Origin of the sequence: Streptomyces sp. NBC_00057 (assembly GCF_045041165.1) — a bacterium.
Lineage (GTDB): Bacteria > Actinomycetota > Actinomycetes > Streptomycetales > Streptomycetaceae > Streptomyces.
This window is the reverse complement of the sequence record NZ_CP108256.1, coordinates 2,985,539-3,099,075: the sequence shown is the minus strand read 5'-3', so window position 1 is coordinate 3,099,075 and position 113,537 is coordinate 2,985,539. Positions and strand designations below refer to the sequence as shown.

Annotated in this window: 103 protein-coding genes, 1 tRNA gene and 3 pseudogenes (2 of these 107 running past the window's edge); 68 read left to right on the top strand and 39 right to left on the bottom strand. The window is 68.9% G+C overall.

Annotated features, from left to right (window positions below; genetic code table 11):
* Nucleotides 1–845, bottom strand: partial view of an ATP-binding protein gene (locus OG953_RS14235; protein ID WP_405684546.1) — the 5' portion only. The gene continues 577 nt to the left of window position 1, outside the view; only the first 845 of its 1,422 coding nucleotides appear in the window; it begins with the start codon at nucleotides 843–845; its stop codon lies off the left edge, out of view.
* A 116-nt stretch (nucleotides 846–961) separates the two neighbouring features.
* Between OG953_RS14235 and OG953_RS14230 the strand changes: the two genes are divergently transcribed.
* Nucleotides 962–2,041 carry a DEAD/DEAH box helicase gene (locus OG953_RS14230; RefSeq protein ID WP_405684545.1) on the top strand — a complete coding sequence of 360 codons (1,080 nt, stop codon included), beginning with the start codon at nucleotides 962–964 and terminating at the stop codon, nucleotides 2,039–2,041.
* An 81-nt stretch (nucleotides 2,042–2,122) separates the two neighbouring features.
* Here the strand turns inward: OG953_RS14230 and OG953_RS14225 are convergent.
* Nucleotides 2,123–2,194 (bottom strand) — tRNA-Arg (locus tag OG953_RS14225).
* A gap of 239 nt (nucleotides 2,195–2,433) precedes the next feature.
* On the opposite strand from OG953_RS14225, the gene OG953_RS14220 reads away from it, so the two are divergent.
* From OG953_RS14220 to OG953_RS14095, 26 genes are all read left to right on the top strand, one after another.
* Complete coding sequence (locus tag OG953_RS14220) at nucleotides 2,434–2,847, top strand: response regulator (RefSeq protein WP_405684544.1); 414 nt, start codon at nucleotides 2,434–2,436, stop codon at nucleotides 2,845–2,847.
* Nucleotides 2,848–2,902: 55 nt separating this feature from the next.
* Nucleotides 2,903–3,898: an ArgS-related anticodon-binding protein NrtL gene (gene nrtL, locus OG953_RS14215; protein ID WP_405684543.1), complete on the top strand. Its 996-nt coding sequence runs from the start codon at nucleotides 2,903–2,905 to the stop codon at nucleotides 3,896–3,898.
* A 26-nt stretch (nucleotides 3,899–3,924) separates the two neighbouring features.
* Nucleotides 3,925–5,316, top strand: coding sequence for a diaminopimelate decarboxylase (gene lysA / locus OG953_RS14210; RefSeq protein WP_405684542.1), 1,392 nt, complete (start codon nucleotides 3,925–3,927; stop codon nucleotides 5,314–5,316).
* A gap of 95 nt (nucleotides 5,317–5,411) precedes the next feature.
* The gene (locus OG953_RS14205; protein ID WP_405684541.1) at nucleotides 5,412–6,704 is read left to right on the top strand and encodes a homoserine dehydrogenase; all 1,293 of its coding nucleotides are present in this window, start codon (nucleotides 5,412–5,414) and stop codon (nucleotides 6,702–6,704) included.
* Between the two features lie 6 nt (nucleotides 6,705–6,710).
* Nucleotides 6,711–7,781, top strand: coding sequence for a threonine synthase (gene thrC, locus OG953_RS14200; protein WP_189273333.1), 1,071 nt, complete (start codon nucleotides 6,711–6,713; stop codon nucleotides 7,779–7,781).
* A 356-nt stretch (nucleotides 7,782–8,137) separates the two neighbouring features.
* A complete protein-coding gene (gene thrB, locus OG953_RS14195) occupies nucleotides 8,138–9,055 on the top strand; it encodes a homoserine kinase (protein ID WP_405684540.1) in 918 nt (305 codons plus the stop codon).
* A 392-nt stretch (nucleotides 9,056–9,447) separates the two neighbouring features.
* A complete protein-coding gene (gene rho / locus OG953_RS14190; protein ID WP_405684539.1) occupies nucleotides 9,448–11,457 on the top strand; it encodes a transcription termination factor Rho in 2,010 nt (669 codons plus the stop codon).
* Between the two features lie 423 nt (nucleotides 11,458–11,880).
* Nucleotides 11,881–12,984: an LCP family protein gene (locus OG953_RS14185; protein ID WP_405684537.1), complete on the top strand. Its 1,104-nt coding sequence runs from the start codon at nucleotides 11,881–11,883 to the stop codon at nucleotides 12,982–12,984.
* Between the two features lie 142 nt (nucleotides 12,985–13,126).
* Nucleotides 13,127–13,351, top strand: coding sequence for a 50S ribosomal protein L31 (gene rpmE, locus OG953_RS14180; RefSeq protein ID WP_019764351.1), 225 nt, complete (start codon nucleotides 13,127–13,129; stop codon nucleotides 13,349–13,351).
* Nucleotides 13,352–13,506: 155 nt separating this feature from the next.
* Nucleotides 13,507–14,583 carry a peptide chain release factor 1 gene (prfA, locus tag OG953_RS14175; RefSeq protein WP_405684536.1) on the top strand — a complete coding sequence of 359 codons (1,077 nt, stop codon included), beginning with the start codon at nucleotides 13,507–13,509 and terminating at the stop codon, nucleotides 14,581–14,583.
* 42 nt (nucleotides 14,584–14,625) lie between these two features.
* On the top strand, nucleotides 14,626–15,471 hold the full coding sequence (prmC, locus tag OG953_RS14170) for a peptide chain release factor N(5)-glutamine methyltransferase (RefSeq protein WP_405684535.1): 846 nt from the start codon (nucleotides 14,626–14,628) through the stop codon (nucleotides 15,469–15,471).
* A gap of 64 nt (nucleotides 15,472–15,535) precedes the next feature.
* Nucleotides 15,536–16,183 carry an L-threonylcarbamoyladenylate synthase gene (locus OG953_RS14165; protein ID WP_266357932.1) on the top strand — a complete coding sequence of 216 codons (648 nt, stop codon included), beginning with the start codon at nucleotides 15,536–15,538 and terminating at the stop codon, nucleotides 16,181–16,183.
* Complete coding sequence (locus OG953_RS14160; RefSeq protein WP_405684534.1) at nucleotides 16,180–16,821, top strand: protein-tyrosine-phosphatase; 642 nt, start codon at nucleotides 16,180–16,182, stop codon at nucleotides 16,819–16,821. Before OG953_RS14165 ends, OG953_RS14160 begins: the two co-directional genes overlap by 4 nt.
* 157 nt (nucleotides 16,822–16,978) lie before the next feature.
* On the top strand, nucleotides 16,979–18,235 hold the full coding sequence (glyA, locus tag OG953_RS14155; protein WP_405684533.1) for a serine hydroxymethyltransferase: 1,257 nt from the start codon (nucleotides 16,979–16,981) through the stop codon (nucleotides 18,233–18,235).
* A 92-nt stretch (nucleotides 18,236–18,327) separates the two neighbouring features.
* Nucleotides 18,328–19,713, top strand: coding sequence for an MraY family glycosyltransferase (locus tag OG953_RS14150; protein WP_405684531.1), 1,386 nt, complete (start codon nucleotides 18,328–18,330; stop codon nucleotides 19,711–19,713).
* A 316-nt stretch (nucleotides 19,714–20,029) separates the two neighbouring features.
* The gene (locus tag OG953_RS14145) at nucleotides 20,030–20,371 is read left to right on the top strand and encodes a hypothetical protein (RefSeq protein WP_405684530.1); all 342 of its coding nucleotides are present in this window, start codon (nucleotides 20,030–20,032) and stop codon (nucleotides 20,369–20,371) included.
* Between the two features lie 477 nt (nucleotides 20,372–20,848).
* Nucleotides 20,849–21,286 (top strand): hypothetical protein, encoded by a 438-nt coding sequence (locus OG953_RS14140; RefSeq protein ID WP_405684529.1) that lies wholly within the window; start codon nucleotides 20,849–20,851, stop codon nucleotides 21,284–21,286.
* 225 nt (nucleotides 21,287–21,511) lie between these two features.
* A complete protein-coding gene (atpB, locus tag OG953_RS14135) occupies nucleotides 21,512–22,333 on the top strand; it encodes a F0F1 ATP synthase subunit A (protein WP_405684528.1) in 822 nt (273 codons plus the stop codon).
* A gap of 72 nt (nucleotides 22,334–22,405) precedes the next feature.
* Nucleotides 22,406–22,645: an ATP synthase subunit C gene (locus OG953_RS14130; protein WP_005311859.1), complete on the top strand. Its 240-nt coding sequence runs from the start codon at nucleotides 22,406–22,408 to the stop codon at nucleotides 22,643–22,645.
* A gap of 52 nt (nucleotides 22,646–22,697) precedes the next feature.
* Nucleotides 22,698–23,231, top strand: coding sequence for a F0F1 ATP synthase subunit B (locus tag OG953_RS14125; protein ID WP_405691819.1), 534 nt, complete (start codon nucleotides 22,698–22,700; stop codon nucleotides 23,229–23,231).
* Entirely contained in the window at nucleotides 23,228–24,043 is an 816-nt protein-coding gene (locus OG953_RS14120; RefSeq protein WP_405684526.1) for a F0F1 ATP synthase subunit delta, read from the top strand. The genes OG953_RS14125 and OG953_RS14120 overlap by 4 nt, the downstream gene beginning before the upstream one ends.
* 138 nt (nucleotides 24,044–24,181) lie before the next feature.
* A complete protein-coding gene (gene atpA, locus OG953_RS14115) occupies nucleotides 24,182–25,753 on the top strand; it encodes a F0F1 ATP synthase subunit alpha (protein WP_266748597.1) in 1,572 nt (523 codons plus the stop codon).
* A 3-nt stretch (nucleotides 25,754–25,756) separates the two neighbouring features.
* The gene (locus tag OG953_RS14110) at nucleotides 25,757–26,674 is read left to right on the top strand and encodes a F0F1 ATP synthase subunit gamma (protein ID WP_405684525.1); all 918 of its coding nucleotides are present in this window, start codon (nucleotides 25,757–25,759) and stop codon (nucleotides 26,672–26,674) included.
* Entirely contained in the window at nucleotides 26,674–28,116 is a 1,443-nt protein-coding gene (gene atpD, locus OG953_RS14105; RefSeq protein ID WP_383750955.1) for a F0F1 ATP synthase subunit beta, read from the top strand. The genes OG953_RS14110 and atpD overlap by 1 nt, the downstream gene beginning before the upstream one ends.
* A gap of 110 nt (nucleotides 28,117–28,226) precedes the next feature.
* Nucleotides 28,227–28,601 (top strand): F0F1 ATP synthase subunit epsilon, encoded by a 375-nt coding sequence (locus OG953_RS14100; protein ID WP_405684523.1) that lies wholly within the window; start codon nucleotides 28,227–28,229, stop codon nucleotides 28,599–28,601.
* A gap of 140 nt (nucleotides 28,602–28,741) precedes the next feature.
* Nucleotides 28,742–29,188 carry a DUF2550 domain-containing protein gene (locus OG953_RS14095; protein WP_405691817.1) on the top strand — a complete coding sequence of 149 codons (447 nt, stop codon included), beginning with the start codon at nucleotides 28,742–28,744 and terminating at the stop codon, nucleotides 29,186–29,188.
* A 120-nt stretch (nucleotides 29,189–29,308) separates the two neighbouring features.
* Here the strand turns inward: OG953_RS14095 and OG953_RS14090 are convergent, their stop codons facing one another.
* The 3 genes from OG953_RS14090 to OG953_RS14080 all read right to left on the bottom strand — a co-directional run bounded on the left by OG953_RS14090 (nucleotide 29,309) and on the right by OG953_RS14080 (nucleotide 33,198).
* Nucleotides 29,309–31,186 carry a glycosyl hydrolase family 18 protein gene (locus tag OG953_RS14090; protein WP_405684521.1) on the bottom strand — a complete coding sequence of 626 codons (1,878 nt, stop codon included), beginning with the start codon at nucleotides 31,184–31,186 and terminating at the stop codon, nucleotides 29,309–29,311.
* Nucleotides 31,187–31,354: 168 nt separating this feature from the next.
* Nucleotides 31,355–32,005, bottom strand: a complete 651-nt coding sequence (locus OG953_RS14085) for a response regulator (RefSeq protein ID WP_405684519.1) — start codon at nucleotides 32,003–32,005, stop codon at nucleotides 31,355–31,357.
* Nucleotides 32,002–33,198, bottom strand: a complete 1,197-nt coding sequence (locus OG953_RS14080) for a sensor histidine kinase (protein WP_405691815.1) — start codon at nucleotides 33,196–33,198, stop codon at nucleotides 32,002–32,004. The genes OG953_RS14085 and OG953_RS14080 overlap by 4 nt, the downstream gene beginning before the upstream one ends.
* Nucleotides 33,199–33,349: 151 nt before the next feature.
* On the opposite strand from OG953_RS14080, the gene OG953_RS14075 reads away from it, so the two are divergent.
* Nucleotides 33,350–33,892 (top strand): hypothetical protein, encoded by a 543-nt coding sequence (locus tag OG953_RS14075; RefSeq protein WP_405684518.1) that lies wholly within the window; start codon nucleotides 33,350–33,352, stop codon nucleotides 33,890–33,892.
* A 54-nt stretch (nucleotides 33,893–33,946) separates the two neighbouring features.
* On the opposite strand, the gene OG953_RS14070 is transcribed toward OG953_RS14075, so the two are convergent.
* Nucleotides 33,947–34,519: a cob(I)yrinic acid a,c-diamide adenosyltransferase gene (locus OG953_RS14070; protein WP_405684517.1), complete on the bottom strand. Its 573-nt coding sequence runs from the start codon at nucleotides 34,517–34,519 to the stop codon at nucleotides 33,947–33,949.
* A 13-nt stretch (nucleotides 34,520–34,532) separates the two neighbouring features.
* Nucleotides 34,533–34,814 (bottom strand): annotated as a pseudogene (locus OG953_RS14065) (ABC transporter ATP-binding protein); the annotation flags it as partial.
* A 72-nt stretch (nucleotides 34,815–34,886) separates the two neighbouring features.
* On the opposite strand from OG953_RS14065, the gene OG953_RS14060 reads away from it, so the two are divergent.
* From OG953_RS14060 to OG953_RS14045, 4 genes are all read left to right on the top strand, one after another.
* Nucleotides 34,887–35,024, top strand: a complete 138-nt coding sequence (locus OG953_RS14060) for a hypothetical protein (protein WP_405684515.1) — start codon at nucleotides 34,887–34,889, stop codon at nucleotides 35,022–35,024.
* Nucleotides 35,025–35,189: 165 nt separating this feature from the next.
* A complete protein-coding gene (locus OG953_RS14055; RefSeq protein ID WP_405684514.1) occupies nucleotides 35,190–36,038 on the top strand; it encodes a 3-hydroxyacyl-CoA dehydrogenase family protein in 849 nt (282 codons plus the stop codon).
* Nucleotides 36,039–36,271: 233 nt separating this feature from the next.
* On the top strand, nucleotides 36,272–36,595 hold the full coding sequence (locus OG953_RS14050) for an STAS domain-containing protein (protein WP_266357903.1): 324 nt from the start codon (nucleotides 36,272–36,274) through the stop codon (nucleotides 36,593–36,595).
* Between the two features lie 249 nt (nucleotides 36,596–36,844).
* Entirely contained in the window at nucleotides 36,845–39,364 is a 2,520-nt protein-coding gene (locus tag OG953_RS14045) for an ATP-binding protein (protein WP_405684513.1), read from the top strand.
* 53 nt (nucleotides 39,365–39,417) lie between these two features.
* Here the strand turns inward: OG953_RS14045 and nucS are convergent, their stop codons facing one another.
* Nucleotides 39,418–40,089, bottom strand: a complete 672-nt coding sequence (gene nucS, locus OG953_RS14040) for an endonuclease NucS (RefSeq protein ID WP_093898543.1) — start codon at nucleotides 40,087–40,089, stop codon at nucleotides 39,418–39,420.
* 262 nt (nucleotides 40,090–40,351) lie between these two features.
* On the opposite strand from nucS, the gene OG953_RS14035 reads away from it, so the two are divergent.
* Entirely contained in the window at nucleotides 40,352–40,744 is a 393-nt protein-coding gene (locus OG953_RS14035; protein ID WP_030971516.1) for an SCO5389 family protein, read from the top strand.
* Nucleotides 40,745–40,821: 77 nt separating this feature from the next.
* Here the strand turns inward: OG953_RS14035 and OG953_RS14030 are convergent, their stop codons facing one another.
* Nucleotides 40,822–41,865, bottom strand: coding sequence for an LLM class flavin-dependent oxidoreductase (locus OG953_RS14030; protein ID WP_405684512.1), 1,044 nt, complete (start codon nucleotides 41,863–41,865; stop codon nucleotides 40,822–40,824).
* Nucleotides 41,866–42,075: 210 nt separating this feature from the next.
* Here OG953_RS14030 and OG953_RS14025 point away from each other — a divergent pair, with 210 nt between their 5' ends.
* Entirely contained in the window at nucleotides 42,076–42,405 is a 330-nt protein-coding gene (locus tag OG953_RS14025; protein ID WP_405684510.1) for an ATP/GTP-binding protein, read from the top strand.
* Nucleotides 42,406–42,435: 30 nt separating this feature from the next.
* On the opposite strand, the gene OG953_RS14020 is transcribed toward OG953_RS14025, so the two are convergent.
* From OG953_RS14020 to mce, 7 genes are all read right to left on the bottom strand, one after another.
* Nucleotides 42,436–43,308: an ABC transporter permease subunit gene (locus OG953_RS14020; RefSeq protein ID WP_405684508.1), complete on the bottom strand. Its 873-nt coding sequence runs from the start codon at nucleotides 43,306–43,308 to the stop codon at nucleotides 42,436–42,438.
* Nucleotides 43,305–44,459, bottom strand: a complete 1,155-nt coding sequence (locus OG953_RS14015) for an ABC transporter ATP-binding protein (protein WP_405684506.1) — start codon at nucleotides 44,457–44,459, stop codon at nucleotides 43,305–43,307. Before OG953_RS14015 ends, OG953_RS14020 begins: the two co-directional genes overlap by 4 nt.
* Nucleotides 44,460–44,665: 206 nt before the next feature.
* Nucleotides 44,666–45,445, bottom strand: a complete 780-nt coding sequence (locus OG953_RS14010) for an ABC transporter permease subunit (RefSeq protein WP_405684505.1) — start codon at nucleotides 45,443–45,445, stop codon at nucleotides 44,666–44,668.
* A gap of 5 nt (nucleotides 45,446–45,450) precedes the next feature.
* Nucleotides 45,451–46,485, bottom strand: coding sequence for an ABC transporter ATP-binding protein (locus OG953_RS14005; protein ID WP_405684504.1), 1,035 nt, complete (start codon nucleotides 46,483–46,485; stop codon nucleotides 45,451–45,453).
* 288 nt (nucleotides 46,486–46,773) lie between these two features.
* Entirely contained in the window at nucleotides 46,774–47,712 is a 939-nt protein-coding gene (locus OG953_RS14000; RefSeq protein ID WP_093898549.1) for a cellulose-binding protein, read from the bottom strand.
* A gap of 184 nt (nucleotides 47,713–47,896) precedes the next feature.
* Nucleotides 47,897–51,760, bottom strand: a complete 3,864-nt coding sequence (gene scy, locus OG953_RS13995) for a polarized growth protein Scy (RefSeq protein WP_405684503.1) — start codon at nucleotides 51,758–51,760, stop codon at nucleotides 47,897–47,899.
* A gap of 164 nt (nucleotides 51,761–51,924) precedes the next feature.
* Nucleotides 51,925–52,353: a methylmalonyl-CoA epimerase gene (mce, locus tag OG953_RS13990; protein WP_398254450.1), complete on the bottom strand. Its 429-nt coding sequence runs from the start codon at nucleotides 52,351–52,353 to the stop codon at nucleotides 51,925–51,927.
* A gap of 135 nt (nucleotides 52,354–52,488) precedes the next feature.
* Between mce and OG953_RS13985 the strand changes: the two genes are divergently transcribed.
* The 3 genes from OG953_RS13985 (at nucleotide 52,489) to OG953_RS13975 (ending at nucleotide 55,549) form a co-directional block, all read left to right on the top strand.
* Nucleotides 52,489–53,688, top strand: coding sequence for an acetyl-CoA C-acetyltransferase (locus OG953_RS13985; RefSeq protein ID WP_405684502.1), 1,200 nt, complete (start codon nucleotides 52,489–52,491; stop codon nucleotides 53,686–53,688).
* Between the two features lie 62 nt (nucleotides 53,689–53,750).
* Nucleotides 53,751–54,707, top strand: a complete 957-nt coding sequence (meaB, locus tag OG953_RS13980) for a methylmalonyl Co-A mutase-associated GTPase MeaB (protein ID WP_383968152.1) — start codon at nucleotides 53,751–53,753, stop codon at nucleotides 54,705–54,707.
* 104 nt (nucleotides 54,708–54,811) lie between these two features.
* Nucleotides 54,812–55,549 carry a hypothetical protein gene (locus tag OG953_RS13975; RefSeq protein WP_405684501.1) on the top strand — a complete coding sequence of 246 codons (738 nt, stop codon included), beginning with the start codon at nucleotides 54,812–54,814 and terminating at the stop codon, nucleotides 55,547–55,549.
* Between the two features lie 21 nt (nucleotides 55,550–55,570).
* Here OG953_RS13975 and OG953_RS13970 read toward each other — a convergent pair whose 3' ends face one another.
* Nucleotides 55,571–56,185 carry a PepSY domain-containing protein gene (locus tag OG953_RS13970; protein ID WP_405684500.1) on the bottom strand — a complete coding sequence of 205 codons (615 nt, stop codon included), beginning with the start codon at nucleotides 56,183–56,185 and terminating at the stop codon, nucleotides 55,571–55,573.
* A gap of 119 nt (nucleotides 56,186–56,304) precedes the next feature.
* Between OG953_RS13970 and OG953_RS13965 the strand changes: the two genes are divergently transcribed.
* The gene (locus OG953_RS13965; RefSeq protein ID WP_405684498.1) at nucleotides 56,305–56,967 is read left to right on the top strand and encodes a response regulator transcription factor; all 663 of its coding nucleotides are present in this window, start codon (nucleotides 56,305–56,307) and stop codon (nucleotides 56,965–56,967) included.
* Entirely contained in the window at nucleotides 56,964–58,418 is a 1,455-nt protein-coding gene (locus tag OG953_RS13960; protein ID WP_405684497.1) for an ATP-binding protein, read from the top strand. Before OG953_RS13965 ends, OG953_RS13960 begins: the two co-directional genes overlap by 4 nt.
* 21 nt (nucleotides 58,419–58,439) lie before the next feature.
* Here OG953_RS13960 and OG953_RS13955 read toward each other — a convergent pair whose 3' ends face one another.
* The 4 genes from OG953_RS13955 to OG953_RS13940 form a co-directional block, all read right to left on the bottom strand.
* Nucleotides 58,440–58,916, bottom strand: coding sequence for a MarR family winged helix-turn-helix transcriptional regulator (locus OG953_RS13955; protein WP_405684496.1), 477 nt, complete (start codon nucleotides 58,914–58,916; stop codon nucleotides 58,440–58,442).
* A gap of 126 nt (nucleotides 58,917–59,042) precedes the next feature.
* Nucleotides 59,043–59,807 carry an AIM24 family protein gene (locus tag OG953_RS13950; RefSeq protein ID WP_405684494.1) on the bottom strand — a complete coding sequence of 255 codons (765 nt, stop codon included), beginning with the start codon at nucleotides 59,805–59,807 and terminating at the stop codon, nucleotides 59,043–59,045.
* Nucleotides 59,804–60,454, bottom strand: a complete 651-nt coding sequence (locus OG953_RS13945; RefSeq protein WP_405684493.1) for an AIM24 family protein — start codon at nucleotides 60,452–60,454, stop codon at nucleotides 59,804–59,806. The genes OG953_RS13950 and OG953_RS13945 overlap by 4 nt, the downstream gene beginning before the upstream one ends.
* The gene (locus OG953_RS13940) at nucleotides 60,454–61,086 is read right to left on the bottom strand and encodes an AIM24 family protein (RefSeq protein WP_405691813.1); all 633 of its coding nucleotides are present in this window, start codon (nucleotides 61,084–61,086) and stop codon (nucleotides 60,454–60,456) included. The genes OG953_RS13945 and OG953_RS13940 overlap by 1 nt, the downstream gene beginning before the upstream one ends.
* A gap of 279 nt (nucleotides 61,087–61,365) precedes the next feature.
* Between OG953_RS13940 and OG953_RS13935 the strand changes: the two genes are divergently transcribed.
* Together OG953_RS13935 and OG953_RS13930 are read left to right on the top strand one after the other, a co-directional pair.
* Nucleotides 61,366–61,716, top strand: coding sequence for a DUF3817 domain-containing protein (locus tag OG953_RS13935; protein WP_405684491.1), 351 nt, complete (start codon nucleotides 61,366–61,368; stop codon nucleotides 61,714–61,716).
* Complete coding sequence (locus tag OG953_RS13930) at nucleotides 61,713–62,006, top strand: MTH1187 family thiamine-binding protein (protein WP_383307035.1); 294 nt, start codon at nucleotides 61,713–61,715, stop codon at nucleotides 62,004–62,006. The genes OG953_RS13935 and OG953_RS13930 overlap by 4 nt, the downstream gene beginning before the upstream one ends.
* A 53-nt stretch (nucleotides 62,007–62,059) precedes the next feature.
* Here OG953_RS13930 and OG953_RS13925 read toward each other — a convergent pair whose 3' ends face one another.
* Nucleotides 62,060–63,058: a DUF5937 family protein gene (locus tag OG953_RS13925; protein WP_405684490.1), complete on the bottom strand. Its 999-nt coding sequence runs from the start codon at nucleotides 63,056–63,058 to the stop codon at nucleotides 62,060–62,062.
* A 74-nt stretch (nucleotides 63,059–63,132) separates the two neighbouring features.
* Between OG953_RS13925 and OG953_RS13920 the strand changes: the two genes are divergently transcribed.
* The 4 genes from OG953_RS13920 (at nucleotide 63,133) to OG953_RS13905 (ending at nucleotide 67,340) form a co-directional block, all read left to right on the top strand.
* Nucleotides 63,133–64,614 carry an MFS transporter gene (locus OG953_RS13920; protein WP_405684489.1) on the top strand — a complete coding sequence of 494 codons (1,482 nt, stop codon included), beginning with the start codon at nucleotides 63,133–63,135 and terminating at the stop codon, nucleotides 64,612–64,614.
* A gap of 10 nt (nucleotides 64,615–64,624) precedes the next feature.
* Nucleotides 64,625–65,134: a MarR family winged helix-turn-helix transcriptional regulator gene (locus tag OG953_RS13915; protein ID WP_114249309.1), complete on the top strand. Its 510-nt coding sequence runs from the start codon at nucleotides 64,625–64,627 to the stop codon at nucleotides 65,132–65,134.
* Between the two features lie 64 nt (nucleotides 65,135–65,198).
* Nucleotides 65,199–65,531 (top strand): DUF3817 domain-containing protein, encoded by a 333-nt coding sequence (locus OG953_RS13910; protein ID WP_405684487.1) that lies wholly within the window; start codon nucleotides 65,199–65,201, stop codon nucleotides 65,529–65,531.
* Between the two features lie 108 nt (nucleotides 65,532–65,639).
* Nucleotides 65,640–67,340, top strand: a complete 1,701-nt coding sequence (locus OG953_RS13905; RefSeq protein ID WP_405684486.1) for a methylmalonyl-CoA mutase — start codon at nucleotides 65,640–65,642, stop codon at nucleotides 67,338–67,340.
* A gap of 53 nt (nucleotides 67,341–67,393) precedes the next feature.
* Here the strand turns inward: OG953_RS13905 and OG953_RS13900 are convergent, their stop codons facing one another.
* A complete protein-coding gene (locus OG953_RS13900) occupies nucleotides 67,394–68,023 on the bottom strand; it encodes a TetR/AcrR family transcriptional regulator (RefSeq protein ID WP_405684485.1) in 630 nt (209 codons plus the stop codon).
* Nucleotides 68,024–68,339: 316 nt separating this feature from the next.
* On the opposite strand from OG953_RS13900, the gene OG953_RS13895 reads away from it, so the two are divergent.
* From OG953_RS13895 to OG953_RS13880, 4 genes are all read left to right on the top strand, one after another.
* Nucleotides 68,340–69,320, top strand: a complete 981-nt coding sequence (locus OG953_RS13895; RefSeq protein WP_405684484.1) for a tetratricopeptide repeat protein — start codon at nucleotides 68,340–68,342, stop codon at nucleotides 69,318–69,320.
* Nucleotides 69,321–69,919: 599 nt separating this feature from the next.
* Complete coding sequence (locus tag OG953_RS13890) at nucleotides 69,920–70,579, top strand: DUF6230 family protein (protein WP_405684483.1); 660 nt, start codon at nucleotides 69,920–69,922, stop codon at nucleotides 70,577–70,579.
* 97 nt (nucleotides 70,580–70,676) lie between these two features.
* The gene (locus OG953_RS13885; protein WP_405684481.1) at nucleotides 70,677–71,252 is read left to right on the top strand and encodes a DUF6114 domain-containing protein; all 576 of its coding nucleotides are present in this window, start codon (nucleotides 70,677–70,679) and stop codon (nucleotides 71,250–71,252) included.
* Entirely contained in the window at nucleotides 71,242–72,507 is a 1,266-nt protein-coding gene (locus tag OG953_RS13880) for a hypothetical protein (protein ID WP_405684480.1), read from the top strand. Before OG953_RS13885 ends, OG953_RS13880 begins: the two co-directional genes overlap by 11 nt.
* Nucleotides 72,508–72,604: 97 nt before the next feature.
* Here the strand turns inward: OG953_RS13880 and pyk are convergent, their stop codons facing one another.
* The 3 genes from pyk to pta form a co-directional block, all read right to left on the bottom strand.
* On the bottom strand, nucleotides 72,605–74,035 hold the full coding sequence (pyk, locus tag OG953_RS13875) for a pyruvate kinase (protein ID WP_405684479.1): 1,431 nt from the start codon (nucleotides 74,033–74,035) through the stop codon (nucleotides 72,605–72,607).
* Between the two features lie 74 nt (nucleotides 74,036–74,109).
* Nucleotides 74,110–75,360 (bottom strand): acetate kinase, encoded by a 1,251-nt coding sequence (locus OG953_RS13870; RefSeq protein ID WP_405684477.1) that lies wholly within the window; start codon nucleotides 75,358–75,360, stop codon nucleotides 74,110–74,112.
* Nucleotides 75,357–77,438: a phosphate acetyltransferase gene (gene pta / locus OG953_RS13865; protein WP_405684475.1), complete on the bottom strand. Its 2,082-nt coding sequence runs from the start codon at nucleotides 77,436–77,438 to the stop codon at nucleotides 75,357–75,359. Before pta ends, OG953_RS13870 begins: the two co-directional genes overlap by 4 nt.
* Nucleotides 77,439–77,749: 311 nt before the next feature.
* Here pta and OG953_RS13860 point away from each other — a divergent pair, with 311 nt between their 5' ends.
* Nucleotides 77,750–78,775 (top strand): ATP-dependent 6-phosphofructokinase, encoded by a 1,026-nt coding sequence (locus tag OG953_RS13860; protein ID WP_405684473.1) that lies wholly within the window; start codon nucleotides 77,750–77,752, stop codon nucleotides 78,773–78,775.
* Between the two features lie 225 nt (nucleotides 78,776–79,000).
* Here OG953_RS13860 and OG953_RS13855 read toward each other — a convergent pair whose 3' ends face one another.
* Nucleotides 79,001–79,639, bottom strand: coding sequence for an XRE family transcriptional regulator (locus OG953_RS13855; RefSeq protein ID WP_405691811.1), 639 nt, complete (start codon nucleotides 79,637–79,639; stop codon nucleotides 79,001–79,003).
* 384 nt (nucleotides 79,640–80,023) lie between these two features.
* Here OG953_RS13855 and OG953_RS13850 point away from each other — a divergent pair, with 384 nt between their 5' ends.
* Nucleotides 80,024–80,782 carry a hypothetical protein gene (locus tag OG953_RS13850; RefSeq protein WP_405684471.1) on the top strand — a complete coding sequence of 253 codons (759 nt, stop codon included), beginning with the start codon at nucleotides 80,024–80,026 and terminating at the stop codon, nucleotides 80,780–80,782.
* The gene (locus OG953_RS13845; RefSeq protein ID WP_405684469.1) at nucleotides 80,779–81,162 is read left to right on the top strand and encodes a GntR family transcriptional regulator; all 384 of its coding nucleotides are present in this window, start codon (nucleotides 80,779–80,781) and stop codon (nucleotides 81,160–81,162) included. The genes OG953_RS13850 and OG953_RS13845 overlap by 4 nt, the downstream gene beginning before the upstream one ends.
* 144 nt (nucleotides 81,163–81,306) lie before the next feature.
* On the opposite strand, the gene OG953_RS13840 is transcribed toward OG953_RS13845, so the two are convergent.
* Both OG953_RS13840 and OG953_RS13835 read right to left on the bottom strand, forming a co-directional pair.
* The gene (locus OG953_RS13840; protein WP_405684468.1) at nucleotides 81,307–81,981 is read right to left on the bottom strand and encodes a response regulator; all 675 of its coding nucleotides are present in this window, start codon (nucleotides 81,979–81,981) and stop codon (nucleotides 81,307–81,309) included.
* Nucleotides 81,978–83,669, bottom strand: a complete 1,692-nt coding sequence (locus OG953_RS13835; RefSeq protein WP_405684467.1) for an ATP-binding protein — start codon at nucleotides 83,667–83,669, stop codon at nucleotides 81,978–81,980. Before OG953_RS13835 ends, OG953_RS13840 begins: the two co-directional genes overlap by 4 nt.
* A gap of 131 nt (nucleotides 83,670–83,800) precedes the next feature.
* Here OG953_RS13835 and OG953_RS13830 point away from each other — a divergent pair, with 131 nt between their 5' ends.
* The 3 genes from OG953_RS13830 (at nucleotide 83,801) to trxA (ending at nucleotide 86,024) form a co-directional block, all read left to right on the top strand.
* A complete protein-coding gene (locus tag OG953_RS13830) occupies nucleotides 83,801–85,171 on the top strand; it encodes a cation:dicarboxylate symporter family transporter (protein ID WP_405684466.1) in 1,371 nt (456 codons plus the stop codon).
* A 100-nt stretch (nucleotides 85,172–85,271) separates the two neighbouring features.
* Nucleotides 85,272–85,676 carry a MerR family transcriptional regulator gene (locus tag OG953_RS13825; RefSeq protein ID WP_401990420.1) on the top strand — a complete coding sequence of 135 codons (405 nt, stop codon included), beginning with the start codon at nucleotides 85,272–85,274 and terminating at the stop codon, nucleotides 85,674–85,676.
* Nucleotides 85,677–85,679: 3 nt separating this feature from the next.
* On the top strand, nucleotides 85,680–86,024 hold the full coding sequence (gene trxA, locus OG953_RS13820; RefSeq protein ID WP_405684464.1) for a thioredoxin: 345 nt from the start codon (nucleotides 85,680–85,682) through the stop codon (nucleotides 86,022–86,024).
* A gap of 59 nt (nucleotides 86,025–86,083) precedes the next feature.
* Here the strand turns inward: trxA and OG953_RS13815 are convergent, their stop codons facing one another.
* On the bottom strand, nucleotides 86,084–87,145 hold the full coding sequence (locus tag OG953_RS13815) for a MarR family transcriptional regulator (RefSeq protein ID WP_405684463.1): 1,062 nt from the start codon (nucleotides 87,143–87,145) through the stop codon (nucleotides 86,084–86,086).
* Between the two features lie 772 nt (nucleotides 87,146–87,917).
* Here OG953_RS13815 and OG953_RS13810 point away from each other — a divergent pair.
* The 3 genes and pseudogenes from OG953_RS13810 to OG953_RS13800 form a co-directional block, all read left to right on the top strand.
* The gene (locus OG953_RS13810) at nucleotides 87,918–88,613 is read left to right on the top strand and encodes an SGNH/GDSL hydrolase family protein (protein WP_405684461.1); all 696 of its coding nucleotides are present in this window, start codon (nucleotides 87,918–87,920) and stop codon (nucleotides 88,611–88,613) included.
* Between the two features lie 522 nt (nucleotides 88,614–89,135).
* Nucleotides 89,136–89,381 carry a hypothetical protein gene (locus tag OG953_RS13805; RefSeq protein ID WP_405684460.1) on the top strand — a complete coding sequence of 82 codons (246 nt, stop codon included), beginning with the start codon at nucleotides 89,136–89,138 and terminating at the stop codon, nucleotides 89,379–89,381.
* A pseudogene (locus tag OG953_RS13800) lies at nucleotides 89,311–90,072 on the top strand (IS5 family transposase); the annotation flags it as partial. The gene OG953_RS13805 and the pseudogene OG953_RS13800, both read left to right, overlap by 71 nt.
* A 44-nt stretch (nucleotides 90,073–90,116) precedes the next feature.
* Here the strand turns inward: OG953_RS13800 and OG953_RS13795 are convergent.
* Nucleotides 90,117–90,659, bottom strand: coding sequence for a hypothetical protein (locus OG953_RS13795; protein ID WP_405684459.1), 543 nt, complete (start codon nucleotides 90,657–90,659; stop codon nucleotides 90,117–90,119).
* 390 nt (nucleotides 90,660–91,049) lie between these two features.
* On the opposite strand from OG953_RS13795, the gene OG953_RS13790 reads away from it, so the two are divergent.
* From OG953_RS13790 to OG953_RS13760, 7 genes and pseudogenes are all read left to right on the top strand, one after another.
* Entirely contained in the window at nucleotides 91,050–92,291 is a 1,242-nt protein-coding gene (locus OG953_RS13790; RefSeq protein ID WP_405684457.1) for a helix-turn-helix domain-containing protein, read from the top strand.
* Nucleotides 92,292–92,385: 94 nt separating this feature from the next.
* Nucleotides 92,386–92,616 carry a hypothetical protein gene (locus OG953_RS13785; RefSeq protein ID WP_405684455.1) on the top strand — a complete coding sequence of 77 codons (231 nt, stop codon included), beginning with the start codon at nucleotides 92,386–92,388 and terminating at the stop codon, nucleotides 92,614–92,616.
* A gap of 474 nt (nucleotides 92,617–93,090) precedes the next feature.
* Nucleotides 93,091–93,267: pseudogene (locus OG953_RS13780) on the top strand (class I SAM-dependent methyltransferase); the annotation flags it as partial.
* A 98-nt stretch (nucleotides 93,268–93,365) separates the two neighbouring features.
* The gene (locus OG953_RS13775; RefSeq protein ID WP_405692457.1) at nucleotides 93,366–93,785 is read left to right on the top strand and encodes a hypothetical protein; all 420 of its coding nucleotides are present in this window, start codon (nucleotides 93,366–93,368) and stop codon (nucleotides 93,783–93,785) included.
* Nucleotides 93,782–96,433: an SUMF1/EgtB/PvdO family nonheme iron enzyme gene (locus OG953_RS13770; RefSeq protein ID WP_405684454.1), complete on the top strand. Its 2,652-nt coding sequence runs from the start codon at nucleotides 93,782–93,784 to the stop codon at nucleotides 96,431–96,433. The genes OG953_RS13775 and OG953_RS13770 overlap by 4 nt, the downstream gene beginning before the upstream one ends.
* Nucleotides 96,430–96,690: a hypothetical protein gene (locus tag OG953_RS13765; protein WP_405684453.1), complete on the top strand. Its 261-nt coding sequence runs from the start codon at nucleotides 96,430–96,432 to the stop codon at nucleotides 96,688–96,690. Before OG953_RS13770 ends, OG953_RS13765 begins: the two co-directional genes overlap by 4 nt.
* Nucleotides 96,687–96,854 (top strand): hypothetical protein, encoded by a 168-nt coding sequence (locus OG953_RS13760; protein ID WP_405684452.1) that lies wholly within the window; start codon nucleotides 96,687–96,689, stop codon nucleotides 96,852–96,854. Before OG953_RS13765 ends, OG953_RS13760 begins: the two co-directional genes overlap by 4 nt.
* 195 nt (nucleotides 96,855–97,049) lie before the next feature.
* Here OG953_RS13760 and OG953_RS13755 read toward each other — a convergent pair whose 3' ends face one another.
* The gene (locus tag OG953_RS13755) at nucleotides 97,050–98,483 is read right to left on the bottom strand and encodes a DUF4145 domain-containing protein (protein WP_405684450.1); all 1,434 of its coding nucleotides are present in this window, start codon (nucleotides 98,481–98,483) and stop codon (nucleotides 97,050–97,052) included.
* 3 nt (nucleotides 98,484–98,486) lie between these two features.
* Nucleotides 98,487–99,245: a TSUP family transporter gene (locus tag OG953_RS13750; RefSeq protein ID WP_405684449.1), complete on the bottom strand. Its 759-nt coding sequence runs from the start codon at nucleotides 99,243–99,245 to the stop codon at nucleotides 98,487–98,489.
* A 785-nt stretch (nucleotides 99,246–100,030) separates the two neighbouring features.
* Between OG953_RS13750 and OG953_RS13745 the strand changes: the two genes are divergently transcribed.
* Nucleotides 100,031–101,311: a hypothetical protein gene (locus tag OG953_RS13745; RefSeq protein ID WP_405684447.1), complete on the top strand. Its 1,281-nt coding sequence runs from the start codon at nucleotides 100,031–100,033 to the stop codon at nucleotides 101,309–101,311.
* Nucleotides 101,312–101,469: 158 nt separating this feature from the next.
* On the opposite strand, the gene OG953_RS13740 is transcribed toward OG953_RS13745, so the two are convergent.
* Both OG953_RS13740 and OG953_RS13735 read right to left on the bottom strand, forming a co-directional pair.
* Complete coding sequence (locus OG953_RS13740) at nucleotides 101,470–105,744, bottom strand: carboxypeptidase regulatory-like domain-containing protein (protein ID WP_405684446.1); 4,275 nt, start codon at nucleotides 105,742–105,744, stop codon at nucleotides 101,470–101,472.
* 271 nt (nucleotides 105,745–106,015) lie between these two features.
* Complete coding sequence (locus OG953_RS13735) at nucleotides 106,016–106,264, bottom strand: hypothetical protein (RefSeq protein ID WP_405684444.1); 249 nt, start codon at nucleotides 106,262–106,264, stop codon at nucleotides 106,016–106,018.
* Nucleotides 106,265–106,366: 102 nt separating this feature from the next.
* On the opposite strand from OG953_RS13735, the gene OG953_RS13730 reads away from it, so the two are divergent.
* Entirely contained in the window at nucleotides 106,367–107,590 is a 1,224-nt protein-coding gene (locus OG953_RS13730; protein ID WP_405684442.1) for a hypothetical protein, read from the top strand.
* Nucleotides 107,591–107,753: 163 nt separating this feature from the next.
* Here OG953_RS13730 and OG953_RS13725 read toward each other — a convergent pair whose 3' ends face one another.
* Nucleotides 107,754–108,725, bottom strand: coding sequence for a LuxR C-terminal-related transcriptional regulator (locus OG953_RS13725; RefSeq protein WP_405684441.1), 972 nt, complete (start codon nucleotides 108,723–108,725; stop codon nucleotides 107,754–107,756).
* A gap of 408 nt (nucleotides 108,726–109,133) precedes the next feature.
* Nucleotides 109,134–109,445, bottom strand: coding sequence for an NIPSNAP family protein (locus OG953_RS13720; protein WP_405684440.1), 312 nt, complete (start codon nucleotides 109,443–109,445; stop codon nucleotides 109,134–109,136).
* A gap of 80 nt (nucleotides 109,446–109,525) precedes the next feature.
* Between OG953_RS13720 and OG953_RS13715 the strand changes: the two genes are divergently transcribed.
* Nucleotides 109,526–109,756, top strand: a complete 231-nt coding sequence (locus tag OG953_RS13715) for a hypothetical protein (RefSeq protein WP_405691809.1) — start codon at nucleotides 109,526–109,528, stop codon at nucleotides 109,754–109,756.
* A gap of 55 nt (nucleotides 109,757–109,811) precedes the next feature.
* On the opposite strand, the gene glgB is transcribed toward OG953_RS13715, so the two are convergent.
* Both glgB and OG953_RS13705 read right to left on the bottom strand, forming a co-directional pair.
* Nucleotides 109,812–112,250: a 1,4-alpha-glucan branching enzyme gene (gene glgB / locus OG953_RS13710; RefSeq protein WP_405684439.1), complete on the bottom strand. Its 2,439-nt coding sequence runs from the start codon at nucleotides 112,248–112,250 to the stop codon at nucleotides 109,812–109,814.
* Nucleotides 112,251–112,403: 153 nt separating this feature from the next.
* Nucleotides 112,404–113,537 carry the 3' portion of a maltokinase N-terminal cap-like domain-containing protein gene (locus OG953_RS13705; RefSeq protein WP_405684437.1) on the bottom strand. The gene runs 267 nt beyond the window's last position, so only the last 1,134 of its 1,401 coding nucleotides appear in the window; the start codon falls outside the window, past its right edge; its stop codon occupies nucleotides 112,404–112,406.

Genomic DNA, 113,537 nt, shown 5'->3' with positions numbered 1-113,537 from the left:
CCGGACAGGCCGCCGGCCGCGCGGGCGATGTTGGAGAACGTCCGCTCGCCGCTTCCGATCGCGGACAGCACCGCGCGGGCCTGCAATTCCTTGGGGAACTCCGCGGCCAGTGACCGCTCCGCCGAGACCAGCAGAGCGGACACCGGATCGCTGAGGGCTTCCTCGAGGAAGTCCCACAGGCCCGCTCCGTGCGTCCACTCCGTACAGATGAGCGGCAGTCCGCCCGTGACCAGCGTGGCGTCGAAGGCCGATGCGGCGTCCAGGCCGAGCATCCGCCCTACTTCCGCCGGGTTCAGCGGTCCGAGGACCATCTCGCGGCCGCGCTGGTGGAACGGGCGCCCGTAGCTGTTCAGCGCCTCCATCATCGACAGGTCGGAACCGATGAGGACCAGGAGTACGGGCTTGGTCTCCAGCACTCGGTCCCAGGCGCGCTGCAGCACACCCTCGAACGCGCCGTCCGCATCCATGAGGTACGGCAGTTCGTCCAGGACGACCACACTCGTCCGGTCGTGGGGCAGGGTTGCCGCCAGCACGTCGAACGCGGCGTCCCAGCTCGCCGGCCGGGCTCCGGCCAGGAGGCTCGCCAGCGGCAAAGTCGAAGCGTCGGCGTCCCGGGCCAGCCTCTGAAGGTCGGCCTCGGGCGATGCCCCGGTGGCGGCGTAAAAGAGGAAGGGCACGCCGGAACGCTCGGCGAAGCGCTCGACCAGCCTGGACTTGCCGACGCGGCGGCGGCCGCGCAGCATCAGGCACCTGCCGGGCCGCTCCCGGCCGACGCCGGCCGCGACCTTGCCCAGTTCACGCTCGAGCGTGGCCAGCTCGGCCTGTCGCCCCACGAAATTCGCCATGCGCAGCCTCCAGTGACATCCGACACGCACATTCACGTTACTAACATCAATGATAGTAACGTTCTCGTGCTCCTCCCTCGACCTTCGTGTGCCGCCCGCCGCACGCCACGTACCGGATGGCTCCGCACTCGTACAGCCTGGTCCGTCGCCACGTCGTACCTGGTCGGAGGGCGACGTTTCTCACCGACCCGGCCGACGGACTGTTCCGGGGGCCCTACCTGCGGTTGCGGCGGCCGTTCCGGCCCGCCGAGGACGGCTGGCAGCGGCATCTGGACTGGTGGTCCGGGCCGTGGCCGTACGCCCACCAGGCGGAGTCCTTCGCCCGGCTCACCACCAAGGACGGATACGCCCCCCTGCCGGCGCTTGTCACCACCGGCACCGGCTCCGGCAAGACCGAGTCGTTCCTGATGCCGGTCCTCGACCACTGCCTGCGGGCCCGAGGGGCGGGGAAGCCCGGCATCGAGGCCGTGCTGCTGTACCCGATGAACGCCCTCGCCGGAGACCAGGCGGGCCGCCTCGGTGACCTGCTGGAGGACCCGCGGCTGCTCGGCGCCGGTGTGTCCGCCGGGCTGTACATCGGCGAAGCGAGTGCCTCCCGCAACGGATCGCCGTACAAGCGCGTGATGGTCGACCGGGCCGAGATACGTCGCAACCCGCCGGACATCCTGATCACGAACTACAAAATGCTCGACCTCCTGCTCCAGCGGCCGCAGGACGCGTCGCTGTGGCGGGACGCCGACCTCACGTACATCGTGATCCGGGCGCGCCGGACGGGAAGGACCGGCCACTGCTGGTCGTCGAGACGCAGCTGTGGCTGCGCGCCCTGTCCCGGGTGCTGCGGTACGTCGCGCCGCAGCCGGTGTTCTCCTGGTCCGACGCCGACCAGGCGGCAGCCACGGCTACCACTCCTCGGAGGGACGCCGTGCGGTGGCGATCGCCGCCCAGGAGGAGCGCCGTCGGTACGCGTAGGGGGTCCGGGCGGCTGCCCGCCATGTACTGCCGCCACTGCGGCCGCTCCGGCTGGGCGGCCGTTTGTCCCGAGCGGAACTGCTTGCCCCGGGCTGCTGAGTGCTTCTGTTCCGTGGTGCTGTCCGTCTTGGACATGGGCCCGTGTGCATGGCGCGGCTCAAGCCGGGAGGGTCGGTAGGCGGGCTGGACCAGCCCGCTCCGGCGGGGCGAAGATGCTGCCCGATTAGGCTGCCCTCCCGCAGCTTCCAGAGGGCATGAAAAAGACCCTCTGCTCAGCGTTTCCGCTGGTCAGAGGGTCTGTCCGGAAGTGCCCCCGGCAGGATTCGAACCTGCGCACACGGCTCCGGAGGCCGATGCTCTATCCCCTGAGCTACGGGGGCGTATCGCTGCGTTACGCGGCGACGGGAGAAACACTACCAGCTTCCGCAGGGTGTCCGTGAACAGGTATTTCCGCGCTGTCGGAGGCGGCGGTACGGGCCGCGCGGAGGGGCCGTAGGGGTGGTCCTGGGTGCATCCGGCCACCCCCTGCGCCACTCGTCCGGGGTCGGAAATAGGCAAAACCCGGACGCAGCCCCTACGTCCCGCCTACTCTCGGAGTGTGTCAGGGTCTTGTGGCCGCGTGCTTGTTGTCGACGACAACAAGGTCATCCGGCAGTTGATCAGGGTCAATCTTGAGCTTGAGGGCTTCGAGGTCGTGACCGCGGCCGATGGTGTCGAGTGTCTGGATCTGGTGCATCGGGTCTGTCCCGATGTGATCACGCTCGATGTCGTCATGCCCCGGCTGGACGGTCTGCAGACCGCCACCAGGTTGCGCTCCGATCCGCGGACCAGACATCTGCCCGTGGCGGTCATCAGTGCGTGTACGCCGTACGAGGTGGACAGCGGGGTCGCCGCAGGCGTCGATGCGTTCCTGGCGAAGCCCTTCGAGCCGAGCGAGCTGGTGCGGCTCGTACGGCAGTTGATGGACAGGGGGGACCCGTCGTCGGTCGACGGCAGACGCGGTGCCGGGAGGGCGGAGAGCGCCGCAGGGTGACCGCATGGCGAAACCGGGTCGCGGGGCGCACCCCTTCCTCCCATACGCTTGTCCTGTGACCCCCGCCGATCTCTCCAGGACCGTGCTGCACGCCGTGCGCCGCGCGGTCGACGAGGACGTCTTGCGCGCGCCCGTGCCCGCGCGCGTGCGGGTGGAACGGACACGGCCGGGCGGGCGTGGGGACTACGCCACTGCCGTCGCCCTCCAGCTGGCCGGGCCCGCCGCGCTGCCGGCCAGGGATGTGGCCGAGATTCTTCGGGAGCGGGTGCAGGGGGTGCCGGGGATCAGTGGTATCGAGGTCACCGGGCCCGGGTTCCTGAACTTCACCCTGGACGGTGACGACGGCCTGGCCGTCCTTGTCGGCGTCATTGAGGCGAGCGGTACCGAGTACGGGCACGGGGATGCCCTCGCCGGTGTGTCCGCCTCGTTCGTACCCGTCGAGGAGTTGCGCGCCCGTGTCGTCACCGGGACCGTCGAGCGGCTGCTCCGGTCTCAGGGGGCGGAAGTCGGGGCGCGGGCGGCCGGCGGGGAAGCGTTGCATGTGGTGCCCGTGCCCGCCGCGGACCGCGATCTCTTCGCGCGGCTCGGGAGCGACGCCGCGCGCTGGGCACTGCTGCGGGCCGCCCCGCACGACCGGGCCCGGTGCACAGGGAGCGACGAGCTCCTCGTGCAGCGGGAAGGCAATCCGTTGTTCCGGGTGCGGTACGCGTACGCCCGGACCAGGGCCCTGAGCCGGAACGCTCAGCAGCTCGGGTTCTGTGGCGCCTACGAGGAGAGCGTGGAGGCGCCCGGGCTCGGTGCACTCCTCGCCGACCATCCCGGTGTGCTTGCCGCCGCCGCCCGCCATCGTGAGCCCGACCGGCTCGCCCGGCAGCTGGAAGCGGTCGCGCAGGCCTTCTTCGACTTCCACGACGGCGCCGCCCCGCTCCCCGTCGGTGACGAGAAACCCTCGGCCGCCCACCGCTCCCGGCTCGCCCTTGCCGAAGCCGCCGGGACGGTGCTGGCAGGCGGCCTGTCCCTGCTCGGCATCAGCGCACCCGAAGTCCTCTGAGAGACCCGAGAGAGCAGAGCAACACGATGAGCCGATCCGCACACCCCGCCGGGCCCCGTCACGCCGACGTCATGACGGAGGGGCACTACACCGCCCCGCCCGCCGACCTCAACGTCCTGGACGCGAAGGTCTGGGCCCGTACCGTCTCCCGCAACGACGACGGTGTGGTCACCGTCGGCGGGATCGAAGTGACGCGACTTGCCGAGGAATTCGGCACCCCCGCCTACTTCCTCGACGAGAGCGACTTCCGGGCCCGCTGCCGGGCCTGGGCCGACGCCTTCGGACGCGACGCTGATGTGTTCTACGCCGGGAAGGCGTTCCTCTCGCGGGCGATCGTGCGCTGGCTCAAGGAAGAGGGGCTCAACCTCGACGTCTGCTCCGGGGGAGAGCTGACCTGCGCACTGGACGCCGGGATGCCCGCCGAACGCATCGCCTTCCACGGCAACAACAAGACCGTCGCGGAGATCGAGAGGGCGGTCACCGTCGGCGTCGGGCGGATCGTGCTCGACTCCTTCCAGGAGATCGCCCGGGTCGCGCACATCGCGCAGCGGCTCGGCAAGCGGCAGCGCGTACAGATCCGGGTGACCGTCGGCGTCGAGGCGCACACCCACGAATTCATCGCCACCGCACACGAGGACCAGAAGTTCGGGATCGCGCTGGCCGGGGGACAGGCCGCAGAGGCGGTACGCCGGGCGCTCACCCTCGACGGGCTCGAACTCATCGGCATCCACTCGCACATCGGCTCGCAGATCTTCGACATGGCCGGCTTCGAGGTCTCCGCCCGGCGCGTGGTGCAGCTGCTCGCCGAGGTGCGCGACGAGCACGGCATCGAGCTGCCCGAGATCGACCTGGGCGGCGGGCTTGGCATCGCCTACACCTCCGAGGACGACCCGCGTGAGCCGCACGAGATCGCCAAGGCGCTCGGCGACATCGTCACCCGTGAGTGTGAGGCGGCCGGGCTCGCCACCCCGCGGATCTCCGTCGAGCCGGGGCGTGCCATCGTCGGCCCCACCGCGTTCACGCTGTACGAGGTCGGCACCATCAAGCCCCTGGACGGGCTGCGTACGTACGTCAGCGTCGACGGCGGCATGTCGGACAACATCCGCACCGCGCTGTACGACGCCGAGTACAGCGTCGCGCTCGTCTCGCGCACCTCGGACGCCGAGCCGATGCTCGTGCGCGTCGTCGGCAAGCACTGCGAGAGCGGCGACATCGTGGTCAAGGACGCGTTCCTGCCGTCCGACCTGGCGCCGGGCGATCTGATCGCCGTGCCCGCCACCGGTGCGTACTGCCGCTCCATGGCGAGCAACTACAACCATGCCTTGCGCCCGCCCGTCGTCGCCGTGCGCGACGGGGAGGCGCGAGTGATCGTCCGGCGCGAGACGGAGGAAGATCTCCTGCGTCTCGATGTCGGCTGATGAAATAGATGTCTCAGGATCCGGACGAGTGGCAGAAACTCCCGTCCGGTGAGTGAGACTGGTCCACACATCGGATGTAAAGGAAACGAGGTCGGATGATGCGTACGCGTCCGCTGAAGGTGGCGCTGCTGGGCTGTGGAGTGGTCGGCTCAGAGGTGGCGCGCATCATGACGACGCACGCCGACGACCTCGCCGCGCGCATCGGCGCGCCGGTCGAGCTCGCCGGTGTCGCCGTGCGCCGGCCCTCCAAGGTGCGGGAGGGGATCGACCCCGCACTGATCACCACCGATGCGACAGCCCTGGTCAAACGGGGCGACATCGACGTCGTTGTCGAGGTCATCGGTGGCATCGAGCCCGCCCGCACCCTCATCACCACCGCCTTCGAGCACGGCGCGAGCGTCGTCTCCGCCAACAAGGCGCTGCTTGCCGAGGACGGCGCCGCTCTGCACGCCGCCGCCGAGCAGTACGGCCGGGACCTCTACTACGAGGCCGCCGTGGCCGGCGCCATCCCGCTCGTACGGCCGCTGCGCGAATCCCTCGCCGGTGACAAGGTCAACCGGGTCCTCGGCATCGTGAACGGCACCACCAACTTCATCCTCGACCGGATGGACACGAGCGGGGCCGGATACTCCGAGGCGCTCGACGAGGCCACCGCTCTCGGCTATGCCGAGGCCGACCCGACCGCCGATGTCGAGGGCTTCGACGCCGCCGCGAAGGCCGCGATCCTTGCCGGTATCGCCTTCCACACCCGGGTCAGGATCGGCGAGGTGCACCGAGAGGGCATCACCGAGGTCACCGCCGCCGACATCGCCTCCGCCCGCCGCATGGGCTGCACCGTCAAGCTCCTCGCCATCTGCGAGCGCGCCGCCGACGGGCAGTCCGTCACCGCGCGAGTGCACCCCGCGATGATCCCGCTGAGCCACCCGCTGGCCTCAGTCCGCGAGGCGTACAACGCGGTCTTCGTCGAGGCCGAGGCGGCCGGGCAGCTCATGTTCTACGGCCCCGGCGCCGGCGGCTCGCCGACCGCCTCCGCGGTCCTCGGCGACCTCGTCGCGGTCTGCCGCAACAAACTCGGCGAGACCACCGGCCCCGGTGAGTCCGCGTACACGCGCCTGCCGGTCAGCCCCATGGGCGAGGTCGTCACGCGGTACCACATCAGCCTCGACGTGGCCGACAAGCCTGGCGTACTCGCCCAGGTCGCGACGGTCTTCGCCGAACAGGGCGTATCGATCGATACCGTCCGCCAGCAGGGCAAGGATGGCGAGGCCTCCCTCGTCGTCGTCACCCACCGCGCGCACGACGCCGCCCTCTCGGCGACCGTCGAAGCGCTGCGCAAGCTCGACACCGTGCGCGGTGTCGCCAGCATCATGCGTGTTGAAGGGGAGTAAGGACCCATGACCAGCAAGGGCACCCACCAGTGGCGCGGAATCATCGAGGAGTACCGGGACCGCCTTCCGGTCACGAGCACGACGCCGGTCGTCACGCTTCGTGAGGGCGGTACGCCGCTCGTCCCCGCTCAGGTCCTCTCCGAGCGCACGGGCTGCGAGGTACACCTCAAGGTCGAGGGCGCCAACCCCACCGGGTCCTTCAAGGACCGCGGTATGACGATGGCGATCACCCGGGCCAAGGAGGAGGGCGCACAGGCCGTCATCTGTGCCTCCACCGGCAATACCTCCGCCTCCGCCGCCGCGTACGCGGTGCGGGCCGGCATGGTCTGCGCCGTCCTCGTACCGCAGGGCAAGATCGCGCTCGGCAAGATGGGCCAGGCGCTCGTGCACGGCGCCAAGATCCTCCAGGTCGACGGCAATTTCGACGACTGCCTGACGCTGGCCCGCTCGCTCTCGGACAACTATCCGGTGGCGCTGGTCAATTCGGTCAACCCGGTCCGTATCGAGGGCCAGAAGACCGCCGCGTTCGAGATCGTCGACGCGCTCGGCGACGCCCCGGACATCCATGTCCTCCCGGTCGGCAACGCGGGCAACATCACCGCGTACTGGAAGGGTTACAAGGAGTACGCGGGCGACAGTATGTCCACGCACACCCCGCGCATGTGGGGCTTCCAGGCCTCCGGCTCCGCGCCGATCGTCCGCGGCGAGATCGTCAAGGACCCGTCGACCATCGCCACCGCGATCCGGATCGGCAACCCGGCCTCCTGGCAGTACGCGCTGGACGCCCGGGACGAATCGGGCGGTTTCATCGACGAGGTGACGGACCGCCAGATCCTGGCCGCCTACCGGCTGTTGGCCTCCCAGGAGGGCGTCTTCGTCGAGCCCGCGTCGGCCGCGTCCGTCGCCGGTCTGCTGAAGGCCGCCGAAGAGGGCAAGGTCGACCCGGGTCAGAAGATCGTCTGCACGGTCACCGGCAATGGGCTCAAGGACCCCGACTGGGCCGTCGCGGGCGCTCCGCAGCCGGTCACGGTCCCGGTCGACGCGGCCACCGCCGCCGAGAAGCTGGGCCTCGCGTAAGCCCTGGGGCCGGTCGGCAGGAGCCGGGCTCGGCTGTCGATGAGAGCCCGGCACCCCTGCCTGCGGGAGCCCGGCTCACCTGTCGGTGAGAACCCAGCTCAACCGCCCCTTTTCGGGGCGGAGAGCGCATAGGAGGCGGGCGACACGCATCGTGCGCCTCCTGTGCGCCCTATGTCGCCACAGAACCTTCCTTCGATAAGCTGTACCCAACCCGCCCCGCCGCATCTGCCGCGGTGCAAGGGCCGTTGTGGCCGTCGGGTTCCCCGGAATTCCACTCCCCGCCGCCACGACCTCCCGCCAGCATCGAGAAAACGCTTCACCACCCCCGCTGTCTCACAAGGAGAGTCGTCTAAGCGATGGCCGGTCCCGCCTTCCGAGCCGCCGCCGTCCGGGTGCGCGTCCCCGCGACCAGCGCCAACCTGGGCCCGGGTTTCGACGCCTTCGGCCTGTCGCTGGGGCTGTACGACGACGTCGTCGTCCGCGTGGCCGACTCCGGACTGCACATCGACATCGCGGGTGAGGGCGCGGACACGCTGCCCCGCGACGAGAGCCACCTCCTCGTACGCTCCTTGCGCACGGCCTTCGACCTGCTCGGCGGACAGCCCCGCGGCCTGGAGATCGTCTGCGCCAACCGCATCCCGCACGGGCGCGGCCTCGGCTCCTCCTCCGCCGCCATCTGTGCCGGCATCGTCGCCGCCCGTGCCGTGACGACCGGCGGTGACGCCCGGCTCGACGACGCCGCGCTGCTGGAACTCGCCACCGAGATCGAGGGCCACCCCGACAATGTCGCGGCCTGCCTGCTCGGCGGGTTCACCCTTGCCTGGATGGACGGCGGGTCGGCCCGCGCCATCAGGATGGATCCCGCAGATTCCATCGTTCCGGTGGTTTTCGTCCCCAGCAAGCCAGTCCTGACCGAGACCGCCCGCGGACTGCTGCCGCGTACGGTCCCGCATGTCGACGCCGCCTTCAACGCGGGCCGTTCCGCGCTCCTCGTCGAGGCCCTGACCAGACACCCCGAGCTGCTGCTCACCGCCACCGAGGACCGGCTGCACCAGGAGTACCGCGCCCCGGCGATGCCGCAGAGCGTGGAACTAGTGAACCGACTGCGCGCCGACGGCGTCCCCGCAGTCATCTCCGGTGCCGGGCCGACGGTGCTCGCACTGGCCGACGACGGTGCGGCCGACAAGGTCGCACAGCTGGCGGGCGAGGGATGGGCGGCCAATCGGCTCACTCTCGACGCCCCGGGTGCGAGTGTGCTGCCGCTCGCCCCGTAGCCGAGAAGTGATTGCCGGTGAGTGAGAGGGGGAATGTTTGTTGGAGCCGGTAGTGTTAACCTCAAGTCTGCAACCGACGTCTATGTGGCGCGTTGCTTCGTGTCCCTTTCCGGGACCACCAATTCTTCCGGGAGCCTCCCCAACTGCCTGAGCAGCCTGCCTGAGCAGTTTCGTGCACGCTCCGGAACCGGCACGACACCCCTCGCTTGTCCAGGAGTGGGCCGAGCAGGGGATGCTCGCGCCGGACCCTTGCACACCTTCATCTCTCCGCCGTACCCGGCGGACCACCGCCCCGGCACGGTCCGCGATCCGCAAGATCACAGACCGCAGTCGGACAGCACAACCGGTCGCCGAGCCAGAAGGCCGACGTCCGCTCCAGGGAAGGACCCTTCGTGAGCGACACCACCGATCTGATGGGCGTGACTGCCGACAAGAGCGTCGACAGCACCGCGCCCGCCGAAGGTGCTGCCACTGGCACCACCGCACGGCGCCGCCGCTCCGGCACCGGCCTTGACGGCATGGTCCTGGCCGAGCTGCAGCAGGTCGCGTCCGGCCTCGGCATCAAGGGCACTGCGCGTATGCGCAAGGGCCAGCTGATCGAGGTCATCAAGGAGGCGCAGGCCGGTAGCTCCGCCGCGCCCAAGGCCGCCGCGCCCGCCGCGGATGCCGAGACCAAGCCGAAGCGCCGTGCCACCTCCAAGGCGCGCACCGGGGGCGAGTCCGCGGCCGCCGCGCCCGCCGAGAAGGCTGCCGCGCAGCAGATCGACATCCCCGGCCAGCCGGCCAGCGACGACCAGCCCACGGGTGAGCGTCGTCGGCGCCGTGCGACCGCTCAGGCGGGCAGCCCGGAGACCAAGGCGGAGAGCAAGCCGGCCGCCGAGGTCAAGGCGGAGGCGCAGGCCGAGCCGAAGAGCGACGACCGCACCGACGCCAAGGCCGAAGCCGCCGCCGACACGGCCGAGGGCCGCCGGGGCGACCGCCAGGACCGCGGCCAGCGGGGCGACCGTCAGGAGCGCGGGGAGCGCCGCGACCGTCAGCGCGACCGCCGCGGCAAGGGTGACGAGCAGGGCGGTGGCCAGGGCCAGCAGGGCGGCCAGCGCCAGCAGCGCCAGGGTCAGGGCCAGCAGGGCGGCGGCCCGCAGGACGACGGTTACGACGACGAGGCAGGCGGTCGTCGCGGTCGTCGCGGCCGCTACCGCGACCGCCGTGGCCGCCGTGGCCGCGAGGACTTCGCCAGCGAGGTTCCCGTCTCCGACGACGACGTCCTGATCCCCGTCGCGGGCATCCTGGACATCCTCGACAACTACGCGTTCATCCGGACCTCCGGCTACCTGCCGGGCCCGAACGACGTGTACGTCTCGCTCGCCCAGGTCCGCAAGAACGGCCTGCGCAAGGGTGACCACGTCACCGGTGCGGTGCGCCAGCCCAAGGACGGCGAGCGTCGCGAGAAGTTCAACGCGCTGGTCCGCCTCGACTCGGTCAACGGCATGGCGCCCGAAACCGGCCGCGGCCGCCCGGAGTTCCAGAAGCTGACCCCGCTCTACCCGCAGGACCGGCTCCGTCTGGAGACCGACTCCAACGTCCTGACGACGCGGATCATCGACCTGGTCGCACCGATCGGCAAGGGCCAGCGAGGCCTGATCGTGGCCCCGCCGAAGACCGGCAAGACCATGATCCTGCAGGCGATCGCCAACGCGATCACGGTCAACAGCCCCGAGTGCCACCTGATGGTCGTCCTGGTCGACGAGCGTCCGGAAGAGGTCACCGACATGCAGCGGTCGGTGAAGGGCGAGGTCATCTCCTCGACCTTCGACCGTCCTGCCGAGGACCACACCACCGTCGCCGAGCTGGCCATCGAGCGCGCCAAGCGTCTCGTCGAGCTGGGTCACGACGTGGTCGTCCTGCTGGACTCGATCACCCGCCTCGGCCGTGCGTACAACCTCGCGGCCCCGGCATCCGGCCGCATCCTGTCCGGTGGTGTCGACTCGACCGCGCTGTACCCGCCGAAGCGCTTCTTCGGTGCCGCGCGCAACATCGAGGACGGCGGTTCGCTGACCATCCTGGCCACCGCGCTCGTCGAGACCGGCTCGCGCATGGACGAGGTGATCTTCGAGGAGTTCAAGGGCACCGGCAACATGGAGCTCAAGCTCGACCGGAAGCTCTCGGACAAGCGCATCTTCCCGGCGGTGGACGTCGACGCGTCCAGCACCCGTAAGGAAGAAATCCTGCTCGGCAGTGACGAGTTGGCCATTGTCTGGAAGCTGCGCCGGGTGCTGCACGCGCTCGACCAGCAGCAGGCGATCGAGCTCCTCCTGGACCGGATGAAGAAGACCCAGTCCAACGCGGAGTTCCTGCTCCAAATCCAGAAGACGACGCCCGCTCCGGGCAACGGCAACGACTGACGTCGTACCCGGATCGGCTGAATCACAGGGCCGCCCTCGTCACTCCGGTGGCGGGGGCGGCCCTGCGTCGTAGGGCCCGCGAATGTGACGCAGTCGATTCGACCCTTTCGACCGATCCGAGACGTTCGCCACACAACCGCCACGACGACAGAGGCCACCACGATGTCTGTACATGGCAAGAAACCGCAGGTGAGGGCGGGATCACCAGCTGTTCATCAAGGTCGCACGTTCCTTTTGTCCTCACGCGGGCGTGACAGGTCGCTGTGCAACCCTTCTTCGTGCCGCGACGTCGTACGAAGTGGCAACAAGTCGCCAAAGCCGACAAAACCAGTGCCCGAACACCGCTGCAGGGACTAGGGCCTGCCCGGCGGATCAGGGCCGGACAGGCCCTGGCCGGGAGAAGCTGACGACAGAAGGAGACGGATGACCGAGCAGAGAGGGAGCGGCGGGCGAATACGCCCCACCGGCAAACGCCGGAAGAAGCCTTCCCGTCGCCGCAGGGTGACGGTGATCGCCGCCTGGACCCTGGCCGGTGCCGTGGTCGTCGGCGGCGGCGGGCTCGGATACGCCTACTTCAAGATCAACGGCAATCTCAAGGCCGTCGACATCAACGCGGCGCTCGGCAAGAACCGCCCCGACGACGTCGACAACGGCTCCCAGGACATTCTCGTACTCGGCTCGGACTCCCGCTCCGGCGCGAACTCGAAGTACGGCGCCGACGAGGGCACGGCCCGTTCCGACACCGCGATGGTCGTGCACATCAACAAGGGCCACAAGAGCGCCTCCGTCGTCTCCATCCCGCGCGACACCCTCATCACCCGCCCCGACTGCACAAGTGACACCACGGGGCAGCCCGTCGCGGGCGAGCAGCGCGCGATGTTCAACACGGCGTACGAGGTCGGCGGACCGGCCTGTGCGGTCAAGACCGTCGAGTCCATGTCCGGCATCCGCATGGACCACTACCTCGAAGTCGACTTCACCGGCTTCAAGAAGCTCATCGACGAGCTGGGCGGAGTGGAGATCACCACCACCCAGGCGATCAACGACCCCAAGAGCCATCTGAATCTCGAACCCGGCACCCACACGCTCGACGGCGAGCAGTCGCTGGGCCTCGTCCGCACCCGCAAGAGCGTCGGCGACGGCAGCGACCTCGGCCGCATCCAGCTCCAGCAGGCGTTCATCAAGGCGCTGATGGAGCAGGCCAAGAGCGTCGGAGTGTTCTCGAACCCGAAGACTCTCTTCGACCTCGCGGACACGGCGACAAAAGCCATCACCACCGACTCCGACCTGGGTTCGGTCGAGCAGCTCACCGGCTTCGCGAACGGCCTCAAGGGGCTCGACTCGAAGAACGTCCACATGGTCACCCTGCCCGTGCAGTACGACCCGGCCGACCCGAACCGCGTCGTACCGCTGGAGGAATCCGCCCAGCAGGTATGGACGGCGCTCAAGCACGACAAGGCCATCCCCGCCTCCGCCACCGAGAAGTCGGCGGGCGACAAGGGCGTCGCGGGCAGCGTCGTCAAGTGACAGGGCGGGCCGGGAATAGTTGCGGCCCGCCCCCGGTTTTGGGAGATACGGCCGGTCCTGGCAGACTGGTACGTCGGCCCCGGTTCACGGACGCGCAATCCGCGCGTACGACCCGGCGCCCTCCCGAACCTAGGAGAAACCCTTGAAGCGCGACATCCACCCCGAGTACGTCGAGACGCAGGTCAGCTGCACCTGTGGCGCGTCGTTCACGACCCGGAGCACCATCGACGGCGGCACCATCCGCGCCGACGTCTGCTCCGAGTGCCACCCGTTCTACACGGGCAAGCAGAAGATCCTCGACACCGGTGGCCGCGTGGCCCGCTTCGAGGCCCGCTTCGGCAAGGCTGCCGGCTCCGCCAGCAAGTAGCGAGCCACTGCGCCGGTTCTCGGCGCCCTCTTCCCGGGGGCGCCGAGGCCGGCGTTTTTTTCCGGCCCGGGGTACGGGCCGTCCCCGTACCCGGGCCCGGACAGCATCACGCTGTCCAGCAGGCACGTTTGAGTGAAGAAACCAGGAGCCCGAAGATGTTCGAGGCGGTCGAGGAACTGATCGGTGAACAAGCCGATCTTGAGAAGAAGCTCGCGGACCCGGCGGTCCATGCCGACCAGGCCAACGCGCGCAGGCTCAACAAGCGCTACGCCGAGCTGACCCCGATCGTCGGCACGTACCGCTCCTGGAAGCAGGCCGGGGACGACATCGAGACGGCGCGCGAGCTCGCCGCCGACGACCCCGACTTCGCCGCCGAGGTCAAGGACCTGGAGAAGCAGCGCCAAGAGCTCACCGAGAAGCTCCGCCTCCTCCTGGTCCCGCGCGACCCCAGCGACGACAAGGACGTGCTCCTGGAGATCAAGGCGGGCGCGGGCGGCGACGAGTCCGCCCTGTTCGCCGGCGATCTGCTGCGGATGTATCTGCGCTACGCCGAGCGCGTCGGCTGGAAGACCGAGATCATCGACTCCACCGAGTCCGAGCTCGGCGGCTACAAGGACGTCCAGGTCGCCGTGAAGACCAAGGGCGGCAACGGCGCCACCGAGCCCGGCCAGGGCGTGTGGGCCCGGCTGAAGTACGAGGGCGGGGTGCACCGCGTGCAGCGGGTGCCGTCCACCGAGTCCCAGGGCCGTATCCACACCTCGGCCGCCGGTGTGCTCGTCACGCCCGAGGCGGAGGAGGTCGACGTCGAGATCCACGCCAATGATCTCCGTATCGACGTCTACCGTTCCTCGGGCCCCGGCGGCCAGTCCGTCAACACCACGGACTCGGCGGTCCGCATCACACACCTGCCGACCGGCGTCGTCGCCTCCTGCCAGAACGAGAAGAGCCAGCTCCAGAACAAGGAGCAGGCCATGCGTATCCTGCGTTCGCGACTGCTCGCGGCCGCCCAGGAAGCCGCCGAGCAGGAAGCTTCGGACGTACGACGCAGCCAGGTGCGTACGGTCGACCGTTCCGAGAAGATCCGTACGTACAACTTCCCGGAAAACCGGATCTCGGACCACCGCGTCGGCTTCAAGGCGTACAACTTGGACCAGGTGCTCGACGGTGACCTGGATTCCATGATCCAGGCCTGTGTCGACGCCGACTCCGCCGCCAAGCTTGCCGCCGCATAAGACCGAGTCCGACCCGCCCGTAACCCCGTACGGAGAACCGCGATGAACCTGCTGCTCGCCGAGGTGGCCCAGGCCACCCAGCGGCTGGCCGACGCCGGTGTGCCTTCACCGCGATTCGACGCGGAGGAGCTCGCCGCGTTCGTGCACGGCGTCAAGCGGGGCGAGCTGCACCGTGTGCCGGACGCCGACTTCGACGCCCGCTACTGGGAGGCCATCGCCCGCCGCGAGGCCCGCGAACCGCTGCAGCACATCACCGGACGCGCCTTCTTCCGCTACCTGGAGCTCCAGGTCGGACCCGGTGTCTTCGTCCCCCGCCCGGAGACCGAATCGGTCGTCGGCTGGGCGATAGACGCCGTCCGCGCGATGGATGTCGTCGAGCCGCTCATCGTCGACCTCTGCAGCGGATCGGGCGCCATCGCCCTGGCCATGGCGCAGGAGGTTCCCCGCTCGCGCGTGCACGCCGTCGAGCTCTCCGACGACGCCGTGAAATGGACCAGGAGGAACGCCGAGGGGTCGCGGGTCACCGTCCACCACCAAGACGCGCTCACGGCTCTTCCCGAACTCGACGGCCAGGTCGACCTGGTCATCTCCAACCCGCCGTACATCCCTCTCACCGAATGGGAGTACGTGGCACCCGAGGCCCGTGACCACGACCCGGAGATGGCCCTCTTCTCCGGCGAGGACGGCCTCGACACCATCCGCGGCATCGAACGCACCGCACACCGCCTGCTGCGCCCCGGCGGCCTCGTCGTCATCGAGCACGCCGACACCCAGGGCGGCCAGGTGCCGTGGATCTTCACGGAGGAACGCGGCTGGGCCGATGCGGCCGACCATCCCGACCTGAACAACCGGCCGCGGTTCGCCACGGCCCGCAAGGCCATGCCGTGACCGGCGGCCACCACCCGCACGACCCGTACCCGCCATACCCGTACATGCTTGAGGAGGCCGGCTGATGGCACGGCGATACGACTGCAACGACGCGACCGACCGTACGACGGGTCTGCGTGAGGCCGCGTCGGCCGTCCGCCGCGGCGAACTGGTCGTGCTGCCCACCGACACCGTGTACGGGATCGGTGCGGACGCCTTCAGTTCCGAGGGCGTCGCCGACCTGCTGGACGCCAAGGGCCGAGGCCGCAACATGCCGACGCCCGTCCTGATCGGCTCCCCGAACACCCTGCACGGACTGGTCACCGACTTCTCCGAGCAGGCCTGGGAGCTCGTCGACGCCTTCTGGCCCGGCGCCCTCACACTCGTCGCCAAGCACCAGCCGTCGCTGCAGTGGGACCTCGGGGACACCCGCGGCACCGTCGCGATCCGGATGCCGCTGCACCCGGTCGCCATCGAGCTGCTCACCGAGGTCGGCCCGATGGCCGTCTCCAGCGCCAACCTCACCGGACACCCGGCCCCCGAGGACTGCGACGCCGCCCAGGAGATGCTCGGCGACTCCGTCTCCGTCTACCTCGACGGCGGCGCGACGCCCGGCATCGTGCCCTCGTCGATCGTCGATGTGACCGGCAAGGTCCCCGTACTGCTGCGCGCCGGTGCGCTCTCCGTCGAGGAACTCCGCAAGGTGGTACCCGACCTCGAGGTGGCCAATTGACCGCCCCTGAGGGGCGTGGCATAGCGGGGCAGGCCGACACTTTCCGCATCCTCCACGTCAGCACCGGCAATGTCTGCCGCTCACCGATCACCGAGCGGCTGACCCGGCACGCCCTGGTGGACCGCCTCGGCGATCCGCTCAGCGGCGGACTGATCGTGGAGAGTGCGGGCACCTGGGGCCACGAAGGTGCCCCCATGGAGGCCAACGCCGAGATCGTCCTCGCCGACTTCGGCGCCGACACCACCGGCTTCGTCGGCCGGGAGCTGCTCGACGAGCATGTGATCCGTGCCGACCTGGTGCTCACCGCCACCCGCGACCACCGGGCACAAGTGATCTCGATGGGTCACTCGGCCGGCCTGCGGACCTTCACCCTCAAGGAATTCACCCGGCTGGTCCGGGCCATAGACCCCGCCACGCTGCCCGACCCGCGCGACGAGGGTGTGGTCGAGCGCGCCCGCGCACTGGTCCGTGCCGCGGCCGCGCTGCGCGGCTGGCTGCTGGCCCCCACCGCCGAGGCCGACGAGGTGTACGACCCGTACGGCGCCCCGATCACGTTCTTCCGGTCCATCGGCGACGAGATCAACCAGGCCCTCGACCCGGTCGTCACCGCCCTGACCGGCGTACCCGCCCCGCACTGACGCTTGCGCCTGCGCCACCCTGACGGCCGTACACACGGGCCCGGTACCAGGGGGCCCAACGGGTGTACGGCGTCGCCGCACAGCAGGCAGGGGGCCCGTCACGGGCCTACATTGGAGCTGACGTCAGCGCACCCCTCCCCAGGCCCGGAGCCGTCAGATGCCGGTCACCACTCCTGCCGCACCCACCTTCGCCGCCCTGCCGCAGGACTTCGGCGCCCTGCTCCGGGAGGACCCGGAGATCGCCGCGGTGCTGCTGGAGGAGCTGCACCGGCAGTCGAGCACCCTGCAGCTGATCGCCGCCGAGAACTTCACCTCGCCCGCGGTCCTCGCCGCCCTCGGCTCACCGCTCGCCAACAAGTACGCCGAGGGCTACCCCGGCGCCCGCTACCACGGCGGCTGCGAGCAGGCCGACGCCGCCGAACGCATCGCCTGCCGGCGGGCCACCTCGCTCTTCGGCGCCGAACATGCCAACGTCCAGGCGCACTCCGGCTCCTCCGCCGTCCTCGCCGCATACGCGGCCCTGCTGCGCCCCGGCGACACGGTGCTCGCGATGGGACTCCCGTACGGCGGGCATCTCACCCATGGCTCGCCCGCCAACTTCTCCGGCCGCTGGTTCGAGTTCATCGGCTACGGGGTGGACTCCGAGAGCGGCCTGATCGACTACGAGCAGGTGCGCACCCTGGCCCGTGCGCACCGCCCCAAGGCGATCGTCAGCGGCTCGATCTCGTACCCGCGCCATCCCGACTACGAACTGTTCCGGGAGATCGCCGACGAGGTGGGCGCGTATCTCATCGCCGACGCCGCGCATCCGATGGGGCTGATCGCCGGGGGAGCGGCGCCGAGCCCCGTCCCGTACGCCGACGTGGTCTGCGCGACCACGCACAAGGTGCTGCGCGGTCCGCGCGGCGGGATGATCCTGTGCGGTGCGGAGCTGGCCGAGCGGATCGACCGGGCGGTCTTCCCGTTCACCCAGGGCGGCGCGCAGATGCACACGGTCGCCGCGAAGGCCGTCGCGTTCGGGGAGGCGGCCACTGAGGCGTTCACGGCTTACGCGCATCGGGTGGTCGCCCATGCCCGGGTGCTGGCCGCAGGTCTGGAGGCCGAGGGCTTCGAGGTCACCACGGGCGGCACGGACACCCACCTGATCGTCGCGGATCCGGCTCCGCTGGGCGTCGACGGCCCCACTGCCCGCACCCGGCTGGCAGGGGCGGGCCTGGTGCTGGACACCTGCGCGCTTCCGTACGGGGACGCCCGGGGCATCAGACTCGGTACCGCGGCCGTCACCACCCAGGGCATGGACGACGCCGACATGGCACGGCTGGCCGTGCTCTTCGGAGCGGCGGTACGTGAGGAGGGCGACATCCGCGCGGAGGTTCAGGAACTGGCCCGGAAATATCCGCCCTATCCGGGGTAGACGTGGTCCGTGCAACCATCGGCCCGGCCTCCGTGTCCGCAACCATGAGCCCGACGTAGTTAAAGTGTGGGCTGAGATGGCCGGCGAAATCTATGGGGCAGCCCGTGCGTGATTACCTGCTGACGCTCTGTGTCACGGCTGCGGTTACCTATCTGCTGACCGGCCCGGTGCGCAAGTTCGCCATCGCGGTCGGGGCGATGCCCGCGATCCGTGCGCGTGACGTGCACCGAGAACCGACACCGAGGCTCGGTGGCATCGCCATGTTCGGCGGACTGTGCGCCGGACTGATTGTCGCGGACCATCTGTACAACCTCGACAGCGTCTTCCAGCTCTCCAACGAACCGCAGGCGCTGCTCTCCGGGGCCACGCTGATCTGGCTGATCGGTGTTCTGGACGACAAGTTCGAGATCGACGCACTGATCAAGCTCGGCGGGCAGATGATCGCCGCCGCGGTCATGGTCATCCAGGGCCTGACGATTCTGTGGCTGCCGATCCCCGGCGTCGGCACCGTCGCGCTCACCCAGTGGCAGGGAACGCTACTCACGGTCGCCCTGGTCGTCATCACCATCAACGCGGTCAACTTCGTCGACGGCCTGGACGGTCTCGCGGCGGGCATGGTGTGCATCGCGGCCGCCGCGTTCTTCCTGTACACCTACCGGCTCTGGTACGGGCACATGATCGAGGCGGCGGCCCCCGCGACGCTCTTCATGGCGATCCTGATGGGCATGTGCCTGGGCTTTCTGCCGCACAACATGCATCCGGCCCGGATCTTCATGGGCGACTCGGGTTCGATGCTGATCGGCCTGGTGCTGGCGGCCGGTGCGATCTCGGTCACCGGGCAGGTCGACCCGGACACGATGAAGCTCTTCGCCGGCAGTGAGCGGGAGGCCACCCACGCGATGCTGCCGGTCTTCATCCCGCTGCTGCTGCCGCTGACCATCATCGCGATCCCGGCCGCCGACCTGGTGCTGGCGATCGTGCGGCGTACGTGGAACGGCCAGTCGCCGTTCGCGGCGGACCGTGGCCATCTGCACCACCGTCTGCTGGAGATCGGCCATTCGCACAGCAGGGCCGTACTGATCATGTATTTTTGGTCGGCTCTGATCGCCTTCGGCGCGGTCGGCTACTCCGTGCACTCCGCTTCGCTGTGGATCGTGATCGTGATCGTGGGCCTGAGCGCCCTGGGCCTCGTCCTGCTGCTGATGCCGCGCTTCACCCCGCGGGCGCCGTACTGGGCGGAACGCTTCGTACCGCCCCGCTACCGCCGTCGCCGCAGTGAGGGCGAGATGCCCGATGCGGAACCCTCATCTGCGCGCGAGGCCCAACAGCGGCCCCTCGAAACGCGGATGGGGCAGGAGGAGCACGAACTCCAGGAGCGGCCCCCGATCGTCGTGGGAGTCTCCGGCGTCAACGGGGCGACTGCGATCGGCCCCCGTTCGCGTTTTTCGGATCGGCGCATGGACAAGAGCCATCACTGAGGGGCGTCTCAGGACCGCTGCCTCAGGATCTGTCGGGCACTGACTTGGAATGACTGAATGTGGCGCATGTGATTGATGTGGCCTCGCCGTTCCATCTCGGGACGTCGTTGACCAGGAAAATTTGCACAAGTTAATCTATCGATCTGCGAAGCACCTTCGAAGCAAGAGGAATTTAGGCCAGGACGAGACTCCGCGCCTCGCATATTGCATCCGTTGTGCGTGCCGCTGCATGTTAGGAATGCCTACGACAAGGGGGAGTTGGCCCGCCCGTGACCAGGGTGGGCTGTCCCTGCTCATTCGTGAGTGAGGCAGAAGCATGCGAAAGTTTTCCGCAATAGCCATCGCGACGGTGGCGCTCGGCAGTTCGCTAGGACTCATGGGGGCCGAGGCCGTGGCGGCCCCGGTGACGTCGGCGAGCTCCGTGCAGGACGTCGGTGCGCTCGGTGCGGTCCCCAGCTGCGTCAAGGTCACGCGAACCCATCAGGGCGAGGGGTACAAGGCGTACCGGGTCAAGAACAACTGCTCCAGTACGAAGAAGCTCAAGGGCATCTTCAAGTACGGCTACGACACGAGCTGCCACACCGTGAAGGCGGGCAAGGAGGACTTGCTCTCCTCCACGCAGCCGTGGGTGGGTTACGACAAGGTCGTGACCTGCTGAGCGGGGCAGGCGTGACTGGCGCCTGAGGTTGCTGACGACGCCTCCGGGGAGGGTGCTTTGTGCCTACCCGGAGGCGTCGACGCGTCTTCCCTTTGTCGCCGGCCGGGCTGGGCGGGGTGCTTGTGGGTGCGGAAATAGCTCGTGAGGACGCATCATGGTGCGCAAGCGTTGACGAAATGACTGGGTTCAGGTTTGGCGCAGAAGGACGTCGTCCCGGTGAAAGGGATGAACCGCTCATTACGGGATGATTCAGTGCAGCGGGTGCTCACACGCGCAGGTTCACTCTCACGTGTGACAGTAGGCACACTTCCTTGGTAAAGACCTCATCAAATAGTTTGTGATACCGTTCACGAAGCCCGGTGACGGAGTTGAAGGATCTGAGTACCACGGTCCATCGGCCCGAGGCATCGACTCGGACCGGGCCTACGCTCGTCCATGACGACACACTGCCCACCCCCTGCAAGCGGAGCTGCCGCCATGCCGTCCAACGACGCCCGGACTCTCCTTCAAGCCGCCGTACCCACCGCTGTCGTCGGCGCCGTCGCCGCTGCGATCAGCGGCGGTGTCGCCGGCGGCGAGGGAGCCCTCGGGGCGGCCATCGGGACGCTCGTGGTGATCCTCTTCATGGGGATCGGACTCGTGGTCCTGCAACGGACCGCTAAGTCCCTGCCTCACCTGTTCCAGGCGATGGGGCTGATGCTGTACACGGCTCAGCTTCTCCTGCTGTTCATCTTCGTCGCCGAATTCAAGAACACCACGCTGTTCAACCCGAAGTCCTTCGCGATCACTCTGGTCGCGACGACACTCGTGTGGATCGGCGCACAGGCGCGTGCGCACATGAAGGCCAAGATCCTTTACGTCGAACCCGAATCCGACAAGGGCAAAAAGCCCGAGAACACGGGGTCGAAGGCGTGAAGGGTAGGGGCGGAATAAGTACAAGTCCGGGACCCTGCTATCGTCCGGTTCCAACTGCGGCACTGCGGGCGCGGGCATGTGAGCTGACGCCTGCTCGATCGCGAGGCTCAATGCCTGACTGCCGCCCACACATCCGTTACACCAGTCCAGTGCCGAACCGCGGCTGCGCGCCGCGCCGACACAACGAGGTTGCCGTACCTATGCGCCACGCTGAAGGAGCCCGCGGTGAGTGCTGACCCGACACAGGTGCTCGCCTTCGAGACCGATTGCCACATCTTCGACGGTTGTGGTTTCCCGGCACCCGGCTTGCACTCGTTCCTGTTCGAGCCCATCTGGGGCGACGCGGACAGCAACCTGTACTTCAACAAGCCGATGCTGCTGGCCCTGCTCGGCTCGATCATCGTCGTCGGTTTCTTCTGGGCCGCCTTCCGCAAGCCGAAGGTCGTCCCGGGCAAGCTGCAGATGGTGGCCGAGGCCGGCTACGACTTCATCCGTCGCGGTGTCGTCTACGAGACGATCGGCAAGCGTGAGGGCGAGAAGTACGTCCCGCTCGTTGTCTCGCTGTTCTTCTTCATCTGGATGATGAACCTCTGGTCGATCATCCCGGTCGCGCAGTTCCCGGTGACGTCGATCATCGCGTACCCGATTGTGCTGGCCCTGATCGTGTACGTCCTGTGGGTCAGCCTGACCTTCAAGCGCCACGGCTTCGTCGGCGCCTTCAAGAACTTCACCGGGTACGACAAGTCGCTCGGCCCGGTGCTGCCTCTCTCCATGACCATCGAGTTCTTCTCGAACCTGCTGGTCCGGCCGTTCACCCACGCGGTGCGACTTTTCGCGAACATGTTCGCCGGTCACACCCTCCTGCTGCTGTTCACGATCGCTAGCTGGTACCTGCTCAACGGCATCGGTATCGCTTACGCCGGTGTCTCGTTCGTGATGGTCATCGTGATGACCGCGTTCGAGCTCTTCGTGCAGGCGCTTCAGGCGTACGTCTTCGTACTCCTGACCTGCACCTTCATCCAGGGCGCGCTCGCCAAGCACCACTGAGGATCCCGCACCCGACCCTTATTCGTCCGGTGGCCAACCCCCACCGGTCCTTGAAAGAGAAGGAAGACTGGCATGTCCCAGACCCTCGCCGCTGTCACCGGCGACCTGAAGGCTCTCGGCTCCATCGGTTACGGCCTCGCGGCCATCGGCCCCGGCGTCGGCGTCGGCATCATCTTCGGTAACGGCACCCAGGCCCTGGCCCGCCAGCCCGAGGCGGCCGGTCTCATCCGTGCCAACCAGATCCTCGGCTTCGCCTTCTGTGAGGCGCTCGCCCTCATCGGTCTGGTCATGCCGTTCGTCTACGGCTCCTGATCCATCGGATCAAAGACCAGCCAACTAGACGAAAGGCAATGACGTGAGCCAGATGCTTACGATCGCGGCTGAGACGGAAAACCCGCTCATCCCGCCGATCCCCGAGCTCGTCATCGGCCTCATCGCCTTCCTCATCGTCTTCGGCATCCTCGCCAAGAAGCTCCTCCCGAACATCAACAAGGTTCTGGAAGAGCGCCGCGAGGCCATCGAAGGCGGTATCGAAAAGGCCGATGCGGCCCAGACCGAGGCCCAGAGCGTTCTTGAGCAGTACAAGGCTCAGCTCGCCGAGGCCCGCCACGAAGCCGCTCGTCTGCGCCAGGAGGCGCAGGAGCAGGGCGCCGTGATCCTGCAGGAGATGCGGGCGGAAGGCCAGCGGCAGCGCGAGGAGATCATCGCTGCCGGCCACGCCCAGATCGAGGCCGACCGCAAGGCTGCGGCCGCCGCGCTGCGTCAGGACGTGGGCAAGCTCGCCACCGACCTGGCCGGCAAGCTCGTCGGCGAGTCCCTCGAGGACTTCACCCGGCAGAGCGGCACCGTCGACCGTTTCCTCGACGAGCTCGAGGCGAAGGCCGAGGCTGTCCGATGAACGGCGCGAGCCGCGAGGCACTGGCTGCCGCACGTGAGCGTCTCGACGCGCTGACCGACAACACGTCGGTCGACGCGGCGAAGCTCGCCGAGGAGCTGGCCGCCGTAACGGCGCTGCTCCAGCGCGAGGTATCGCTGCGGCGGGTCCTGACCGACCCGTCGCAGGCCGGCGAGGCCAAGGCCGAGCTGGCCGGACGACTGTTGCGCGGTCAGGTGGGCGGCGAGACCGTCGACCTGATCTCCGGCATGGTCCGCTCCCGCTGGTCGCAGTCTCGTGACCTGGTCGACTCGGTCGAGGGGCTGGCGAACATCGCAGACCTCACCGCTGCCCAGCGCAGCGGAGACCTCGACGACGTCGAGGACGAGCTGTTTCGGTTCGGCCGGATCGTCGCCTCCGACAAGGAGCTGCGCGCCGCGCTCACCAACCGGTCCGCGTCCGTCGCCGCCAAGAGGGAGCTGCTGCACAGCCTGCTCGGTGGCAAGGCACGGCCCGCCACCGAGCGAGTCGTCGTGCGGCTTGTCACCCAGCCGCGTGGACGTAGCCTGGAAGCGGGACTCGAGTCCCTCTCCAAGCTTGCCGCGGAGCGCCGGGACCGCATGGTCGCCGTGGTCACCTCGGCAGTGCCGCTGAGTGATCAGCAGAAGCAGCGCCTCGGCGCCGCACTGGCGAAGATCTACGGTCGGCAGGTGCACCTGAATCTCGATGTGGACCCCACGGTCCTCGGCGGGATCGCGGTACGGGTCGGTGACGAGGTCATCAACGGCACCATCGCGGAGCGCCTCGACGAGGCGACCCGTCGCATGGCCGGCTGACGAGCGCAGCGCAGCAACAGAACAGAGCAAGACCAGCGGCCCGGTTGGGCCGTGCAGAAATTGCAGAAGATTCCTGGGGGTCGGCCCCCAGACCCCCTTAAGAAACTTCGGGCCCAACAAGGAGAGCAGGGAACCCAGATGGCGGAGCTCACGATCCGGCCGGAGGAGATCCGGGACGCGCTGGAGAACTTTGTCCAGTCGTACAAGCCGGACGCGGCCTCGCGCGAGGAGGTCGGTACGGTCAGCGTTGCCGGCGACGGCATCGCGAAGGTCGAGGGTCTTCCCTCGGCCATGGCGAACGAGCTGCTGAAGTTCGAGGACGGCACCCTCGGTCTCGCCCTCAACCTCGAGGAGCGCGAGATCGGTGCGATCGTCCTCGGCGAGTTCAGCGGCATCGAAGAGGGCCAGCCGGTGCAGCGCACCGGTGAGGTGCTCTCCGTCGGCGTCGGCGAGGGTTACCTCGGCCGCGTCGTCGACCCGCTCGGCAACCCGATCGACGGTCTCGGCGAGATCGCGACCGACAGCCGCCGCGCCCTCGAGCTGCAGGCCCCTGGCGTCATGGTCCGTAAGTCGGTGCACGAGCCGATGCAGACCGGCTACAAGGCCGTCGACGCCATGGTGCCGATCGGCCGCGGCCAGCGTCAGCTGATCATTGGTGACCGTCAGACGGGTAAGACCGCTCTGGCCGTCGACACGATCATCAACCAGCGCGACAACTGGCGCTCGGGCGACGTGAACAAGCAGGTGCGCTGCATCTACGTCGCCATCGGTCAGAAGGGTTCCACCATCGCCTCCGTGCGTGGTGCCCTGGAAGAGGCCGGCGCGCTCGAGTACACGACCATCGTCGCCGCCCCGGCGTCCGACCCGGCCGGCTTCAAGTACCTGGCGCCGTACACCGGTTCGGCCATCGGCCAGCACTGGATGTACCAGGGCAAGCACGTCCTGATCATCTTCGACGACCTTTCGAAGCAGGCCGACGCCTACCGCGCCGTGTCGCTGCTGCTGCGCCGTCCGCCGGGCCGTGAGGCCTACCCGGGCGACGTCTTCTACCTCCACTCGCGTCTGCTGGAGCGCTGCGCCAAGCTCTCCGACGACATGGGTGCCGGTTCGATGACGGGCCTCCCGATCGTCGAGACCAAGGCGAACGACGTGTCGGCGTTCATTCCGACCAACGTCATCTCCATCACCGACGGCCAGTGCTTCCTGGAGTCCGACCTGTTCAACGCCGGCCAGCGCCCGGCCCTGAACGTCGGTATCTCGGTCTCCCGCGTCGGTGGCTCCGCCCAGCACAAGGCGATGCGCCAGGTCTCCGGCCGACTCCGTGTCGACCTCGCCCAGTACCGCGAGCTGGAGGCGTTCGCCGCCTTCGGTTCCGACCTGGACGCGGCCTCGAAGGCGTCGCTGGAGCGCGGTAAGCGCATGGTCGAGCTGCTGAAGCAGCCGCAGTACGCTCCGTTCCCGGTCGAGGAGCAGGTCGTCTCCGTCTGGGCCGGCACCACCGGCAAGATGGACGACGTCCCGGTCGAGGACATCCGTCGCTTCGAGAGCGAGCTGCTGGAGTACCTGCGCCGTGAGCGCAAGGACCTCCTGACCAGCATCGCCGAGGGCGCCAAGATGTCCGACGACACGCTGCAGTCGATTGCTGACGCGATCGCCGCCTTCAAGCAGCAGTTCGAGACCTCGGACGGCAAGCTTCTGGGCGAGGGCTGATCGATGGGCGCTCAGCTTCGCGTTTACAAGCGCCGCATCCAAGCCGTCACCGCGACCAAGAAGATCACCAAGGCGATGGAGATGATCGCCGCCTCGCGCATCGTCAAGGCGCAGCGCAAGGTGGCGGCGTCGATGCCGTACGCGACCGAGCTCACCCGTGCGGTGACCGCGGTGGCGACCGGCTCCACCACCAAGCACCCGCTCACCACCGAGGCCGAGTCCCCGGTCCGCGCCGCGGTTCTGCTCATCACGAGCGACCGCGGTCTGGCCGGCGGCTACTCCTCCAACGCCATCAAGGCGGCGGAGCGGCTCCGGGAGCGGCTCGCAGGTGAGGGCAAGGAGGTCGACACGTACATCGTCGGCCGCAAGGGTGTCGCTTACTACGGCTTCCGCGAGCGCAAGGTCGCAGACTCCTGGACCGGCTTCACCGACAGCCCGTCGTATGCGGATGCCAAGAACGTCGCTGCGCCGCTGATCGAGGCCGTCCAGAAGGACTTGGCCGAGGGCGGCGTCGACGAACTGCACATCGTCTTCACCGAGTTCGTGTCGATGATGACGCAGAACGCTGTCGACGACCGGATGCTGCCGCTTTCGCTCGACAAGGTTGCTGAAGAGAGCGGTACGAAGGGCGAGATCCTTCCGCTGTTCGACTTCGAGCCGTCGCAGGAGGACGTTCTCGACGCCCTCCTGCCGCGCTACGTCGAGAGCCGTATCTACAACGCACTGCTGCAGGCTGCCGCTTCCGAGCACGCCGCCCGCCGCCGCGCGATGAAGTCGGCGACCGACAACGCCGGGGATCTCATCAAGAGCCTCTCCCGGCTTGCCAACGCGGCCCGCCAGGCCGAAATCACCCAGGAAATCAGCGAGATCGTCGGCGGTGCAGGTGCTCTGGCCGACGCGTCCGCGGGGAGTGACAAGTAATGACGACGACAGTTGAGACGGCCGCTGCCACGGGCCGCGTCGCCCGGGTCATCGGCCCGGTCGTCGACGTGGAGTTCCCCGTCGACGCGATGCCGGAGATCTACAACGCGCTGCACGTCGAGGTAGCGGACCCGGCCGAGGACGGCGCCCGCAAGACGCTGACCCTCGAGGTCGCCCAGCACCTGGGCGACGGCCTGGTCCGCGCGATCTCGATGCAGCCCACCGACGGTCTCGTCCGCCAGGCTCCGGTGACCGACACGGGTGCGGGCATCACCGTCCCGGTCGGTGACATCACCAAGGGCAAGGTGTTCAACACCCTCGGTCAGATCCTGAACGAGCCGGAGGCCGAGGCGCAGATCACCGAGCGCTGGCCGATCCACCGCAAGGCCCCGGCCTTCGACCAGCTCGAGTCCAAGACCGAGATGTTCGAGACCGGCCTGAAGGTCGTCGACCTGCTGACCCCGTACGTCAAGGGCGGCAAGATCGGTCTGTTCGGTGGTGCGGGCGTCGGCAAGACGGTCCTCATCCAGGAAATGATCATGCGTGTGGCGAAGCTGCACGAGGGTGTGTCGGTGTTCGCCGGTGTCGGTGAGCGCACCCGTGAGGGCAACGACCTCATCGACGAGATGACCGACTCGGGCGTCCTGGACAAGACCGCGCTGGTCTTCGGCCAGATGGACGAGCCGCCGGGCACCCGTCTGCGGGTCGCGCTGTCCGCCCTGACCATGGCGGAGTACTTCCGCGATGTGCAGAAGCAGGACGTGCTGCTCTTCATCGACAACATCTTCCGCTTCACGCAGGCCGGTTCCGAGGTCTCCACGCTGCTCGGCCGTATGCCGTCCGCAGTGGGTTACCAGCCGACCCTGGCCGACGAGATGGGTGTGCTCCAGGAGCGCATCACCTCGACGCGTGGTCACTCGATCACCTCGATGCAGGCGATCTACGTCCCCGCGGACGACCTGACCGACCCGGCCCCGGCCACCACGTTCGCCCACCTCGATGCGACGACGGTTCTCTCCCGTCCGATCTCCGAGAAGGGCATCTACCCGGCCGTGGACCCGCTGGACTCCACGTCCCGCATCCTGGACCCGCGCTACATCACGCAGGAGCACTACGACGCGGCCAGCCGTGTCAAGGGAATCCTGCAGAAGTACAAGGACCTCCAGGACATCATTGCGATCCTCGGTATCGACGAGCTGGGCGAGGAGGACAAGCTCGTTGTCCACCGTGCCCGTCGCGTCGAGCGCTTCCTGTCGCAGAACACCCACGCCGCCAAGCAGTTCACCGGCCTGGACGGTTCGGACGTGCCGCTCGACGAGTCGATCGCCGCGTTCAACGCGATCTGCGACGGTGAGTACGACCACTTCCCGGAGCAGGCGTTCTTCATGTGCGGCGGCATTGATGACCTCAAGGCCAAGGCCAAGGAGCTCGGCGTCTCCTGAGCCCATGGCTCACCGAGGGGGGCGGGTGCGTCCCGTCCCCCTCACCACGCCCCGTAGAATTGACCCAACACCCGGCATGAACGGCCGGGTGGTGACCCGAGGAGCCACCCTTGGCTGCTGAGCTGCACGTCGAGCTGGTCGCCGCGGACCGCAGTGTCTGGTCCGGCGAGGCCACCCTGGTCGTCGCGCGCACCACGTCCGGCGACATCGGCGTCATGCCCGGTCACCAGCCGCTTCTGGGTGTGCTGGAATCGGGCCCGGTGACGATCCGCACGAGCGATGGCGGGACCGTGGTCGCCGCTGTGCACGGCGGTTTCATCTCGTTCGCGGACGACAAGCTCTCGCTGCTCGCGGAGATCGCGGAGCTGGCGGACGAGATCGATGTCCAGCGCGCCGAGCGTGCGCTGGAGCGTGCGAAGTCGGACACGGACGCCGCCTCCGAGCGGCGCGCCGAAGTGCGACTGCGTGCGGCGGCGGTGCGCTAGCGCACCGCGACACGTAGCTTTACCCTCAGCCGCGGCCCGAGCTGGAGACCACTCCAGACCGTGCCGCGGCTGAGGCGATGCAGGTGCAGGTGCAGTTCTGGCGGTATCCGTTACTCGACGACGCGAGGAGGTCGGTGGAGATGTACCTCGCGCTGTGGGTGGGCGGGCTGGTCGTCGCACTGATCGCGGTTGGTCTCTTCGTCTTCGGTCTGCGCCGGCGGCTGATTCAGCGCTCCGGTGGGACCTTCGACTGCAGCCTGCGATGGAATGTGCCGGAGGAGCCCGATCTCTCGGGCAAGGGCTGGGTGTACGGGGTCGCCCGGTACAGCGGCGACCGGATCGACTGGTTCCGGGTCTTCTCGTATGCTCCCCGCCCGCGCCGGATCCTGGAGCGTTCCGCGATCGAGGTGGTCGCCCGTCGGCTGCCCGAGGGCGAGGAGGAACTGGCGCTCCTGTCCGACGCCGTGGTGCTCGGCTGTCTCCATCGTGGGACCCGCCTGGAGCTGGCCATGAGCGAGGACGCGCTGACCGGGTTCCTCGCCTGGCTGGAGGCGGCTCCACCCGGCCAGAGGGTGAACGTGGCCTGAGCCCGAGGTCCGTACGACGTGCTTCGGGCCCGTACGGCAGCCGACGAAAAACCGGGGGACAGGGGGCGGACCTGTCTCCCCGGCTGCTTTGCGGGGTTGTGCGCGGTACTGAGTAGGGGGTTACTTCAGGCCGTTGTTGATCGCGCCGACGAGTTCACCGTTGGCGGTGTCACCGCTGAACTCCCAGAAGAACGCCCCTCCCAGGCCCTGGCCCTTCGCCCAGGTCATCTTGGACGCGATGGTGGCCGGGGTGTCGTAGCTCCACCAGTTGGTGCCGCAGTGTGCGTACGCCGTACCGGCGATCGTGCCGGTGGCCGGGCAACTGGTCTTCAGGACCTTGTAGTCCTCGATGCCCGCTTCGTACGTACCGGGGGCTGCTCCGGTGGCGGTGCCGCCGGGCGCGTCCTGGGTGACACCGGTCCAGCCGCGGCCGTAGAAACCGATGCCGAGCAGCAGCTTCGAGGCCGGTACGCCCTGGGCCTTCAGCTTGGCGATGGCGTCGGCGGAGTTGAAGCCGGCCTGCGGGATGCCGCTGTAGGAGGTGAGCGGGGAGTGCGGGGCGGTCGGGCCCTTTGCCTCCCAGGCACCGAAGAAGTCGTATGTCATCACGTTGTACCAGTCCAGGGACTGGGCGGCGCCTGCGTAGTCGGTGGCGTCGATCTTGCCACCGGTGGAGGCGTCGGCGGTGATGGCGGCCGTCACCAGGTTGTTGCTGCCGAACTTCGTGCGCAGCGCCGAGGTGACGCCCTTCAGGGCGGCCGGACCGCTGGTGTCGCAGGTCAGACCGCAGGCGTTGGGGTACTCCCAGTCGATGTCGATGCCGTCGAAGACATCGGCCCAGCGGGGGTCCTCCACCAGGTCGTAGCAGGACTGGGCGAACGCCGCCGGGTTCTTCGCGGCCTCACCGAAGCCGCCGGACCAGGTCCAGCCGCCGAAGGACCACAGGACCTTGATGTTCGGGTACTTCGCCTTGAGCTTGCGCAACTGGTTGAAGCTGCCGCGCAGCGGCTGGTCCCAGGTGTCGGCGACGCCGTCGACGGACTTGTCGGCGGTGTACGCCATGTCGTAGTCGGCGTAGGCGTCACCGATTGCGCACTTGCCGCCGGTCACATTGCCGAAGGCGTAGTTGATGTGCGTGATCTTCGCGGCCGAACCCGAGGTGTCCAGGTTCTTGACGTGGTAATTCCGGCCGTAGACACCCCAGTCGGTGAAGTAACCGAGGTTGACCTTGCCGCCGGTGCCCGGGTCGGGGTTGCCGCCGCCACCGGTGGTGTGGACCTTGACCGCGCCGCTGACCGGACCGGTCCGGTCGGCGGTGTCACGGGCCTGCACGGTGTACGAGTAGTCGGTGCCCGCGGTGAGACCGGTGTGGGTGTACGTCGTACCGGTGACCGTGGCGACGACGGCGCCGTCGCGCAGGACGTCGTAGTTCTTGATGCCGTTGTCGTCGGTCGCGGCGGTCCAGCTCAGCTTGGCCGAGGTGTCGGTGATGGAGCTCGCGGTGGGGGTGCCCGGCGCCGAGGGGGCGTTGTCGCCGGGGACGCTGCCGCCGTCGCAGGAGGCGCCGTTCAGCTTGCAGCCGGTGGGGGCGCCGGAGCCGGTACCGTTGAAGCCGAAGGAGACGCTGGCGCCCGGTGCGACCGAGCCGTTCCAGCCGACGTTCTTGGCGGTCCAGTGGGTTCCGGAGCTGGTGACGGTGGCGTCCCAGGCGGAGCTGACCGCGGGGCCCGAGGGGAAGTCCCACTCGATGGTCCAGGAGGAGAGGGCGGTGGTGCCGGTGTTCTTCACCGTCCACTGGCCCTCGAAGCCGCTGCCCCAGTCGGACTTCTTGAGGTACGTGGCGGTTGCCGAGGTGGCGGCTTCGGCGGGGGAGGCCAGGCCGACCATCGCGGCGAGCGGGAGAAGCAGTGCGGTGAGGCCCGCGACGGCTCTGGATCTGGTGGCTCTTCCGGTCCCGAGTCTGAATCGGGTCCGGCGTAGGGGGGTTTCAGTGCTCAACGGTGCTCCTCGGGTGAGGTCCGGACAAACGGGTTGGTCCGTGGACTGCAAACCCTGCGCCGCCCTGAGCACGCCTTGTCATGGCGCACTCACCGCAGTGTGCTCGGTGAGATTAGGAAGGTCTGGACCAACCGTCAAGAGGTCCAGACCAAAGTTCGGAGCTAAACCTCAGATGCCCAACTCCTGTGCAAGTACTGCCGCCTGGACCCGGCTGCGCAGCTCCAGCTTGCCCAGCAACCTGCTGACGTGCGTCTTCACGGTGGCCTCGGCCATCGAGAGTCGTACCGCGATCTCGGCATTCGACAGCCCCGCGCCGAGGCAGCCGAGCACCTCCCGCTCCCGCCGGGTGAGAGCATGGAGCACCGCAGGGTCGGGCGCGTTCGCAGGCCGTACGGGGGTGGTCCCGGCGAACTCCGCGATCAGACGGCGCGTCACGGCCGGGGCGATCAGCCCCTCGCCGCGCGCCACCGTACGTACCGCTTCGAGCAGATCGTGCGCATCGGTGTTCTTCAGCAGAAAGCCCGCCGCCCCCGCCCGCAGCGCCCCGAAGACGTACTCGTCCAGATCGAACGTCGTCAGCACCAGCACATCCGCGAGCTGCTCGGCCACCACCTGCCCGGTCGCCGACACCCCGTCGAGGCGCGGCATCGACACGTCCATCAGCACCAGATCCGGCCGTAGTTCGCGGGCCAGCCGCACCGCCTCCTCGCCGTCCCCGGCCTCGCCGACGACCTCGATGTCCGGCGCGCTGCGCAGAATGAGCACCAGCCCCGCACGGACCGCCGACTGGTCCTCGGCGACCACAACCCGGATCGTCATGCCCTCACGGTCCCTTCCTCCACGGGCAGTTCGGCCCGTACCCGCCAGATCTTCGTCCCGCCGCCGGTGCTCACCGGACCCGCCTCGATCTCTCCGCCCAGCAGGGCAACCCGCTCCCGCATCCCCACCAGTCCGGCTCCTGATCCGGGTGCGCGCGGCCCATGACGGTCGCCGTGCACACTGCTGACCTCCACCGTGAGCAGCCGCCCGGCCCGCCCGAGCCGTACCGCGACCGGGCCGGGCGCGGCATGCTTGAGCGCGTTCGTCAGGGACTCCTGGACGATCCGGTACGTGGCCAGTTCGACCGGCGCGGGCAGCGGGCCCCGCTCGCCGCGGGTGTCCTCGAAGGTGCAGGTCAGTCCGGTCGACGCGGCGTTCGTACGGGTCTGCTCGACCAGTGCGTCCAGCGAGGCGAGCGTCGGCGAGGCGCTCGGCTCCGGGGTGGCGCCGCCGGTGCGGAGCAGCCCGATCAGCCGGCGCATCTCGGCGAGAGCGTCGACGCTGTTCTCCCGGATCACCCCCAGCGCGTCGCGCGAGGTGTCCGGGTCGTCGATGGAGAGGGCGGCGGTGGAGTGGATGGCGATCGCGGAGAGATGGTTCGCCACCATGTCGTGGAGCTCGCGGGCCATCCGGGTACGCTCGGCGGTCACCGCCTGGGTACGGTCCATCTCGGCCAGAAGTGCGGTCTGATCGGCGCGCAGCCTGGCGGTCTCGGCGGCGTCGCGGTGGTTGCGGACGCTCACCCCGGTGATGGCGGGCAGGAACGAGACCATTCCGGTGACCACCCCGTTGAAAAGCGCCTGGGGATTGCGGAACCACGCCAGGAACCCGATCGTGACCGCGACCGTGATCAGGAACGTGGTCACCGGGATGCGGCGGGCGGCGGACGGTGTCCCGTACAGCACGGCCGCGTACATCAGATCCGTGAACATCAGGACGGTCGCCAGGTTCCCGACCGTGAACTGGTCCGCGACCAGGGCGAGCGTGCCGACGACCAGCGCCGTCTGCGGGGCGGTCCTGCGTACCAGTTCGAGCGCCGAGACGACGGCCAGGGGCAGCAGGGAGAGCCACGGAGCGGCGAAGGTCCGGTTGCTCTGCATGTGCAGCCCGAGCGACCAAAGGAACAGACCGCCGAAGAGACCGGTGGCGGCGATGAGCACGTCGTGGCGGTGGGGGCGGGTGAAGGAGAGCACCCTCCCATCCAACACGGCGGTTTCGCTGCGGACCTCCGTACCGGGAGCGAGGCACGAGTACATCGAAGTATGCAGTCACGGTTCGTCACTGCCGACGACGATTCCGGGGGCCGCGACCCGAAGACTGGGAGGGACCGGAAGGGGAAGTGCTGTGATCGTCACGCTGATCGTGCTCTGCGAAGTCGGCTTCTGGGTGCTGCTGGCTGCGGGGCTCGCACTGCGGTACCTGGCGAAGAAGCCGCGCCTGGGTGCGGCCGTGCTGCTGTGTGAGCCGCTGCTGGAGCTGGTGCTGCTGGTGGTATCGGCCGTCGACCTGAAGAACGGGGTCGAGCCCGACTGGAAGCACGGGCTCGCCGCGGTCTACATCGGCTTCACGGTGGGGCTCGGCCACTCCACGATCCGCTGGGTCGACGCGCGGGTGGCCCACCGCTTCGCGGGTGGCCCGCCGCCGGTGAAGCCGCCGAAGTACGGGATGGAGCGCGCGGCCCACGAGTGGAAGGTCGCGGTGCGGTGGCTGGTCGCGGCGGCGGTGGCGCTGGCGCTGCTGCAGGCGGCGATCTGGTACGTGGGCGGGGACGGGGATGTGACGTCGCTGCGGTCGTGGCAGCAGACGATGCTGTTCGTGATCGGGATCAATGTGGTCATCGCGGGGAGCTACACGGTGTTCCCGAAACGGGAGGGGGCGGGGCGCTGAGAGGTCGGACGGGCTTGATCTTCAAGCCCGTCCGGCGCCCGATGACAACAACCGCTACCGCTCGCCGCCAGGTACCCACAGCACGTCGCCGACCTCCTTGTTCGCCGTCCTCGCGAGGATGAACAGCAGGTCGGAGAGGCGGTTGAGATACGTCGCCGTCAGCGCGTTCATCACCTCGCCGTGCGCCTCCAGGGCCGCCCACGTGGACCGCTCCGCACGCCGGACCACCGTGCACGCCTGGTGCAGCAGCGCCGCCCCCGGCGTACCTCCCGGAAGGATGAAGCTGCGCAGCTTCTCCAACTGCTCCAGGTAGTGGTCGCAGTCCGCCTCCAGCTTGTCGACGTAACTCTGCTCGACCCGCAGCGGCGGGAACTTCGGGTCCTCGACGACCGGGGTCGACAGGTCCGCGCCCACGTCGAACAGGTCGTTCTGCACACGGACGAGGACCTTGACGACATCCTCGGAGAGCTGCCCGAGCGCGATCGCCGTACCGATGACGGCATTGGCCTCATTGGTGTCGGCGTACGCGGAGATCCGCAGATCGGTCTTGGAGGTCCGGCTCATGTCGCCGAGGGCGGTGGTGCCCTGATCGCCGGTGCGGGTGTAGATACGTGTCAGATTGACCATGTGGCCAGCCTAGTTAGGCACCGGTGCTTCGGAAGACGCGTGTGCCCACCGAGGCGTCGGGAGAGGCGGCGTACTCGGTCTTCAGGACGGTCGGCGTGCCGTCGGCCACGACCACTCCCCGGTCGATCACGATCAGCCGGTCCGCGAGCGCGTCCGCCTCGTCGAGGTAGTGGGTGGTGAGGACGACGGTCGTGCCGAAGTCGTCGCGCAGTCTGCGCACCAGGTCCCACAGGGCGGCCCGGCTGCCCGGGTCGAGGCCGGTGGTGGGCTCGTCGAGGAAGAGAACGGCCGGGCGGTCGGCGCCGGGGCTGACGACCCGCTGCCCGGGCTCGTCGGCGGCCAGATCGCCTGGATCGAGGGGGCGGTCGTGGGCTACGTCGGGCAGGAGATGATGGCCGGCCGCAAGGCGGTCGACGTGTCGCGCGACGCGCTCGTCCTGCTCGACGAGATCGAGGGCCTCCTCGGCGAGAAGGTCCTCAACTACGCCCGGCGCGCCGCCGAATGACGTGTCCCGGTGTGATGTCCGTCATGCGGGACGTGACGCGCATCTCTTCGCGGTCACAGGGCCCCTCGCTGGTACTAATCTCCGCCGGAGAGCATGTGAACAACCGTTAGGACCGGCCGTGCAGGGACCAGCTGCAGAGGCGAACAGAAACCAAGGGGTGCAGACGTGGCCAGGAAGCTCGCCGTCATCGGAGCCGGACTCATGGGATCCGGCATTGCGCAGGTCTCCGCCCAGGCGGGCTGGGACGTCGTGCTGCGTGATGTCACCGACGAGGCCCTCACCCGTGGTCGTGACGGCATCAAGGCCTCGTACGACAAGTTCGTCTCCAAGGGGAAGCTGGAGGCGGCCGACGCCGATGCCGCGCTGGCCCGCATCACCACCACCACCGACCTCGACGCGGTCGCCGACGCGGATGTCGTCGTCGAGGCCGTCTTCGAGAAGCTCGAGGTCAAGCACGAGATCTTCCGGGCCCTCGACAAGATCGTCCGGGATGACGCCGTCCTCGCCTCCAACACCTCCGCGATCCCGATCACCAAGATCGCGGCAGTGACGGAGCGCCCCGAGCGCGTCGTCGGTGTGCACTTCTTCTCGCCGGTTCCGATGATGCAGCTCTGCGAACTCGTACGCGGCTACAAGACCAGCGACGAAGCCCTCGCCACCGCACGGGAGTTCGCCGAGTCCGTCGGCAAGACCTGCATCGTCGTCAACCGTGACGTGGCCGGCTTCGTCACCACCCGGCTGATCTCGGCGCTCGTCGTCGAGGCCGCCAAGCTGTACGAGTCGGGCGTCGCCTCGGCCGAGGACATCGACATCGCCTGCAAGCTGGGCTTCGGCCACGCCATGGGCCCCCTGGCCACGGCGGACCTGACCGGGGTCGACATCCTGCTGCACGCCACGAGCAACATCTACACCGAGTCCCAGGACGAGAAGTTCGCCGCGCCGGAGCTGATGCGCCGGATGGTGGATGCAGGTGACATCGGCCGCAAGAGCGGGCAGGGCTTTTACACGTACTGATCGTTTTCGGTCCTCCGGATGCCTGATCTGCCGTCGGTCAGGCCCGGAGGTCCGGGGGGCGTCTCCTGGAATCGGTGGATCCGCGTGGGTCCTCGCCGGGCCTTGGTCACTCCACGGGGTGAATTCGGTATCGGTTCACTTACAGACGGCAACTTCCCTGTCGCTGTCGCAGTCAGTTGTGACAGAGACAGAACAGACAGACGAACCTTGCTGGGCAATTCCGGGGAGCGTATATGCATATCAGGGGCGACCACGCCGAGCTGGTCGTCGGGGGCCGCCTCGACGTCCGAAGCGCGGCGGACGCCCGTACGGCCCTGCACTCGGCCCTCGACAACGGAGTCGGCGACCTGGTGCTCGACCTGACCGAGCTGGATTCCTGGGACGCCACCGGGCTCGGCGTCATCATGGGCGCACACCGCCGGGCCGGTCGGGCCGGACGACGGCTGGTGCTCCGTGGCGTGCCGCCGCAGATGCAGCGCCTGCTGGTGGCGACCCGGCTGCACCGCATTCTGGCCATCGAGGGCGGAATCGCCGCAGACTCCCTGCCGCGCGTGTAGGGCTTGTCCGACCCCGACCCGGTGGACGGGCCCTGACCGTGCGGCGCGGCCGAAGGTGCACAATCCGCACGAGAATGCGCGCTTCGGACGGCGTGACCCCCCGACTGTGAGCGGGCGCTGTGCGACGGTCTAGGGTTCGGCCGTCCGCCGATTGACGAACCCACCAGGCGGACACCGGACCAGAAGCGACAGCGGGGCGTGCGAGGCCGGGAGGGACAATCGTGTGCGACGCGTCTGGGGGCTTTGGCGATGGACCCGACACACCGGCGGCCGGAAGAGTGCGGCCGGGACAACGACAGCTTCGGTGAGGGAACCGGCCGACGACTGCCGTCCCGCGATCCATCCCCAAGCTCTCAGCTCCGTTCGAGCAGGGGCGGCCCCGTTACTCCGGAATTCGGTCAGCAAACGCCACAACAGGCGCGCGTCGTCCGGCTCATATCGGGTGACTACCTCCTCACCGTCAACCCGGTCGACGGCAGCGAGGTCGAGCTGTGCCCGCCGGGGGAGCAGCACGATCCGCCGGTCCGGCGCACCGCGGCCGAGCGCGCCGACCGCGAACGCGCCACCGCACCCCCCGTGCCGCCGGGGCCGCCTGCCCCCCGTCTGCCCCTCCTGGAGCGTGCGGAAGAGCGCGAGCGGCTGGCACGCCTGCTGGCCCGCGGCCGCTCGGTGCGGCTCACCGGACCGGCCGGATCCGGCCGTACGGCACTGCTGAACGCCGTCGCCGCCGACTGCGCGGACCTCGCACCGGACGGAGTCGTACGGCTCTCCGGCTACAAGCGGACCGTCACCGACCTGCTGTACGGGCTCTTCGAGGCCGTCCATGACGCGCAGCTGCACCGGCCCGACCGAGCCGGTCTCCTCGAAAAGGTCCGGAGCATCGGCGCCGTCGTCGTACTCGACGACCTGGAATTCGGCGGGGGCGCCCTGGAGGAGCTGCTCGACGCCACTCCGGAGTGCGCCTTCCTTTTCGCGACGACTCCGGATGTCGCCGCACCCACCCCGGACTCGTACCTCGAAGAGGTCTTCCTCGCGGGCCTCGGCCGCAGCTCCTCGGCCGACCTGCTGGAGCGGGTCGTCGAGCGTCCGCTGACCGAGGAGGAGGCGAACTGGGCGGGAGACCTCTGGTTCGAGTCCGAGGGGCTGCCGCTGCGCTTCGTCCAGGCGGGCGCCCTGCTGCGCCAGCGCGACATGCTGCGCACCGACCCCGACGCATACAGCGGCCTCGACGGCCGGTCCCTCGACGCACCCTTCGGGCACGACGAGGACATCGACGGCGTCCACATACCGCTGCCCAGCCTCGGCGAGGGCGCGGCGCCCGCCGCGCTGCTCGCCTCACGGCTGAGCGGGCCCGCCCGCGACACCCTGCGCTTCGCGGTCGCACTCGGCGGCGAGGTGCCGCACCAGGCGCATCTGCCGGCGCTCGTCGGGGACACCCACGCCGACGCCGCGCTCGGTGAACTGGCCGGCTGCGGACTGCTCTCCCCGGCCGGTCCCCGCTACCGGCTGGCCGCCGGGGTCCTCGCCCAGCTGGAGGCCGCCGGATACGGCGAGGACAGCATCGACCGGGCCCGGACGGCGGCCCAGCACTACGCATGGTGGGCCGGGCACCCCTCGGTCACCCCCGCACGGGCGACCGCCGAGGCCGATGCGGTCGTCGCGGCGATGGCACAGCTCGTCCCCGGCGACGGGGCGGGGCAGACCGGCGTGGCCGTGCTGCTGGCCCGCAGCGCCTCCCCGGCCTTCGCGGCAGGACTGCACTGGGGCGCCTGGGAGAAGGCCCTGCGGATCGGCCAGGAGGCGGCCAGGATCGCCGGAGAGGTCGCCGAAGAGGCTTACTTCCACCATGAGTTGGGCGTCCTCGCACTCTGCACCGGCAATCCGGACCGGGCCAGGGCGGAGCTGGAGACCTCGATCAGCATGCGCGGGGCGCTCGCCGACAAGTCGGGCGTGGTGGCCGGACGACGCGCGCTCGCCCTGGTCGAGGACCGCTCCGGCGGCCCGCTGCCCGGCGGACCTGTCCCGGTGGGCGATGACGTGCCTGCCCCGCGGTACGAGAAGCCGGTGCCGCCGCCCGTCGGCCCGACGGCAGCGGTGACGCAGAAGCTGTCACGGCCGTATGAGGACGCCACCGCGGTGATATCCCGGCCGAGCGCCCCCGCAGCCGCCTCAGGCGCGCGGGGAGGCCGTTTCGGAGCGCTGGGCGGAGCCCGGCGCAATCTGGTCGCGGCGGGCGCGGGCGTCCTCCTCGCCGGTGTGCTCGGCACGGTGGTGGCGCTGGGGATGACGTCCGGTGACGGCGATGCCCAGGGGAATCCGGGTGTCACGACCGAGGAGTCGGCGGGCCAGGACGACAGCGGGGACGGAGTCCCGGCCGACGGGCCGACGGACGGCTCGACCCCCGGAGACACGGCATCCAGCGGCAGCGCGGTGACGCCGGGTCCGTCGGGCAGCCAGGCCACGCCCGGCGTGAGCGGTACGCCGTCCACGGACTCGACGGGGCCGGGCGACACCCCGTCGTCGCACACACCGTCCAGCGACAAGCCGTCGTCGGGCAAGCCGACCAAGTCGCCCGGCCCGACGAAGTCGCCCACGCCGACGAAGTCGTCCAGCCCGAGCCCGACTCCGACGGAGACCGACTCCCCGGACCCGACGGGCTCGGCAACCGAGCCCCCGCCGACGTCGCCGAACATCTCCGACTCGGCGAGCGGGCCTTCTTCTTCGTCGTCAGCGGCGGCCAGTGCGGACAGCAGCCCGACCGTGGCCTGAGCGGAGCTCCGCGGACGCCGGACGGGCCACGCACGTCCGGCATCCGCGGAACATCAGAACAGGCGCAGCTTGTCGTCCTCGATGCCGCGCAGCGCGTCGTAATCGAGCACCACACAGCCGATCCCGCGGTCCGTCGCCAGCACCCGCGCCTGCGGCTTGATCTCCTGCGCCGCGAAGATGCCCTTCACGGGGGCGAGGTGGGGATCGCGGTTGAGCAGCTCCAGATAGCGGGTCAGCTGCTCCACGCCGTCGATGTCGCCGCGCCGCTTCAGCTCCACGGCCACGGTCTGGCCGTCGGCGTCCCGGCACAGGATGTCGACCGGTCCGATGGCGGTGAAGTACTCACGGCGGATCAGGGTGTAGCCCTCGCCGAGTGTCTCGATCCGGTCAGCGAGGAGTTCCTGCAGATGTGCTTCGACGCCGTCCTTGATGAGGCCCGGGTCGACACCCAGCTCATGGGACGAGTCATGGAGGATTTCCTCCATCGTGATGATCAGTTTCTCGCCCGCTTTGTTGACCACGGTCCAGACGCCCGCGGTGTCGTCGGCGCCCTCCTTGAGGGTGCAGGGCGGTGACATCCAGTTGAGGGGTTTGTACGCCCTGTCGTCGGCGTGGATCGACACGCTCCCGTCCGCCTTCACCAGGATCAGACGGGGAGCGGAGGGCAGGTGGGCCGTGAGCCGGCCGGCGTAGTCCACGGAGCAGCGGGCGATGACGAGACGCATGGTCGGCAACGCTACTCGACGACGGGTGCTCCACGCGATTCTCCCTCCGCTGCCCCTCTGGGCTCCGGACCGGGGCTCCAGGGGCTTGCCCCTCTTTGCTGCCCTTCGTTATTGGCCGGTTGTGTTCCCAATCTCCTGGTGCGGCCAGGACTGCGCCCTTACCGTGGAAGCAGGAGGTCGCCGTCTGTGCACGCTGCGTCGCCGTCCTCCTTCCCTGCCCGTAAGGCCCCGGCCCGGCGTCGGGGTCGCGAGAGGAGAACCCATGTCGCTCGACGTCTCACCGGCGCTGTTGGAACAGGCCGAGCGAGGCGAGGTCGACGAAGCCGACTTCGTCGACTGCGTCCGGACCTCCCTGCCCTACGCATGGGAGATGATCAGCTCTCTGGTGGCTCAGCTGAAGGTCGACGGCGGAGAGTTCGCCGACAACCAGACGCCCCCGCCGGACGAGCAGGCACGTGGTCAGCTGCTGCGCGCGCTCGCGAGTGATGCGATACGTGGCGCTCTGCAGCGGCACTTCGGGGTGCGTCTGGCATTCCAGAACTGCCACCGCGTCGCGGTGTTCCCGCTGGACGCCTCGGTCGACGAGCGTCTGGCCCGCTTCACCTCGGTGAGGGGCCAGTTGCTCAATCAGTCGCCCGAACTACGGGACTGCTAAACGCTTCTGCTGCCGTTCCGGGCCGCGGGAGGTGCAACTGGCTCCGGGGCGGCAGCCCCCGTACCTCTTACGACTGCTTATGAGAGCAGCGGCAGTACTTCAGTGCCCAGCCGCGCTACGTTCTCCTCCGTGGCCGCCAGATCTCCCGAACCCTCCACCAGGAGCGCGAAGCGGGTGATGCCTGTCCGCTCGGCGGTGGCGGCGAGCCGGTCGGACGCGAGCCGGGGCGGGCCCACCGGATGAAGGCCGCACAGCAGCTCCGTATAGGCGACCGGGTCGCGCATCACCCGGATTCGGCCGTCGACCGTCACATGGGCGTCCAGGCCCTGTCGCAGCCAGCCCGGCATCGCCTTCACGAGCGTCTCCACGGCGTCCTCGGCACGGTCGGCGATCTGGGCCACCCCTGCGGACACATGTCCGGCCTCCCGGACGCTCTCGGGCGAGCGGCCCGCGGCGAGGGCGGCGGAGCGCCACAGAGCGACCATCTCGGCCTTCTCCTCGTCCCCGCAGTGCATACCGAGCAGCATCGGCAGACCGTTCTCCGCGGCGAGCCTCACCGTCTTCGGCGAGGTGCACGCGACGACCACCTCGGGACCGCCGGGGCTCTCGCCGCCGTCCACGTCGAGCAGCTCGTCGGCCCGGGGGACCACCGCCACCTCGCGGAAGCCGTACCGCTCCCCGCTCCCCGCCACGCGGGGTTTGCCCAGCCAGTCGAGCAGCAGCTCCAGGGACTCCGGGAAGCCCTTCTCGTACGCCTCCAGGCCCCCTCCGAACACCTCCAGATCCACCCAGGGGCCACCTCTGCCGACGCCGAGCGTGAACCTGCCGCCGCTGGTGAGATGGAGCAGCGCGGCCTGTTCGCCCAGCGTGACCGGGTGCTGGGTCGGCAGCACGCTCACAGCCGTACCCACCCGGATTCTCCGGGTGCGGCCGAGCAGCAGCGCGGCCAGGGTGACGGCGGACGGGCAGACCCCGTACGGCACGAAATGATGTTCTGCCAGCCAGACCGAGTCGAGCCCGGATTCCTCCGCAACCTCGGTGGACCGGATCGCGCGATGCAGCGCTTCCCCCGGCCCCTGTCCCGGAAACTGGGCTGCCAGTACGAACGTTCCCACACGCATCGCCAATTACCTCCTTGCGGCCGACGCGGCTCTCCCCTGCTGGGGACAACGTCTGACACGTGCCAAAGGCACGGTCCGGAGGCAAGTTGTTGCGATTTTCCGGTAACTCACCCCCTCCGGGGTGCCGTCCTGTGCGGTGCGGGACACCTCGTTCGGCCAAATGGCCCTACGCTTGACGGGAACTGCCCAGCCTGCCCCGTGAGGTGTCACGTGTCCCCGCGCCGCAACCGCCCCCGAGGCGGCGAGAGTCCCCACGACAGCGCAGCGGAGCCGGGGGCCCGGTACGGCGGCGGTGGACGCACGGAGGAGTGGCAGGGGGAGGAGTGGTCGGTCCGCCCGGTGAACGGCGCGAGCGCGGTCGGCAAGCGGTACCGCTGCCCCGGCTGCGACCAGGAGATCCCGTCGGGCGTCCCGCACCTGGTGGCCTGGTCCGAGTACGGCGGGATCGACGACCGCAGGCACTGGCACAAGGCCTGCTGGAACGCGAAGGACCGCCGCACCACGCAGGTGCAGCGGTCCAGGAACGCGCCTCGCTACTGAGCCCCGGCGACCGGCCTCGCCGACGAGCGGTCAGACGTCGCGGTTCTCCAGTGACAGATAGGCGCCGGCCATGGCCACGGCCGTGACGCCGAGCATGATCCACAGCGGTTCCCAGCCGGATGGTCCCGACCCGGTGCCCGAAGCGTCGTAGAGCGCGCTGAGCTGACTGGGGATCGAGTACTCGAAGAGCGCTTCCTGCAGGTCGGCGAGCGACTGCGCGAACATGAACATGGCCAGCACGAGCGGCAGCAGCACCACTCCGATCATGATCGTGATCGCACCCGCGGAGTGCCGGATGAGAGCGCCGACCGCGAGCGAGAGCAGTCCCAGCGTCGCGATGTAGAGGCCGACGCCGACCGTGGCGCGCAGCCAGTCGTCACCGGTGGGCGCCTCGCCGTCCAGGATGGCCGTCTGCAAGGCGCCGACCAGCGCGGTCGTCACGGTCGTGATGACGAAGGTGAGCAGGAAGAAGACGATCGCCTTCGCGCTCAGCACCCGCGCACGGCTGGGGCAGGCCGTCAGCGTCGTACGGATCATGCCGGTGCCGTACTCGGAGGCGATGGTCATCACGCCGAGCGTGATCACACAGATCGAGCCGAGCAGCACACCGAAGAAGCCGAAGCTGAGTACCGGGACGTCGCCGATGTCGGTGTCGGCGGTACTGACCGCGATCGCCGCAAGCAGTCCGAGGCCGAGGAGCAGCACGATCATGATGCCGAGCGTCCACATCGTGGAGCGCACTGAACGGATCTTGGTCCACTCGGAGGCGAGCGCGTCGCCGAGGGTGGCGCGGCGCACCGGGATCGGAGAGGCGTAGAGCCCGGTCGGTGCGTCCTGCCAGTTCTGCTGCGGGATCGGGGCCTGCTGCTGGTACGGCGCCTGCGGGGTCGGCGGTGTGGTCATCGGGCGTCCTCGCTGGTCTCGCGCTCGGTCAGGTCTGCGGGGGCTGCGGCGGGCGCCGCCGGGGCCGCGGCAGCGGGTGCCGCCGGAGCTCCCGCGTGCGGGTTCTGTCCGGGTGGTGGCGGGGCGTACCAGCCCTGCTGCGGCACATCCGGGTCCGGCGGCTGCGGCGCCCCGTAACCGGGCTGCTGTCCGTATTCGCCGTGCACCGGCTGCTGCAGCCCGGCCTTCTGGTCCACCGTCGAGCGGTAGTCCACGGCGCCCTGCGTCATGCGCATGTACGCCTCTTCGAGCGAGGCCTGGTGCGGAGAGAGCTCCCACAGCCGGACATCCGACTCGTGTGCCAGATCGCTGATCCGCGGCAGCTGCAGACCGGTGATCCGCAGGGCCCCGTCCGGCTCCGACATGACCTGGCCGCCCGCCTCGGTGAGCGAGGCGGTCAGCTTCTCCCGCTGCTCCGGCACGCCGTCCGCGACCCGCACCCGGGCGAAGTCGGCCGAATTGGCGGAGATGAAGTCCTTGACGCTCATGTCGGCGAGCAGCTGCCCGCGGCCGATCACGATCAGATGGTCGGCGGTGAGTGCCATCTCGCTCATCAGATGGCTGGAGACGAAGACCGTACGGCCCTCCGACGCCAGCATCTTCATCAGATTGCGGACCCAGAGGATGCCCTCGGGGTCGAGACCGTTGACGGGCTCGTCGAAGAGCAGCACCTGCGGGTCGCCGAGCAGCGCCGCCGCGATGCCGAGCCGCTGGCCCATGCCGAGCGAGAAGCCCTTGGAGCGCTTCCGTGCGACGTCGTGGAGACCGACGACACCGAGCACCTCGTCGACCCGGGCGGCCGGGATGCCGGCGAGCTGGGCGAGCGAGAGGAGGTGGTTACGGGCGCTGCGCCCGCCGTGCACCGCCTTCGCGTCCAGCAGCGCACCCACCTGTCGCGGGGCGTTCGGCAGGCTGCGGAAGGGGTGGCCGCCGATCGTGACATGGCCGGAAGTCGGTCGGTCCAGGCCCAGCATCATGCGCATGGTGGTGGACTTGCCCGACCCATTGGGACCGAGGAATCCGGTGACGGCCCCCGGCCGCACCTGGAAGGAAAGGTTGTACACGGCCGTCTTCGCGCCATAGCGCTTGGTCAGGCCGACTGCCTCGATCATGCTCCAGCCCCATCGACTTCGTCTGTCGTCGGGGCCCAGGCCGTCCGGCCGTATGCCCCCCGTAAGAGTTAGGAGGATATCCAGGCCTTGACGGTTCCGACCAAGTCGTTACGAGAGCGCGTCGCCTCCCCGGCAGAGCGGACGGAGTGCTTCCGGGCCGGCCGGGTCTTGCGTCCGCCCACCGGCCATTGGGTCCCGCCCACCGGTCATGCGTCCCGCTTCTTCAGTACGAGATAGCCGCCGACCAGCGCGGCCGCCACCCATGCGACCAGAATGCCGAGCCCGCCCCACGGCCCGTACGGAGCAGGGTTGCTGTTCATGGCGTCCGGAACAACCTGCATGATCTTGGATCCGGCCTGGTCGGGGAAGTAGCGGGCGACCTTCTTCGCGCCCGGGACCGCCGACAGGATCTGGGAGACCAGGAAGAAGAACGGCATCAGGATGCCGAGCGACAGCATGGAGCTGCGCAGCATCGTCGCCACACCCATGGAGAAGATCCCGATCAGGCCCATGTAGATGCCGCCGCCGACCACCGCGCGCAGGACATTGTCCGCACCGATGTCCGTGTGGTGGTCGCCGAGGAGGGACTGCCCGAGGAAGAACGAGACGAAGCTGGTGGCGATGCCGACCACCAGGGCCAGCACACCGGCCACCGCGACCTTGCTGAAGAGGAACGAACCGCGCTGGGGCACGGCCGCCAGCGAGGTGCGGATCATGCCCGAGCTGTACTCCGTACCGACCACCAGCACACCGAATACGACCATGGCCAGCTGGCCGAGGACCATGCCGGAGAAGCTGATGAGGGTCGGGTCGAAGGTGGCCCTCTCGGCCGCGGGGAGGTCGTCGAACTGGGCGTTCATCAGGGCGCAGAGCGCCGCGCTCATCGCGACGGTGACGACGAACGCGGAGATCAGGGTCCAGACGGTCGACGAAACCGTACGGATCTTGGTCCACTCGGAGGTCAGGACCGCGGGTACCGATGCCATCGTCGTCACGCCCCCTTGCCGGTGCCGGAGGTGCCGGGTACGCCCGGCGTGCCGTTCCCGGCCGTGCCGGCGGCGGTCCGCTGGTTCCACCCGTCACCCCAGCGCGGGCCCACGGGCTGCGGTGCCTGACCGAGCTCCGAGTGTGCGTGGTACTCCACGGAGTCCGCCGTCATCTGCATGAACGCTTCCTCCAGGGAGGCCCGCTGGGAGCTCAGTTCGTGCAGCACGATCTGATGCCGGGCGGCGAGCTCTCCCAGCGCCTCGGTGGTGGTGCCGTCGATCTCCAGCGTGCCGCTGCCCGCCTCGACCACGATCAGGCCCTCCTCGTGCAGCACATCGCGCAGCCGCTCCTGCTGCGGGGAGCGCAGACGTACATAACTGCGGGAGTTCTGGTGGATGAAGTCGGCCATCGAGGTGTCGGCGAGCAGCCGGCCCTGGCCGATCACGATCAAATGGTCCGCGGTGAGGGCCATTTCGCTCATCAGATGCGACGAGACGAAGATCGTCCGGCCTTCCGCGGCGAGCGCCTTCATCAGATTGCGGATCCAGTGAATTCCCTCGGGGTCGAGACCGTTGACGGGCTCGTCGAAGAGCAGCACCTGCGGGTCGCCGAGCAGCGCCGCCGCGATGCCGAGCCGCTGGCCCATACCGAGGGAGAAGCCCTTCGACTTCTTCCTCGCCACCGCGCTCAGACCGACGGTGTCCAGCACCTCCGCGACCCGGCTCTCCGGGATGCGATTGCTCTGAGCGAGACATAGCAGATTGTTGTACGCGCTGCGCCCGCCGTGCATCGACTTCGCGTCGAGCAGCGCCCCGATGTACTTGAGAGGTTCTTCCAGGTCCCGGTAATGCTTGCCGTCGATGCGCACCGAACCGCTGGTCGGGTTGTCGAGATCGAGCATCATCCGCATCGTCGTGGATTTGCCCGCACCGTTGGGGCCCAGAAAGCCCGTCACCATTCCAGGTCTGACGCGGCACGAAAGCCGGTCGACGGCAACCTTGTTGCCGAAGCGCTTGGTGAGACCATCAAGCTCGATCATGCGTTCACGCTAGAACGGCCGCGCGCCCGGCGCCACCACAAGGGCGGAACCGGGCGCGCAAGGAGGGTGCTGAAGATCTTGGCTGGATCAGGGAGCGGCGTCTGGTGCGTGCAGCCGCAAGGCGCCGAAGCGTCCTCGGATGGGGTCTCCCCTGCTCGAACGAAGTTGAGAGCTTGGGGAAGGAGCTATCAGGTCGCTTCGGCAACGCCGCAGATGTGCATGCCAGGCGTCGCGAGCCCAGCCAAGATCTTCAGTGTCCTCCTGGGGTACAGCTGCGGTACCGCGGGGTCAACGGGTCTGCTGAGCCGGGACGCCGCGGGTGACCGGCTCGTCGTCGGCGGGCGAGCCGGCGGCGGCCACCGCGGCACCGGTCAGCGTCGCCAGCATCTCGCGGACGTTGGTCAGCTGAGCGTTGATCGAGTCGCGGCGGTTGGTGAGCGCCGCCAGCTCGCGCTCCGACTCGCTGCGGATCCGGTCGGCCTTCGCGTTCGCGTCGGCCACGATGTCCTCGGACTGGCGCTGCGCGGTCTCCACCGTCTGACGGGCCCGGCGCTCGGCGTCCGTACGGAGCTTCTCGGCCTCCAGGCGGAGCTGCTCGGCGCGGTGCTCGATCTCGGCGAGGCGCTTCTCGGCCTTGGCCTGACGGGACGCGAGGTCGCGCTCCGACTGGTCGCGGCGCTTGGCGAGGTTGGTCTCGAAGTCCGCGGCGGCCTGGGCGGCCTTGGCGCGGGTCTCCTCGAAGAGGGCGTCCGCCTCCTCGCGCTTCTGAGCGGCGTCCTTCTGGGCCTCCGTACGCAGCGAACCGGCCTCACCCTTGGCCTTCTCGACGATACGAACGCCCTCGTCCTCGGCCTTCGCCTTGCGCTCGGCGGCGAACGACTCGGCGTCGTTGCGTACCTGCTGGGCGGCCGACTCGGCGAGTTCACGGTGCTGCTCGGCGGCGCGACGGGCCTCCTCTCGCAGGTCCTTCGCCTCCTCCTCGGCCAGGCGGAGAATCTTCTCCACGCGCGCGCCGAGACCGGCGTACGACGGCTCCGCGTCATTCACCTGGGCCTGGGCGTTCTGCGTTTCGAGGTGGAGCTCCTCGATGCGCTTTTCCAGAGACGTGATGCGGGCGAGAGCACTATCACGGTCGGCGACGAGCTTTGTAATGCGGTCATCCACCTGACCGCGGTCGTATCCACGTCGCACGAGCTCGAAGCCGAAGGGGGAGGAAGGGTCGCTCATGAGGTTCCTGTCGAATGAGACCGGTGAGGTGTTAGAGGGAATCCTAGGGGCCCGAGCGGCGTGTCATCGAGTGGATGCCCGTTTGATCTGGAGAATGACACCCCTTTTGGGTGGCTGACCCCCGCAACTCTTGCCACTCGGAGGGTTGAACGTCCTTGACGAAGCACGGGAGATGACAGGGCGACTACCCCTCGGACGACTTGCCACTCGATCGAGTGCCCGCTGAGGCACCGGCTTTGACGCCACCGGCGGAGCCGCCACCCGCGCCCTTGCCGCCGCCCGTCGGAGACTCGAACGACTCCAATGCCTCCAGCACGTCCTGGACACGGGAGATCTCGGTGTTGATGTCCTCACGCCGGCGCACCAACAGATCGAGCTCGCGCTTGCCCTCGTCCACCGTACGCTTCGCCTCGACCTCGGCGTCGGCCCGCAGCTTCTCGGCCTCACGGATCAGTGTGGCCTTCTTCTGCTCGGCTTCCTTCAGCAGCGCCTCGGCCCGCTTCACCGCCGCGATCCGGACCTTGCTCGCCTCCGAATTGGCGTCCGCCAGAAGCTCCTTGGCCTTGGCCGCCGCCTCGTCGCGCTGCTCGGTCGCCGCCTTCATCAGGTTGTCGACGCGCTCGCCCGCCGTCTTCATCTGCTCGGAGGTCTCCCGCCGGGCCCGGTCGTGCAGCTCCTCGATCTCGCTCTCGATCCGGGTCCTGAGCTCCTCGGCACGCTCCCGGATGGCCGTGGCGTCCCGGCGCGCGCCGACCAGCAGCTCGTCCGCGTCCGTACGGGCGCGCTCCACCAGGGAGTTGCCCTCGACGGTCGCCTCCGAGGTGATCCGCACAGCTTCCTTGCGGGCCACGCCGACCATCGTGTCGGCCTGCTCCTCGGCCTCGGTGGCGGCGCGCAATGCCTCCTCCTGGGCCTTGTTGATGAGCTGGTCCGCCTGTTCGGCGGCATCGGCACGGCGCTTTGCCGCGGCCTCCCGCGCCTCGTCGAGCAGCCGGTCGGCCTCCTGACGGGCCTCGGCACGCATCTGCTCGGCCGCCGCCTCCGCTTCGGCGTGTACCCGCTCCGACTCCTCGCGGGTGCGGGCCGCGTGCTCCTGGGCGGAGCCGACGATGGCCACCGCCTCCGCACGCAGCCGCTCGGCCTCGTCCGTGGCCTCGCCCGTCACCCGGGCCGCCTGCTGCGTCGCCCGGTCGACCAGCCGGGTCGCCTGCTGTGTAGCCTCCTCGACGAGCTGGGTGGCCTGTTGCGTCGACTCCGTACGGATCCGCTCGGCCTCGCTCGTCGCCTCGCCCACCAGCCGGTCGGCCTGGGTCGCGGCATCGGAACGCATCCGGTTGGCGTCCTCGCGGGCCTCGGCCCGGCTGCGAGCCGCGTCCTGCTCGGCCGAGGCCAGCGCGTCGGAGGCCTCGGTACGCATCCGCTGGCTGTACTCCGCGGTGTCCGCGCGCAGCCGCTCCGACTCGGCGATCGCATCGGAGACGGTCCGCTCGGCCATCGCCTTCGCGGCCTCGGACTCCTCCTGCGCCTCCCGGCGGAACCGGGCCGCGTCCTCGCCGGCCCGCTCCCGCTCCGCGTACGCATCGGAACGGACCCGGTCCGCCTCCTCCTGCGCCTCGGACTTCGTCCGCTCCGCGACATGCTCGGCGGTGGAGCGCAGCCCGGCGATCTCCGCCTCGGCCTGCTCCTGCAGTCCGCTGACCGAATCCCGTACCTGCTGGGCTGTCTGCTCGGCCGCGGAGACCAGCTCGGTCGCCCGGCTGTCCGCCTCCTCGACCAGACGCTGCGCCTCGGCCTGCGCCTGCCCGACCCGCTTGCGGGCGGATGCGAGAAGCTCCTCGCTCTGCTCGCGGGCCCGCTCGCGCTCCTGGTTCGCCTCGGTGCGCGCCGCGTCGAGGGTCTCCTCGGCCTCCCGGCGGCGCCGGTTCGCCTCCTCCTGCGCGGCGGCCAGCGCCTCGGCGGCCTCCGTGCCCACCCGCTCCGCGGCGGCAGCGGCCTCGGAACGCACCCGGTCGGCGCTCTCCTGCGCCTCGGACTTGAGCCGCTCCGCCTCGGCGGCCGCCTCGCTGCGCAGCCGTACGGCGGTGGACTCGCCCTCCGCACGCGCCTTCGACGCATCCGCCGCGGCCTCGTCGCGCAGCCGCTCCGCCTCGGTCTCCGCCTGCGCCTGCAGCGCCCGCAGCCGCTCGGCGGCCTCCGCGCGCAGCCGCTCGGATTCCTCGTTCGTCTCACGCCGGATGCGCTCCGCCTCGGAGCGCGCGTCGTTAAGCGCCTGCTCGGCGGTGGTGACCCTGGTCTCGGCCTCGGTGTTCAGCCGGGTCAGCTCGTCGGCCGCCTCCGCCTGCCGGGCCGCGACCGCACGCTCGGTCTCCTCGCGCAGCTCCGCCGCCGCCTGCTCGGCCGCGGTGGTGGTGGACCGGGCCTGCTCCTCGGACTCGGTACGCAGCTGTTCGGCCTCGGCGTGGGCGCGCTCCAGGGCCTCCTCGGCCTGCTTGCGCAGCGCGGTGGCGCGCTCGGCCGCTTCGGTACGGACCCGCTCGCTCTCCGTGCCCGCGGTGCTGCGCAGCTCCTCCGCATCCGCCTTCGCCTTGGACAGCAGCTCCTCGGCGGTCTTCGCGCCCTCCTCGATCTGCTGGACGGCCTCGCGGCGGGCCTCGCCACGGATCCGCTCGCCCTCGGCGACCGCCTCGGAACGCAGCTGCTCGGCCTCGCCGCGCAGCCTGCGCGCCTCCTCCTGCAGCTCGACCGTCTTGGCCCGGTACTCCTTGGTGTCGTCCTTGGCCGCGCCCTTGAGCTGATCGGCCTGCTCGGCGGCCTCGCCGCGCAGCCGGTCCGCCTCGGCCTCCGCCTCGCGGCGGATCCGGTCGGCCTCCTCGCTCGCCGCCCCGGTGGTGGACTTCGCGGCCTCGGATGCCTTGGTCAGCACCTCCTCGGCGGTCCTGGCGGCCTTGGCGAGCTGGGCAGCGGTGTCCTCGGCGGCCGCCGTGCGGGCCTTCTCGGTCGCCTCGGACTTCAGCCGGTCCGCCTCGGCGCGGGCATCGGCGAGCGCCTGCTCGGCCTCCGCCTTGAGCGACTCGGCGTCCTTGGTGGCCTCGCCAACCAGCCGGGCGATCTCCGACTTGGCCGTACGGGTGCGCTGCTCGTTCTGCGACTCGGCGGCGGCCAGCCGCTTGACGGCGGCTTCCTTCGCCTCGTTGGTGACCTTCTCGGCCGCCAGGCGGGCCTCACGCAGCTGGGTCTCGGCCTCCTGCATGCGCTGCTCGGCGGCCCGGTTCAGCTCGGCGGTCTGCTGCCGGGTCTGCTGGGTCTCGGCCGTCGTCGAGGTACGCAGCTGCTCGGCGTGGCTGGTGGCCTCCTGCGCCTGGCTGGAGGCGGCGTTCAGCAGCCGCTCGGCGTCCTTGCGGGCGCGCAGCAGGATCGCCTCGGCCTCGGTACGGGCAGACTCCGCCTCGGAGCCGAGCCGCTGCCGGGTCTCGTCCGCCAGCCGGCCCGCCTCGGCGCGCGCGGCCGCCAGGGACTGCTCGGCCTCGGTCCTGGACTCCTCCAGCAGCCGGCGCGCCTGGGACTCGGTCCTGGCCCTGAGCTGCTCGGCCCAGGCGACGTTCTCGTTGACATGGGACTCGACGGTCTGACGGCGCTCGGCCAGCTCCTGGTCGAGCTGCTGGCGCCGCTGCACGGCCTCGTTGTGCAGCTCGGCCTGGAGCCGCGCCTGGTGCTCGGCATGCTCCTGCAGGATCCGCTGCGTCTGCGCACGGGCGTCACGGAGCTCACGCTCGGCGTCGGTCCGCAGCTGCTCGGCCTGGATCTGGGCATTACGGAGCAGCTGCTCGGCCTGGTAGCCGATGTCCGCGCTGTCGTATGCGGGACGGGTCGCGAGATTGCGCCGAGCCTCGTGCAGCTTGGCGCGCAAGACCTCGACCTGGTAACCGAGGTCCTCGGCGTGCTGGACGGCCTTCTCCCGGTCGGTCTTCAGCCGGTCCATCTTGGCTTCGAACCGCGAGAGGTGGTCGTCTTCAGCTCGGTGGCTCTCCTGGCGTTCGTAGCCCCGCACTGCGCGGTCCCATCCGTCCCCTGGTCGCAACTCTCCAACGAGTACCGTTCGCCGGTGAACGGTCCCCCGGGGAATGGTGACAGATCAACGGCTGGGGACGCGGCGCGGCCCCGGCCCGGCCCCGGCCCGGAACAGCCCACTCTACCGGGCCAGGTATCCGGAGGTCAGTGCTCCGCTGCGGACGTGACCAGTTCGGTGAGGACGCCGTGGCAGTCCTTGGGGTGCAGGAAGGTGATCCGGGATCCCATCGAACCTGTCCGGGGCTCGTCGTACAGCACCCTGATCCCCTTCTCCCGGATGTCCGCCGCGTCGGCGTCGACGTCCGCGGTGCCGAAGGCGATGTGGTGGACACCCTCCCCATTCTTTGCGAGCCACTTGCCCACGGCCGAGTCCTCGCGGGTCGGCTCCAGGAGCTGGAGGTAGGAAGCACCGCCGTCGGACGTATCGTTGATCTTGAGCATGGCCTCACGCACGCCCTGCTCCTCGTTGATCTCGGAGTGGAACACCTCGAATCCGTAGGTCGAGCGGTAGAACTCGACGGTCTTGTCGAGGTCGAAACAGGCGATCCCGATGTGGTCGATTCGCGTCAGCATGCAACCAGTGCAGCGCTACACAGATGGTTACGCAACGTGCGCGCGATCACACCCGCTGCCGGATGACGGGTGAGGTACCGCTCAGTACATTCATGTAAACCCTCGTTCACTCCTAATCCCAAGGGGCTGCGCCTCATGTCAGGAACGACCGGTACCACCTCAGTGATCGTCGCGGGCGCGCGTACGCCCATGGGCCGCCTCCTCGGCTCGCTGAAGAGCTTCTCCGGAGCCGATCTCGGCGGCTTCGCCATCAAGGCCGCGCTGGACCGGGCCGGTATCGGCGGCGACCAGGTCGAGTACGTGATCATGGGCCAGGTCCTGCAGGCCGGTGCGGGCCAGATGCCGGCCCGCCAGGCCGCGGTCAAGGCGGGCATCCCGATGAACGTTCCCGCGCTCACCGTCAACAAGGTGTGTCTGTCCGGGCTCGACGCGATCGCGCTCGCCGACCAGCTGATCCGTGCCGGTGAGTTCGACGTCGTCGTCGCCGGTGGCCAGGAGTCCATGACGAACGCCCCGCACCTGCTCCCGAGGTCCCGCGAGGGCTACAAGTACGGCGCGATCGAGATGCTCGACTCGATGGCGTACGACGGTCTGACCGACGCCTACGAGAACATCCCGATGGGTGAGTCCACCGAGAAGCACAACACCCGCCTCGGCCTGAACCGCGCCGAGCAGGACGAGATCGGCGCCCTCTCCCACCAGCGCGCCGCCGCCGCCCAGAAGAACGGCATCTTCGAGGCCGAGATCACCCCGGTCGAGATCCCGCAGCGCAAGGGCGACCCGGTCCTCTTCTCCAAGGACGAGGGCATCCGTCCGGAGACGACCGCGGAGTCCCTCGGCAAGCTGCGCCCGGCCTTCACCAAGGACGGCACGATCACCGCGGGCACCTCGTCGCAGATCTCCGACGGCGCCGCCGCGGTCGTCGTCATGAGCAAGACCAAGGCCGAGGAACTGGGCCTGGACTGGATTGCCGAGATCGGCGCCCACGGCAATGTGGCGGGCCCGGACAACTCGCTCCAGTCGCAGCCGTCCAACGCCATCAAGCACGCCCTGAAGAAGGACGGCCTGGAGGTCGCGGACCTCGACCTCATCGAGATCAACGAGGCGTTCGCCGCGGTCGCCGCCCAGTCGATGAAGGACCTCGGCGTCACCCCTGAAAAGGTGAACGTCAACGGCGGTGCCATCGCGCTGGGTCACCCGATCGGCATGTCCGGCGCCCGTGTGGTGCTGCACCTGGCGCTGGAGCTGAAGCGGCGCGGCGGCGGCACCGGTGCGGCGGCGCTGTGCGGCGGCGGCGGCCAGGGCGACGCGCTGATCATCCGCGTCCCCAAGTAGGAACGGCCCGGTCAGGCCGTACGTAGTACACGTAGAGCACGCAGCGAGTGAACGGAGCGGTGATGGTGGACGTCCCCACCCTGGTCGAGCAGGCCCGTGCGGGCCGGCCGCGGGCCGTGGCCCGGCTCATCTCCCTGGTGGAGGGGGCGTCGCCGCAGTTGCGCGAGGTGATGGCGGCCCTGGCGCCGCTGACGGGCAACGCGTACGTCGTCGGCCTGACCGGCTCACCCGGTGTCGGCAAATCGACATCGACGTCGGCGCTGGTCTCGGCGTACCGGCGGGCGGGCAAGCGGGTCGGTGTCCTGGCCGTCGACCCGTCCTCCCCGTTCTCCGGCGGCGCGCTCCTCGGCGACCGGGTCCGGATGTCGGAGCACGCCTCCGACCCGGGCGTCTACATCCGCTCCATGGCCACCCGCGGACATCTGGGCGGCCTCGCCTGGTCGGCACCGCAGGCGATCCGGGTGCTGGACGCTGCGGGCTGCGAAGTGATCCTGGTGGAGACGGTCGGCGTCGGCCAGTCGGAGGTGGAGATCGCCTCCCAGGCCGACACCTCCGTCGTCCTGCTGGCGCCCGGCATGGGCGACGGCATCCAGGCGGCGAAGGCCGGAATCCTGGAGATCGGCGATGTGTACGTCGTCAACAAGGCCGACCGGGACGGCGCGGACGCCACCGCGCGCGAGCTCAACCACATGCTGGGCCTCGGCGAGTCCCGCGGTCCCGGCGACTGGCGGCCGCCGATCGTGAAGACGGTCGCCGCCCGGGGCGAGGGCATCGACGAGGTCGTCGAGGCGCTGGAGAAGCACCGGGCGTGGATGGAGGAGCACGGCGTGCTCGCCGAGCGGCGCATGGCCCGTGCGGCCCGCGAGGTCGAGACGATCGCCGTCACGCGGCTGCGTGAGCGCATCGGCGATCTGCACGGCGACCGCCACATCGGCGCGCTCGCCGAGCGCATCGTGGCGGGGAGCCTCGACCCGTACGCGGCGGCGGACGAGCTCGTGGCAGGACTCACCGGGGCCTGACCCGGCCGGACGGGTCAGGGGGGCGGCGTGCGGGCCGCTCCCCGACCCGTCCGCGGGCCGACGGTGCGGAGAAGTGGCGGGAGCCGCTGCCCGACGGCACCCGGGTGGCCGACTCCGTCCAGTCGGGCGGAGTTCTGTACTACGTCACGAGGGCCACCGGCACGGGTGCGGACCGGATCCTTGCCCACCAACTCACCGGCAAGCACTCCCGCAAGTGGGACAAGCCGTGGGACGACCCGGCCCCCGAAGCCGAACTGCTCCTCGCCGAGGGCCGGCTCGTCGCGGTCGGCGACGGCGTCACCATCCTGAAGAGCGGCGACGGCACCCGGCTGGGAGACATCGGGGCCGGTGACATCACCTGTCGAACGCCCGTCCTGAAGGGCAAGGAACTCCTCTGCCCGGGCTCGGACGGCCTGACGGTCGTCGATGTGACGGCCCCGCGGAACCGACGGTCGATCGCCGCCGGCGTGGACATCGTCTACCGGCCCGCCGTGTCACGTGACGGCAAGGTCGTGGTGAGCAGCCGGACACGGGTGTACGCGTTCGGCCTGGCCGACGGGAGGCAGTACTGGGCGACGTACGACGGTGGCGAGGGGCTGGATGTCGCGGGCCGGTTGGCCGTGGCCGGTGACAATGCCGTTGTCGTGGGCGGGTACGGGATCAACGCGTTCGCCATGGCTTCCACAGGGGAGGCGGACGACACGGGCTCGCGCCTGCCCACTGAGTGGCCCGTAGAGCCAGGAGACCCGCTCGACCCGGCGTCGATCTCGTTCGTCGGTAGGGGCGACGCGGTGTTCCTGAGCTTCGGCGACGGGACGGTCATCTCCGTCTACGCGCCCTGACGGTCCGCCGGGAAGGCGCCGTCAGTCGTCAGCGCCGTCGTCCCCGTGGCGGTCGTCGTCGCCGTCGTCCGACCGGTCCACCGTCACCTTGCCCGTGCTCGCGTCGACGTTCAGCTCGTGCTGCTTGCCGTCCTTGCCCCGGACGTCGACCTCCCAGTGCAGTGCCCCGCCGCTCCGGCCGTCGCTGTCGTCCAGTTCGATCGACGTCACGGTCCCGGGCGTCGCCTTGAGTGCGGCGTCGACCGCCGCGTCCAGCGAGACGGGGGCAGAACTGGGCGCATGCCGGTCGCGATCGTCGTCGTCGTTGTCGTCGGAGACGTGCTTCCCGAGCACCTTGCCGTTGCCCGCGTCCACCGTCACGTCGTGCCACTTCTTGTCGGAGCCGTACACATCGAGCTCCCAGACCGGCCCGCCGTCCTCGTCCTCCAGCTCGGCCTCGGTGACCGTGCCCGGAACGGACCCGACGGCGGCCGCGGCCGCGGCCCCGACGCCGACACGGGCGGTGCTGCCGCTTGCCGCGCTGCTCGTGGTGTCGCGGTCGTGGCTGTCGTCGTCCGCGAAGGCGACGGCCGTGGCGGCTCCGCCGCCGACGAGCACGGCCGCGGTGACGGCGGCGATGGCGATCTTGCGCTTCATGAGGGTTCCTCCCTGATCGGGTGGCCGGTTTCGACAAGGTCCACACTGCCCGGGTGATGCTGAACGCAGCCTGAAGCCACCTGAAGCCGTCTTCAGGTTCCGTTTGCGACCCTGTGTGTATGCGCCTGTTGATCGTGGAGGACGAGAAGCGGCTGGCGATGTCCCTGGCCGGGGGACTCACCGCCGAGGGCTTCGCCGTGGATGTCGTGCACGACGGTCTCGAAGGGCTGCACCGGGCCGTCGAGGGGGCGTACGACCTCGTCGTCCTCGACATCATGCTGCCCGGGATGAACGGCTACCGGGTCTGTGCCGCCCTGCGCGCCGCCGGCCAGGAGATGCCGATCCTGATGCTGACGGCGAAGGACGGGGAGTACGACGAGGCGGAGGGCCTCGACACCGGGGCCGACGACTACCTGACCAAGCCCTTCTCGTACGTCGTGCTGGTGGCCAGGATCCGGGCGCTGCTGCGGCGCCGGAGCGGCGGCTCCGGCTCGCCGGTGGTCACCGTCGGCTCCCTGCGCATGGACACCGCCGCTCGTCGGGTGTACCTCGGTCCGGCCGAAATCACCCTCACCGCCAAGGAGTTCTCGGTGCTGGAACAGCTTGCGCTGCGGTCCGGGCAGGTGGTGAGCAAGGCGGACATCCTGGAACACGTCTGGGACTTCGCCTACGACGGCGACCCGAACATCGTCGAGGTGTACGTCAGCGCGCTGCGGCGCAAGCTCGGCGCGGCCGCCATCCGTACGGTGCGCGGCGCCGGATACCGGCTGGAGGCGCTGTGAGATCGGTACGGGCCAGGGCCGCACTCGGTGCCACGGTCGTGGTCGCGGTCGCACTGGTCGGCGCAGGGCTCGCCGTACTCCTCGTCCTGCGCGCCAACCTCACCGACCAGGCGGGGCTGCAGGCCGAGGTGGTGGCCCGTGAGGCGGCCGGGCAGCTGGCCCTCGATGTGCCGTACGACCGGCTGGAGATGCGGGAGGAGGAGGATCACCCGGTCCAGGTGACCGACGAGGACGGGCGCGTGGTGGCCGTCTCCAAGGACCTGCAGGCGATCTCCGGCACCGGCACGGATCAGGTCACGCCGGCCCCGTCACCGGCCGCGGGAAGCTCCACCGGGTCCGGCGACGACGGAAGCGACGACGGCTACGGCGACGACAACGGCGGTCACAGCATCCCCGGCCGCGGTGAAGTCGACTCCGACGAACCGGACTTCACCAACGGCACCGCCACCGTCGACGGAGAAACGGCCGACTACCGCTTCGCGTCCGTACAGGCCACCACCTCCGCCGGGGTGACCCTGACCGTCCACGCGGGCGCCCCGCTGGCCGCCGAGCAGGAGGCCGTGGGCACGGTGCGCGGGGCGATGCTGATCGGGCTGCCGGTGCTGCTGCTCGTCGTCGCCGGGGTCACCTGGCTGGTGACCCGGCGGGCGCTGCGCCCGGTCGAGGGAATCCGGCGCGAGATGGCCGCGATCACCGCGTCCGAGGACTTGAGCCGACGGGTGCCGGAGCCCGGCTCGCGCGACGAGATCGCCCGGCTGGCCCGTACGACCAATGAGACGCTCACCGCTCTGGAGGCCTCCGTCGACCGGCAGCGGCGCTTCGTCGCGGACGCCTCGCACGAACTGCGCAGCCCGATCGCCTCCCTGCGCACCCAGCTGGAGGTGGGCGCCGCGCATCCGGAGCTGCTGGACGTGCCGGGCGCCGTCGCCGACACCGTACGGCTGCAGGCGCTGGCGGCCGATCTGCTGCTGCTGGCCCGGCTGGACGCGGGTGAGCGGCCGGGCCGTACGACGCTGGACCTGGGCGCGCTGGTCCATGAGGAGGTCTCGCAGCGCACCGGCGACCGGATTCCGGTGGCGGTGTCCGTACCGGACTCCGGTGCGTTCGAAGTGGCCGGTTCGCGTGGGCAGTTGGCCCGGGTGATCGGCAATCTGCTGGACAACGCCGAGCGTCATGCGGAGCGCACGGTGGCGGTCTCGCTGCGTGCGGAGCGGGGCGGCGTGGTCGTCGCGGTCACCGACGACGGGGCGGGGGTGCCACCGGACGAGCGCGAGCGGATCTTCGAACGTTTCGTACGCCTCGACGACGCCCGTACGCGGGACGAGGGAGGCGCCGGTCTCGGCCTCGCCATCGCCCGTGACGTCGCAGCCCGGCACGGCGGCCGGCTGACGGTGGACGGTGCGCCTCAGGGCGGCGCGCGGTTCGAGCTGTGGCTGCCGAGCGCCGGTTGAACACCGCCCCCGACCCGCAGGTCACACCTTGCCGCGGCGCCCCCGCAGATGATCCGCGACCGGTGTCAGTGCCGCGTGCAGGTCCGTCAGTGCCTCCGGCGTCAACAGGTCCATGAAGTGCTTGCGCACCGACGCCACGTGGTGCGGCGCCACCTTCCGCATCGTCTCCGCACCCTCATCGGTGAGGACCGCGAACAGTCCGCGCCGGTCCGACTCGCAGTTCTCCCTGCGGACCAGTCCCGCGCTCTCCATGCGGGTGATCTGGTGCGAGAGCCTGCTCTTGGACTGCAGCGTCGCGGCGGCGAGGTCGCTCATCCGCAAGCGCTGGTCGTCCGACTCCGAGAGGTTGACCAGGATCTCGTAGTCGTTGTTGGTCAGACCGAACGGCTGGAGGTCCTTCTCCAACTGGTGCATCAGCAGCCTGCTGACGTCCAGGTGGGTGCGCCAGGCGCACTGCTCCGCGTCGTTCAGCCAGCGAGTGGCCGTCTCGGTCTCCATGTATGGATTCTACCTAAGAAGTTGAAAGCCGGACGAAGGTGGGGGAGTGTGACGCCCGGCACTTGCCCGGAGACGGGCTCGGGTGCGGGGTGCAGACGTTCGACGTCACACTCCGCAGACTACCGTTCACAAACCGAAGCGGCGTTGGAGGTCCCCGAGCTGACCGGGCAGACGGGGTGCGGAGCCATGTTGACCCGCACCACCCGGCACCCCGGCCTGCGCCGGCGTCGCCCCCGTCGGCTGCTCGGGCATCAGGATCTCGGTCGACTGCAGCAGCACCGTACCCGCCCCGACGAACTCGAACTGGTGCTCCTCGCCCGACGTCCCGCCGATCCCGGTCAGCGACCTGAGCCCGCCCATCACGCCCGTCATATAGCCGTGGTCGTAGTGGTGGCACGGCGAGGGGCAGTCCGCCCAGCCCACCAGTGCCTGCGGATCGACCCGCAGCGGCGGCTCCATGAAGACCACCGGACCGTTGGACGCGGCCACGAACTTTCCCGTACCGATCAGTGTCAGAAAGCCCGGCACGATGGACTGCTTGAGTGCCAGGGTCGGCTGGTACGCGAGGAGGTTGCCGGACCGGATCGTCAGATTCCCGTCCTCCAGGTCGTACGAGTTCACGTCGAAGGCGCGGTCGGCGAGGAGCATCTTGCCGCTGCCTTCGGCCACCACCCAGTCGCTCGCGTGCAGCGGCGAGTGGAAGCTCGTACGGATCAGCCGATCGAAGCGGCCGTGGCCGATGCCGTTGAACTCGATCCGCCCGTAATAGGCGATCATCTTGCCCCTCTGCAGGAACCACTGGCTCCCCTTGAGCTCCACGCAGAAGGTGTACGAGTTGACGTTGTCGTCCGACGGCAGCGTCATCGGGTCGAAGACCACGGGCGTGCTCACAGCTTCTCCTCCGAGGCCTGGACGTACACCGCGCCACTGCCGCTCAGCTCCAGCTGGAACGCCTCGCCGGAGCCGCGCCCCACCATGTCGCGCCAGCCGAGCGCGGTGGAGAGCTTGTTGCGTACGTCGCCGTGGTGGGCGACGTACGCCTGCGGGTCCACATGCACCTCGCGGCCCGGGGTGATCGGCAGCTCGATCATCCCGCCGTGGGCCATCACCGCGACCGCGCCATGACCCTTGAGGGTGGTGGTGAACAGGCCCTGCCCGGTCACCTGGCCGCGCACCATGCCCATCACTCCGCCCTGCGAGCCCATGAACATCGTGCCCTGCTGCAGCGTCCCGTCGAAGGCGAGCAGCCGGTCGGCCTCCACGTACAGGGTGTCGCCGGACAGGTTGATCACCTGGATGTGATGGCCTCCGTGGCCGAACAACACCGTGCCGCTGCCCTCTACCGTCATCAGCGGCGTCGCCTCATTGGCCACCCGGCGGCCGATCATCGACATCACGCCCCCCTGGCCGCCCTGGATGTTCGGCGTGAACGACACCTCGCCGCGATAGGCGAGCATCGCGCCGCGCTGGCTGTACATCTTCTGGCCGGGGAGCACCGTCGCCTCGACCATCTTCGAGTTGATCTCCCGGAACGGCATCAGACATCGCCCCCGATGGTGTTCCGCTCGCTCGGCTGCACGTAGACGAGTCCTTCGCCCTCGAAGCGGATCTGGAAGGACTCGCCCGAGCCCTCGCCCATCAGCGTCCGGAAGTTCACCCCGGACTGGAAGTGCTGTTGCAGATTGCCCTGATGTGCGATGTAGGCGCCGGGGTCGACGAACAGCGGGTACTGGGCCGAGACCCGCAGCGCCACGGCCGAACCGTCCGACGTGATCGCCACCTGCCCGGTGCCCTCGACGGTGGTGGTGAACAGGCCGTTGCCCGTCGCCCCGCCGCGCAGGCCGGTGAAGGTGGTTCCGGTGCGCAGCCCGGCGTCGGTGCAGAGCAGATTGCTCGCCTCGACACACAGCTTGTCGCCGTGCAGCGAGACGAGGCTGATCTCGCTCGCGCGGTCGGCGAAGTAGCAGGTGCCCTGCCCGGTCACCTCCATCACGGTCATCTGCTCGCCGGTCAGCCGGCGGGTCACCATGCCGCGCAGGCCGTCGCCGCCGCCGGTCATCTTCTTGAACGTCATCCGGCCGTCGTACGCGACCATCGAGCCGTTCTTCGCCCTGACGGCGTCGCCGGCCAGGTCGACGGCGAGCGTTCTGCTGCCTTGGAGTCGGAACATTGCCACGGAGCGACGGTATCGGCCCGGCCCCGGCCGGGACAGGGCCCTGGGGAGGAAGCGGCATCCTGAACCACCCCTGATGCGCATCCGGTACGGGGCCCGTACGCAATCGGGACGTATCCCGTACGGGGCGACGACGGAACGGATTGGGGCCAGGCGGCGGCACGTGACCGGACACATACGGCCCCGGCGCCGAGCGCCGCCCGTGCCGATGCCACAATGGGTGCGCTTGTGCCTGTATTCACAAGCTGTCACGATCCTCCCACCGAAGGTGCCCTTGTGGACATCAAGACCGCTACCGCCCTGCACCGGCTGCGCCTCATCTCGATTCCCGAGGCGCTCTCCTTCCCGGCGCTGATCATCTTTGGCTCGATCCTCAGCCGGGTCTCGGACATCGACTTCCTGATGATGCCGCTCGGCATCATCCACGGTGTGCTCTTCGTGATCTACGCCGTCCTGCTGCTCGACGTCTGGTCCAAGACCAAGTGGCCGCTGAAGCGTGTCGCGTTCTTCTTCCTGCTCGCGCTGGTGCCGTTCGGCGGGCTGTACGGCGACAAGGTGCTCAAGCGCTACGAGGCCGACGACGTCATTGCCGCCCGTGCCCGCCGGGAAGGCGTGGTCAGCGCGTGATCGTCGCGTTCTCGGTCAGTCCGCTGGGCGTCGGTGAGGACGTCGGCGAGTACGTCGCCGACGCCGTCCGGGTCGTCCGCGAGTCCGGGCTGCCCAACCGCACGGACGCCATGTTCACCTCCATCGAGGGTGAGTGGGACCAGGTCATGGACGTCGTCAAGCGGGCCGTCGCCGCCGTCGAGGCCCGCGCCGGACGTGTCTCCCTCGTGCTGAAGGCCGACATCCGCCCCGGTGTCACCGACGGGCTGACCTCCAAGGTCGAGACGGTCGAGCGGTACCTCGCGGACTGACGTCCCTGCGCTCCCCGGAGACCCCTCTCGCCGCAAGGCGAGGGGGGTCTCCGTCACCCGGAGTGCGTCTCGGGCTCCACCGCCAGCGCGATCCCGAGCGGCGTCCGCTCGTACAGCACCTGGTGCCCGTACCGCCGCGAGGTCAGCAGCCCGGCCGCCCGCAGTACGGACAGATGCTCCGACACGGAGGACGGCGCGAGGCCGAGCCGGTGGGCGAGGGCGCTCGTCCCCGCCGGTTCGTCGAGCGTGCACAGGATGTCGGCCCGCGCCCGCCCGAGCAGCCGCGCGAGCGTCTGCGGCGTACGGTCGGCGGGTTCCGTCCACAGACCACCGATCCCGCGCGCCGGATAGATCACCGCGGGCTGGTAGGGCGGCTCGTACCCGCTGACCACGTCCGGCCAGGCGAAGACGCTCGGCATCAGGACGAGACCCTGCCCGCCGAGCACCCGGGAGTGGCGGCCCCGCATCCCGACGAGCGTGAGCGTCGAGTCCGCCCAGCTCAGCTGGGGACTCAACTCACCGAGCAGCCGCGAGAAGCCGACCGCGGCGAGCCGGCGCGAGTGGTACGCGATGTCCGCCTCGAGCAACGCGCGCAACCGCGGCCAGTCCGGCTCGACCAGGACCCGCCACGCCTGTTCCAGAAGCGCGGACAGCTCCCGCTGCGCGCGGGCGGGGTCGTCGAGCATCGCCCGTCCGGCGGGGGAGTCCAGTCCCCCCGGCACACAGGCGAGCGTCAGCGTCAGATCCTCACGGACGAGCTCGGGGTCCATGGCGCGTACCCCGGCGATCTCCTCCTCGAACGAGGCGTACGGCCCGAGCGGTGGCGGGGAAAGAAAGTCCGGATTGTGTCCGCTCTCCGGCATCAGCGACCACAGCGGCCCGAGGTCGAGCCCGGCGGCGGCGCTCCGGATGCGCCGCAGCCACGGCTCGTGGTAGCCGTGGTTCCCGGGGCGCAGGAGGGTGCGGACCGCCTGTTGCGTCTCCCAGAGCGGGGAGAGGGCGAACCTGCAGCGCAGCAGATCGCTCTCGTCGAAATGCAGACGGAACGGCATCGGCGCGCCTCGCGGAGATTCGGTGTCAGCCGAAAGTCTATCGAGTACGGGCCGTGTTCCTCCACGCTGCGTCCATGCCGAGCAACAGCCCCGCACCGGCGGGCAGTCCACGCGACACGGCGAACCCCCCGAGCGGCCCGACGAGCTCCTCACCCCAGAACCCGTCAGCCGCATGCCGCGCCGCGAACGTCCGCCCCGCAGGAGCGGCGCCGTCCCCGGGCTCGTCCCCGGAGCGCGCCGACCCCATTGACCCGAACCCGTCACCCGCGCCCCGGGCTCCGGCCTCCGTCCCGGACCCCGGCACCCCCCGCGGCTACCGCGCCGTCTTCGCCGTACGGGAGTTCCGTGCCGTCTTCGCCGCACACCTGCTCTCCCTCCTCGGTGTCGTCGTCAGCGAGATCGCGCTCACCGTCCTCGTCTACGACCTCACCGGCTCGCCCCTGCTCAGCGCCCTCACCTTCGCGCTCGGTCTCCTCCCGTACCTCGTCGGCGGCACGCTCTTCGCCGGGGTTGCCGACCGCTACCCCGCCCGCCGGGTCCTCGTCATCTGCGATCTGATCTGCGCGGGCTGTGTCGCCGTCATGGTGCTGCCCGGCACCCCCGTCGGCGGGCTTCTCGCGCTGCGCTGCCTCGTCGCCTCCGTGTCGCCCGTCTTCACCGGGACGCGTATGGCCGCGCTCACCGACATCCTCGGCGATGGCGACCTCTATGTACTGGGCCGCTCCCTGCTGCGGATCGTGTCGCAGAGCGCGATGCTGATCGGCTTCGGCGTGGGCGGTGTGCTGCTCGCCGCGGTGTCCGCGCGCGGGGCGATCACCATCACCGTCGGGACCTTCCTCTGCTCGGCGGCGCTGCTCCGCTTCGGGACCCGGGACCGGCCCGCCCGGAGCGGCGGCGACGCAGGCGGCGCCCTGCTCAAGGACTCGCTCGCCGGAGCCCGTACCGTCCTCGCCGACCGCAGGATCCGCGCCCTGCTGCTGCTCTTCTGGCTGCCGGCGATGTTCGTCGTGGCACCGGAGGCGCTCGCCGCACCGTATGCGGACGAGATCGGTGTCGGCCCGGCCGCGCTCGGACTGCTGATGTGCGCGATGCCGGTCGGCCACATCGGCGCCGAGCTGTACGTGGGCGCGGTGCTCGCCCCGCGCCTGCGCTCCAGGATCGTGCTGCCGGTCGCCGCCGCCGGGCTGCTGCCCCTCCTGCTGTACGGGTTCCGTCCCGGCATGGTCCTGAGTGCCGTCGCGCTCGCGCTGGCCGGGGCGGGGGCGGCGTACGTCATCGGTCTCGACCAGTGGTTCGTGGACGCCGTCCCGGAGCAGTTGCGGGGCCGGGCCATGACCCTGCTCACCGCCGGGCTGATGACGATCCAGGGCGTCGGCATGGCCCTCGCCGGGCTCGCCGCCGAATTTCTCCCCGTACATCAGGTGGTCGCCGGGGCGGCCGTGATCGGTACGGTGTGCACGCTCGTCCTCGTCCGCGAGGTCAGGAGCACGGAACCCGCTCACGGTCCTCGGACCGAAGTTCGAGACGGGGCTGACCGGCATATGACCAGTGGGTAAGGTCGATGCCGTGCCGAAGCCGCTCAGTCTCCCCTTCGATCCCATCGCCCGCGCCGACGAACTCTGGCAGCAGCGCTGGGGCCCGGTGCCCTCGATGGGGGCGATCACCTCGATCATGCGCGCGCAGCAGATCCTGCTCGCCGAGGTCGACGCGGTCGTCAAACCGTACGGCCTGACCTTCGCACGGTACGAGGCGCTGGTGCTGCTCACCTTCTCCAAGGCCGGTGAGCTGCCGATGTCCAAGATCGGTGAGCGGCTCATGGTCCACCCCACCTCCGTCACGAACACGGTGGACCGGCTGGTGCGCTCCGGCCTGGTCGCCAAGCGCCCCAACCCGAACGACGGCCGCGGAACCCTCGCCTCCATCACCGACAAGGGCCGCGAGGTCGTCGAGGCCGCGACCAAGGACCTGGTCGACATGGAGTTCGGGCTCGGGGTGTACGACGCCGAGGAGTGCGCGGAGATCTTCGCCATGCTGCGGCCGTTGCGGATCGCGGCCAAGGATTTCGAAGAGGCATAGGACAACATTTCGAGGGCCCGGCCCGCTGCAAGATCGCCCCGGGCGTCCGGTTACGCTCGATTCCATGAAACGCAGTGTGCTGACCCGGTACCGGGTGATGGCCTACGTCACCGCAGTCATGTTGCTGGTGCTCTGCACCTGCATGATCTTCAAGTACGGCTTCCACATGGGCAAGGATCTGACGCTCGTCGTCTCCCAGATCCATGGCGTGCTCTACATCATCTACCTCGTCTTCGCCTTCGACCTGGGCTCCAAGGCGAAGTGGCCGGTGGGCAAGCTGCTCTGGGTGCTGATCTCCGGCACCATCCCGACGGCCGCGTTCTTCGTCGAGCGCAAGGTCGTCCGCGAGGTCGAGCCGCTGGTCGCCGACGGTTCTCCCGTCACCGTCAAGGCCTGAGCCACCCGGGCGAGCCCGGCCCACCCCGCAGCACCCGAACCGCCCCGTGCAAAGCGCCGGGCGGTTTGCCATCGACATTTACTAGGACGTCCTAGTAAATTCGATGGTATGGACGCTGACGCGATCGAGGAAGGCCGCCGCCGCTGGCAGGCCCGTTACGACAAGGCCCGCAAACGTGACGCGGACTTCACCACACTCTCCGGAGATTCCGTGGAACCCGCGTACGGTCCCCGCCCCGGGGACACGTACGAGGGATTCGAGCGGATCGGCTGGCCCGGCGAGTATCCCTTCACCCGGGGGCTCTACCCGACCGGCTACCGCGGCCGGACCTGGACCATCCGCCAGTTCGCCGGCTTCGGCAACGCCGAGCAGACCAACGAGCGCTACAAGATGATCCTCGCCGCGGGCGGCGGCGGGCTCAGTGTCGCCTTCGACATGCCGACGCTGATGGGCCGCGACTCCGACGACCCCCGCTCGCTCGGCGAGGTCGGGCACTGCGGCGTGGCCATCGACTCCGCCGCCGACATGGAGATCCTCTTCAAGGACATCCCGCTCGGCGACGTCACGACGTCCATGACGATCAGCGGACCCGCCGTCCCCGTCTTCTGCATGTATCTGGTCGCCGCCGAGCGTCAGGGCGTCGACCCGGGCGTGCTCAACGGCACGCTCCAGACCGACATCTTCAAGGAGTACATCGCGCAGAAGGAGTGGCTCTTCCAGCCCGAGCCCCATCTGCGCCTCATCGGCGACCTGATGGAGCACTGCGCTCGCGACATCCCCGCCTACAAGCCGCTTTCCGTCTCCGGCTACCACATCCGCGAGGCCGGGGCGACGGCCGCGCAGGAGCTCGCGTACACCCTCGCCGACGGCTTCGGTTACGTGGAGCTCGGCCTCTCCCGCGGGCTGGACGTCGACACCTTCGCCCCCGGTCTCTCCTTCTTCTTCGACGCGCACCTCGACTTCTTCGAGGAGATCGCCAAGTTCCGCGCGGCCCGCCGCATCTGGGCCCGCTGGATGAAGGAGACGTACGGCGCCAGGACCGACAAGGCGCAGTGGCTCAGGTTCCACACCCAGACCGCCGGTGTCTCGCTCACCGCCCAGCAGCCGTACAACAACGTCGTGCGGACGGCGGTCGAGGCGCTCTCCGCGGTCCTCGGCGGCACCAACTCGCTGCACACCAACGCCCTCGACGAGACCCTCGCACTCCCCTCCGCGCAGGCCGCCGAGATCGCGCTGCGCACCCAGCAGGTGCTGATGGAGGAGACCGGCGTCGCCAATGTGGCCGACCCGCTGGGCGGTTCCTGGTACGTCGAGCAGCTCACCGACCGGATCGAGGCCGACGCCGAGAAGATCTTCGACCAGATCAAGGAACGCGGCACCCGGGCCCACCCGGACGGGCAGCACCCCATCGGGCCCATCACCTCCGGCATCCTGCGCGGCATCGAGGACGGCTGGTTCACCGGCGAGATCGCCGAGTCCGCCTTCCGGTACCAGCAGTCGCTGGAGAAGGGCGACAAGCGCGTCGTCGGCGTCAACGTCCACCACGGCTCGGTCACCGGCGACCTGGAGATCCTGCGGGTCAGTCACGAGGTCGAGCGCGAGCAGGTCCGGGTGCTCGGCAGCCGCAAGGACGCCCGCGACGATGCGCTGGTCAAGTCGGCGCTGGACGCGATGCTGGCCGCCGCCCGCGACGGCTCCAACATGATCGGGCCGATGCTCGATGCGGTACGGGCCGAGGCGACGCTCGGCGAGATCTGCGGGGTTCTGCGCGACGAGTGGGGCACCTACACGGAGCCGCCCGGCTTCTGACGGGCAGTCGGTAGTCATGCTCGACAGCTGCGCTCGGCGGCAGCAGCCCCCCGCTACGCGGAGGCCGCCGCACCCAGCCCCGCGAGCAGCAGCACGGTGAAGCGCCGGGCCCAGTCCTCGTCGACGGGCTCGGCGCTCACCAGGGCCCGGTGCACGACCGCACCGGCGATCACATCGAAGATCAGATCGGCGGTCGTCGCCGCCACGGCCTCGTCCTGCTCAACGGGCAACTCCCCGCGCTCCTGGGCCCGTTGGCGCCCCTGAAGCACCAGCCGTTTCTGCCGGTACACGATCGAGTCGCGGATCCGGGTCCGCAGCGCCTCGTCGCGGGTCGACTCCGCGACCACCGCCATCAGCGCCGTCTGGGTCTCCGGCCGCTCCAGCAGCGCGGCGAACTGCAGCACCACCGCCTGCACATCGGCCGACAGGCTGCCCAGATCGGGCAGTTCCAGCTCGTCGAAGAGGACCGCGACGGCGTCCACGACCAGCTCGTTCTTGCCCGCCCACCGCCGGTACAGGGTCGTCTTGGCGACCCCGGCCCGCGTCGCCACGTCGCCCATCGTCAGCTTCGACCAGCCGAGGTCGACCAGAGAGGCTCTGGTCGCCTCCAGGATCGCTTCATCGGCCGCGGCGCTGCGCGGACGTCCCGTTCGGAGGGGTTTGGGGCGGCTGTGGCTCAGCATGCCGCGACCATACCGGTCAGTAAGTAGAACCGACCGGCCCCGTTCGCCGTGAGACAGATCACCGAACGTACTTGTGCGCGAGGGGTGTCGGGAAGTTACGCTACGGGTCGTAGCGTAAAGACGATGGTCATGCCGTCATGACGCCACGACCGAACGACAGCCACAGGCACCGGGTGGGGACCCGGCGCCGAAACGGGTCTTTCAGGGGCCCTCGGACCGTGTCTGTCCGTGCCCCCGCACGCCGGCGGGGGCCGCGGACGGGTGCGGTTCCCGTCTCGCTTTCCATATCGGCGTGCCGAGGGGGGAGGATGTACGTATGCAGCCTAGGAACATGTCCATGAGCGGCGTCGTCGACCTTGCCGCGGTGAAGGCGGCCGGCGAGGCCAAGGTGAAGGCGGAGCAGGCCCGTGCCGAGGCCGCCCGGCAGGGTGGTGGCGGGGCCGTGTCGCCGTCCGCCCTGGTGATCGATGTCGATGAGGCGGGCTTCGAGAGCGACGTTCTCCAGCGCTCCGCCGAGGTCCCGGTCGTCATCGACTTCTGGGCCGAGTGGTGCGAGCCGTGCAAGCAGCTGGGGCCGCTCCTGGAGCGCCTGGCCCATGAGTACAACGGCCGCTTCGTGCTGGCCAAGGTCGATGTCGACGCCAACCAGATGCTGATGCAGCAGTTCGGCATCCAGGGCATCCCGGCGGTCTTCGCCGTCGTCGCCGGGCAGGCCCTCCCGCTGTTCCAGGGCGCGGCTCCCGAGGCCCAGATCCGGCAGACGCTCGACCAGCTGATCCAGGTCGGCGAGGAGCGGTTCGGGCTCACCGGAATCGTGGTCGACCAGGACGCGGCCGCCGCCGAGGGAGCCGACGAGGCTCCTGCCGAGGAGCCCGCCGGGCCGTACGACGCCCTGCTCGAAGCGGCCGTACAGGCCCTGGACGCCAGCGACTTCGCCGGTGCCATCAGTGCGTACAAGAACGTCCTGTCCGACGACCCGGCCAACACGGAGGCCAAGCTCGGTCTCGCCCAGGCCGAACTGCTCGCCCGGGTCAAGGACATGGACCCGCAGCAGGTCCGCAAGGACGCGGCGGGGAACCCGGCCGATGTCACGGCGCAGCTCGCGGCCGCCGATCTGGATCTGGTCGGTGGTCATGTCGAGGACGCCTTCGGCCGACTCGTCGAGACGGTGCGCCGTACTTTCGGCGACGACCGGGACACGGCGCGGGTGCGGCTGCTGGAGCTGTTCGAGGTGATCGGCCCCGACGATCCGCGGGTCGGCGCCGCGCGTACGGCGCTGGCGCGGGTCTTGTTCTGATGTGACAACGCGGCCGTGGCACCCCCGGGGTGCCACGGCCGTTTTCGCGATCAGGCGATAAGAGACGGCCCCGCTTTACCAAATCTTGATAAAGGTACGGCCTGTTACTCGCAGTAAATCACCCCCCGGGATCTGTCTGCACAAAGACCCCGATTTCCCCTTTCGTCCTTCCGTTCGACGCCACCCTGTGTGGCCGGGTGATGTCGCCTGGTCGCGCATCGGTCATCGGGCCGTTACTAGCGAGTAACGAACCCCCTTGTGCCGCGGGCGGGAATGCACCACGATCGGCCACGCTCGGTCCAATAACGCCGGCCCGGCTGCCAGTCGGGGCGGCGGCCCTGTTGGGTCCCCACCGAGTGGGTCGGCGGCAGTGGCGCCGACTCCGGACAGGGGGGTTCCTGCCGTCCGGCAGGGCCTGTCCGAACAGGTTGCGCGAATGCGTGGCCAGTGGTTGTCGCTCGGGGGTGATCGCCGGCGATTCGGACGCGGTTCCTGCCTCCGTACGCGGGCGCTCTCCTTTCCGAGGACGTAGCACTTCTCCCATCCCAGGACGGGCCCTCGCCCGTACCGGAGATGTACGTCCGAGAAGGAGGAAAATAATGAGTTCCCAGGTTCGTGGTGGCACCAGATGGAAGCGTTTCGCTCTGGTCATGGTGCCGAGCGTGGCGGCTAGCGCAGCGGTGGGCGTCGGCCTGGCGCAGGGTGCGCTCGCGGCTTCGTTCAGCGTGTCCGGCCAGGAGTTCAAGGTCAGTGCCGCCGAGCTCGAAGGCTACGACTTCGTTCAGTACGGCAGCGTGGCCACGGGCAAGACTCTCGACGGTAAGGACATGGCGGCCCCGGTGGCCGTGTCCGGCTTCCGTAAGGCTTACATCACCAAGATGTGCCAGTCGGTCGTCACGCCCAACCTGCCGTTCGGTCTCGGTAGCGTCACCTTGACCCTCAACGCGGGTGACCCGAGCAAGGGCGACAAGAAGGTCTACGCCAAGGACCTCTACCTCGATGTCTCCGAACTCGAGGCCGACGCCCAGTTCAGGAACATTGACATCGGCGTCGCGGCCGGTTCTCTGCCGAAGAAGGAGAGGCCGGGCTCCCCGGGCATCCAGCCCGGCACTCAGGCCAACCCGAACGGCTTCGCGCAGCGGGCCGAGAAAGCCGTGCTGAAGGGCGTGGAGCAGAAGGCGTGGGCCACGACGGCAGGCACCTTCAACCTCAGCGGACTGTCGCTCAAGCTCCACAAGGGCGTCCAGGAGTGCTACTAAGCGCTCGCCCGGGTGGCTGGGCATGTTCGGCGTGTGCCCGGCCACCCACCCTTCTTCTTCTTCTCACAGCGGTACCGGTTCCAGGGAGCTGTTTTCCATGAGCCCCGAATCCACAGGGCAGAACGATCACTACCTCCGCGTCTTTCGGCGGCGCTTCCGCACCTGGCGGGGTAACCGGCCCTTCTGGGCGGGTCTGTTCACCATGGTGGGCGGAGTGCCCATCGCCTATTTCCCGTACGCCAACATGCACCTCGGCAATTTGACGCTGGCGATGTCGACCACGGCGGGCGCGGGGTCTCTCATCATCGGAGTCCTGCTGATCACGTTGGGTCTGACGATGTGGTTCCACCACATCGTCAGGGTGTTCGCCGGTGTCGCGGCCATTCTTCTGGCTCTGATCTCCATACCAGTCGCGAACATCGGCGGCTTCGTGATGGGCTTCCTGTTCGCCCTGCTCGGTGGGGCGCTCTCCCTCTCCTGGGCCCCGGGGGTACCGGCGACGGATGCCACCCCGCTCGGCGAGGAAACGCCCGCGGTCGCAGCGTTCGCGAAGAGCGAGTCGGCGGGTGAACTCCCGGAGGGCGCGTACTACGAGGCAGTCGCCCCTCAGCGGCAGCCCACTGAGCACGGCACGACCGTTGAGGCCGACGGCGGGAGGCATCGTGCGGGGTGATGACAGGCAGGCAACCAGCTTCGAAAACGAGGACCTCCGGACGAGAAGCGGACCGCGCCACGCGGCCCCCAGGAAGTCGTTGCTGACGAAGCTGCACATACCCGCCGGCAAGGCCTTCGCGCTCGCCGCGATGCCGACGGCCGTCTTCGTGGGCATGGGGCTCACCCCCAAGCTCGCGCTGGCCGACGACAGCACGGACATACCCTTCGCGCCCGGCCCCTGCGTGACCCGCTCCGACGAGCCGAGCGAGTCGCCGTCCCCGTCCGCGTCGGAGACGAAGTCGCCGTCCCCGTCCCCGTCCGCCACCGATTCCGGTGACAAGGGCGACGCGGCGACCCCGGAGCCCTCTGCGACCCCGTCCGCGAGCGACGCCGCGAAGCCGGAGGCGAAGGCTGCCGACGCGCCCGCCGCCGCCTCGCCGAGTGCCTCGCCCACACCCACGAAGTCGACGAACCCGCTCGACCCGCTGGGCGTCGGTGACGCACTGAAGGACCTCTTCGACGGACCGGACAAGGAGACGGCGAGCCCGTCTCCGAGCGCGAGCACGGTGTCCCCGAAGCCGTCGCAGAGCGACACCGCCGAGCCCGCGGAGAAGCCTGCGGAGAAGGCCACGGACACCGCGAAGGAGACGGCCGACAAGACCGCCGCTGCCATCCGCGACGCCGCCGACAAGGCCGGCAAGTCGGTCGAGGAGCTCGACGACAGCGCCAAGGGACTCGACGCCAAGAAGGACGACGACATCCCGGACGGCGCTAAGCCGCGCTTCCCGTGCCCGACGGCCGACCCCGAGGCACTGGCCGCGGCCGACCTGGAGACGGGCGTCCCGCTGCTCCCGACCGACCCGTGGATCCTGGAGAGCTCGCTGCTGACCCTCAACGGGCTCGACTACAAGGGCATTGTCGAGGTGAAGACGCAGGACGGCACCATCAAGAAGGTGCTGAAGTTCACCGCGAGCTCCATCGACATCAATGACCTCCACCAGTTGACGGTCGGCCCGGCCGGCACCACGGCCCACGTCCAGGCGCGGAAGGGCTCCACGTCCACCATCCGCAACGGCACGGTGACGATGTACACGGAGGAGCTGAAGGGCAACCTCTTCGGCCTCTTCCCGGTCACGTTCAGCCCGGAGACCCCGCCGCCGCTGGATGTCCCCTTCGCCTTCTTCACCAAGGTCAAGGTGACCCAGGCCGGCCAGTTCGGCGGCACGCTCACGGTGCCCGGACTGCATAACTACTTCACCGGCGGCAACAGCTAGCCGACACCGACCCGTTCGGGAGCCGCACAGAAGACTTGTGGGCCGCACGCCTTCCGGAGTGCGGCCCACAAGTCTTGCCGTACGGGTACCGGCCGCGTCAGTCGCGCGCCCCGCCCCCCACATGGTGCACCCGCACCATGTTCGTCGTGCCCGGGATGCCGGGAGGCGAGCCGGCCGTGATGACCATCGTGTCGCCCTCGTTGTAGCGGTCCAGCTTCAGGAGCTCCGCGTCGACCAGGTCGACCATGGCGTCGGTGTTGTCCACGTGCGGTACGACGTGGGCCTCGACGCCCCAGCTCAGGGCGAGCTGGTTGCGGGTGGACTCGTCCGTGGTGAAGGCCAGGATGGGCTGCGCCGCGCGGTAGCGGGAGAGGCGGCGGGCCGTGTCACCGGACTTGGTGAAGGCGACCAGTGCCTTGCCGTTCAGGAAGTCCGCGATCTCGCAGGCGGCACGGGCCACCGAACCGCCCTGGGTGCGGGGCTTCTTGCCCGGTACCAGCGGCTGGAGGCCCTTGGAGAGCAGCTCCTGCTCGGCGGCGACGACGATCTTCGACATTGTCTTGACCGTCTCGATCGGGTACGCGCCCACGCTGGACTCGGCCGACAGCATGACCGCGTCCGCACCGTCCAGGATCGCGTTGGCGACGTCGGACGCCTCGGCGCGGGTCGGCCGCGAGTTGGTGATCATCGACTCCATCATCTGGGTCGCCACGATCACCGGCTTGGCGTTCCGCCGGCAGAGCTCCACCAGGCGCTTCTGCACCATCGGGACCTTCTCCAGGGGGTACTCGACGGCCAGGTCGCCACGGGCGACCATGACACCGTCGAACGCCATGACGACGCCCTCCATGTGCTCGACGGCCTGCGGCTTCTCGACCTTGGCGATGACGGGGACCCGGCGGCCCTCCTCGTCCATCACCTTGTGGACGTCCTTGACGTCATCGGCGTCCCGTACGAAGGAGAGCGCCACCAGGTCGCAGCCCATCCGCAGGGCGAACCGCAGGTCCTCGACGTCCTTCCCGGACAGGGCCGGTACGTTGACCGCCGCGCCGGGCAGGTTGATCCCCTTGTGGTCGGAGATGACACCGCCCTCGATGACGATGGTCTTCACCCGGGGGCCCTCGACCGCGACGACCTTCAGCTCGACGTTGCCGTCGTTGATCAGGATCGGGTCGCCCTTGGCGACGTCGCCGGGCAGGCCCTTGTAGGTCGTGCCGCAGATCGACCTGTCGCCGGGGACGTCCTCCGCGGTGATGGTGAACTCGTCCCCGCGGACCAGCTCGACGGGGCCCTCGGCGAACTTCGCCAGGCGGATCTTCGGGCCCTGGAGGTCGGCGAGCACACCGACCGCGCGGCCGGTCTCGGCGGCGGCCTTGCGGACCCGGTCGTAACGACCCTGGTGCTCCTCGTGGCTGCCGTGACTGAAGTTGAAGCGGGCCACGCTCATGCCGGCCTCGATCAGAGCGACGAGCTGCTCATGGGAGTCGACGGCGGGACCGAGTGTGCAGACGATTTTGGAACGGCGCATGAGGCGGATCCTATCGGTTTGTTTCGCTGCGGAATATTCCGTCTGGTGGAAGATACAAAGGGGCGCAGGGGTGCTCAGTTGTGGGCCTGTCCGACGAGTGCGAAGGTCTGGACGGCGATCTCCAGTTCCTCGTCCGTCGGCACCACGGCGACCGCGACCCGTGCGTAGTCCGGCGAGATCAGCCGCGGTGCGCCGGACCGTACGGCGTTCAGATCCGCGTCCACCGCCAGGCCGAACTCCTCCAGTCCGGCGATCGCAGCCTCCCGTACGGGCGCCGAGTTCTCCCCGACCCCCGCCGTGAACACCACGGCATCCACCCGCCCGAGGACCGCCGAATAGGCGCCGATGTACTTCTTCAGCCGGTGCACATAGATGTCGAACGCCAGCGCCGCACGCTCGTCGCCCTCGTCGATCCGGCGCCGGATCTCCCGCATGTCGTTGTCGCCGCAGAGCCCGACCAGACCGCTCTTCTTGTTGAGCAGCGCGTCGATCTCGTCCGTGGACATCCCCGCCACCCGCTTGAGGTGGAAGGTGACCGCCGGATCGATGTCGCCGGAACGCGTGCCCATCACCAGCCCCTCCAGCGGGGTCAGCCCCATCGAGGTCTCCACGCACCGGCCGCCCGCAACCGCCGACGCCGAGGCGCCGTTGCCCAGGTGCAGCACGATGACATTGACCTCCTCGGGGGTGCGTCCCAGCAGCTCGGCGGCCTTGCGGGAGACGTACGCGTGCGAGGTGCCGTGGAAGCCGTAGCGCCGGATGCGGTGCGCGTCGGCGGTCTCCACATCGATCGCGTACCGCGCCGCGTACTCCGGCATCGTCGTGTGGAACGCCGTGTCGAAGACCGCCACCTGCGGAAGGTCCGGACGCAGGGCCTGGGCGGTACGGATGCCGAGGATGTTCGCCGGATTGTGCAGCGGGGCCACCGGGACCAGGCGCTCGATTTCCTTGAGCACCTCGTCGTCGATCACCACGGGCTCGGTGAACCGGAGCCCTCCGTGCACCACCCGGTGGCCGATCGCCGCCAGTGCGGGGGAGTCCAGGCCAAGACCGTCGGCCGCCAGTTCCTCGGCCGCCGCCTTCAGTGCGGCCTCGTGGTCGGCGATCGGGCCGATGCGCTCACGCGGCTCGGCGCCACTGCCGGCCGGCGGGGTGTGCACCAGCCGGGAGGTCTCCTCGCCGATCCGCTCGACCAGTCCGGCCGCCAGCCGGGAGTGGTCGCTCATGTCCAGGAGCTGGTACTTCACCGACGAGGAGCCGGAGTTGAGAACGAGCACGCGATTCGCGGCCACGGTGGAAGAACCTTCTGCGGTCGGGGTGGTCATGCGGTTCGCTCCTCGCCCTGTGCCTGGATCGCCGTGATGGCCACGGTATTGACGATGTCCTGGACCAGTGCGCCCCGGGACAGATCGTTGACGGGCTTCCGCAGCCCCTGGAGCACCGGTCCGACGGCCACGGCGCCCGCCGAGCGCTGCACTGCCTTGTAGGTGTTGTTGCCGGTGTTCAGATCCGGGAAGATCAGCACTGTCGCCTGACCCGCCACCTCGGAGCCGGGCAGCTTCGTCGCGGCGACACTCGGCTCCACCGCGGCGTCGTACTGGATCGGACCCTCGATCCTGAGGTCCGGCCGGCTCTCGCGCACCCGGTCCGTCGCCTCGCGCACCTTGTCGACATCGGCGCCCGAACCCGAGGTGCCCGTCGAGTACGACAGCATCGCGATCCGCGGCTCCACGCCGAAGCGGGCGGCGGTCGCGGCCGACTGCACCGCGATGTCCGCGAGCTGCTCCGCGTCCGGGTCCGGGTTGACCGCGCAGTCGCCGTACACCAGGACTTTGTCGGCGAGGCACATGAAGAAGACGGAGGAGACGATCGAGGCGTCCGGCTTCGTCTTGATGATCTCGAACGCGGGGCGGATCGTTGCCGCGGTGGAGTGCACGGCCCCGGAGACCATGCCGTCCGCGAGCCCCTCCTGGACCATCAGGGTGCCGAAGTAGTTGACGTCCGCGACGACGTCGTACGCCAGCTCCACCGTGACCCCGCGGTGCGCGCGCACCTGTGCGTACCGCTCGGCGAACGCCTGGCGCAGCTCGGAGCTCTGCGGGTCGATGAGCTGCGTACCGGCGAGATCGATGCCGAGGTCGGCGGCCTTCTTGCGGATGACATCGACGTCGCCGAGGAGCGTGAGGTCGCAGACATCGCGGCGCAGCAGTACGTCCGCGGCGCGCAGCACCCGTTCCTCGGTGCCCTCCGGCAGGACGACCCGGCGCCGGTCGGCGCGGGCCTGCTCCAGCAGCTCGTGCTCGAACATCATCGGGGTGACACGGCCGCTGCGGGCCACCGAGATCCGGTCCAGCAGGGCGCCGGTGTCCACATGGCGCTCGAAGAGGCCCAGTGCGGTCTCCGCCTTGCGGGGCGTCGCCGCGTTCAACTTGCCTTCCAGCGCGAAGAGTTCACCAGCGGTGGGGAAGGAGCCGCCGGCCACGGAGACGACCGGGGTACCCGGTGCGAGTCTCGCGGCCAGCCTGAGTATCTCCTCGCCGGGGCGTTCGTTCAGGGTCAGCAGCACACCCGCGATGGGCGGGGTCCCGGCGCTGTGCGCGGCCAGCGAGCCGACCACCAGATCCGCCCGGTCCCCGGGCGTGACCACCAGACAGCCCGGCGTCAGCGCCTTCAGCATGTTCGGCAGCGTCGCGCCGCCGAAGACGAAGTCCAGCGCGTCCCTGGCCAGCCCGGAGTCGTCGCCGAGCAGCACCGTGCCGCCGAGCGCCGCGGTGATCTGGGTGACGGTCGGCGCGGAGAGTGCCGCATCGTCCGGCAGGACGGAACAGGGGACGGGCAGCCGGGCCGCCAGCCGTTCCGCGATGGCATCGCGGTCCTCGGCCGCCACCCGGTTCACGATCATCGCGAGGACATCGCAGCCCAGACCGGCGTACGCCCGGTAGGCATTGTGGGTCTCGGCCCGTACGGACTCCGCGGTCTGGCCCTTCCCGCCGACCACCGCGATGACCGAGGCGCCGAACTCATTGGCGAGGCGGGCATTGAGTGCCAGCTCGTCGGGGAGCTGCGTGGCGGCGTAGTCGGTGCCGAGGACCAGCACCACCTCGTACTTCTGGGCCACCTGATGGAAGCGTTCGACGAGCCGGGAGACAAGTTCGTCCGTGCCCTGCTCCGCCTGGAGTGCGGACGCCTCGTGATAGTCCAGCCCGTAGGCCGACGCGGGATCCTGGGAGAGCCGGTAGCGGGCCCGCAGCAGCTCGAAAAGCCGGTCGGGTCCGTCGTGGACGAGCGGCCGGAACACCCCGACCCGGTCCACCTGACGCGTCAGGAGCTCCATGATTCCCAGATCGACGACCTGGCGGCCGTCTCCCCGGTCGATCCCGGTCACGTACACGCTGCGCGTCACGCGTGCTCTCCCGTCCATTTTTGCGGTTTGGGATGGTATTGCGATGTTGACGATACCTGTGGGGGCTCGGACGCCGCCCGCCGGGCGAAAGGCCCTCGGCGGAAGGCTGTGGGAGCCCCCTCCGCGCGTCCGGCCGGACCGCCGCCGGGTTCGCTGCCGCATCCGGCGGAACGGGCCGTGCGGGCGTCCCCGGAGCGGCCGAGAGCGCGAGGACCAGACCTGACGTGGGACAATCGTTGTGGCTCACGGTACGGGGGATTCTGTAGGCGCCCCCGAAATGCACGGCACTAGCGAGCAGGAGATACAGCACGATGCGCATCGGAGTTCTCACCGCAGGCGGCGATTGCCCAGGCCTGAACGCAGTGATCCGGTCGGTCGTCCACCGTGCCGTGGTGGGTCACGGCGATGAAGTCATCGGCTTCGAGGACGGGTTCAAGGGACTCCTCGACGGCCACTTCCGCCCCCTCGATCTCAACGCGGTCAGCGGCATCCTCGCCCGTGGCGGCACCATTCTCGGCTCGGCCCGGCTGGAGCGCGACCGGCTGCGCGAGGCCGCCGAGAACTGCGCCGAGCTGAGCCGCCGTTACGGCATGGACGCCCTCATCCCGATCGGCGGCGAAGGCACCCTCACCGCCGCGCGGATGCTGTCGGACGCCGGTATGCCCGTCGTCGGCGTCCCCAAGACCATCGACAACGACATCTCCGCCACCGACCGCACCTTCGGCTTCGACACCGCGGTGGGCGTCGCCACCGAAGCCATAGACCGCCTCAAGACCACCGCCGAATCGCACCAGCGGGTCATGGTCGTCGAGGTGATGGGCCGCCACGCCGGCTGGATCGCGCTGGAGTCCGGAATGGCGGGCGGCGCGCACGGCATCTGCCTTCCCGAGCGCCGCTTCCAGGTCGAGGACCTGGTCAAGATGGTCGAAGAACGCTTCGCACGGGGCAAGAAGTTCGCGGTCATCTGCGTCGCCGAGGGCGCGCACCCGGCCGAGGGCTCCATGCCGTACGCCAAGGGCGAGATCGACCAGTACGGCCACGAGCGTTTCCAGGGCATCGGCAACCGGCTGGCCATCGAGCTGGAGACCCGGCTCGGCAAGGAGGCCCGGCCGGTCATTCTCGGCCACGTGCAGCGCGGAGGCACGCCGACCGCGTACGACCGGGTGCTCGCCACTCGCTTCGGCTGGCACGCGGTGGAGGCCGCGCACCGGGGCGATTTCGGCCGGATGACGGCTCTGCGTGGCAACGAGATCAAGATGGTTCCGCTCGCCGACGCCATCACCCAGCTCAAGACGGTGCCGGCGGACCGGATGGACGAGGCCGAGTCGGTCTTCTGACCCCGGACGCACGCGGCAGCGTCACAAGCAGTGGCCGGCGGCCCCGACTGTCCCCCCGTGGACGGTCGGGGCCGCTTGCCGTTTCCCCGGCCTTCGGGGCCGTTCAGGAAGGTCAGGGCCGGACGGGCCGTAGTGCCGGAATCCACTCTTGAGTCGGCGGCCCGGATCAACAAGGCCTACCTCTGTCCCGGACATGTCCCGACTCGACTGAAGGGGGCGGCCGGCTCAGACGCTCGTCCCCTGCACCCCCGCCGTCTGCCAGAACCGTTCCACGATCTTCGCCAGGAACTCCCGCCCCGCATCGCCCGTCGACCCGGCCCGCTCCGTACCCGTGCTGCTCCAGCTCAGCGTCGACATCATCAGCGCCTGGTAGTCGGCGTGCAGCTGTTCAAGTACGTCCTGCAGGAACCCGCGCTCCAGTGGCACCAGCTTCGCCACCGGCCGGACATGGGCCTGCCGGCGCGTCGTCACCGCACTGCGCAACAGCTCCGCCAGCTCCTCGTCCCGGCCCGACACCGTCACGACCCCGGCGGCCGTCAGCCCCAGTACCTCGCTGAGCACCGCGGACTGGCGTTCGTTGCCGCGCCAGCGCCCCGCCTCCTCCATCCGCAGATACGCGGAGGCGGTCAGCCCCAGCAGGCGCGCCAGCTCGTCGACGGCCAGCTCCCGGGCCATCCGGTGCTCCCGCAGGGTGCGTGCGGCGGTCAGGAGTTCGCCCGGTGAGCACCACAACACCCCGGCCAGCGCCGTGAGTTCGTACTCGCTCGGCATGGCGATCCCACGCTCCCAGGCGGCCACCGTCTCGGCGCTGACGCGGAGCCCGTACTGGGCTCCGAGACCATAGGCGACATCGCCGGGAAGCATCCCCAGGGCCTCGCGGAGTCGACGCGCGGCGGGGGCGTTGAAGGACGGGGAGGGGTGCACGGCCCCACCGTAGGAGTCGATACACGGTCTGACTACGGTGTGTTCCACCGATATCACGGCTCGTATGAACGTCCTAGTACTGCAACCGCATGCTGCCTTTGTCGACCGGGGCTGGATCGAGGTGTGCCCGGGGTCGTCGCGGGGCGGACCCGTCCATTGAGGCCGATCCCGAGGCCGTACTCAGCCGCCCTGTGCGCAGCACGCCCCGTCAACCGCTGCGGGCACACCCCTCCCGCCCAAGTGTGTCAACCTCTTGACACACTTCAGTTCAACAGCAATTGTGTCAGGCAGGTAATACAGCTTACGGGAGGGAAAGGGATCGGCATGTCTGCTGCCGCACCGACGGAAGGCACATGGAGAGCGCGGCTCGATACTCCCGTTCGATGGGCCGGTGCGGCCACCGGCCTGGTGGTCAACGCGCTGGTCTCCTTCAGTCCCGAGTCCGACGTGGATCTGCTGTACGCATTTCCCGTATTCGGACTGTGTGTCATGGCCGGCGTCTTCGCAGCAGACGTGGTTGCGCGCCCGAATTCCGGCCGTCTGCGCATAGCCCACATGGCGCCGCGCCGGATCCGGGACTATCTGCCTCGCTCCCTGACTACTGCATTGGCCGCGCAGGCTGTCGTCTTACTCATCCTCCTGATCGTCGCCGTCTCAACAGCCTCGACGGACGCTGAGGGACGTTCGGGGCGTGCACTGTCCGTCAGGTGCCCGGCAGGAGCCCAACTGCTCTCGCCCTGGCCCGGCCCCTACTACGCCTGGCCGACCCTCGGCGGCCTCGCGCTCGGTGCTGTTGCCTGTGCACTGCTCCTGCGCCGCGTCACCGTGCGGTCCGGGAATGACGAGCAACGCCGCGTGAGAATCCGGGCGGCGATCGGCGCATGGGGAGTGCTGGTGACAGCCCCTCTTTTCGCTGTCGCCTTGACGATGGGCGTCGCGGTGCTGAGCGTGTCCTGCGCGGGCTGGATGAAGGACGTGGCCTTGTGGGGGCTGGCCGTAACGGCCCTCACTTCTGCAATGACCGCGTGTCACTGTCTGAGTGTCCTGTTGCTCCCGCAGGTCTATGTCACGGCGCGGCCATGACAGCACACCGCGTCAGCATCAACCACGCTTCCCCTGTTCCACCTTACGAACAACTTCGCGGACAACTAGCCGATTTGATCTCCGTCGGCCAATTGCGTCAGGGGGACAGGCTGCCGTCCGTGCGCCAGCTTGCCTCCGACCTCGGACTCGCCAACAACACCGTGGTGCGGGCATACCGCGAACTCGAGACCGCGGGCCTCGTCAAGAGCCGCCGAGGCTCTGGTACCCAAGTTGTCGCCCCGGCGGCCACTACCGATGCCAAGGCGAAGCTCGCGGAACACGCAAGCACCTACACCGCTGCCGCCAGGCAGCTCAACGTCACGGACGAGGAAGCCCTCGCGGCAATCCGTCATGCTCTCGCAAGTCTCGATACACCGTGACGCCAGAGAGATCCACCACCCCGCGCCTCAGGCTGAGAAGCCGACACCGACTCCGATTCCGTCCACGAGCGTCTCGTGCGTCCGGGTCCGCACGAGCGCCTTCAGGGCCCTCAACGGCTACGAAGCGCCTGGTGCTGCACGGAGTCAGCGCCCCTGGGCCACCCACCGGTAGTGCAGCTCCGGGCGCCCGATCTGACCGTACTGCGGGCTGCGTACCGCGCGCCCCACGGTCACCAGATGTTCCAGATAGCGGCGCGCGGTGATTCGCGAGATGCCCAGCTCCACCCCGGTCGCGCCCGCCGTCACTCCGTCCTGGGCGGCCCGCAGGACACGGGTGACGGCCTCCAGCGTCGGGCCGCTCAGCCCCTTCGGCAGCCGGGTCGGCTGTGGCGCGCGCAGTGCGCCGAGCGCCCGGTCCACCTCGTCCTGACCGCTCGCCTCACCGGCTGCCGCGCGGAACTCGGCGTAGCGGACGAGCCGGTCGCGCAGGGTGGCGAAGGTGAACGGCTTCAGCACGTACTGGACGACACCGAGCGACACGCCTTCCCGGACCACCGTCAGATCACGCGCCGACGTCACCGCGATGACATCCGCCGAGTGCCCGGCCGCGCGCAGCGAGCGCAGCAGCTGCAGACCGTGCCCGTCGGGCAGATACAGATCCAGGAGCAGCAGATCGACCGGCGTACGGTCCAGCGCCCGCACCGCCTCCGCGCGCGAATGCGCGACCGCGGCCACCGTGAATCCGGGGACGCGGCCCACGTACAGCTGATGGGCGTCCGCGGCTACGGGATCGTCCTCGACGACCAGCACCTGGATCACGCGGTGGCCTCCTTCGTGGTGTGCTTCGTGCGGTCGCCGACGGCCAGCGGCAGCCGCACCGTGAACTCCGCACCGCCGTCCGGGCCGCGGTCCAGCGCCACCGTCCCGCCGTTGCGATGCACTGCCTGCTGTACGAGGGCCAGACCGATCCCCCGGCCCGCGCCGTGCGTCGACCAGCCCCGGTCGAACACCTCGGCGGCGTCGTCGGGATCGATCCCGGCCCCGGTGTCGGCGACCCGCAGCAGCAGCTCGCCCTCCCCGGCGAGCGCGGTGACGGTGACCCGGGCGCGGGCGGCCCTCCCCGGCAGCGCATGCCGCCGGCCGGGCATGACTCCGGCGCCCGGCGTACCGGTCACCGCCTCCGACGCCGCGTCCACCGCGTTGTCGATCAGATTGCCGAGGATCGTCACCAGGTCCCGTGGCGGGAGGGCCGTGGGCAGGGCGCCGTCGTCGATCAGGCTGTCGTCCGCGAGCACCAGCTCCACCCCCCGCTCGTTCGCCTGCGCCGCCTTGCCGAGCAGCAGTGCCGCCAGCACCGGTTCGGCGACGGCGCCCACCACCCGGTCGGTGAGGGCCTGGGCCAGCTCCAGTTCGGCTGTCGCGAAACCCACCGCCTCCTCGGCCCGGCCGAGCTCGATCAGCGACACGACTGTGTGCAGCCGGTTCGCAGCCTCGTGCGCCTGTGAGCGCAACGCCTGGGTGAATCCCCGCTCGGAGTCCAACTCACCGGACAGCGCCTGGAGTTCCGTGTGATCTCGCAACGTCACGACCGTACCGCGCTGCTCCCCGCCCACCACCGGACGCGTGTTGACCACGATCACCCGGTCCGCCGTCAGATGCAGCTCGTCGACCCGCTCCTCGGAGGCGAGCAGCGCACCGGTCAGCGGCGCCGGCAGATCCAGCTCGGTGACGCTGCGCCCGACCGCACCCGGTTCCAGCCCGAGGAGCTCCCGGCCCGCGTCGTTGATCAGCGCGATCCGGCGCCGCCCGTCGAGCATCAGCAGTCCCTCGCGCACCGCGTGCAGCGTGGCCTGGTGGTAGTCGTGCATCCGGCTCAGCTCGGCGGCGTTCATGCCGTGCGTGTGCCGCCGGAGCCGGGCATTGATCACATACGTGCCGATGCCGCCGAGCGCCAGCGCCCCGCCCGCCGCCAGCCCCAGTGCCTCGAGCTGCGCCCGCATCTGCGAGGAGACTCGCTCGACCGTGATGCCCGCGCTGACCAGGCCGGTGATCCTGCCGCCGTCCCGGACCGGGGTGACGACCCGGATCGAGGGTCCGAGCGTGCCGGTGTACGTCTCCGTGAACGTCTCGCCGCGCAGCGCCTGTTCGGTGTGCCCTAGGAACTGCTCCCCGATCCGGTCGGTGTCCGGATGTGTCCAGCGGACCCGGTCCGGGGACATGATCGTGACGAAGGCGATCCCGGTGTCCCTGCGGACCTTCTCGGCGTACGGCTGCAGCACGGCGGACGGGTCCGGGGTACGGATCGCCTCCCGTACGGACGGCGAGTCCGCGATCGCCAGCGCCGCCGTCCTGACCTGCCGGGTCGCGGTCTCCTTCGCCTGTGCGCGGCCGGAGACGTATGCGAAGAACGCGTACCCCGCCACCACGGCCGCGACCAGCACCACCTGCATGGCGAAGAGTTGGCCGGCCAGGCTGCGAGGGCGGGTACGGGGGCGGGGGAGACGCATGGCAACAGTCTGCCTGGCCGAAAACATATGAACGAAATGCACGTAACGGTGACCGCCGTCACAGGGAGCGAGATAGTCGCCAGGCCCCCCAGGGACGGGGGAGCGACCTGGACGAGCCGAGGAGAACCCCCGTGGGAGTGGCAGCCGCCAAGCGGGACCGTACGCATTATCTGTATCTCGCCGTGATCGCGGCTGTGGGCCTCGGTATCCTCGTGGGCTTCGCGGCCCCGGACGTTGCCGTCGAACTCAAGCCAATCGGTACCGGCTTCGTGAACCTCATCAAGATGATGATCTCGCCCATCATCTTCTGCACGATCGTGCTGGGCGTCGGATCGGTGCGCAAGGCCGCCAAGGTCGGCGCGGTCGGCGGCCTCGCCCTCGGCTACTTCCTGCTGATGTCGACCGTCGCACTCGCCATCGGCCTGCTCGTCGGCAACATCCTGGAGCCCGGCCAGGGCCTCCACCTCACCGAAGAGGTACGCGCCGCGGGCGAGCAGCAGGCGGCGGGCCCCAGCGAGTCCACCGTGGACTTCCTGCTCGGCATCATCCCCACGACGATGGTCTCCGCCTTCACCGAGGGCGAGGTGCTGCAGACTCTGCTCATCGCCCTGCTCACGGGCTTCGCACTCCAGTCCATGGGCTCGGCCGGCGAACCGGTCCTGCGCGGCATCGGCCACATCCAGCGCCTCGTCTTCCGCATCCTCGCCATGATCATGTGGGTGGCCCCGGTCGGCGCGTTCGGCGCGATGGCGGCGGTGGTCGGCGAGACCGGCATCGACGCCCTGAAGTCCCTCGCGATCATCATGGTCGGCTTCTACGTCACCTGCGCGATCTTCGTCTTCGTGGTGCTCGGCACGATCCTGCGGCTGGTCGCCGGGGTCAATGTGCTGGCTCTGCTGAAGTATCTGGGCCGCGAGTTCCTGCTGATCCTCTCCACCTCCTCGTCGGAGTCCGCCCTGCCGCGGCTCATCGCGAAGATGGAGCACCTCGGGGTCAGCAAGCCCGTCGTCGGCATCACCGTGCCGACCGGCTACTCCTTCAACCTCGACGGCACCGCCATCTACCTCACGATGTCCTCGCTCTTCATCGCCAACGCGATGGGCGACCCGCTGAGCGCGAGTGAGCAGATCTCGCTCCTGCTCTTCATGATCGTCGCCTCGAAGGGCGCGGCCGGAGTCACCGGCGCGGGCCTCGCCACCCTCGCGGGCGGCCTCCAGTCGCACCGCCCCGAACTGGTGGACGGCGTCGGACTGATCGTCGGCATCGACCGCTTCATGAGCGAGGCCCGCGCCATGACGAACTTCGCGGGCAACGCGGTGGCCACCGTCCTGGTCGGCACCTGGACCAAGGAGATCGACAAGGAGCGGGTGCACCAGGTCCTCTCCGGCGCGCTCCCGTGGAACGAGCAGATGCTCAACCAGGACGCCGGGCACGGCGACGCCACGAACACCGTTCCCGAGCCGCGCGACGGCGGCCAGGAGCCCGCTCTGGCGAAGGCATAGACACCGAATACCCAGCACAGCGGCAGGGCCGTCGCGGGAGCTCCCGCGACGGCCCTTCGTGCTTGCCTTGACGTCTGCGTCAACCTTTACCGTCGAAGACATGCGAATCGGGGAGCTGGCCGAGCGGGCCGGGACGACCACGCGGACTCTGCGGTACTACGAGTCACGCGGACTGCTGCCTGCGCGCCGGGCCGGCAACGGGTACCGCGCGTACGACGAGGACGATCTGCGTCTGGTCCAGCAGATCAGGACCCTGCAGGACTTCGGGTTCGAACTGGAGGAGACCCGGCCGTTCGTCGAGTGCCTGCGCGCCGGCCACCCGGCCGGTGACGCCTGCCCCGCCTCGCTCGCCGTCTACCGGCGCAAGCTCGGCGAGCTCGACTCGCTCATCGAGCAGCTCCAGGCGGTACGCGCCCAGGTGGGCGCACAGCTCGCGAGGGCCGAACTGGAGGCCGCGGCAGAGCTTCCCGGCGGTCCGGAACCACGTTGTGAACTGGGAGGATGACAGATGATTCATGCAGCAGAGGGCGTGGCCGAGGTCACCGACACCACCTTCGACGGGGAGGTGCTCGGGGCAGACCTCCCCGTACTGGTCGAGTTCACCGCCGACTGGTGCGGCCCGTGCCGCCGGCTCGCCCCCGTACTCAGCGCCGTTGCCGCCGAGGAGGCCGAGCGCATCAAGATCGTCCAGATTGACGTCGACCGCAACCCGGGGATCGCGAGCCGGTACGCGGTGCTGTCGATGCCGACCCTGATGGTGTTCCGCTCCGGCGAACCGGTGAAGTCGATGGTGGGCGCCCGCCCCAAGCGCAGGCTCCTGCAGGAGCTGGAGGACGTGTTCGAGACGGTGTGAGGCGGGGCGTACGTATCTCCAGGCGGCCGTCTGCGCGGTACCTGCGCAACTCGACGCGTTCAGGGGGTTTTCATCAGATCGCGGAGGGTGCTGACCAGCGCGTGGATGTCACGTTCGACGGGCGGGTCGGCGGGGGCTGTCGGGGCCGGGCCCAGGGCGGGTGTGCGGCAGGGGCGGCAGAGGCCGTCGGGGAGTGCTTCGGGGTGGCCGGGTGTGCCGCATTCGGTGCATTCCACCATCAGGCGGCGGAGGGGAGTACCTGGCGTGGCCGGTGTCCGGGTGGTGGGCAGACCGGGCGGGATCTTGTCGTTGAGGCGGCGGCGTACGAAGCCGATGGGGGAGTCGACCTGGGCGGGGAGACCGGAGGTGAGGGCGCGGGTGAGGTAGTCGGTGTCCACGCCCCGGGTGAACCACTGGGCGGCCAGGGGCGCCAGGACGGTGCAGTCGGCGGCGGAGAGTGCCAGGCGTGGTTCGAGTCGGCCCAGTTGGGCCAGGGCGAGGTACGCGGGTGAGGGGTGCGCCGGGGCTGGTTCGGGGGTTCGCTGCTGCGGTACGACGGGTACGGGAGCGGGCGAGGCGGGTTGCGCTGCGGGCCCGGCCGGCGTTGCGGGGGCCGGCGCCGGTGGTTGTGCCCCGGCCTGGGGAACGGGTGCTTCCGCGGGGACCCGGGGCGGCGGCTGGGGAGCGGTTGATGCGGCTGCTTCTTGAGTGGCTCGGTTGTTCTCGGCGTCCAGGAAGGCGCCCCACCATTCGTTGTCGCGGGCGGTGCGGGACCAGAAGGTTCGGGTGACCCAGCGGACCTGGCCGCGTTCTTCGATCCGGCACTGGGCGTGGCGCAGGTGACCGGCCACGCCCAGTGCCCTGAGGGCGCTGCCGACGGCCATCTGCCCGTACAGGGGGATGCTCCTGGCCAGTGACTTGATGTCCATGGCGGCGCCGTCGGGCAGGTGGTCGACGTACCCGGCGATGTAGCGCTCGCGTTCGGGCAGCAGCGTGAAGTCATCTGCGTGCACGGGGCGTTGGTCCGGCGCGGATCGCTTGCCGTAGCCGCGGTTGGCCTTCGGGTATGGGCGCGAGGATGCGGGCGTACGCAGGGCAGGGTTAAAGTTCTCGGTAGCCACGAGATCGGCCTTTTCGATCTTGGGGTGAGACCCCGGCCTGGTGCTCGAACACCGCGTCGGGGTCGTTTCGTTGGGGGCACCGTAAGCAGCCGCGATGGCACGCCGCAAGCTGGTCAGGATTAGTCGTACTTGCTGGTCGTGACGGGTCAGGGAGGGCGGGGAGGTTTTCCCAACCCCCTTCTTTCATCTACCGGTTAACCAAGAGCGCTCGAATCCCGGAGCCCGGATCCCGCCGCCCGGATCCCGAAGCTCAAGCGTCGGGCCCGGCACCCTCCCTGTGCCCACGAAGGAGTGAACCACCCGGCCCCGAAGCTCGAACCCCGACCCCCAAGGCCCGGAACTCGGGTTCCGATCCGCAGTGTGGCACTGCTCGATCGGCGGAGCGGACGCGGCCACCGCCCGGTCGTGGCTTCGCGAGCTCTCGCCTTCATCTGCCTCCCGTTTACCACCAATTTCCCCGTTGTGGTTCGAGCTCTCGCAGGTCGTCGTGGGGGAGGGTAGGCAGGGGTGGGAGGCAACCGGCTGGTAGCGGCCGAAAGCTGCCAAGTTCCGGGAGTCGAAGCGGACGGCGCACCAACGCAACCTCGTCCCGGCTCGGTGGTCTGGCTGAAACTGTCCAGGCTGGTGCTGGGGTGGAACCAGGGCCGCAGGGCGGGCAGTTGTTGCCCGCTCAGTCGGTGGGAGATTACTGTCGTGCCGCGCTGGGACGGTTGGAACGGCCGTGCCGGATTCCGCGCGGCGCCCGATCTCTCTCACTTCTAGGGACCCGTTCATGCACCCCTTGCTGATGCCCGTCGTCGCCGCGCAGGCGCTGTTCGTGCGCATGTCCACCGAGGCGCTGCCACCCGCGGGCGGGCCGGAATCCGGGACGGCCGGTGAGGCGGCCGGGGGCGAACCGCTGCGGATAGCCGTGGTCGGTGAGTCGACGGCGGCGGGCTGCGGCGTGGAGCAGCAGGAGGAGGGGTTCACCGGGCAGTTCGCGCGGGAGCTCAGTGTGCGCACCGGGCGTCCCGTGGACTGGTCGGTGCACGGCCGGTACGGGGCCACGGCGCGGCGCATCCGGTACCGGCTGCTGCCCGAGCTGGACACCGGCCTCCACGTGGTGGCCCTGCTGGCGGGGGTCAACGACGTACTGACCCGGCGCAGCCCGCAGGACTGGGGCGACGATCTGGGGGCCGTGGTCGGCGAACTCGCGCAGCGGGCGGATCAGGTCGTGGTGACGGGGATACCGCCGTTCGCGGAGTTCCCCTCCATCCCGGGGGTGCTGGGCCGCTACCTGGGAGAGCGGGCGGCCGTGCTGGACGAGGTCGCGCAGCGGGTGTGCGCGGAGGTCCAGGGGGTGACATGGATCGGCTCGACGAACGTCCTGCCCATGGGTCCGGACTTCTTCGCCCGGGACCGGTTCCACCCTTCTGCCCAGGGGTACCGCGAGTGGGCGCAGATCGTCGCCGGGAAGGTGGCGCTGTGAGCGGGGCCGGGGAGCAGCAGCCGGCTCGGGCTGGGCTTGCGTGCCCGGTGCACGGGACCCGCTGACGGGGCTGCCGTTCGTGGACGAGCACCGGGTGCTGGTCGCCGCGGATGCCGCGCAGGTGTGGCGGACGCTGACCTCCCCGCCTGTTCCGCCCCCCCGGAGCCGCGCTCCCTGACCTGGGTCGTCGATGCTGCACCGAAGTATCAAGTTCGTACACGCCGCCGTGTTGGCGTTCTCCGCCATCCTCGCCTTTCTGCTGCTCAGGCACCTCGACGGGCGCTGGGTCATGGGACACACGGCCGTCGTCTGGGCGACGGACTCCACGGGCGCGACCAGTGGCTCTCAAGTCACCACCTCCATCACCGAGTTCGCCGCGTCCCACCGGGCGACGATCGCCCGTGAGACCCCGACCTCAAGGAGCCGTACAGCCGCCGACACCTCTACCTCGCCCCCGGCGGCCCCCGCTCCGACTGGCTGGGTGACGGCTATCCCGCATTCGACCGCGACTACCGCACCGATGTGCACCCCGTCGCCGAACTCGGCAATCGCGACCCGCGCGGCTACTACTACGTCTTCGGATCGGACCGGGACGCCGGCGAGCTGGTCCGGACCCTCACCGACCTCGGGTTCGAGGCAGCGGTCTACCACCCGTACTCGCTCGAACAGCTGACCCCGACGTACTCCGACAGCGCAGTTCCGGATCCGCACCGGTGTCCCGTGGCGGGATCTGCCGCAGCGGTTCGGGAGCTGGAAGACCGTGTATGAGCGCCATCGCCGCTGGTCGGCGGACGGCACCTGGGAGCGACTCCTCCAAGCCGTCCTGGCCGACGCCGACGCCGGGGGGATCGACTGGAGCATGGTAAGCGTGGACTCCACATCATGTCGGGCCCACCAACACGCAGCCGGAGCACCGCGCAGGGCGCCCCGGGTTCCGAAGCGGAGATCGACGCCGCAGCAGCACCGCCCCGACGAGGGGCTCGGGCGCTCCCGGGGCGGCCTGACCTGCAAGATCCACCTCGCTGGGGAGGGCGGTCGCCGGCCGCTGGCCCTGCTGATCACTCCCGGTCAATGGGGCGACAGCCCGCAGTTGATCCCGGTGCTGGAGCGCATACGGGTCAAGCGCCCCGAGGGCGGCCGTCCGCGCACCTGCCCCAACCATCTTGGCGAGGGTAGGGCGTACAGCTCTCGGCGCAACCGCCGCTACCAGCGCCGACGCCAGATCAAGTACACCATCCCTGAACCGAGGGACCAGTGAACCCACCGCTGGCGCCGCGGCAGCAAAGGAGGCCGGCCTGTCGGCTTCGACAGCTAGATGTACAAGCGCCGCAACGAGGTCGAGCGCACGATCAACCAGCTCAAGCACTCCCGGGCCGTGGACACACGCTACGACAAGAGAGCCTTCGTCTTCACCGGTACCGTGACCGCCGCGTCGATCCGCCTGTGGCTCAGGTCGTGAGCGGCTACCCGCAGGCTTTCCTGTTCGCAGAACCTGGGACGAGCTCAGTAGTGGCTAAGCATTTCGTCGGCCGGGATGCAGTCGAACATGGTGTTGGCCCAGTCGTTGGGCCTACCGAAGACCAGTCGCGTGAGCACAACGTCGCCGGCTCGCTGTGCTCGCGGGTTCATCCCCAACTCCTGCGAGCCGATGTCGCCGCCCTTGGTGATCTCAATGTCCCTGCCGGTCTTCTCCGCGTAAGCAGTTAGTTCGGCAGAGAGCTCTGAGGGAGGCCGCCCTATCAGCCGGATCCCGTCAAAAGTGACCTGGGGGCCAGTCAAGGCGTCGACAGCGATGCAGGTCAGTCCCATCGGGCCGACGTAGTAGGCCGTAACAGCATTGCGGTAGAACGGGGCACCCGCTGCCCGGAATCTCGTGCGTAGGTGCCCGAAGGGGCCGAACTTGCCGACGTCCGAAGCGGCGTCGGAGGTGAATCCGCACGCCTCCATCGCGATGCTTGCCTCCTGCACGCTCATGCCGAAGATCAGCGGGCCGACACGCTCAAGTGGCGCGTAGTTCCATTGCGTCCGGTCGGATTCAGCCACCACTGCCCATGAGTCTGTCCACACGTCCAGCAGCCCCTTCCGGTGATCACATGGATACAGCGCCGATGACCCTACCCCTGCGGTAATCAGCATGATCCGCCGGACAGGCCCTAGTCGTACTTGCTGGCCGTGACGGGTCAGGGAGGGCGACGAGGTTTTCCCAACCCCCTTTTTTTTACCCAGTGGTTAACCAAGAGCGCTCGAATCCCGAGGACCGGATCCCGACGCCCGGATCCCGAAGCTCAAGCGTCGTGCCCAGCCCCCCTCCTTGTACCCACGAAAGAGTGAACCAGCCGGTCCCGGAGCTCGAATCCCGACCCTCGAAGTTCGCCTGGCGGCGGCCCTTTCCTGCTTCTCAACCGGCGTACGCTGAATCAGGAAGGGTGGTGTCGCATGTCGGACGAACTCGCTGACAACCTAAGGAAATACCGCCGCGCTGCCGGACTCAGTCAAGAGCAGCTCGCCCACCGAGCGGGACTGTCAGTCGGCCCCGTCAGGAAGATTGAGCAGGGTGACGACGGTGTGCGAATGGAGACACTTCATGCCCTGGCCCGCGCGCTTGGAGTGAAGACCTCCGGTCTGATGGTGGCCGGAGCTCCGAGGCCCGTACCTCATGACAACCTCAACGCCTTGAATCTCCGCGAACTCCGAATCGCCCTGACCCCGGCCGTCAGCCTGGCCGCGCCTGACGCGCCGACCGGGGACGCGCCCGACATCCGTCGCTTGCGCCGCATGACCCACGACAGTGCGCTCCTCTACTACGGGGACAGCTATCAGAGCACTGCCGCCGACCTCCCGGCTCTCATTCGAGCCGCGAACGAGGCCGTGGCCTACTACGACCACGGGAGCGAGCGCCAGGACGCCCTGCGAGTCCGCTCCGAAGCCCTGCAACTGGCTGGACGGTACTTGACGCAGATCAGGCAGTACGACCTTGCCTACGGGGCTATCAAGGAAGCCGTCAGCGACGCCCGGCTGGCCGGCAACGAGCTGACCGCGGCGTCAGGAGTGGGCGGCATGTGCTTCGTGCTCATTCGGACCGAACGGTTTGACGAGGCTGAGGACATTGCCGTTGCGACGATGGACATCGTCGAGCCGAAGATCAAGGGGGCCACGGCGGACGAGTATGCGACCTGGGGTGGCCTTGCGATGGAGGCCGCTGCCGCGGCGGCTCGAAACAACCGTCCCGAAGAAGCCAAGGAGCTCCGAAGGGCAGCCGGCACGGCTGCGAAGGCTGTGGGCGTTTCGCACCGCAACCTTCTGCGCCATTGGTCTCAGTTCGGGCCCGTCACTGCCGCGATGAAGGAGCTGGAGGACGCGATGGTTGCGGGCGATGCACGGACTGTCGTTCGGAAGTCCGGCGAGGTGGAAGAACTCCAACCGAAGGCGTGGAAGCGGTTGGGGAAGCCGAGCACGAACGACGGGAACCGTTACTTCCTCGATCTGGCTCGGGCTCGCGTCCGCACAGGTGACTCCTCGGCCGCCATGGAAGAACTGTCTCGTCTGGATTACGTCGCACCCGAATGGTTCCGCCACCAGACGGCCGCCGCGATCACCTTCGAAGAGATCACGAAGAAGCGTCGTACCCTCACTGCCGATATGCGCACGGTCGGCACTCACCTGGGCGTATTTGGCTGACTACAGCACGTCGATGTAGTTCTGACTGACCGTGACATCAAGTGCACTGCCTGGCATCTGGCTGGATACTCAGGGTCTACGTACCGTCCCTGGCATGGCGAACAACCAGCAGGCCGGCCCCCGGATCGGGGCAGTAGTCAAGGACATGAAGACCGACCGCTTCGGCGTCGTGATGGGCACCATTGGCGGGCTCATCCAGCTCCGCCCGATCAGCGGCGGACGGTCGTGGGAGGCCGAACCGGACGGCATCGAGGTGCTCTCCTCGCGCCAGGAGCTGACCGTTCGCCTCGCTGCTCTCAATGCCGAATCCAGGCGCGGAGTGTGAGTGGGCCCCGGGCCATCGTGAGGCACGTCCAGTGGACCCTCGCGCCGAACCAGGAGCCTGATGCCGAGCCTCAGACGTACGCCATGCTGTGCGTCGTCTGCGGAGACTCCTCCGCTACGGCGGAGGACTGGGACGCCCCGCAGAGGTGGGCTCTCTCCCACTCGGGGCGTAACCCCTCCCATCGCATGTACCGAGAGCTGATCACCAGGCCCTGGCGGACGTGGATGAACTCATGACAAGGATTCCTGTCCTGCTTGCTGCGCCCTCGGACGTTGCCGAGTCGGCGGTGAACCAGCGGCGCAATACACGCTGTTGCCGGTCCAGTACGGCGCGATAACCTGTCGTTGTCCAGCACATCAAGACCTGTGACGCGCGAGGGGGATCGTGGAGCGGCGCGATGTACAAGGGCATTATGAAGAGCTGGCCGCCGAGTACGACGAGCACTGGGTGTACGGGCCGGACTACATCCCTTGGATGTCGGCCCGCATCGCCGAAACGCTGAGGCTCACCGCCAACGACCGCATCGCCGACATCGGTTGCGGTACAGGGCTGTTCGCGCGCGAAGTAGCGAAGTCTGTCCGGCCGAGCCATCCCGTCCTCTGCGTCGATCCCTCAGAGGCGATGCTTCGTCAGATCGGGACGCCGCACCCACCTGGTCTGACACCGGTTCTCGCCTCGGCCGAAGACATCGCCGAGGGGAATGTCGACCTGCCCTGTGGCCGGCTCGATGCGATGTGGCTGAGGAATCGGTGCACCACCTCCCGGATCCGGCCCGGACGTTGCGCGGCCTGGCGGGGCGGCTGGCGGCCGGTGGACGCCTGCTCGTGGTCATGCTCCCGGCCACGATCCAGTACCCGTTGTTCGACAGTGCTCTCAGGCGCTTCGAGGAGTTGCAGCCCGACCCGTTCGGCATCGTGGAGCATCTGACAGCGGCTGGGATGGAGGCGGGTCTCTCCCACGTCGAGCACGAGTTGCGCATCGACCGGGACAGGTACTTCGGCATGGTGCGCGCTCGCTACATGTCCTTGCTCTCCACCTTCAGCGACCATGAGATCGAGAAGGGGATCGAGGAGATGCGTGCCTCCCACCCCGAGCCCGTCCTTGTGTTTCCCGACCGGTTCGCCTTTGTCCTCGGGGAACTGCCGGATCAACGAGGTGAGGGCGAGTGAGTACCGTGGTCGATGAGCGGCTGCGTCGGCTCCGGGGTGAACTGGACGATCACGCACGGATCGCGGACCGTCTCGGGCTCGACCTCGAGCGCCCTCTGCGTTCCCTCGACGACGGCTATCCCGAGAATGCTGTCGCGCTTGTCGGCAAACTGACTGAGAAGCTGCTCAAGGAGTTATGGCGCCACCACAACATCGAAGGTGATCCTTCTACCAAGGCGCTGAACGACCTCGTCAAGCGCTGCCGTCCGCATATCCGAAGCAGCACCGTGATGGACGCTCTGGACGACATCCGTCGCCTTCGTAATCGTTCCACGCACGACGGCTACGACATCAGCGACGAGGACGGGCTGCTGGCCGTGCGCCGCCTCGTCGATGTGCTGGTCTGGTTCACGAACACGGGGAGCCCCGCGCTCCTCGGCGGAGAGCCGGACCTGGCTCCCGAGGTGGCCCGCCGCTGTGAGTTCCTCGCAGGTCTGTACGTCACCCTCGGCTATCGGCAGGCCAAACGCTTCGTTCTCAGCCCCGACACCGTCTACCAGCTGTTCTGCCGTGAATCGGGAATGCGGCTGGAGTACGTGGAGCTCATGCTCTCCCGGGACGCCGACGAGCTGAGCACGGTCCTCGCCTCCAGCGACGGTGAGTTGTTGCGCACCCGATTGCCCAAGCTCACCAGGTTTGTTGTCTTGGAGGACAACAACGACAGTGCGGTATCCGGGGCGCTCCACCAGATGCTTGGACTGGACTTCCGGATCGTCCGCTACGACGGCTTCGTCGACACTCTCGTCAACCTCGAAACACACCTCGGCGCCGTCTCCTCCATGGCCGCACCCGCAGAGCCCCGCGTGGCGATCAACGCTGCAGTGCTGTCCAATGACCCGCACACCGGGGAGCCCCGGACAACGGAGTCCGCGGATGCTGCGGAGCTGCTCGCCCGTCTTGCCCGGGGTAGCGCGAACGTGCTGGTCACCGGTCGCCCCGGGAGTGGTAAGAGCACGCTTTTACGCTCTCTGGCCGTCAACCCGGACACCCGCCGTTTCCGCTTCTACTTCGACCTTGGACTCAAGCCCAAGGACGAACCCTTCTCGGAGTACGCAGCGCGACTCCTGGCACCGTCCATGGCTTCGGACCGCTCCCGCGCCTACGACCTCTTTCTCTATTTGATCCGCTCAGGCACCGCACTCTGCGTGCTCGACGCCGTCGACGAGGGCGTCGATGAGGCGAGCCCCACCGGTTTCCTGCGCCTCTTCGTGGATCTGGCGGCCGTGCTCTCGGCGGAGTCCGCCGTGGTCATGAGCTCGCGCGTGTCCTTCCTTGCCGACTCGCCCCAGGTCCGCCAGCTGCTGGACAGCGGCGCAGGGCGTTCCGAACAGCTCGTCGAGCAGATGTATGCCAATGGAGTCGACCCGGCCAGGGTCCCGCACTTCCATCTCGTACGCCTCGCCGAACCTGACGCAACACCGTTGGAAAAGAGGCTCACCGCGTCGCTAGGGCTGTCTTCGGGGCGTTCCCTCGCAGACATCCTCGGAACGCACATCACCCGGACCCTGGCCGATCGCGGACAGGCCGGCATCGAGCAACGTCTGCCCGAATGCTTCGGGCACGCCTTTCTCACCGACCAGACGGTGTTCTCCCTCCTCGACCTGCACCGGTCGTTGGGGACAGGCGCGTTCACCGACGGACGCCTTGAGCTCGACGCCTGTGTGCTCTCGCCCTTGCTACGCCCGGCAGGGCCCGATCAGGTCGCCTTCGTGCACACCGCATACCAGGAACTGCTTGCGGCGCGGTATCTGGCCGAGGCCGGAAACCAGGACGCGGCAGTCGACGTGCCGGGCGGCGCCTTCCTCACCGAGCAGGTTCGGGCCTTCCTCGCCGCCCTCCCCAGCGCTCCCGCGACCGACGACTGCGTACTGCCCGCCGGGACGTATCTGGTCGGCCCGGCCGAACGGCTGCTGCTCCGTCGAGTCCCGCGATCCGTACGATTCGACCGGCACGCCGTGACGGTGCAGCGCTACCGGCGCTTCCTCCAAGCGCTCAACAGTGATGGCACCTCGAGCTGGGACCATCCCGACCAGCCGGCCAACGTTACGCACCATCCGTGGACCGACAGGTTGCGCGAATCCGACTACTACGCCGACGCGCGCTACGACTCGTACCCGGCCGTCTGCGTCAACTGGTGGAGCGCGTACGCCTTCGCCGGGTTCGAGGGCAAGAGGCTGCCTACCTCCCTGGAGTGGGAAGCCGCTGCGCGTGGTACGAACGGCCGCCTGTTTCCCTGGGGCGACGAGCCCCGGGACGGACTGATCAACTGTGCGGACTCATGGGTCGGGCGCCCTGTCGTCACCTACCAGGCGTGGTACGAGGACTTCGCAGGCGACGCCGTCCGCCGGGCATGGGTGACGCCATCGGACGAACGGCCCGGAAACCGCTCTCCGTTCGGCATCGGCGACATGGTGGGCAACTGCTGGGAATGGACGTCGACCAGCCTCGGTGATCCGGGTGAGGCCGTCATTTGCGGCGGCAGCTATGACAACCCGATGCGTGCTGTACAGGCAAGCAGTAAGGGTCTCTACCGGAAACGCGGGGGAAGCAACGCGGTTGGCTTCCGCTGCGTGGAGGACATCACCGACACCGGGGAGGCGGTGGCATGAGTGGCGAGCCGCGTCACGGCACGATTGTCGACAGGCGTTCGAGTGGCGGGGGAGTAAACGGCACGCTCGGTTCGTACATCGTCCGAGACGACGAGGACCAGCGGTACTACGGATTCGACTACCGGCAGATCGTGACTGAAGGCTTCCGCACCATCCGCACCGGTGAGCGTGTTCGCTTCCATGTCTCGGCGAGCCCCGGCCAGGCCGAGTTCGTCATCCGCCTCGACCAGCCGGATCCGTCCGAGTACTACGGATGACCGCCGTGTCCCCCTCACTCGAAACCATCACCGGTGTGCGCCAAGAGCTGACAGTTGTCGTCCCGGTGCGTCTGCTGCGGACTCCCGACTGGGCCGAGGGGCCGTTCCCCTTCGAGCTGGGCAGCCGTCGCACCGATACCGCGACGCGGGCAACGACGAGCTGACCGACGAACTCTCGGACGTCGTCGACACCACGCAGCTGCCGCGAAGATTCGCAACGCTGGAGGGGAACATCGCAGTCTTCCGCAGCACCCACTGGCGTCAGCACCTGACTGCCCACGGTCCGGCCAACGAACTGCTGCTCGCCAACTTTTTCTTCAGGGCCAGCTCCGCCGCACACCCTGCCGCTTCATCGGCCTCTATATAGAATGGCCGCAGTGAGGGCAGGCTTTCCAGGACGCCTGGATACGCTTACCGCATTCATGACAGTCCCGGCGTCGCAGTTGGCCACAGAACGGGCAGGCAATCCAGTTTGCGTCCTCAATCTCCCTAGCGCATCTCGTGCAGCGAAGTAATTGCAAAGGACGCTCACGTTGAAGCCATTCCAGGATATCTACTGTTACGTTATATGCGGTTTCTGCATATTGAACAGCTTCTCGGCCGCGGTGAGCGGAGTCATTGCGTAGATTCCGCAGCCAGTGTGCTGCTGCGGCAATACGCGTAGGCATGATTCCAGTATCGCTAAATTCTTGGATGGCGCCACTGATGGCCTTTGGTGGTACGCGACCAAAGCTCCGTTCGTAAAGCTCGGCAAGTTCCTGTTCGACGGTCTTCCCTGCTTTGATTACGGCCAGTTCGGGCTCCCGTGCAAGTAGGGATCTAATGCTTCGAAGCGCCTTGCGATATTCTTCGTCAAGGCTGGCCACCCGCTCGATCACTCGACTCTCACTGTCGGTGTCGTCCAGTCCGTTTGCTGTGAAGAGACGAGAGTGTCGTCCGATAAGGATGGGGGCGCACATGATCGAGTCGGAGTATCCGAGCCGTAGCTTTGATGTATCTGGCGAGGGTGCATCGGAATTATCGAGAGGTGCTAATGATTCCTGCAGGCTGGGCATATTTCCGGCGAACAGTCCGGAGGAAATAAGGAAATTCCAGGAAGCCTGCAAGGATCTTACGATTTCTTCTCGCGATTGATCTATGGGTTCACTGGCAGTGTCAACCCACTCTATTCCATTGCGCAAGATATTGTCGCACTCGGCGTGGGTGAGGCCTTCCCCGAAAACTCCTTGCAGGAAGTGAAGTTCGTTGGCCGAGAGCCCCGACTGGAGTTTGCGAGTGGCATCGGAGTGGGCTCGTAGGAAGGACCGCAGGGCGGTTGTTTTGCTTCGTTCTGCCTCGCTGCTCACGCAGAGAAGGTTCAACTGGGTCCCGGAATCCTCCGCAGTGAATATGCGGGTGCCGCCGAGGCGCACTGCCATACTTGTGAATGGCTCCCAACAGGAAATTCCGTCGATGAAGCCGGCTTTGAAGGCCATGATCTGATCGTTGGGAGGGAGGTCGACGAATACCGGCGTGCGATCGGATGCACTGGCCCAAGCGTGAGCGATCTCATGGCCTGTACTTCCTGAAACGGTGCCGATTCGTGGTCGGGTTGGAATCGCCCCCCTGGTGACGACTGCGTGCCCTTTACCGAGCCGCTGGGCGATTCCAATGGTGCGCACGGGAAGTCCATAGGCGTATCCGAGGAGGAAGGGTGTTGAGCCGAAATATGCGGCGTCGAGTGTTCCGGTGAAGAATTTGAGCATGGACTGAAGTCCGGAAGTGGCGAAAGTGAAGCTTACGGATGTAGTCAAGTTTCATCTCCCGGATTCGACGAAGGCATTATAGGCGGCCAGAAGAACAGAAACTGTAACGATCGCACTGTTGACTGTAGCCAGCCTCCGGGGTGAGGTCTTACGGGAGATTCTTGTTCCCAGAATCAGGCCGATCAGTTGCATCGGAAGGCATGCGAGAGTCAGTAGCATGACATTCGAGATGTGATCACCCACGATGAAAAAGGTGAGAACCCGAACTACCGCCGATACGAGTAGGACTCGCGTGACAATGATTCTGAGGTCATGTGGCGTTAAGAAGCGTTGAAAATAAATCACCAGAGGCGGTCCGTTAATACCTGTGATGCCACCGATTAAACCTGCCAGCAAACCGACCAGGCTGCCCTGGGGGCCGATGGCCCGAGAAGAGGCAACGGGGCCGTTGCGCTGGGCAGCGAAAACTGAAACCAAGCCGATGGCAACCGCGAGCACCAGTATCCCGGCAGCGACAGAGCTCGGAATGTAGGTCAGCGCGACGACTCCAGCAGCCGTTCCCACGGCCATGGTGGATCCGACGAGGAAGCCTTCCCTGCCGCGCCGTACCTGAGGGTCCGTAACGGTGAGCGTTGCACCTGAAGTGACATCCAGTGCACCGGATGCGGCGACAGCAAGTGGCTGGCCGAATAGAGCGGACGCCATTGGAACGAACAGCAGCGCTGGTCCGAAGCCTGTAAGCCCTTTGAGGCCATATGGCAGAAGGGCCAAGACAGCGATGATCGCTAAGTGCTCTGCGCTGAGGCTCATGTAGTCCTCTCTTGACAGGCTGAAGAGCTCTTTTTGGGCAGAAGCGCGAAGAATGAGGAGCACTGGGGACGGAACCGGTCGTCTGCGGTAGGCAAGTCACTTGCCAGCCGACCAAGCTTAGCTGTTCTGAGTAGGTCGCAGGGACTCGGTCTATCACCGTGACCCCAAGGGAAGTGACGGTGCGTCACGACAGGAATAAGGTTTGAAGACTCTGGGACGGAGGGCTGGGGAACGCCGCACCGAGGTTCCGCACGCCAGGAGCCGCGTGGACATCCACGGGCTGTCGTGACCTGGTGCCGCAGGTCCGTGCGAGGGTTCTTGTTGCGGAACCCGACAGGTGACGTCACCCCGCAGCGGGCAGGGGCGGACGATGTGGTGCGAAGGCCTCCACACTTCAGATTCCCTGGAGGAGATGGAAAGAACCGGACCGCTGGATGGCGGGAGATCCGGATTCTCTCGGGACTGGACGCGACGGCCATCACGGGCTGTCGGTGTTCCGGTTTGCCCAGCAGGTTGGTGACGCCCAATCTGGCGGGGCTGGTCGGCCACGACTCCCCCTTGACGTCATATGTGGCGTAACCAGGGCAATCAGGGCATGTGGCCTTCGGTCGCAACGTTGAGGAGCCGAGGCAGCGGGAGAGCTCCACTGGACCTGCAGGCACTTCCCAAATCAGACTGCGGCTGGCACCGAGTACACGTGATCGGCCCTGAACAATGGCGTATTAGGCCGTGTTGAAGGCCAAAGACCCGCGATAGCCTGCCGGTTTCCATCCAAGGAGACTGGTATGACCGCCGCGTCGCCCTCACTCGAAACCGTCACCGGTGCGCGCCAGGAGTTGACGGTCGTTGTTCCGGTGCGTCTGCTGCGGACTCCCGACTGGGCCGAGGGGCCGTTTCCCTTCGAGCTGGGCAGCCGTCGAACCGATACCGCGACCCGGGCAACCTATTTCGCTCCGGCCTCCGCGAGAGTTCTTTACGGTGCGCCCGGCCGGCCCAGACGCTGGCACCGGTCGGCGTCGGTCGTCCATAACGGCCTGCATCTCATCGGTATGGAGCTTCTCCGTACGGCCACCGTCCGTAGTCCCGAACGCGCTCTCGCGGTCCTCCACTTCACGGTGTACAACCCGCTGTTGCCTGTGGTGCGCGAGATAGCGGGACGACTGACCACCGAAGCCGACGCCGCGACGCTCGCAGGGCCGCTGGATCCTGGGGTACTCCTCGCAGGTATCGCGGAAGTCACCATCGGAACAGGGACGTTCGCCATCGCCCGCCCCTACACCGTCGCCTTTCTGACCCCCGAGGCCGACCACACTCCGGCGCTGCGTGCGGGCTATGAAGGGCCACTGCCGGCCACTGCCGACCGCTGGCTCTGGCAGCTGGCGTCACGTTCGAACACGGCCGACTTCCCGCTCGCCCCAGAGACGGCCGCGGCAGAGCTCAGCAGCGCCGTGCGTATCTCGGCGGACTGGAGCGCCCTGGTTCTCCGGCAGGGCGCCGCCTTCCTCGGCCACCGCGCCGATACCGGGGATGGCGACTTCTACGCGTTCGGCGCCCTGCACTCGCGCACCGTCTACCTCGATGCCCTGCTGCTCGGGTCGCTCCAGCGCGACCACATCGACGAGCTGACCGACGAGCTCTCGGACGTCTTCGACACCACGCACCTGGCACGGCGGGTCGCCACGCTGGAGCGGAACATCGCGGTCTTCCGCAGCACCTACTGGCGTCAGCACCTGACCGCCCACGGCCCGGCCAACGAACTGCTGCTCGCCTTCCAGAACCAGCACCGACTGCCCGACCGTTTCGGCGAGATCCTGGCGGAGGCCGCCGACTACAGCCGGCTGGTGCAGACGCAGGAGAGTCAACAGATCAGCGGCGCGTTGGGAACGCTCACGATCCTGGGCCTGCCCCTTGGCACAGCGCTCGGCGTACTCCAGGTCATCGGCGACGAGTCCCTCGCTCACCTGCTCGTCGCACTCGGGCTCTCCGTCGCTGCGGCGGCCGCCGCGCTCGCGACGCGTTACGGGCGGCTGGTGCTGTCGTCGCTGCGTGGAGGCGGCAAGCCGTAGGCGGCGATCCTTGAGCCTTGGTGTACCAACGCGGCGCCCCTGAAGCGAATTTGGGAGCGTCGGAGCTCATGGGTCGCGGCCCCGCCATCGGATCGGTGGCGGGGCCGCGACCTGTCCGTGCGGGCCGGGGCAGGGCCCGGCCCGCACGGAGCGTCAGATCAGGTGCAGGTGCGGTCGGGTTTGAGAGAGAAGTCGGCCGTGGTCGCCTTGTGTGGCGTAATCTCGGCCGATGCGGTCTGCAGCTTCCAGCCCTCCTTGGACGCGGTCACCGTGAGCGGGTTGTTTCTGACGTCGAGCCAGAGCGCGTAATGACCGTTCTGGTCGGTCTTCAGTGTGTAGGTCGCCGTCTTCGAGGTGATCTGCACGGTTGCTCCGGCCAGTGGCGTCGGCGTGCCGGTGCAGCCGGCTCCGGTGACCGTCCCGGTGATCTTTCCCCAGGTCTTGGGCGGTTTCACCACGAACGTCACCGGCACGGGCGCGATCCCGTAAGGAGTCTTCGCGCTGATCAGGAGCTGCGCGGTGAACGTGCCGGGCTGGGTGATCTCGGCGACGTCCGCGTCGAAACTCACGGTGACGTCAACGCTCTCGCCCGGCTGAAGCGTCACGTCGCTCTTGTCCACTGACAGCCAGGGGACATCGGTTGTGTCAGCGCACTGGTCAAAGCCGGGCAGCAGCTCCGAGTTCTTGAACGCATTGAAGTTTCCGGTAGTACCTCCGATCTTGTAGAAGCCGCAGGCGGAGCCACCGCGGTAGAGAGTTCTGTCGGAGTTGGGCAGCGCGGTCCAGGTGTCGGAACCCGGGTCGTAGGTGAAGCCCTTATTGGTGATCGTGCTGGAGCTGTAGGTCACGCCACCGGACACGAGGAGCTTGCCGTCTACCGCTGAGTAACCCATTCCCCACAGGTCGATCGGCAGGTCGGCGACGGGGGTCCAGCTGTCGGATGCCGGGTCGTAGCCGTAGGCGTGCTTGGTGGTGGTACTGCCCGACGTCCCGCCCGCGCAGTACAGCTTGTTCGCGATGGCGCCGCAGCCGAGCCAGGAAATCGACTCCGGGTAGGCCTTGCTCGAACTCCAGGAGTTCGAGGCCGGGTCGTACACCTGCACGTCCGTCTTGCCGCAGGCGTCGGACGCGCAGCCGCCGACGATGTGGATCTTGCCGCCCAGCACGGTCACGGCGGCGCCGGCGTACGGTTTCGGGTTGTCGGCGCCGGTGGACCAGGCGCCGGTCAGCGGGTCGTAGATCTCGGTCTTGGCCACCGGCCTCCCGTACGCGTCCCAGCCGCCGAAGACGTAGAGCTTGCCTCCGTAGGCGGCCGCCTGCGGCGCCTCCCGGGCGACGCTCAGGTTCGGCAGGGCACTCCACGCCTGGGCGCCCGGGTCGTAGACGTAGGCCTTGTTGAGGACATGCGTGCCGTCGGTTCCGGCGGCCGAGTAGACCTTGCCGTTGATGGTCGCCACGCCGTTGTCCATGATCGGCACGGGGTAGTCGGCCACCGTCGTCCACGGTGCCGCGTACGGCGCCGCCGACGGCTTGGCCGCCGCCGTCTGCGCGGTTGCGCCGGGCCGGAACCGCAGGGGGCTGTAGTGTCCCTTCACCTCCTGCAGCGGAGCGCCCTTCTGCGCCGCGGCGGGCTGGTAGACGCCCGGCAGCTCATCGATCTTGGCGGTCACCGGGGCGGTTCCGGTGTTCTTCAGGGTCAGGGTGGAGCTGCCCTTTCCCTTCCAGGCGGCCGTCTTGCTGAGCTGGGCCGGGCTGACCGCGATCCGGGGGGCGGGCAGGGCGAAGGTGCCATCCGATGCCTGGTCCGGGGCGACGTTGACGGTGATGTCCTGTGCGCTGTAGGAGTTCCCCGCCTTGGCGGTGAACGTGTGATCCCCGGTGAGCGAGGAGAACATCCAGTGGAAGCCGTCGCCCAGGTTCGGGTCGTTCGGCGTCGCCATCGAGGTCGTCTTCTCGGCGGGTTTGTCGGCCGACGTCACCGTGGCGCCGTTGATCCCGGCCCCGGTGTTCTTGTCGGTCACCCGGCCGACGACCAGGCCGCCCGGTACCGGGTCGCACGTGCGGTCGCCGAGGAAGACGTCGTCGACCTGCCACCACCACCCCCACTTGGCGGTGAGGTGGAATCGCACCTGGACGTTGGCCTTGCCGGCGGCCTGGGGCAGGTCCACGACCTCGGTCCGCGGCCCCCGGGCGCTGTCCTTGGTGTGGTGCCAGACGGTGTTCCACGTCTGGCCGCCATCGACGCTGAGATCGACGTCCCCACTCTGGCCGAACGCGAAGCCGTTGTAGTCGGTGCGGAAGATCAGGGACGGGTGGGTTCGCTGGCTGAAGTCCATAGCCGGGCTGATCAGCGACGTGTCCTGTGTCTTTCCGTAGCCGTAGTAGCTGCTGTCGACGATGGCGAAGCCGCCGGACCCGCCGGTCTTGTTGCCGCGCCTGCCGGGATCGTTGAACGCCCAGGTCTGGCCGTTGCCCACCTTGTCATCGACGGTCCAGCCCGACGGTGCGGTGGTGCCGTCGAACGACTCGCTGGTACCGGCGTAGCGGTAGCCGTATCCGGCCGCGCTGCAGGTCGTCGCATCGACCGACGCGTTGACGTCATGCGTCACATCCGCCGAACCCACCTGAACATCCTGAGAATCCTGCTGGTAGCCCGGATACAGCGGGTCGACCTGCAGCGTGTAGGTGGCCCCGGCGGGCACGCTCAGGGTGTACGTCCCCGTCTTCGGGTCGGTGTAGGCGACCGCGGTCGGCTCGTCCTTGACCCGCACCGTCGCGTACAGCGGCCAGCCCTGACCGGAACCGTCACGGACGCGGCCGGTGACGTTCACATGCGACTTCGCGCTCAGCGCGAAGTCCTCGGTCAGCGTCTGCCCATCAGCGATCGCGACACCGGACACGGTCTTGGTGGCGTACCCGAACTTGCTCGCGCTGACGTCATGCGTTCCTGGTGGCGCGGTCAGGGTGTAGCGCCCTTGCCCGTCCGTCATGGCTGTGACGTCGCCTACGGTGATCTTGGCCGCTGCCAGTGGAGCGGTGCCGTCGGTGACGGTGCCTGTGACGGTGCCGTGCGGACCGGAGCGGAATGCGGCGACCCCGTTCGGGGTGCCGAGCCCGGTCGGCCCGTCATACCCCGGCCCGCCCTTGCACAGATACGCCGTGGTGCAGTTGCCGTTGCTTCCGAACGTGACGTCATTCAGCGCGGACGGCTGGGCGTACGGGTAGGAGTTGGGCGCCGACCCCGTCGTCGGTGTCCCGGCCAGCGCGTAGACGGAGGCGATGATCGGGGCGGAGGCGCTGGTGCCGCCGAAGACCTGCCAGCCGCCGTGGTAGACGGCGACGCCGGTGTTCGGGTTGGCGACCGCGGACACATCCGCGACCGTACGGCGCGGGCAGCCGGTGTCCTTCTGGAACGACGGCTTGGCCTCGAACGCTGAGCAGCCACTGCCCGCACCACTCCACGCGCTCTCGGTCCAGCCGCGGGGGCTGGAGGCGTCCTTGACCAGCGAGGTGCCGCCGACCGCCGTCACGTACGGGGACGCGGCCGGGTATGAGACGCCGAAACCGTAGTCGCCGGTGCTGACGGTGATCGCGACACCGGGGTGGTTGAAGTAGGCGTCGTCGGCCTGGCTCTCGTCGGAGCCTTCGTTGCCGCCGTAGCTGTTGGAGACGTACTTGGCGCCCTGGGCGACCGCCTGGTTCACGGCCGCGCCGAGGTTGTCCACGTAGCTGTCGTCGGCCTCGACCAGCAGGATCTTGCAGGTCGGGCATGTCGCGCTGACCATGTCGATGTCCAGTGCGATCTCCGCGGCCCACCCGGCGTCCGGTGGCGGATAGTTCGTGCCGCCGCGCTGGTCGATCTTCTTGAAGCAGCCGTTGGCCGTGGTGCACGGCGGCAGCCCGTACTGCTGGCGGTAGACGGCCAGGTCCGCCTCGGCGTTCGGGTTGTCGAACGCGTCGACGATCGCGACCGTCTCGGTGGAGCCGGCGGCGGGCAGGTTGTAGGCGCTTCGCAGGTCGGCCGGGCCGAAACCGGTGGGAGCGGCATCGGGCTGGATGCCCTTCGCCGCGATGACATCGGTGCGGACCATGGCGAGGCAGGACATCTCGCCGGCTTTCGACGGCGTGGCGCACACCTGACTGGTCGGGTGCTGGCCAGGCGACGTCGGGCCTGCGGCCTTCGTGGTCGGGACAGGATCCTTGGCGGAGGCAGCGGAGGCAGCGGAGGCAGCGGAGGCAGCGGAGGCAGCGGAGGCAGCGGAGGCAGCGGTGGTGGCGGTGGTGGAGGCCCGGGCCGAGGTCGGCAGGGCGATCACCGTGAGTGCGGCGACGGCGAGCGCCACGATCAGCGCTAAGGCGCGTCCGGCCGCCGTGGTCAACGCGACCGGATGCGACCTGCGGGGCGATGGCCGCGCGGCGGTGGGATGAGACATGTACACCTTTCCTACGGGGTGCATGCAGACCCGAATCGTGAATTCTTCATCAGGCAGATCTCGGCTCAGTCGTACTTCTTCGGCTGCGACTCGTTTCCGCGGCCCAGCGTGCTTTTCGGGAAAACGAGGGATTCGACGGGACACGGTGCACGAGACTTTGTCCGTCCCTTCGGCCGGATGACAGATTTGCGCGGACTTTATGGCCGGCGGCACAGCTCCGTCATCGGTCGAATGTCGGGACGATCCCAGCGCCGGCCCGACGAATGTCGAATCACGCAGACGCCCGGCCCACGAGGTTGCGCCAAGTGGCCATCGCGCGGGGTGCGGTGCCGGTCCGCAGCTGGGAGGCGTCCTCGGCGAACGTGGTGTCACTGACGTGGCGCCGGGCCTCGATCTTCCAGTGGTCGCCCACGAGTTGGGTGATTTGGGCGAGTTGGGGCGGTCCGGCTTGTTCGGCGGTGAGGTCGGTGACGGCGTGGACGGTCGACAGCCGTTGAAGTGGTTGTCGGGTTTCAGACACTGCCGGTTCCGGTCAGCCGGAAGGTGTTCACAGCCTGCAACGGGGCTTACACACTGGGTTTGCCCGCGGATACACCTGCGGGTGCCTCGAAAAGGAGCCCCTGTGAAGAAGACCCTCTCCCTGGCGGCCAGTCTGGCAGTCGCCGCGACCTGCGCGCTCGGTGCGGCGCTTCCTGTGCACGCCGCCGACAGGAACGCGACGACGAGCGTCACCAGCCAGGCACTTCAGTCGGCCATCGACAGCTCCACGGCGACCCCGCGGGCCAAAGCCCTTGCCGAGCAGATCCTGGCCGAACTGCCGGCCGACTGGGAGTCCCGCGCCCAGGCAGCCGCTGCGAAGTACGGCATCGACGACTCGCGGTGGAGCGCGATCCGCGACAGCGTGATCAACCCCGACGACCACCAGTGCCAGTCGACGGAGCTCAAGACCTGGGCCCGCAGCCTTCTCATGGGCGCCGAAGACCCGTTCACCATCTTTATGCTCTCGATCTTCGACGGCTTCAACCTCCCGACCTACGACGCGCTGATCTTCGGCGAGGAGTCGAGCTCGAACACCTTCGGTGTCAACGGCGAGTACACCCAGAAGCTCCCCGCCGAGATGAAGAACCTCAAGCGCTTCTGGGACATCGACTCGGCGGACATCCAGCTGATACCCCTGCACGGGGCCGATGTCTTCTCCAGCCCCGAGCGGGTCGCCCGTACGCTCGCCGCGCTGTACGGAGGGACCCCCGAGGACCAACTCGACCTGGCCGACATGTTCATCGAACTGGTCAACATGGAACCGATCCTCAAGGGCGGCGCCAACCCGGTCTTCAGCTTCAACGCATTCGCCTACACCGAGGAGCGCGAGCCGGAGCCGACCGGCATCTCCGACCGGATCATCGTGGGCGACGGCATCCTGCAGGGCATGGACGCCGTGGGACTGGGCGATGTCGCGCCGCGGGCGATCGTGGGCCACGAGTTCGGCCACCACGTGCAGTACGAGGACGACCTCTTCGCGGGCGACCTCGACGGTCCCGAGGCCACCCGCCGTACCGAGCTCATGGCAGATGCCTTCGGGACGTACTACGTGACCCACGCCCGCGGCGAGGCGCTCAACACCGCCCGTGTCCTGAAGGCCCAGAAGTCCTTCTACCAGGTCGGGGACTGCGGCTTCGACAACCCGGGCCACCACGGCACGCCGAACCAGCGGCTCGCCGCGTCCACCTGGGCGGCTGACGTGGTCGAGGACGCCCCGGACCAGGGCCACATCCTGCCGTCGCTCAAGTTCGCCGGGATGTTCGATGCCAAGCTTCCCGACCTGGTCAAGCCGGACGCCGTCAACTGACGCACGGTCCGGCGGCAGTACAGCGGGGCACTCGTCCGAGTGCCCCGCCACCGCCCGGGGCGGGTCGGCCCGCCCCGGGCGCACGTCAGGCGAGAGCGGCATGCCGGCACAGAATGCGAGGGAGCGCTTCGCTAAGGCTGCGGTGCCTGGACAGGGCTGCGGTTCAGAACCAGCCGCGGCGGCCGGCTTGGACACCGAGCTGGAACCGGGTCTGGGCGCCGAGCACCTCCTGCAGCCGGGCGATGCGTCGGGACACGGTCCGCTCGCTCACCCCGAGCTCACGGGCGATCGACTCATCGGTCAGCCCGGCACCGAGGTAGTTCAAGAGCTGTCGCGCGTCGTCCCTCCGACTGGTCTCGAGGTCGACGACCTCGCGGACGGAAGGAAGCGGGACGGCCATCCGCCAGTACGACTCGAAGACTCCGACAAGCCCGTCCAGCAGGCCCGACCGGTGGACGATCACGCTGTGGTGTCCCACCCGGTCCGGTGCGGTGACGGACAGCACGGCCAGACGGTCGTCGCAGACCAGTGCGTTCAGCGCGACATCATGGAAGACCCGTGCCTGCTCCCCGCGGGCGACGCACGCGTGTGCCGCCTCCAGCGCCTTGGGCACCTGCAGGATGTTGGCGCTGTACACCACCCGGTAGACGATCCCGCGGGACATGGCGTCCAACGCTTCGGTGTCCACCTCCGGCCCACGCTCGCCCCCACCCGCCGGCCCGATTGACAGAGCGCGCACCTCCGACGCGGCCTCGCGGTGGATCCGCCGCTGGATCGCATCGGGTCTGGAGGAGGTGTCGACGACCTCCACGTAGTCCGATCCCGAGGTGTGGTCGAACCAGAACCGCGACAGGAGCGTCGCACTCTCGTAGGCGTTCCGGGCTTCGCGTGCGCGCCGTTCGGCGACGGCCTCGAGCGCCGCGCGCGGTGGCTGCGCGGTCAGCCTGTCGCCGACGCGCGACACCAGGCCGATGCGGGTGAGTTCGTCGATCGCCTGCGGGAGCTCTTCGGCGGGCGACCCGACCGGTCCCCACCGTCCGATGAGCTCGGCCAGGGTCTGCGGACCGTACTCCACGAGCGCGAGGTAGGCGGCTTCGGCGGTCGCGGAGAGTCCGAGGGCCTGCAGTGGGCGCATCCTGAGTATGTCGCCGTGCGCCCCAGGAGCAGTGACGGACACGGACACTCAGCCTCCCACGGGCCGGTCGGCGGTCTCTTAAGGATCCGCACGGGACGGATCGCCGGAAGGCTCGCCGCCAACGTTCAACGGATCAGGGCGAACCGTGACGACGAACGGCCGCGACGCGCACCCCCACGGGCCCATCCCGGTGCGCTCCGTGCATCCGCTGAGGCGCCGCCAGCGTAGCACCGCGTGATCACGCGACCCGGACGGGCCGAGAGGGTAGGCCCACGGGGGCTCGCGGCTGCCGACTTTGGGCTACTCCTGCACGTGGCCGAGCCTGAACTCGTCAGCCCCGGGAGTCAGGTTGGACGCGAGGGGACGGTCGGCGGACTTCGGGGGAGTCGTTCAAGCCTGGCCCCTGGCCTAGGGCATGACGTCGAGCGGCCGGAGGAAGCGGCGCTCGTACCGTTTGATGCAGCGGGTGTTACGAGCCAGTTCGAAGGCATCCTGGCAGTCCGGGTCGGACATGCTGTCCGTGCGGTACTGCTCGTACGCGGCGAGACTGGGAAAGGAGAAGAGGGCGTAGGCGATGTCGCTGTCGCCCTCACTCGGCAGGAAGTAGCCGTGGTGCGTCCCGCCGAAACGGTTGACGAGCCCGACCCAGCGGCGGCCGTACTCCTCGAAGTCCTCAAGCTTGTCGGCGTCGATCTCGTATTTCAGATGAATGGTGATCACGCCCACATCATGCTGCATGCCGGTTCAGGACCGAAGGCAGCCCATGTGCCCCGAGTCCCGAGTTCCGAGCCTCGGTCGGCCTGGCCTGGATAGCCGGGACGGCGGCCGACATCGACGCGAAGGAGTACAACGGCGCGGGTGCCAACCTCGCCATGATGACCGCCGGTGTCGATCACCTGCTGCACGCGTCCCGCAGCAGGGGGCTGGACACGTCCCGGCTGGAGGCGATCAAGGCCGTCTCCGACCGTGCGATCGCCGAGGGGCACGGCACCGATTCCTGGGCGAGTACGGTCGAGGCGCTCGGCGGCTGAGCGGCATGGTGCGGGGCCCGCAGCCCGGAGCCGGCCGCGGGCCCCGCGGGTGGGCTCAGACCGGCTTCAGCCAGACCGTCGCCAGCGGCGGCAGCGTCAGCAGGATGCTGCCGGGCCGGCCGTGCGCGGCCACCGGTTCGGGCTTCAGCGGCCCGGGATGGTGTACGTCGCTGCCGCCGTACCGCGCGGCGTCCGTGTTGAGGACCTCCGCCCACGCGACCTGATCACCGAGGACGTCCGGGACGCCGATGCGGTAGTCGTGCCGCACCACCGGGGAGAAATTGCTGACGGCGAGAAGCGGCGAGCCGTGCGCGTCGAAGCGCAGGAAGGCGAAGGCGTTGTCCTCGGCCGCACCGCCGTCCACCCAGTCGAAGCCTTCCGGGACGGTGTCGCGCTGCCAGAGCGCGGGGGTGGCGCGGTACACCGTGTTCAGGTCGCCGACCAGGGTGCGTACGCCCCGGTGGTCGCTCTCCGCCTCGTACGAAGGGTCGAGCAGCCACCAGTCCGGGCCGTGCCCCTCCGACCACTCCGCTCCCTGGGCGAACTCCTGCCCCATGAAGAGGAGTTGCTTTCCGGGATGGGCCCACATGAAGCCGAGGTACGCCCGGTGGTTGGCGCGCCGCTGCCACCAGTCGCCGGGCATCTTGCTGACCAGCGCCTGCTTTCCGTGCACCACCTCGTCGTGCGAGATCGGCAGGACGTAGTTCTCGCTGTACGCGTACACCATCGAGAAGGTCATCTCGTTGTGGTGATACTTGCGGTGCACCGGCTCCTTCGAGACGTACTGCAGGGAGTCGTGCATCCAGCCCATGTTCCACTTCAGCCCGAAGCCGAGCCCGCCGAAGCCGTCGGGGCCGACGTGGTGGGTGGCGCGGGTGACGCCGTTCCAGGCGGTGGACTCCTCGGCGATGGTGACCACACCCGGATTGCGCCGGTAGACGGTTGCGTTCATTTCCTGGAGGAAGGCGACGGCGTCCAGGTTCTCCCGGCCGCCGCGCTCGTTCGGGGACCATTCCCCGTTCTCGCGCGAGTAGTCGAGATAGAGCATCGAGGCGACGGCGTCGACCCGCAGCCCATCGATGTGGAACTCCTCGCACCAGTAAGTGGCATTGCTGACAAGGAAGTTGCGTACCTCCTTGCGCCCGTAGTCGAACTCCAGCGTGCCCCAGTCCGGATGCGCCGCCCGTGACGGGTCCGAGTGCTCGTACAGCGGGCGGCCGTCGAACTCCGCGAGCGCCCAGTCGTCGCGCGGGAAGTGCGCGGGCACCCAGTCGACGATGACGCCGATACCGGCCCGGTGCAGCGCGTCGACGAGGAACCGGAAGTCGTCCGGTGTGCCCATGCGTGATGTCGGGGCGTAGAAGCCGGTGACCTGATAGCCCCAGGAACCGCCGAAGGGATGCTCGGAGACGGGCATCATCTCCACATGCGTGAACCCCAGATCCCTTACGTACGCGGGGAGTTGTGAGGCCAGCTGGCGGTAGGTGAGTCCCGGCCGCCAGGACGGAAGATGCACCTCGTACACGGAGAACGGCGCCTCGTGCACCGGCAGGTCCCCGCGGTGCGCCATCCACTCCTGGTCCTGCCACTCATGGTGCGAGGCCGTCACGATCGAGGCAGTGGAGGGCGGTACTTCGGTACGGCGGGCCATCGGGTCGGCTCGTGTGGTGTGCGAACCGTCCGGGCGGCAGATGTCGAACTTGTAGAGCGCGCCCTCCCCGATCGCGGGCACGAACAGCTCCCACACCCCGCTGGAGCCGAGCGAACGCATCGGGAAGCCGGTGCCGTCCCAGTAGTTGAAGTCCCCGACGACCCGCACACCGCGGGCGTCGGGGGCCCAGACGGTGAACCGGGTCCCCGCGACCCCCTGGTGTTCCATGGGCTGAGTGCCGAGGGCGGTCCACAGCTCCTCGTGGCGTCCCTCGCCGATCAGATGCAGATCGAGATCGCCGAGCGCGGGCAGGAAACGGTACGGATCCTGCACCTCGATCTCGTTGTCCTCGTAGGCGACCAGGAGTTGGTACTCGGGGAGTGAGGGCATCGGCAGCAGCCCCGAGAAGAGGCCGTCGCCATCGTCGTGCAGTTGCGCCCGTAGCCCCTTGGCGAGCACGGTCACGGACCGCGCGTACGGGCGCAGCACCCGGAAGGTCACACCGCCGCGGACCATGTGGGCGCCGAGCAGGTCGTGCGGGGCATGGTGCTCACCGGCGAGCAGCCGGCCCCGGTCGCCGTCGTCGAGGGGGCGCGCCTGGCGTACTCCCTGTCCGGCGGCGCCCCGGCGAGGACGCGGCGGCGCGGCACCGGTACCGGCGGCTTGCTTGCCCGCAGGCTTCTTCCGCGTGGCCGGATCGTCCGGCGCTGCCGGTTCCGAAGGGGGCGGCGCGGCCTCCTTCGCCGGGGTCGCGGGGGGTGCCGTCCCGTCCGGTGTGAGCAGAGGGACTTGGGGGGCCTCGGTGGCGGCGGGCGTTTTGCGGGACGGCTTGCGGGCGGTCACAGGGACAGCCTCCTCGGAGGGTGTTGTCGGGGCGGAATGGGGCCGGACAGGGCCGAACAGGGCCGAACAGGGCCGGACAGGGCGGGACGGGGACGGGCGGTGGTGCGGTTGCGACGACGGCGGGTCCGCCGGCGGGCGGCGGCACCCGGTCCGTCAGTCGGCGACGGCGGCCAGCCGCTGGATCGCCGCCATCGGAACCGGAAGCCAGTCGGGCCGGTGCCGTGCCTCGTACAGCACCTCGTACACCGCCTTGTCCGTCTCGTGGGCGCGCAAGAGCTCCGGTTCGCTGCGCGGGTCGACGCCCGAGGCCTTGGCATACCCCTCGCAGTAGGCGGTCCGGCAGCGTGCCGCCCACTCGGCGTTCCACGGGCGGTGCGAGCGGGCCGCGTAGTCGAAGGAGCGGAGCATGCCGGCGATGTCGCGTACCGGTGGCTGCGGACGGCGGCGCTCGGGCAGCGGTCTGGCCGGCTCGCCCTCGAAGTCGATCAGCGACCAGAAACCGTCGGCCGCGCGCAGCGTCTGGCCGAGATGGAGATCGCCGTGGACCCGCTGGGCCGCCCAGTCGTGACCCCGGTGACCCAGTGCGGCCACCGCGTCGAAGGCGGTACGCAGCCCGGGGACGTACGGCATGAGCGCCGGGACCGCCTGTGCGGCGGCTTCCAGCCGCTGCACCATCGCGGCGGCGAGATGCTCGGTCTGGGAGCGGCGCAGGGTGGGCGTCGGCAGGGCAGCGGCGAGCGCGGTGTGCACCTCGGCGGTGGCCGTGCCGAGGGCGTGGGCCTCGGCGGTGAAGTCCAGGCCCTTGGCGAGGGCGCGCAGGGCGAGCTGCCAGCCGTCCTGCGCGCCGCGCAGGAACGGCTGCAGGACGCCGAGGGTGAGCGGCCCCGGGGCGGCGGCTTCGAACCAGGCGACGGGGGCGGGCACTCGTCCGCAGCCCTCGCGCGCGAGCGCGAGCGGCAGTTCCAGATCGGGGTTGGTGCCCGGGAAGATCCGGCGGAAGATCTTGAGGATGTAGGCGTTGCCGTAGACGAGCGAGGTGTTGGACTGCTCGGTGTCGAGCACGCGCGGTGCCAGCCCCGCGGCGATGGGGGCACCGCCCCGGTCGAAGCGCAGGGCGCCGAGGGTGCCGGGGGTACGGAACCGTTCCAGCAGGAGTTCGGCCAGGCGCGGGTCGTGCAGCCCCTCGTAGACGGTGCGGCCGGCGAGCGGTCCTTTGGCCACATGGCCGATGAGTGCGGGCGCCAGCCGTGGCGGCAGCGCTGACCTTACGCCGAGCAGCAGTTGGTA

What these genes read in the sequence shown, in the direction of transcription:
- OG953_RS13870 (WP_405684477.1), bottom strand. Translation starts at nt 75,360, where the DNA reads ATGACCACCCCGACCGCAGAAGGTTCTTCCACCGTGGCCGCGAATCGC.
- OG953_RS13965 (WP_405684498.1), top strand. Translation starts at nt 56,305, where the DNA reads ATGCGCCTGTTGATCGTGGAGGACGAGAAGCGGCTGGCGATGTCCCTG.
- OG953_RS13940 (WP_405691813.1), bottom strand. Translation starts at nt 61,086, where the DNA reads ATGTTCCGACTCCAAGGCAGCAGAACGCTCGCCGTCGACCTGGCCGGC.
- prfA (WP_405684536.1), top strand. Translation starts at nt 13,507, where the DNA reads ATGTTCGAGGCGGTCGAGGAACTGATCGGTGAACAAGCCGATCTTGAG.
- OG953_RS13900 (WP_405684485.1), bottom strand. Translation starts at nt 68,023, where the DNA reads ATGCTGAGCCACAGCCGCCCCAAACCCCTCCGAACGGGACGTCCGCGC.
- mce (WP_398254450.1), bottom strand. Translation starts at nt 52,353, where the DNA reads ATGCTGACGCGAATCGACCACATCGGGATCGCCTGTTTCGACCTCGAC.
- OG953_RS13945 (WP_405684493.1), bottom strand. Translation starts at nt 60,454, where the DNA reads ATGCCGTTCCGGGAGATCAACTCGAAGATGGTCGAGGCGACGGTGCTC.
- OG953_RS14125 (WP_405691819.1), top strand. Translation starts at nt 22,698, where the DNA reads ATGCTTACGATCGCGGCTGAGACGGAAAACCCGCTCATCCCGCCGATC.
- OG953_RS13750 (WP_405684449.1), bottom strand. Translation starts at nt 99,245, where the DNA reads ATGAGCCTCAGCGCAGAGCACTTAGCGATCATCGCTGTCTTGGCCCTT.
- OG953_RS14005 (WP_405684504.1), bottom strand. Translation starts at nt 46,485, where the DNA reads ATGATCGAGCTTGATGGTCTCACCAAGCGCTTCGGCAACAAGGTTGCC.
- OG953_RS13760 (WP_405684452.1), top strand. Translation starts at nt 96,687, where the DNA reads ATGACCGCCGTGTCCCCCTCACTCGAAACCATCACCGGTGTGCGCCAA.
- OG953_RS14000 (WP_093898549.1), bottom strand. Translation starts at nt 47,712, where the DNA reads ATGAGCGACCCTTCCTCCCCCTTCGGCTTCGAGCTCGTGCGACGTGGA.
- OG953_RS14050 (WP_266357903.1), top strand. Translation starts at nt 36,272, where the DNA reads ATGCATATCAGGGGCGACCACGCCGAGCTGGTCGTCGGGGGCCGCCTC.
- OG953_RS14165 (WP_266357932.1), top strand. Translation starts at nt 15,536, where the DNA reads ATGGCACGGCGATACGACTGCAACGACGCGACCGACCGTACGACGGGT.
- OG953_RS13860 (WP_405684473.1), top strand. Translation starts at nt 77,750, where the DNA reads ATGCGCATCGGAGTTCTCACCGCAGGCGGCGATTGCCCAGGCCTGAAC.
- OG953_RS13985 (WP_405684502.1), top strand. Translation starts at nt 52,489, where the DNA reads ATGTCAGGAACGACCGGTACCACCTCAGTGATCGTCGCGGGCGCGCGT.
- OG953_RS14010 (WP_405684505.1), bottom strand. Translation starts at nt 45,445, where the DNA reads ATGGCATCGGTACCCGCGGTCCTGACCTCCGAGTGGACCAAGATCCGT.
- OG953_RS14070 (WP_405684517.1), bottom strand. Translation starts at nt 34,519, where the DNA reads ATGGTCAATCTGACACGTATCTACACCCGCACCGGCGATCAGGGCACC.
- atpA (WP_266748597.1), top strand. Translation starts at nt 24,182, where the DNA reads ATGGCGGAGCTCACGATCCGGCCGGAGGAGATCCGGGACGCGCTGGAG.
- OG953_RS14130 (WP_005311859.1), top strand. Translation starts at nt 22,406, where the DNA reads ATGTCCCAGACCCTCGCCGCTGTCACCGGCGACCTGAAGGCTCTCGGC.
- OG953_RS13790 (WP_405684457.1), top strand. Translation starts at nt 91,050, where the DNA reads ATGTCGGACGAACTCGCTGACAACCTAAGGAAATACCGCCGCGCTGCC.
- thrB (WP_405684540.1), top strand. Translation starts at nt 8,138, where the DNA reads ATGGCCGGTCCCGCCTTCCGAGCCGCCGCCGTCCGGGTGCGCGTCCCC.
- OG953_RS13910 (WP_405684487.1), top strand. Translation starts at nt 65,199, where the DNA reads ATGAAACGCAGTGTGCTGACCCGGTACCGGGTGATGGCCTACGTCACC.
- thrC (WP_189273333.1), top strand. Translation starts at nt 6,711, where the DNA reads ATGACCAGCAAGGGCACCCACCAGTGGCGCGGAATCATCGAGGAGTAC.
- OG953_RS13765 (WP_405684453.1), top strand. Translation starts at nt 96,430, where the DNA reads ATGAGTGGCGAGCCGCGTCACGGCACGATTGTCGACAGGCGTTCGAGT.
- meaB (WP_383968152.1), top strand. Translation starts at nt 53,751, where the DNA reads ATGGTGGACGTCCCCACCCTGGTCGAGCAGGCCCGTGCGGGCCGGCCG.
- OG953_RS14085 (WP_405684519.1), bottom strand. Translation starts at nt 32,005, where the DNA reads ATGACGATCCGGGTTGTGGTCGCCGAGGACCAGTCGGCGGTCCGTGCG.
- OG953_RS13740 (WP_405684446.1), bottom strand. Translation starts at nt 105,744, where the DNA reads ATGTCTCATCCCACCGCCGCGCGGCCATCGCCCCGCAGGTCGCATCCG.
- atpD (WP_383750955.1), top strand. Translation starts at nt 26,674, where the DNA reads ATGACGACGACAGTTGAGACGGCCGCTGCCACGGGCCGCGTCGCCCGG.
- OG953_RS14110 (WP_405684525.1), top strand. Translation starts at nt 25,757, where the DNA reads ATGGGCGCTCAGCTTCGCGTTTACAAGCGCCGCATCCAAGCCGTCACC.
- OG953_RS13925 (WP_405684490.1), bottom strand. Translation starts at nt 63,058, where the DNA reads ATGCCGTTCCGTCTGCATTTCGACGAGAGCGATCTGCTGCGCTGCAGG.
- OG953_RS14140 (WP_405684529.1), top strand. Translation starts at nt 20,849, where the DNA reads ATGCCGTCCAACGACGCCCGGACTCTCCTTCAAGCCGCCGTACCCACC.
- OG953_RS13955 (WP_405684496.1), bottom strand. Translation starts at nt 58,916, where the DNA reads ATGGAGACCGAGACGGCCACTCGCTGGCTGAACGACGCGGAGCAGTGC.
- OG953_RS14150 (WP_405684531.1), top strand. Translation starts at nt 18,328, where the DNA reads ATGGGGCAGCCCGTGCGTGATTACCTGCTGACGCTCTGTGTCACGGCT.
- OG953_RS14095 (WP_405691817.1), top strand. Translation starts at nt 28,742, where the DNA reads ATGTACCTCGCGCTGTGGGTGGGCGGGCTGGTCGTCGCACTGATCGCG.
- prmC (WP_405684535.1), top strand. Translation starts at nt 14,626, where the DNA reads ATGAACCTGCTGCTCGCCGAGGTGGCCCAGGCCACCCAGCGGCTGGCC.
- OG953_RS14015 (WP_405684506.1), bottom strand. Translation starts at nt 44,459, where the DNA reads ATGATCGAGGCAGTCGGCCTGACCAAGCGCTATGGCGCGAAGACGGCC.
- OG953_RS13855 (WP_405691811.1), bottom strand. Translation starts at nt 79,639, where the DNA reads ATGCTTCCCGGCGATGTCGCCTATGGTCTCGGAGCCCAGTACGGGCTC.
- glyA (WP_405684533.1), top strand. Translation starts at nt 16,979, where the DNA reads ATGCCGGTCACCACTCCTGCCGCACCCACCTTCGCCGCCCTGCCGCAG.
- OG953_RS13970 (WP_405684500.1), bottom strand. Translation starts at nt 56,185, where the DNA reads ATGAAGCGCAAGATCGCCATCGCCGCCGTCACCGCGGCCGTGCTCGTC.
- OG953_RS14120 (WP_405684526.1), top strand. Translation starts at nt 23,228, where the DNA reads ATGAACGGCGCGAGCCGCGAGGCACTGGCTGCCGCACGTGAGCGTCTC.
- pyk (WP_405684479.1), bottom strand. Translation starts at nt 74,035, where the DNA reads ATGCGCCGTTCCAAAATCGTCTGCACACTCGGTCCCGCCGTCGACTCC.
- OG953_RS13895 (WP_405684484.1), top strand. Translation starts at nt 68,340, where the DNA reads ATGCAGCCTAGGAACATGTCCATGAGCGGCGTCGTCGACCTTGCCGCG.
- OG953_RS14030 (WP_405684512.1), bottom strand. Translation starts at nt 41,865, where the DNA reads ATGCGTGTGGGAACGTTCGTACTGGCAGCCCAGTTTCCGGGACAGGGG.
- OG953_RS13890 (WP_405684483.1), top strand. Translation starts at nt 69,920, where the DNA reads ATGAGTTCCCAGGTTCGTGGTGGCACCAGATGGAAGCGTTTCGCTCTG.
- OG953_RS14145 (WP_405684530.1), top strand. Translation starts at nt 20,030, where the DNA reads ATGCGAAAGTTTTCCGCAATAGCCATCGCGACGGTGGCGCTCGGCAGT.
- OG953_RS14205 (WP_405684541.1), top strand. Translation starts at nt 5,412, where the DNA reads ATGATGCGTACGCGTCCGCTGAAGGTGGCGCTGCTGGGCTGTGGAGTG.
- OG953_RS13825 (WP_401990420.1), top strand. Translation starts at nt 85,272, where the DNA reads ATGCGAATCGGGGAGCTGGCCGAGCGGGCCGGGACGACCACGCGGACT.
- nucS (WP_093898543.1), bottom strand. Translation starts at nt 40,089, where the DNA reads ATGCGTCTCGTCATCGCCCGCTGCTCCGTGGACTACGCCGGCCGGCTC.
- OG953_RS13885 (WP_405684481.1), top strand. Translation starts at nt 70,677, where the DNA reads ATGAGCCCCGAATCCACAGGGCAGAACGATCACTACCTCCGCGTCTTT.
- OG953_RS13785 (WP_405684455.1), top strand. Translation starts at nt 92,386, where the DNA reads ATGGCGAACAACCAGCAGGCCGGCCCCCGGATCGGGGCAGTAGTCAAG.
- OG953_RS13810 (WP_405684461.1), top strand. Translation starts at nt 87,918, where the DNA reads ATGCACCCCTTGCTGATGCCCGTCGTCGCCGCGCAGGCGCTGTTCGTG.
- OG953_RS13920 (WP_405684489.1), top strand. Translation starts at nt 63,133, where the DNA reads ATGCCGAGCAACAGCCCCGCACCGGCGGGCAGTCCACGCGACACGGCG.
- OG953_RS14045 (WP_405684513.1), top strand. Translation starts at nt 36,845, where the DNA reads ATGGACCCGACACACCGGCGGCCGGAAGAGTGCGGCCGGGACAACGAC.
- OG953_RS13845 (WP_405684469.1), top strand. Translation starts at nt 80,779, where the DNA reads ATGACAGCACACCGCGTCAGCATCAACCACGCTTCCCCTGTTCCACCT.
- OG953_RS13725 (WP_405684441.1), bottom strand. Translation starts at nt 108,725, where the DNA reads ATGCGCCCACTGCAGGCCCTCGGACTCTCCGCGACCGCCGAAGCCGCC.
- OG953_RS14185 (WP_405684537.1), top strand. Translation starts at nt 11,881, where the DNA reads ATGACCGAGCAGAGAGGGAGCGGCGGGCGAATACGCCCCACCGGCAAA.
- OG953_RS13745 (WP_405684447.1), top strand. Translation starts at nt 100,031, where the DNA reads ATGACCGCCGCGTCGCCCTCACTCGAAACCGTCACCGGTGCGCGCCAG.
- OG953_RS14035 (WP_030971516.1), top strand. Translation starts at nt 40,352, where the DNA reads ATGTCGCTCGACGTCTCACCGGCGCTGTTGGAACAGGCCGAGCGAGGC.
- OG953_RS13835 (WP_405684467.1), bottom strand. Translation starts at nt 83,669, where the DNA reads ATGCGTCTCCCCCGCCCCCGTACCCGCCCTCGCAGCCTGGCCGGCCAA.
- trxA (WP_405684464.1), top strand. Translation starts at nt 85,680, where the DNA reads ATGATTCATGCAGCAGAGGGCGTGGCCGAGGTCACCGACACCACCTTC.
- OG953_RS13850 (WP_405684471.1), top strand. Translation starts at nt 80,024, where the DNA reads ATGTCTGCTGCCGCACCGACGGAAGGCACATGGAGAGCGCGGCTCGAT.
- OG953_RS14020 (WP_405684508.1), bottom strand. Translation starts at nt 43,308, where the DNA reads ATGACCACACCGCCGACCCCGCAGGCGCCGTACCAGCAGCAGGCCCCG.
- OG953_RS14230 (WP_405684545.1), top strand. Translation starts at nt 962, where the DNA reads ATGGCTCCGCACTCGTACAGCCTGGTCCGTCGCCACGTCGTACCTGGT.
- OG953_RS13905 (WP_405684486.1), top strand. Translation starts at nt 65,640, where the DNA reads ATGGACGCTGACGCGATCGAGGAAGGCCGCCGCCGCTGGCAGGCCCGT.
- lysA (WP_405684542.1), top strand. Translation starts at nt 3,925, where the DNA reads ATGAGCCGATCCGCACACCCCGCCGGGCCCCGTCACGCCGACGTCATG.